The sequence below is a fragment of the Nocardioides pocheonensis genome (genome assembly GCF_003725535.1).
Taxonomy (GTDB): Bacteria; Actinomycetota; Actinomycetes; order Propionibacteriales; family Nocardioidaceae; genus Marmoricola; species Marmoricola pocheonensis.
Map to the genome: position 1 here is coordinate 55454 of NZ_RJSF01000003.1, position 112556 is coordinate 168009.

At 70.1% G+C, this 112556-nt stretch carries 113 protein-coding genes and 1 tRNA gene (2 of these 114 running past the window's edge); 77 read left to right on the forward strand and 37 right to left on the reverse strand.

Annotation, left to right across the window (positions count from 1 at the left end; translation table 11 throughout):
- Positions 1-42, forward strand: partial view of an SDR family NAD(P)-dependent oxidoreductase gene (locus tag EFL26_RS00705; RefSeq protein ID WP_123220965.1) — the final stretch only. The gene continues 732 nt to the left of window position 1, outside the view; 42 of the gene's 774 nt are visible here — the last part of the coding sequence; the start codon falls outside the window, past its left edge; the stop codon is at positions 40-42.
- Positions 43-227: 185 nt separating this feature from the next.
- On the opposite strand, the gene EFL26_RS00710 is transcribed toward EFL26_RS00705, so the two are convergent.
- Positions 228-1517 carry a C39 family peptidase gene (locus EFL26_RS00710; protein ID WP_123220966.1) on the reverse strand — a complete coding sequence of 430 codons (1290 nt, stop codon included), beginning with the start codon at positions 1515-1517 and terminating at the stop codon, positions 228-230.
- A 73-nt stretch (positions 1518-1590) separates the two neighbouring features.
- On the opposite strand from EFL26_RS00710, the gene cysS reads away from it, so the two are divergent.
- The 7 genes from cysS (at position 1591) to EFL26_RS00745 (ending at position 8442) form a co-directional block, all read left to right on the forward strand.
- Positions 1591-3027: a cysteine--tRNA ligase gene (gene cysS / locus EFL26_RS00715; protein ID WP_123220967.1), complete on the forward strand. Its 1437-nt coding sequence runs from the start codon at positions 1591-1593 to the stop codon at positions 3025-3027.
- A 60-nt stretch (positions 3028-3087) separates the two neighbouring features.
- Complete coding sequence (gene rlmB, locus EFL26_RS00720) at positions 3088-4044, forward strand: 23S rRNA (guanosine(2251)-2'-O)-methyltransferase RlmB (RefSeq protein ID WP_123220968.1); 957 nt, start codon at positions 3088-3090, stop codon at positions 4042-4044.
- A gap of 47 nt (positions 4045-4091) precedes the next feature.
- Positions 4092-4550 (forward strand): RrF2 family transcriptional regulator, encoded by a 459-nt coding sequence (locus EFL26_RS00725; protein WP_123220969.1) that lies wholly within the window; start codon positions 4092-4094, stop codon positions 4548-4550.
- Between the two features lie 143 nt (positions 4551-4693).
- Positions 4694-7549 (forward strand): response regulator, encoded by a 2856-nt coding sequence (locus tag EFL26_RS00730; RefSeq protein WP_148046586.1) that lies wholly within the window; start codon positions 4694-4696, stop codon positions 7547-7549.
- The gene (locus EFL26_RS00735) at positions 7546-7923 is read left to right on the forward strand and encodes a response regulator (protein ID WP_123220971.1); all 378 of its coding nucleotides are present in this window, start codon (positions 7546-7548) and stop codon (positions 7921-7923) included. Before EFL26_RS00730 ends, EFL26_RS00735 begins: the two co-directional genes overlap by 4 nt.
- Positions 7920-8273, forward strand: coding sequence for an Hpt domain-containing protein (locus EFL26_RS00740; protein WP_123220972.1), 354 nt, complete (start codon positions 7920-7922; stop codon positions 8271-8273). Before EFL26_RS00735 ends, EFL26_RS00740 begins: the two co-directional genes overlap by 4 nt.
- A gap of 96 nt (positions 8274-8369) precedes the next feature.
- Positions 8370-8442 (forward strand) — tRNA-Thr (locus EFL26_RS00745).
- A gap of 43 nt (positions 8443-8485) precedes the next feature.
- On the opposite strand, the gene EFL26_RS00750 is transcribed toward EFL26_RS00745, so the two are convergent.
- Positions 8486-9235, reverse strand: a complete 750-nt coding sequence (locus tag EFL26_RS00750; protein ID WP_123220973.1) for a sulfite exporter TauE/SafE family protein — start codon at positions 9233-9235, stop codon at positions 8486-8488.
- Between the two features lie 6 nt (positions 9236-9241).
- Complete coding sequence (locus EFL26_RS00755; RefSeq protein WP_245999926.1) at positions 9242-10258, reverse strand: LacI family DNA-binding transcriptional regulator; 1017 nt, start codon at positions 10256-10258, stop codon at positions 9242-9244.
- Positions 10259-10517: 259 nt separating this feature from the next.
- On the opposite strand from EFL26_RS00755, the gene EFL26_RS00760 reads away from it, so the two are divergent.
- The 14 genes from EFL26_RS00760 to EFL26_RS00825 all read left to right on the forward strand — a co-directional run bounded on the left by EFL26_RS00760 (position 10518) and on the right by EFL26_RS00825 (position 26994).
- Positions 10518-11558 carry a sugar ABC transporter substrate-binding protein gene (locus EFL26_RS00760; protein ID WP_221176785.1) on the forward strand — a complete coding sequence of 347 codons (1041 nt, stop codon included), beginning with the start codon at positions 10518-10520 and terminating at the stop codon, positions 11556-11558.
- Positions 11559-11637: 79 nt separating this feature from the next.
- Positions 11638-12699 carry an ABC transporter permease gene (locus EFL26_RS00765; protein ID WP_123220976.1) on the forward strand — a complete coding sequence of 354 codons (1062 nt, stop codon included), beginning with the start codon at positions 11638-11640 and terminating at the stop codon, positions 12697-12699.
- A gap of 4 nt (positions 12700-12703) precedes the next feature.
- Complete coding sequence (locus EFL26_RS00770) at positions 12704-13567, forward strand: ATP-binding cassette domain-containing protein (protein WP_123220977.1); 864 nt, start codon at positions 12704-12706, stop codon at positions 13565-13567.
- 34 nt (positions 13568-13601) lie between these two features.
- Positions 13602-14780 (forward strand): Gfo/Idh/MocA family protein, encoded by a 1179-nt coding sequence (locus EFL26_RS00775; protein WP_123220978.1) that lies wholly within the window; start codon positions 13602-13604, stop codon positions 14778-14780.
- A gap of 41 nt (positions 14781-14821) precedes the next feature.
- Positions 14822-15832 (forward strand): sugar phosphate isomerase/epimerase family protein, encoded by a 1011-nt coding sequence (locus tag EFL26_RS00780; RefSeq protein WP_123220979.1) that lies wholly within the window; start codon positions 14822-14824, stop codon positions 15830-15832.
- A 116-nt stretch (positions 15833-15948) separates the two neighbouring features.
- Positions 15949-17445, forward strand: coding sequence for a CoA-acylating methylmalonate-semialdehyde dehydrogenase (locus EFL26_RS00785; RefSeq protein WP_123220980.1), 1497 nt, complete (start codon positions 15949-15951; stop codon positions 17443-17445).
- Between the two features lie 13 nt (positions 17446-17458).
- Positions 17459-18325, forward strand: coding sequence for a sugar phosphate isomerase/epimerase family protein (locus tag EFL26_RS00790; protein WP_123220981.1), 867 nt, complete (start codon positions 17459-17461; stop codon positions 18323-18325).
- Entirely contained in the window at positions 18319-19299 is a 981-nt protein-coding gene (gene iolC / locus EFL26_RS00795) for a 5-dehydro-2-deoxygluconokinase (RefSeq protein ID WP_123220982.1), read from the forward strand. Before EFL26_RS00790 ends, iolC begins: the two co-directional genes overlap by 7 nt.
- Entirely contained in the window at positions 19299-20246 is a 948-nt protein-coding gene (locus EFL26_RS00800; protein WP_123220983.1) for a Cgl0159 family (beta/alpha)8-fold protein, read from the forward strand. Before iolC ends, EFL26_RS00800 begins: the two co-directional genes overlap by 1 nt.
- A 38-nt stretch (positions 20247-20284) precedes the next feature.
- Positions 20285-21214, forward strand: a complete 930-nt coding sequence (gene iolB / locus EFL26_RS00805) for a 5-deoxy-glucuronate isomerase (protein WP_245999928.1) — start codon at positions 20285-20287, stop codon at positions 21212-21214.
- On the forward strand, positions 21214-23121 hold the full coding sequence (iolD, locus tag EFL26_RS00810) for a 3D-(3,5/4)-trihydroxycyclohexane-1,2-dione acylhydrolase (decyclizing) (RefSeq protein ID WP_221176786.1): 1908 nt from the start codon (positions 21214-21216) through the stop codon (positions 23119-23121). The genes iolB and iolD overlap by 1 nt, the downstream gene beginning before the upstream one ends.
- A 655-nt stretch (positions 23122-23776) precedes the next feature.
- Positions 23777-24523: a hypothetical protein gene (locus EFL26_RS00815; protein WP_148046587.1), complete on the forward strand. Its 747-nt coding sequence runs from the start codon at positions 23777-23779 to the stop codon at positions 24521-24523.
- 120 nt (positions 24524-24643) lie between these two features.
- The gene (locus EFL26_RS00820) at positions 24644-25624 is read left to right on the forward strand and encodes a reverse transcriptase family protein (RefSeq protein ID WP_123220986.1); all 981 of its coding nucleotides are present in this window, start codon (positions 24644-24646) and stop codon (positions 25622-25624) included.
- Positions 25625-26058: 434 nt separating this feature from the next.
- Positions 26059-26994 (forward strand): hypothetical protein, encoded by a 936-nt coding sequence (locus EFL26_RS00825; protein ID WP_183407971.1) that lies wholly within the window; start codon positions 26059-26061, stop codon positions 26992-26994.
- Between the two features lie 82 nt (positions 26995-27076).
- On the opposite strand, the gene EFL26_RS23815 is transcribed toward EFL26_RS00825, so the two are convergent.
- The 3 genes from EFL26_RS23815 to EFL26_RS00845 form a co-directional block, all read right to left on the reverse strand.
- Entirely contained in the window at positions 27077-28306 is a 1230-nt protein-coding gene (locus tag EFL26_RS23815) for a hypothetical protein (protein ID WP_148046589.1), read from the reverse strand.
- A 204-nt stretch (positions 28307-28510) separates the two neighbouring features.
- Positions 28511-28861, reverse strand: a complete 351-nt coding sequence (locus EFL26_RS00840) for a primase-like DNA-binding domain-containing protein (RefSeq protein WP_123220990.1) — start codon at positions 28859-28861, stop codon at positions 28511-28513.
- 124 nt (positions 28862-28985) lie between these two features.
- Positions 28986-29444, reverse strand: coding sequence for a hypothetical protein (locus tag EFL26_RS00845; protein WP_148046590.1), 459 nt, complete (start codon positions 29442-29444; stop codon positions 28986-28988).
- Between the two features lie 527 nt (positions 29445-29971).
- On the opposite strand from EFL26_RS00845, the gene EFL26_RS00850 reads away from it, so the two are divergent.
- From EFL26_RS00850 to EFL26_RS23975, 3 genes are all read left to right on the forward strand, one after another.
- Entirely contained in the window at positions 29972-30964 is a 993-nt protein-coding gene (locus EFL26_RS00850; RefSeq protein ID WP_148046591.1) for a YopA family protein, read from the forward strand.
- The gene (locus EFL26_RS00855; RefSeq protein ID WP_148046592.1) at positions 30961-31437 is read left to right on the forward strand and encodes a hypothetical protein; all 477 of its coding nucleotides are present in this window, start codon (positions 30961-30963) and stop codon (positions 31435-31437) included. Before EFL26_RS00850 ends, EFL26_RS00855 begins: the two co-directional genes overlap by 4 nt.
- A 176-nt stretch (positions 31438-31613) precedes the next feature.
- Positions 31614-32054, forward strand: a complete 441-nt coding sequence (locus EFL26_RS23975) for a hypothetical protein (RefSeq protein ID WP_183407972.1) — start codon at positions 31614-31616, stop codon at positions 32052-32054.
- Positions 32055-32239: 185 nt separating this feature from the next.
- Here EFL26_RS23975 and EFL26_RS00865 read toward each other — a convergent pair whose 3' ends face one another.
- From EFL26_RS00865 to EFL26_RS00880, 4 genes are all read right to left on the reverse strand, one after another.
- Positions 32240-34000 carry an ATP-dependent nuclease gene (locus EFL26_RS00865; RefSeq protein WP_148046593.1) on the reverse strand — a complete coding sequence of 587 codons (1761 nt, stop codon included), beginning with the start codon at positions 33998-34000 and terminating at the stop codon, positions 32240-32242.
- 233 nt (positions 34001-34233) lie between these two features.
- Positions 34234-34686: a PTS sugar transporter subunit IIA gene (locus EFL26_RS00870; protein ID WP_123220995.1), complete on the reverse strand. Its 453-nt coding sequence runs from the start codon at positions 34684-34686 to the stop codon at positions 34234-34236.
- Positions 34683-34913, reverse strand: coding sequence for a PTS sugar transporter subunit IIB (locus EFL26_RS00875; RefSeq protein ID WP_123220996.1), 231 nt, complete (start codon positions 34911-34913; stop codon positions 34683-34685). Before EFL26_RS00875 ends, EFL26_RS00870 begins: the two co-directional genes overlap by 4 nt.
- A gap of 64 nt (positions 34914-34977) precedes the next feature.
- Positions 34978-36024, reverse strand: coding sequence for an SIS domain-containing protein (locus tag EFL26_RS00880; RefSeq protein WP_221176787.1), 1047 nt, complete (start codon positions 36022-36024; stop codon positions 34978-34980).
- Between the two features lie 116 nt (positions 36025-36140).
- On the opposite strand from EFL26_RS00880, the gene EFL26_RS00885 reads away from it, so the two are divergent.
- From EFL26_RS00885 to nagA, 3 genes are all read left to right on the forward strand, one after another.
- The gene (locus EFL26_RS00885) at positions 36141-36881 is read left to right on the forward strand and encodes a GntR family transcriptional regulator (protein ID WP_123220998.1); all 741 of its coding nucleotides are present in this window, start codon (positions 36141-36143) and stop codon (positions 36879-36881) included.
- Positions 36882-36951: 70 nt separating this feature from the next.
- Positions 36952-38205 (forward strand): PTS transporter subunit EIIC, encoded by a 1254-nt coding sequence (locus tag EFL26_RS00890; protein ID WP_342773505.1) that lies wholly within the window; start codon positions 36952-36954, stop codon positions 38203-38205.
- 1 nt (position 38206) lies between these two features.
- On the forward strand, positions 38207-39328 hold the full coding sequence (nagA, locus tag EFL26_RS00895) for an N-acetylglucosamine-6-phosphate deacetylase (protein WP_123220999.1): 1122 nt from the start codon (positions 38207-38209) through the stop codon (positions 39326-39328).
- 13 nt (positions 39329-39341) lie between these two features.
- Here the strand turns inward: nagA and ptsP are convergent, their stop codons facing one another.
- The gene (ptsP, locus tag EFL26_RS00900; RefSeq protein WP_123221000.1) at positions 39342-41033 is read right to left on the reverse strand and encodes a phosphoenolpyruvate--protein phosphotransferase; all 1692 of its coding nucleotides are present in this window, start codon (positions 41031-41033) and stop codon (positions 39342-39344) included.
- A complete protein-coding gene (locus tag EFL26_RS00905) occupies positions 41023-41292 on the reverse strand; it encodes an HPr family phosphocarrier protein (RefSeq protein ID WP_123221001.1) in 270 nt (89 codons plus the stop codon). Before EFL26_RS00905 ends, ptsP begins: the two co-directional genes overlap by 11 nt.
- A 205-nt stretch (positions 41293-41497) precedes the next feature.
- On the opposite strand from EFL26_RS00905, the gene EFL26_RS00910 reads away from it, so the two are divergent.
- Positions 41498-42223 carry a GntR family transcriptional regulator gene (locus tag EFL26_RS00910; protein WP_123221002.1) on the forward strand — a complete coding sequence of 242 codons (726 nt, stop codon included), beginning with the start codon at positions 41498-41500 and terminating at the stop codon, positions 42221-42223.
- Between the two features lie 89 nt (positions 42224-42312).
- Here EFL26_RS00910 and EFL26_RS00915 read toward each other — a convergent pair whose 3' ends face one another.
- From EFL26_RS00915 to EFL26_RS00945, 7 genes are all read right to left on the reverse strand, one after another.
- Positions 42313-43170: an SDR family NAD(P)-dependent oxidoreductase gene (locus EFL26_RS00915; RefSeq protein ID WP_183407973.1), complete on the reverse strand. Its 858-nt coding sequence runs from the start codon at positions 43168-43170 to the stop codon at positions 42313-42315.
- On the reverse strand, positions 43163-44008 hold the full coding sequence (locus EFL26_RS00920; protein WP_123221003.1) for an alpha/beta fold hydrolase: 846 nt from the start codon (positions 44006-44008) through the stop codon (positions 43163-43165). Before EFL26_RS00920 ends, EFL26_RS00915 begins: the two co-directional genes overlap by 8 nt.
- 115 nt (positions 44009-44123) lie before the next feature.
- Complete coding sequence (locus tag EFL26_RS00925; protein ID WP_123221004.1) at positions 44124-45137, reverse strand: NADP-dependent oxidoreductase; 1014 nt, start codon at positions 45135-45137, stop codon at positions 44124-44126.
- A 98-nt stretch (positions 45138-45235) separates the two neighbouring features.
- Positions 45236-45814, reverse strand: coding sequence for a TetR/AcrR family transcriptional regulator (locus tag EFL26_RS00930; protein ID WP_123221005.1), 579 nt, complete (start codon positions 45812-45814; stop codon positions 45236-45238).
- 159 nt (positions 45815-45973) lie between these two features.
- The gene (locus EFL26_RS00935; protein WP_123221006.1) at positions 45974-46834 is read right to left on the reverse strand and encodes an alpha/beta fold hydrolase; all 861 of its coding nucleotides are present in this window, start codon (positions 46832-46834) and stop codon (positions 45974-45976) included.
- A gap of 42 nt (positions 46835-46876) precedes the next feature.
- Positions 46877-47590 carry an SDR family oxidoreductase gene (locus tag EFL26_RS00940; RefSeq protein ID WP_123221007.1) on the reverse strand — a complete coding sequence of 238 codons (714 nt, stop codon included), beginning with the start codon at positions 47588-47590 and terminating at the stop codon, positions 46877-46879.
- The gene (locus EFL26_RS00945; RefSeq protein WP_221176788.1) at positions 47587-48336 is read right to left on the reverse strand and encodes a TetR/AcrR family transcriptional regulator; all 750 of its coding nucleotides are present in this window, start codon (positions 48334-48336) and stop codon (positions 47587-47589) included. Before EFL26_RS00945 ends, EFL26_RS00940 begins: the two co-directional genes overlap by 4 nt.
- A 103-nt stretch (positions 48337-48439) precedes the next feature.
- On the opposite strand from EFL26_RS00945, the gene EFL26_RS00950 reads away from it, so the two are divergent.
- Entirely contained in the window at positions 48440-49339 is a 900-nt protein-coding gene (locus EFL26_RS00950; protein WP_123221009.1) for an SDR family oxidoreductase, read from the forward strand.
- Here the strand turns inward: EFL26_RS00950 and EFL26_RS00955 are convergent.
- Entirely contained in the window at positions 49285-50010 is a 726-nt protein-coding gene (locus EFL26_RS00955; RefSeq protein WP_123221010.1) for a TetR/AcrR family transcriptional regulator, read from the reverse strand. The genes EFL26_RS00950 and EFL26_RS00955 overlap by 55 nt on opposite strands.
- A gap of 135 nt (positions 50011-50145) precedes the next feature.
- On the opposite strand from EFL26_RS00955, the gene EFL26_RS00960 reads away from it, so the two are divergent.
- The 11 genes from EFL26_RS00960 (at position 50146) to EFL26_RS01010 (ending at position 63083) form a co-directional block, all read left to right on the forward strand.
- Positions 50146-51120 carry an enoyl-CoA hydratase/isomerase family protein gene (locus tag EFL26_RS00960; RefSeq protein ID WP_123221011.1) on the forward strand — a complete coding sequence of 325 codons (975 nt, stop codon included), beginning with the start codon at positions 50146-50148 and terminating at the stop codon, positions 51118-51120.
- Complete coding sequence (locus tag EFL26_RS00965) at positions 51117-52040, forward strand: alpha/beta hydrolase (RefSeq protein ID WP_123221012.1); 924 nt, start codon at positions 51117-51119, stop codon at positions 52038-52040. The genes EFL26_RS00960 and EFL26_RS00965 overlap by 4 nt, the downstream gene beginning before the upstream one ends.
- Positions 52037-53539 (forward strand): class I adenylate-forming enzyme family protein, encoded by a 1503-nt coding sequence (locus tag EFL26_RS00970; RefSeq protein WP_123221013.1) that lies wholly within the window; start codon positions 52037-52039, stop codon positions 53537-53539. The genes EFL26_RS00965 and EFL26_RS00970 overlap by 4 nt, the downstream gene beginning before the upstream one ends.
- Before the next feature lie 91 nt (positions 53540-53630).
- On the forward strand, positions 53631-55334 hold the full coding sequence (locus EFL26_RS00975; RefSeq protein WP_123221014.1) for a PEP-utilizing enzyme: 1704 nt from the start codon (positions 53631-53633) through the stop codon (positions 55332-55334).
- Positions 55331-56149, forward strand: coding sequence for a PEP/pyruvate-binding domain-containing protein (locus EFL26_RS00980; RefSeq protein WP_123221015.1), 819 nt, complete (start codon positions 55331-55333; stop codon positions 56147-56149). Before EFL26_RS00975 ends, EFL26_RS00980 begins: the two co-directional genes overlap by 4 nt.
- Complete coding sequence (locus tag EFL26_RS00985; protein ID WP_123221016.1) at positions 56142-57521, forward strand: MFS transporter; 1380 nt, start codon at positions 56142-56144, stop codon at positions 57519-57521. The genes EFL26_RS00980 and EFL26_RS00985 overlap by 8 nt, the downstream gene beginning before the upstream one ends.
- Positions 57522-57682: 161 nt before the next feature.
- Positions 57683-59251, forward strand: a complete 1569-nt coding sequence (locus EFL26_RS00990; RefSeq protein ID WP_148046594.1) for a sugar ABC transporter ATP-binding protein — start codon at positions 57683-57685, stop codon at positions 59249-59251.
- A gap of 23 nt (positions 59252-59274) precedes the next feature.
- Entirely contained in the window at positions 59275-60330 is a 1056-nt protein-coding gene (locus tag EFL26_RS00995; RefSeq protein ID WP_183407974.1) for an ABC transporter permease, read from the forward strand.
- A gap of 62 nt (positions 60331-60392) precedes the next feature.
- Entirely contained in the window at positions 60393-61535 is a 1143-nt protein-coding gene (locus EFL26_RS01000) for a sugar ABC transporter substrate-binding protein (protein WP_183407975.1), read from the forward strand.
- A 77-nt stretch (positions 61536-61612) separates the two neighbouring features.
- Positions 61613-62302 (forward strand): alpha/beta fold hydrolase, encoded by a 690-nt coding sequence (locus EFL26_RS01005; RefSeq protein WP_123221020.1) that lies wholly within the window; start codon positions 61613-61615, stop codon positions 62300-62302.
- 4 nt (positions 62303-62306) lie between these two features.
- The gene (locus EFL26_RS01010; protein ID WP_123221021.1) at positions 62307-63083 is read left to right on the forward strand and encodes an SDR family NAD(P)-dependent oxidoreductase; all 777 of its coding nucleotides are present in this window, start codon (positions 62307-62309) and stop codon (positions 63081-63083) included.
- 113 nt (positions 63084-63196) lie between these two features.
- On the opposite strand, the gene EFL26_RS01015 is transcribed toward EFL26_RS01010, so the two are convergent.
- Together EFL26_RS01015 and EFL26_RS01020 are read right to left on the reverse strand one after the other, a co-directional pair.
- A complete protein-coding gene (locus tag EFL26_RS01015; protein ID WP_123221022.1) occupies positions 63197-63397 on the reverse strand; it encodes a ferredoxin in 201 nt (66 codons plus the stop codon).
- Complete coding sequence (locus tag EFL26_RS01020; RefSeq protein ID WP_123221023.1) at positions 63394-64644, reverse strand: cytochrome P450; 1251 nt, start codon at positions 64642-64644, stop codon at positions 63394-63396. Before EFL26_RS01020 ends, EFL26_RS01015 begins: the two co-directional genes overlap by 4 nt.
- Positions 64645-64946: 302 nt before the next feature.
- Between EFL26_RS01020 and EFL26_RS01025 the strand changes: the two genes are divergently transcribed.
- From EFL26_RS01025 to EFL26_RS01055, 7 genes are all read left to right on the forward strand, one after another.
- Positions 64947-66503 carry an aldehyde dehydrogenase gene (locus tag EFL26_RS01025; protein ID WP_123221024.1) on the forward strand — a complete coding sequence of 519 codons (1557 nt, stop codon included), beginning with the start codon at positions 64947-64949 and terminating at the stop codon, positions 66501-66503.
- A 17-nt stretch (positions 66504-66520) separates the two neighbouring features.
- Complete coding sequence (locus tag EFL26_RS01030) at positions 66521-68461, forward strand: oxidoreductase (protein ID WP_123221025.1); 1941 nt, start codon at positions 66521-66523, stop codon at positions 68459-68461.
- A 39-nt stretch (positions 68462-68500) separates the two neighbouring features.
- Complete coding sequence (locus EFL26_RS01035; RefSeq protein ID WP_123221026.1) at positions 68501-68968, forward strand: nuclear transport factor 2 family protein; 468 nt, start codon at positions 68501-68503, stop codon at positions 68966-68968.
- A complete protein-coding gene (locus tag EFL26_RS01040) occupies positions 68965-70041 on the forward strand; it encodes an NAD(P)-dependent alcohol dehydrogenase (protein WP_245999929.1) in 1077 nt (358 codons plus the stop codon). The genes EFL26_RS01035 and EFL26_RS01040 overlap by 4 nt, the downstream gene beginning before the upstream one ends.
- Complete coding sequence (locus EFL26_RS01045; RefSeq protein ID WP_123221027.1) at positions 70038-71063, forward strand: NADP-dependent oxidoreductase; 1026 nt, start codon at positions 70038-70040, stop codon at positions 71061-71063. The genes EFL26_RS01040 and EFL26_RS01045 overlap by 4 nt, the downstream gene beginning before the upstream one ends.
- 38 nt (positions 71064-71101) lie before the next feature.
- The gene (locus EFL26_RS01050; RefSeq protein ID WP_123221205.1) at positions 71102-71860 is read left to right on the forward strand and encodes an SDR family NAD(P)-dependent oxidoreductase; all 759 of its coding nucleotides are present in this window, start codon (positions 71102-71104) and stop codon (positions 71858-71860) included.
- Between the two features lie 174 nt (positions 71861-72034).
- Entirely contained in the window at positions 72035-72571 is a 537-nt protein-coding gene (locus tag EFL26_RS01055) for a hypothetical protein (RefSeq protein WP_148046595.1), read from the forward strand.
- 198 nt (positions 72572-72769) lie between these two features.
- Here the strand turns inward: EFL26_RS01055 and EFL26_RS01060 are convergent, their stop codons facing one another.
- The 6 genes from EFL26_RS01060 to EFL26_RS01085 form a co-directional block, all read right to left on the reverse strand.
- The gene (locus EFL26_RS01060) at positions 72770-74353 is read right to left on the reverse strand and encodes a methyl-accepting chemotaxis protein (protein ID WP_183407976.1); all 1584 of its coding nucleotides are present in this window, start codon (positions 74351-74353) and stop codon (positions 72770-72772) included.
- A 431-nt stretch (positions 74354-74784) separates the two neighbouring features.
- Entirely contained in the window at positions 74785-75348 is a 564-nt protein-coding gene (locus EFL26_RS01065; RefSeq protein ID WP_123221030.1) for a TetR/AcrR family transcriptional regulator, read from the reverse strand.
- Between the two features lie 90 nt (positions 75349-75438).
- A complete protein-coding gene (locus EFL26_RS01070) occupies positions 75439-75795 on the reverse strand; it encodes an SPW repeat protein (protein ID WP_183407977.1) in 357 nt (118 codons plus the stop codon).
- A 182-nt stretch (positions 75796-75977) separates the two neighbouring features.
- Positions 75978-76580 (reverse strand): TetR/AcrR family transcriptional regulator, encoded by a 603-nt coding sequence (locus tag EFL26_RS01075; RefSeq protein ID WP_245999931.1) that lies wholly within the window; start codon positions 76578-76580, stop codon positions 75978-75980.
- Between the two features lie 380 nt (positions 76581-76960).
- On the reverse strand, positions 76961-77650 hold the full coding sequence (locus EFL26_RS01080; RefSeq protein WP_183407978.1) for a GAF and ANTAR domain-containing protein: 690 nt from the start codon (positions 77648-77650) through the stop codon (positions 76961-76963).
- 241 nt (positions 77651-77891) lie between these two features.
- Complete coding sequence (locus EFL26_RS01085) at positions 77892-78434, reverse strand: TetR/AcrR family transcriptional regulator (RefSeq protein WP_123221034.1); 543 nt, start codon at positions 78432-78434, stop codon at positions 77892-77894.
- A gap of 74 nt (positions 78435-78508) precedes the next feature.
- On the opposite strand from EFL26_RS01085, the gene EFL26_RS01090 reads away from it, so the two are divergent.
- Positions 78509-79558 (forward strand): aldo/keto reductase, encoded by a 1050-nt coding sequence (locus EFL26_RS01090; protein ID WP_123221035.1) that lies wholly within the window; start codon positions 78509-78511, stop codon positions 79556-79558.
- A gap of 59 nt (positions 79559-79617) precedes the next feature.
- Here the strand turns inward: EFL26_RS01090 and EFL26_RS01095 are convergent, their stop codons facing one another.
- Both EFL26_RS01095 and EFL26_RS01100 read right to left on the reverse strand, forming a co-directional pair.
- The gene (locus tag EFL26_RS01095; RefSeq protein WP_123221036.1) at positions 79618-79992 is read right to left on the reverse strand and encodes a hypothetical protein; all 375 of its coding nucleotides are present in this window, start codon (positions 79990-79992) and stop codon (positions 79618-79620) included.
- Complete coding sequence (locus EFL26_RS01100; RefSeq protein ID WP_123221037.1) at positions 79989-80348, reverse strand: nuclear transport factor 2 family protein; 360 nt, start codon at positions 80346-80348, stop codon at positions 79989-79991. Before EFL26_RS01100 ends, EFL26_RS01095 begins: the two co-directional genes overlap by 4 nt.
- A gap of 100 nt (positions 80349-80448) precedes the next feature.
- Here EFL26_RS01100 and EFL26_RS01105 point away from each other — a divergent pair, with 100 nt between their 5' ends.
- The 18 genes from EFL26_RS01105 (at position 80449) to EFL26_RS01190 (ending at position 100079) form a co-directional block, all read left to right on the forward strand.
- Positions 80449-81579, forward strand: a complete 1131-nt coding sequence (locus EFL26_RS01105) for an acyl-CoA dehydrogenase family protein (RefSeq protein WP_123221038.1) — start codon at positions 80449-80451, stop codon at positions 81577-81579.
- The gene (locus tag EFL26_RS01110; RefSeq protein ID WP_123221039.1) at positions 81579-82724 is read left to right on the forward strand and encodes a phosphotransferase family protein; all 1146 of its coding nucleotides are present in this window, start codon (positions 81579-81581) and stop codon (positions 82722-82724) included. The genes EFL26_RS01105 and EFL26_RS01110 overlap by 1 nt, the downstream gene beginning before the upstream one ends.
- Positions 82725-82753: 29 nt before the next feature.
- On the forward strand, positions 82754-83971 hold the full coding sequence (locus EFL26_RS01115) for an acyl-CoA dehydrogenase family protein (RefSeq protein ID WP_123221040.1): 1218 nt from the start codon (positions 82754-82756) through the stop codon (positions 83969-83971).
- Positions 83964-84434 (forward strand): MaoC family dehydratase, encoded by a 471-nt coding sequence (locus tag EFL26_RS01120; RefSeq protein ID WP_123221041.1) that lies wholly within the window; start codon positions 83964-83966, stop codon positions 84432-84434. Before EFL26_RS01115 ends, EFL26_RS01120 begins: the two co-directional genes overlap by 8 nt.
- A 94-nt stretch (positions 84435-84528) precedes the next feature.
- Positions 84529-85317, forward strand: a complete 789-nt coding sequence (locus EFL26_RS01125; RefSeq protein WP_123221042.1) for an enoyl-CoA hydratase/isomerase family protein — start codon at positions 84529-84531, stop codon at positions 85315-85317.
- A complete protein-coding gene (locus EFL26_RS01130; RefSeq protein WP_123221043.1) occupies positions 85302-85670 on the forward strand; it encodes a Zn-ribbon domain-containing OB-fold protein in 369 nt (122 codons plus the stop codon). The genes EFL26_RS01125 and EFL26_RS01130 overlap by 16 nt, the downstream gene beginning before the upstream one ends.
- On the forward strand, positions 85667-86827 hold the full coding sequence (locus tag EFL26_RS01135; protein ID WP_123221044.1) for a thiolase family protein: 1161 nt from the start codon (positions 85667-85669) through the stop codon (positions 86825-86827). The genes EFL26_RS01130 and EFL26_RS01135 overlap by 4 nt, the downstream gene beginning before the upstream one ends.
- A 7-nt stretch (positions 86828-86834) precedes the next feature.
- Positions 86835-88049, forward strand: a complete 1215-nt coding sequence (locus EFL26_RS01140) for an acyl-CoA dehydrogenase family protein (protein WP_123221045.1) — start codon at positions 86835-86837, stop codon at positions 88047-88049.
- Complete coding sequence (locus tag EFL26_RS01145) at positions 88046-89017, forward strand: phosphotransferase family protein (RefSeq protein WP_123221046.1); 972 nt, start codon at positions 88046-88048, stop codon at positions 89015-89017. Before EFL26_RS01140 ends, EFL26_RS01145 begins: the two co-directional genes overlap by 4 nt.
- A gap of 25 nt (positions 89018-89042) precedes the next feature.
- Positions 89043-90284: an acyl-CoA dehydrogenase family protein gene (locus EFL26_RS01150; RefSeq protein WP_123221047.1), complete on the forward strand. Its 1242-nt coding sequence runs from the start codon at positions 89043-89045 to the stop codon at positions 90282-90284.
- Positions 90281-91033, forward strand: coding sequence for an SDR family NAD(P)-dependent oxidoreductase (locus EFL26_RS01155; protein ID WP_123221048.1), 753 nt, complete (start codon positions 90281-90283; stop codon positions 91031-91033). The genes EFL26_RS01150 and EFL26_RS01155 overlap by 4 nt, the downstream gene beginning before the upstream one ends.
- A gap of 13 nt (positions 91034-91046) precedes the next feature.
- Positions 91047-91841 (forward strand): SDR family NAD(P)-dependent oxidoreductase, encoded by a 795-nt coding sequence (locus EFL26_RS01160; protein ID WP_123221049.1) that lies wholly within the window; start codon positions 91047-91049, stop codon positions 91839-91841.
- Positions 91842-91916: 75 nt separating this feature from the next.
- Positions 91917-93410 (forward strand): class I adenylate-forming enzyme family protein, encoded by a 1494-nt coding sequence (locus tag EFL26_RS01165; protein WP_123221050.1) that lies wholly within the window; start codon positions 91917-91919, stop codon positions 93408-93410.
- A gap of 69 nt (positions 93411-93479) precedes the next feature.
- Positions 93480-94103 (forward strand): TetR/AcrR family transcriptional regulator, encoded by a 624-nt coding sequence (locus tag EFL26_RS01170; RefSeq protein ID WP_123221051.1) that lies wholly within the window; start codon positions 93480-93482, stop codon positions 94101-94103.
- A 524-nt stretch (positions 94104-94627) separates the two neighbouring features.
- Positions 94628-94963, forward strand: a complete 336-nt coding sequence (locus EFL26_RS01175; RefSeq protein ID WP_123221052.1) for an EthD family reductase — start codon at positions 94628-94630, stop codon at positions 94961-94963.
- Positions 94963-95976: an MBL fold metallo-hydrolase gene (locus EFL26_RS01180; RefSeq protein WP_221176789.1), complete on the forward strand. Its 1014-nt coding sequence runs from the start codon at positions 94963-94965 to the stop codon at positions 95974-95976. Before EFL26_RS01175 ends, EFL26_RS01180 begins: the two co-directional genes overlap by 1 nt.
- 110 nt (positions 95977-96086) lie before the next feature.
- The gene (gene icmF / locus EFL26_RS01185) at positions 96087-99317 is read left to right on the forward strand and encodes a fused isobutyryl-CoA mutase/GTPase IcmF (RefSeq protein ID WP_123221053.1); all 3231 of its coding nucleotides are present in this window, start codon (positions 96087-96089) and stop codon (positions 99315-99317) included.
- Positions 99318-99329: 12 nt separating this feature from the next.
- Positions 99330-100079, forward strand: a complete 750-nt coding sequence (locus EFL26_RS01190; protein WP_425464093.1) for a helical backbone metal receptor — start codon at positions 99330-99332, stop codon at positions 100077-100079.
- Positions 100080-100118: 39 nt separating this feature from the next.
- Here the strand turns inward: EFL26_RS01190 and EFL26_RS01195 are convergent, their stop codons facing one another.
- Positions 100119-102119, reverse strand: a complete 2001-nt coding sequence (locus EFL26_RS01195) for a hypothetical protein (protein WP_123221055.1) — start codon at positions 102117-102119, stop codon at positions 100119-100121.
- Positions 102120-102225: 106 nt separating this feature from the next.
- Positions 102226-102951, reverse strand: a complete 726-nt coding sequence (locus EFL26_RS01200; protein ID WP_123221056.1) for an NUDIX hydrolase — start codon at positions 102949-102951, stop codon at positions 102226-102228.
- Between the two features lie 87 nt (positions 102952-103038).
- On the opposite strand from EFL26_RS01200, the gene EFL26_RS01205 reads away from it, so the two are divergent.
- From EFL26_RS01205 to EFL26_RS01220, 4 genes are all read left to right on the forward strand, one after another.
- Positions 103039-104052: an SPFH domain-containing protein gene (locus tag EFL26_RS01205; protein ID WP_123221207.1), complete on the forward strand. Its 1014-nt coding sequence runs from the start codon at positions 103039-103041 to the stop codon at positions 104050-104052.
- The gene (locus EFL26_RS01210; protein ID WP_123221057.1) at positions 104049-104930 is read left to right on the forward strand and encodes an NAD(+)/NADH kinase; all 882 of its coding nucleotides are present in this window, start codon (positions 104049-104051) and stop codon (positions 104928-104930) included. The genes EFL26_RS01205 and EFL26_RS01210 overlap by 4 nt, the downstream gene beginning before the upstream one ends.
- An 88-nt stretch (positions 104931-105018) precedes the next feature.
- On the forward strand, positions 105019-105420 hold the full coding sequence (locus EFL26_RS01215) for a hypothetical protein (protein WP_148046596.1): 402 nt from the start codon (positions 105019-105021) through the stop codon (positions 105418-105420).
- Between the two features lie 37 nt (positions 105421-105457).
- Positions 105458-105976, forward strand: a complete 519-nt coding sequence (locus EFL26_RS01220; RefSeq protein WP_123221059.1) for a hypothetical protein — start codon at positions 105458-105460, stop codon at positions 105974-105976.
- Here EFL26_RS01220 and EFL26_RS01225 read toward each other — a convergent pair.
- Positions 105933-106586 carry a maleylpyruvate isomerase N-terminal domain-containing protein gene (locus EFL26_RS01225; protein WP_221176790.1) on the reverse strand — a complete coding sequence of 218 codons (654 nt, stop codon included), beginning with the start codon at positions 106584-106586 and terminating at the stop codon, positions 105933-105935. The genes EFL26_RS01220 and EFL26_RS01225 overlap by 44 nt on opposite strands.
- Positions 106587-106713: 127 nt before the next feature.
- Between EFL26_RS01225 and EFL26_RS01230 the strand changes: the two genes are divergently transcribed.
- Positions 106714-107058 carry a hypothetical protein gene (locus EFL26_RS01230; RefSeq protein WP_183407994.1) on the forward strand — a complete coding sequence of 115 codons (345 nt, stop codon included), beginning with the start codon at positions 106714-106716 and terminating at the stop codon, positions 107056-107058.
- Positions 107059-107082: 24 nt separating this feature from the next.
- Positions 107083-107442, forward strand: coding sequence for an HPF/RaiA family ribosome-associated protein (locus tag EFL26_RS01235; RefSeq protein WP_123221062.1), 360 nt, complete (start codon positions 107083-107085; stop codon positions 107440-107442).
- 100 nt (positions 107443-107542) lie between these two features.
- On the opposite strand, the gene EFL26_RS01240 is transcribed toward EFL26_RS01235, so the two are convergent.
- Genes EFL26_RS01240 through sqr form a run of 3 tightly spaced genes read right to left on the reverse strand, consistent with a single transcriptional unit; the run spans position 107543 to position 109654 of the window.
- Positions 107543-108052 carry a DsrE/DsrF/DrsH-like family protein gene (locus tag EFL26_RS01240; protein WP_123221063.1) on the reverse strand — a complete coding sequence of 170 codons (510 nt, stop codon included), beginning with the start codon at positions 108050-108052 and terminating at the stop codon, positions 107543-107545.
- A 20-nt stretch (positions 108053-108072) separates the two neighbouring features.
- Entirely contained in the window at positions 108073-108387 is a 315-nt protein-coding gene (locus tag EFL26_RS01245; RefSeq protein ID WP_123221064.1) for a TusE/DsrC/DsvC family sulfur relay protein, read from the reverse strand.
- A gap of 4 nt (positions 108388-108391) precedes the next feature.
- The gene (gene sqr / locus EFL26_RS01250) at positions 108392-109654 is read right to left on the reverse strand and encodes a type III sulfide quinone reductase, selenoprotein subtype (protein WP_123221065.1); all 1263 of its coding nucleotides are present in this window, start codon (positions 109652-109654) and stop codon (positions 108392-108394) included.
- A 219-nt stretch (positions 109655-109873) separates the two neighbouring features.
- Between sqr and EFL26_RS01255 the strand changes: the two genes are divergently transcribed.
- Together EFL26_RS01255 and EFL26_RS01260 are read left to right on the forward strand one after the other, a co-directional pair.
- On the forward strand, positions 109874-110218 hold the full coding sequence (locus EFL26_RS01255) for a YciI family protein (RefSeq protein ID WP_123221066.1): 345 nt from the start codon (positions 109874-109876) through the stop codon (positions 110216-110218).
- The gene (locus EFL26_RS01260) at positions 110215-111396 is read left to right on the forward strand and encodes an RNA polymerase sigma factor (protein WP_123221067.1); all 1182 of its coding nucleotides are present in this window, start codon (positions 110215-110217) and stop codon (positions 111394-111396) included. The genes EFL26_RS01255 and EFL26_RS01260 overlap by 4 nt, the downstream gene beginning before the upstream one ends.
- A gap of 28 nt (positions 111397-111424) precedes the next feature.
- Here EFL26_RS01260 and EFL26_RS01265 read toward each other — a convergent pair whose 3' ends face one another.
- Positions 111425-111841 (reverse strand): organic hydroperoxide resistance protein, encoded by a 417-nt coding sequence (locus EFL26_RS01265; protein ID WP_123221068.1) that lies wholly within the window; start codon positions 111839-111841, stop codon positions 111425-111427.
- 51 nt (positions 111842-111892) lie between these two features.
- Between EFL26_RS01265 and EFL26_RS01270 the strand changes: the two genes are divergently transcribed.
- Positions 111893-112339 (forward strand): MarR family winged helix-turn-helix transcriptional regulator, encoded by a 447-nt coding sequence (locus tag EFL26_RS01270; protein WP_123221069.1) that lies wholly within the window; start codon positions 111893-111895, stop codon positions 112337-112339.
- A 52-nt stretch (positions 112340-112391) separates the two neighbouring features.
- Positions 112392-112556 carry the beginning of a hypothetical protein gene (locus tag EFL26_RS01275; protein ID WP_123221070.1) on the forward strand. Its footprint extends 192 nt past the window's final position, so only the first 165 of its 357 coding nucleotides appear in the window; the start codon lies at positions 112392-112394; its stop codon lies beyond the right edge, outside the window.

Here is a 112556-nt window from a genome sequence, read left to right on the forward strand (position 1 = left end):
AGCGGTCAGAAGCTGGACGTCGACGGCGGCTACGGGGTCTGAGACGCGAAGAGGTTGGGCAAGGCTGCGCGTGAGCTCGCGAACCCGCAACGCCGGGCCGAAACCTGGGTGACGGGGTTGCGTCACCGGGTCCCTCACCAGGTTTCGGCACGCTCCGTTTCGGCTTCGTTCCTCAGCCGAAGTCGCTGCTCAACCACCGACGATCGGATCCGCTGGCGCGTCTCCGATCACCACGCCCGGACGCCCGCCGGCCGCGCCGGCAACGGATGGGCCGCGTCGTGGAGCACGTAGGCCATGCCGCCCGAGCCCCCGAGCCAGGCACGCTCGAACTGCGCGCGGTTGTAGGTCCTCCGCACGGTGGCGTCGTTCGGGGCGGCGGGGTCCATCACGACCGGGTCGCCGCCGGCGGTCAGCCCGGACAGCACGACCAGGTGACCGGCCGTGGCCGAGATCGGCGCGCCCGCGAGCTGGCCGCGGCCGAAGCGGATCGAGACGATCAGCGGGATGCCGGCGCGCAGGAACGGCTCGGCCATCCGCAGGTCGGCCAGCCGGGTCACGAAGGCGTCGCCGAGCTGGCTCGCACCGACGGCGGTGTTGAACGGCCAGTTGCCGGTGCCCTGGTAGCGGTAGTCGTAGGTGAGCCGGGCGACCTGGTTGACCCAGCGGTCGGCGTACGCCGCCTTCACCCACGACCCCACGACGGGCAGCCGCCCGTAGTAGCCGAGCACCATCGAGAGCGAGGTGGGGGAGCACCAGGCCTCGCCACCGCCGCCGTACTGCGGGTCCTGTCCGCGGTGGATCATCTGCGAGTAGCCCGGGACCGGCAGCGACACGGCTGTCGAGGACAGCGGCTGCGACGTCGCCGGGACCGTGCCGGGCAGGAGTGAGGCCACCGTGGACACCGACCGCACGACCGGGCCCGCGTGGCCCGGGCGCCGCATCAGCTGCACCCGCAGCTGGTAGGTGCTCAGCTGCACACCCGCCTGGGCGCGCAGCGTGTCGGTGGAGACCTGCGCCACGGCGTCGGCCTGGGCGCCCGAGCTGCGGCGGCGGAGGAACCGGTCACCGCTGGTCCAGCGCCCGAGGTCCTTGAAGGTGGAGACGCGGCCCTGGCTGTCGCGGACCCGCACGAGCACCTGCAGCCACGACCCGCCGGGCGTGCGCGCGGCCCACGAGGGCACCAGCTCGGTGAACGACTGGCCCGGCGCGACCCAGCCGGAGGTCCAGCGTGCGAAGTCGTAACGCACTCCCGCGACCGTCCGCGAGCCGATCGGGCGGGCCAGGGTGAGCGCGCCGTTCGCGACCGCCGTGCCGCGCGCGCGGCCGCCGGCGAAGTCCGCGGCGGTGTGCCGGGTCAGGGTGCTGGCGGCGGCGTCGGCGACCATCCGCACCCGAGGCCGGCCGTCGCTGCGCCCGTGCGCGAGCACGCCGAGCGGTACCACCAGGGCGACCAGGACGATCAGGGACACCAGCACGCGGGGGTGGGTGAGGAAGCGTCGGACGGGCGTCGGGGTCACCGAGCAACGTTAACCCCAGAAACCTCAGAAGTGCCCAATTTTCACACGGCTCCAGCGTCGATAGACTCGCGCGGTGAACCTGAGGCTCTATGACACCGCCGCCGGCGACGTGCGTGACTTCGTGCCCCTCGAGGACGGCAAGGTCGGCATCTACGTCTGTGGCCTCACCGTCCAGAGCGAGCCTCACGTCGGCCACGTGCGCTCCGCGGTGAACTTCGACGTGCTGCGCCGCTGGCTGCTCGCCCGCGACTACGACGTCACGTTCATCCGCAACATCACCGACATCGACGACAAGATCCTCGCGAAGTCGGCCGAGCAGGGCCGGCCCTGGTACAACCTCACCTACGACATGAAGCGCCTGCTCGACAAGGCGTACGCCGACCTCAACGTGCTGCCGCCGACCTACGAGCCCGCCGCGACCGGCCACGTTCCGGAGATGCTCGAGCTGATCGACCTGCTCGTCGAGCGCGGCCACGCCTACGCGGCCGAGGACGGGTCGGGCGACGTGTACTTCGACGTGCGGTCGTGGCCGGCGTACGGCGAGCTGACGCACCAGTCGATCGACGACATGGAGCCGGCCGAGGACGCCGACCCGCGGGGCAAGCGCGACCCGCGCGACTTCGCGCTCTGGAAGGGCCACAAGCCGACCGAGCCGACCACCGCGTCGTGGCCCTCGCCCTGGGGGCGCGGACGACCGGGCTGGCACATCGAGTGCTCGGCGATGGCCAGCAAGTACCTCGGCGGCGCGTTCGACATCCACGGCGGCGGCGTCGACCTGCGCTTCCCGCACCACGAGAACGAGCAGGCCCAGTCGCGGGCGGCCGGGTTCGGGTTCGCGTCGTACTGGCTGCACAACGCGTGGATCACCACGTCGGGCGAGAAGATGAGCAAGTCGCTGGGCAACTCGCTGCTCGTGCCCGAGGTGCTCAAGCAGGTCCGCGGCATCGAGCTGCGCTACTACATGGTGGCCGCGCACTACCGGTCGCACGTGGAGTTCTCGTTCGAGGCGCTGCAGGACGCCGCCGCGGCCTTCCGGCGGATCGAGGGCTTCCTGGAGCGCGCCCGGACCGCGCTCCCCGCGGAGTTCCATGTCGGTACCAGCTCGGGCGAGGAGCCGTGGCTCTCGTTCGCCGCGGCGATGGACGACGACCTCGGCACTCCGGCCGCGGTCGCGGTGATCCACGACGCCGTCCGGCTGGGCAACAAGCAGCTCACCGAGAAGGACGAGGACGGGCTGAAGTCGACGTACGCGCACCTGCACGCGATGCTCGACGTGCTCGGGCTGAACCCCTTCGACGCGGTGTGGAGCGGCGCCTCGGGCGACGACACCAAGCTGACCAACGCGATCGACGTGCTCGTGGCCGGCCTGCTCGAGCAGCGCAACGAGGCGCGGGCCGCCAAGGACTGGGCGACCGCCGACGCGATTCGTGACCGGATCAAGGCCGCCGGCATCGAGGTCGAGGACACCCCCGACGGCCCCCGATGGACCATCGACGGCGGGAGCAACTGATGCCGGGGGTTTCGAGGCTCGCTGGCGCTCGCACCTCAACCACCGGAAAAGGACACTGACGTGCCTGGAAATTCTGCACGACGCGGCGCGATCAAGAAGACCGGCAAGGGCAACCCGACCGCCGGCTCCGGCGGGCGGGTCCGTCGCGGGCTGGAGGGCAAGGGCCCCACGCCGAAGGCGAAGGACCGGCCGTACCACAAGGCGCACAAGCTGAAGGCGAAGGCGGAGAAGTCTGCCGCGAGCCGCCCGAAGCGCCGTCCGAAGACCGGCGACTCCGAGTGGATCGCCGGCCGCAACAGCGTGCTCGAGGCGCTGCGCGCGGGCATGCCGGTGACCGGGGTGTACGTCGCCGAGGGGGCCGAGCGCGACAGCAGGCTCCGCGAGGTCTTCGCGGTCGCGGCCGAGCGGGGCGTCTCGATCCTCGAGGTGCCTCGCGTCGAGCTGGACCGGATGACCAGCGGCGCGGTACACCAGGGGCTGGCGGCCCGCATCCCGGCGTACGAGTATGCGCACCCCGAGGACCTGCTCGCCCTGGCCGACGAACGCGGCGAGAAGCCGCTGATCGTCGCGCTGGACTCGGTCACCGACCCGCGGAACCTCGGTGCGGTCGTGCGGTCCGCCGCGGGCTTCGGAGCGCACGGGGTGGTCGTGCCCGAGCGTCGTGCCGCCGGGATGACCGCCGCGGCCTGGAAGACGTCGGCCGGAGCCGCGGCTCGGGTGCCGGTCGCGCAGACGGTCAACCTGACCCGGCAGCTCAAGGCCTACCAGCAGGCAGGATGCATGGTGGTCGGCCTGGCGGCCGACGGTGACGTCTCGCTGCCCGACCTCGAGCTGGCCGACGGTCCGCTCGTGGTGGTCGTGGGCTCGGAGGGCGACGGGCTCTCCCGGCTCGTGGCCGAGACCTGCGACCAGCTGGTGTCGATCCCGATGAGCTCCTCGCTGGAGTCGTTGAACGCTGGGGTGGCCGCGTCGGTCGCGCTCTACGCGATCTCCCAGCGCCGCGGCACGGCCGGGTAGCGCCCCGTCGTACCCGACTAAGACGAGTTGTCTGGGAGACTTGCTGCATGCGCGTCACCGCCAAGTCCGACTACGCCCTGCGGGCCCTGATCGAGATCGCCCGTCGCGACGACGGCGGACCGGTGAGCGCGGAGGAGATCGGCCGGCTCCAGGACATCCCGCACGGGTTCCTCCAGGCGATCCTCGCCGACCTCCGCCGTGCCGGCGTGCTGGTCGCCCAGCGCGGGCAGTCCGGCGGCTGGCGGATGAACAAGGACCCCGACCAGGTGACCGTCGCCGACGTGATCCGCGCGGTCGACGGGCCGCTGGTGTCGATCTACGGGCTGCGCCCCGAGGCGGTCGAGTACAACCCGGCCGCCGCGGTGCTCCAGCACGTGTGGATCGCCAGCCGTCGCTCGCTGCGCGACGTCCTCGAGTCGGTCACCGTGCAGCAGCTGGCCGACGGCAAGCTCCCGAAGTCGGTCAGCAGCCGCACCTCCGACGAGGACGCCTGGCAGCCGCACTGAACCTGGCCGTCGCACGACCGGGGCGCAGGGCCGCGAACGGGCAATTAGGGCATTTCGTCCCGGTATCGTCCATTGCCTGCCACCCTTGGGCAGTGAGGCAGGTCGCCGTGGGGGCGATCTGAACGCGGGGGAAGAACGTGGTTGTGTCTGCGAAATCAGAGTGGGGTCTGTTCCGCGCTGCGGCGATCGCCTGTGCGGTGGCCGGTGCGGCCCTGGCGGTGTTCGGTGTCGTCGACGTCGGCAGTGAGGTCGCCACGCGGGCGGTGGCCGACGGCAGCTTCGTGGTCTTCTCGACCTTCGCTGCGCTCGCCTGCTTCCGCGCTGCTCGGCTTGCGGTCGTGCGCAGGAGGCTTCCGTGGTGGTTGCTCGGTGGCGCCGCGACCTGCTACGCCGTGGGCAACGCCATCTGGTTCTACTACCAGGTGCTCTCGCCGGACACCCAGACCTTCCCGGGGCCAGCCGACGTGTTCTTCGTGCTCGTGGTCCCGTTCGCCGTCGGTGCGATGCTCACCTTGCCGAGCCGCCCGCTGTCGCCCGCGGCGCGCGCGCGTGCAGTCAGCGATGGGCTGATCGTCGGTGCTGCGCTGCTGTTCCTCAGCTGGATCCTCGTCGTCGGACCGTTGTTCGGGCAGCTGGGTGAGGTCAGCAGGACCTACCTGACCGTGTACTCGTACTACCCGTTGACCGACATCGTGGTCATCTCCATCGCGAGCGGGCTCGCCGTGCGCGCAACAGGGCGTGAGCGGCTGCCGATGCTCCTGGTCGCTGCCGGCTTCGTCGCGATCGCGTGCGCCGACACCGGGATCAGCTATCTCGCGCTCCAGGGCAAGGACGCCGCAGGCAGCGGACTCGACCTGGGCTGGACCTTCGGCTACATGTTGCTCGGTCTGGCAGCGCTGACCCCAGCGTGGAACGAGTCCGTCGACGACCGTGTCGACCCACGGGCTCTGGTCCGGGAGGTGCTGCCCTACGTGCCCGTCGGGATCATCCTGCTGGTCACCGCGTTCGAACCCGGCAGGCTGAGCGACAAGGTGCTGGTGGGGATCCTGGCAGCGGTCCTGGTCCTGCTCGTCATCCGGCACATGCTCACCCTCGCGGACAACATCCGGCTGACTGGTGGACTCGAGGATCTGGTGCGTGAGCGCACCCACGAGCTCGAGCAGCTCACCCACCGCCACAAGTCCATCCTCGACGGCGCCGGTGACGGCATCGTCGGGCTCGACCGCTCGGGTCAGGTGACCTTCGCCAACCCGGCGGCGGCTGCGCTGCTGGGTCGGTCCGGCGACGAGCTGGTCGGTTCTTCGTTCCACGAGATCACCCGGCCCCGCGGCACCGACGCCAATCTCGTTCCGGTCGACCTCGACCCGATCGCCGCCGCGATGTCGGAGGGTCAGGCGCGGGTCGTCGCCGACGGCACCTTCCACAGGAGTGCGAGCGCCGACTTCCCCGTCGAGCTCACGATCTCGCCGGTGGGCGGCGATCGGGTGACCGGAGCCGTCGTGATGTTCCGCGACGTGACCGAGCGGCGGGCGGTCGACCGGATGAAGGACGAGTTCGTCTCGGTGGTCAGTCATGAGCTGCGCACCCCGTTGACCTCGCTCCGCGGCGCCCTCGGGCTGCTCCAGGGTGGCCTGCTGCGCGATGTCGAGCCGAAGGCTCAGCGGATGGTGCACATCGCCGTCGATTCCACGGACCGGCTGATCCGGTTGATCAACGACATCCTCGACGTCGAGCGGATCGCCGCGGGCAAGCTCAGCCTGCACCGCGAGATGCTGCCGGCGGGAGACCTCCTCGACCGGGCTGTCGGCGAGATGCGCGGGCTCGCCGCCCAGAACCACGTGCGAGTCGAGCGTGGCGTCGCCGACGGGACCGTCGACGCGGACGCCGACCGTCTCGTGCAGACGGTGGCGAACCTCCTCTCCAACGCGATCAAGTTCTCGCCGAGCGGCGGCACCGTCCTGGTCAGCGCGGTCGAGCGCGGCAACGATGTTCTGTTCAGCGTCAGCGACGAGGGCGTCGGCATCCCGGCGGACCACCACGAGGCCGTCTTCGGACGGTTCGCCCAGCTGGACGGCTCGGACACCCGCGAGCAGCAGGGATCCGGGCTCGGTCTGGCGATCTGTCGCGGCATCGTCGAGCAGCACGGCGGCAGGATCTGGGTGTCGGGCGACAGCGTCCCTGGCACCACCATCTGCTTCACGCTCCCGAAGGGCGAGCGCGCCGCCGTCGCGCCGTCGTACGACGACCCGTCGGTGGCGACGGTCCTCGTGTGCGAGGACGATGCGGACACCCGGGCCGTGATCGGCGAGCTGCTCGCCGCGCACGGCTATCGCGTGGTCGGCGCCGCCTCGGGAGAAGAGGCGCTGGCGCTCGCCGCCGAGAATCCGCCGGATGCAGTGCTGATGGACCTGACCCTGCCCGGGATCGACGGTTGGGCGACGGTCGGCGCTCTTCGCTCCCTCGACCTGACCCGGCACGTGCCCGTGCTCATCGTCAGTGGCACCGATCCCGGACGGGCGCCCGTCGACGTCGAGGCCTGGCTGACCAAGCCCCTGGACCTGTCGGGGCTCCTGTCAGCCGTGGGCGCCGCTGTCGCCGATGGGGCAGCCCGCCCGCGGGTCCTCGTCGTCGAGGACGACCCGGCGCTTGCGCAGGTGCTGGCGGCACTGTTCGCCAAGCACGGCGTGAAGGCGGTCCACGCGAGCACCGCAACGGGCGCCCTCAGGCTGAGCCGTGACCTGGCTCCGGATCTGTTGCTCCTGGACCTGTTGCTGCCCGACAGCGACGGGTTCGCCCTGGTCGACTGGTTCCGCGAGGACCCACGACTGTGCCGAGTCCCGCTGGTCGTCTACAGCGCGCTCGAGCTGGACGATGCGGAGAAGGCGCGGTTGCGCCTGGGCCCTTCGGAGTTCTTCACCAAGACCAGGACCAATCCCGAGGATGTCGAGCGCCAAGTCATGGAGTTGCTGGACACGATGATCGTCGGAGCCGTCCGGTGACCCGCCGGGTGCTGGTCGTCGACGACGACGACGCCATCCGCGAGGTCGCCCAGATGGCTCTGGAGCTCGTGGCGGGCTGGAAGGTCGAGCTGGCCGCCAGCGGGGAGGAGGCTCTGGAGATCAGTGCCGCCGATCCTCCCGACGCCGTGTTGCTCGACGTGATGATGCCCTCGATGGACGGTCCCGCTGTGTTCGCCCGGCTCCAGGCGGACCCGCGCACCCACGGCGTACCCGTGGTGCTGCTGACCGCCAAGGTGCAGCCGGCGGAGCGCCGCCGCTGGGACGGGCTCGGCGTGGCCGGTGTCCTCACCAAGCCGTTCGACCCGCTCCGCCTGGCCGAGGACGTGGCGCAGCTCCTGGGGTGGGAAGAATGAGCGGCGGTACGGAGCGCATCGACGCGCGCGAGATCCGGGCGCGCCTGGACGCCATCTACGAGCACTTCCGGCAGTCCTTCGCCGAGAGCCTGGACACGATCGACGAGGCCACCCATCACCTCGAGACCGGTGCCCTCGACGACAAGGAGCGCAGTGCCGCCGAAAGGGCCGCCCACCGGATCGTCGGAGCGGCGGAGACCGTCGGCTTCCCGGAGGCCACCGCGCCTGCACGGCGGCTCGAGAACGCCTTCGGCCTCGGCGAGGTCCGTCCGGAAAAGGTGGCCCGCCTCCGGACCGACGCCGCCGCACTGCAGGAGATCCTCCTGGGAGACGAGCGCCGCTGCTCCTGATCCTCCTCCACGAGGAGTCGCTCGCGACAGGCAGGCAGGGGCGGTCGCCGGTACGATGGCCGGCGCGCCGCCGATCCCCACCGACGGCGAACGCACGCCGGTGTAGCTCAGTAGGTAGAGCGCCTCACTTGTAATGAGGATGTCGCGGGTTCGACTCCTGTCACCGGCTCCGAGGTGAAGTCGCTGGTCAGACGGCCTTTGCCGCGGTGCTCTCAGAGCAGCAGCGCGGCCGCTCCGAGGCCGGAGAGCACGAGCGCTGCCCGTTCGAACTGGGCCTGGTCGATGCGCCGCACCGTTGCCAGCCCGATCAAGACCCCGAGGCCGAGTGCTGGGACGAGCAGGGCGTCGACGATGAGGCTGTCGCCGGAGACCAGGTCAAGGCTTGCGCTGAAGGGCAGCTTGGCGGCGTTGACCAGCAGATAGAACCAGGCCGACGTGCCGAGGAACTCGAGCATCGGCAGGCCGGCCGCGAGCAGATAGAGCGTCGTCACGGGTCCGGCTGCGTTGGCGGTCATCGTCGCGAACCCAGCAGCGCCGCCGGCAGCCAGGGTGATCGCAGGGCTGGACTTGCGGGGGCCGGACTGCGCGCCAGCCGAACGTCGCGTCCAGAGCTGGAGCGCAGTCATCGCGAGCAGGATGGCACCGATGGTCCGTCGCATCACGGTGTCGTCTGCGATCGCCAGGAACCAGACGCCGAGCAGGAGCCCTGGCAGGACGCCCGGCAGAAGTCGCATCAGGACCGCCCGGTCGGCGTGGCGGTGGTACACCGTCACGGCCACGATGTCTCCGACGAGCAGCAACGGGAGCAGGGCTCCGGTCGAGTTCCTGGCGGGCACGGCAGCGGCGAACGCCACCACGGCCAGGGCGCCGACGCCGCCGACGGCGGTCTTGGCGAAGCCCACGGCGATCGCGCCGACCACGAGCAGCAACCAAGCAGCGACGCCGAGGTCGGCAAGGTGCATCTCAGGTCACGCGCTCGGTGCCGGACCGGTCGAGCTGCGCACTTTGAGCTCCGGCTCCAGGACCATCTCGCGGTCGGCGACCTTGCGTCCCTCACACCGCGCGACGATGCGCTCGACAGCGAGGCGCGCCAGTTCCTGCGGGACCTGCTGGACGCTGGTGAGGTCGACCTCAGGACTGCGTGCCAGAGCACTGTCGTCGAAGCCGATGATCGACATGTCACCTGGCACGTCGATTCCGTGCTGCGCAAGGACACTCATGGCCGCGGCCGCGATGTCATCGTTGAAGGCGACCAGTGCGGTTGGAAGCTCAGTGTTCTCGTCGAGCAGCGCCCGAGCAGCTCGCTGGCCGTCGAGCTGGTCCTCACCTGCACACTCGATGATCCGGACTTCGTGATCGAGTCCTACGTCGCGCATGGCGGCGACATAGGCGTCTCGCCGCGCGATGGCGACCAGGCCGTCGCCGCCCTGCAGGTGCGCGATCCGGCGGTGGCCCAGCTCGACGAGATGGCGGACCGCGAGGTTGAGACCGTGCTCGTCGGAGGTCCTCACGATGTCGACGTCTGGCTGGTCGACGTGCCAGCCGATCACCGTGAGCGGCACCTGCCCTGCGAGCATCGGTTCGGCCACGGGCGGACCCAGCATCACCAACGCGTCGAACCTGAAGTCGTTGAGTGAGGAAAGTGCCCGGGCCTCATCCCGGCTGCTGGTGAGAGCGCTGAGAACGAGCTCCCATCCGCGTTCCTCGGCGGCAGCGTAGAGGCCGTCGATCAGCTCGAAGTGGAAGCGACCGGCCCGGCCGAACAGCACGCCGATGAGGTGCGGCTTCAGACTCGCCAGCGACCTCGCCCGGACGTCCGGCCGGTAACCCAGATCCTCCGCAGCCGCGAGCACGCGGCGTCGGCTCGCCTCGCTCGCGCCTGGAGCCTCCCGCATGACGATCGACGCCAGCGCCGTCGAGACTCCCGCTCTCTTGGCGACGTCAGCGAGCGTCACTCGGCGACCCGACCAGGGTTGCTCCGCCACTGCACCTCCTCTGCTGAGTTGCCGCCAGCCAGTGGTACGGCGGGGCCGCGCCATCGTACTGGTAGCGGTTTGCCGACGAGAGCGACTATAGCGCTCTAGGGAAGTGGTACTAGAGCGCTTTAAAAAGTCCTGACAAAGTATTGACATGCGAAAAGCCGGTGATGTTGTCTTGTGACCGGCGCCACACGGCGTCTCAGTCAGATCCAGAGCCGCCCCGTCCGTGGACGCGGGATGGAGTTCCTAGGAAAGGGAGCAACTCGTGTTGAACACCACCGGAAAGAAGGCGGTTCGATCCGCCATGGTGGCCGTCTCGGTCGGCGCCCTCATCACCGTCTCAGCCTGTAGCAGCAGCTCGGACAAGACCGCCAACGGCGACACCAAGGCGGCCTCGTCGGGCAAGGGTCCGGCAATCTTCGTGGTCGGCGGCAAGGCCGACGACCCGTTCTGGTCCAGGGTCAAGCGCGGCGCCGACGACGCCGCCAAGGTCGTCAAGTCGGGCGGCGGCAGTGTGACGTGGCTGGCGCCGAAGAACTACGACAACCTCGGCCCGGACGCTGCGAAACTGATCCAGACGGCGATGAGCCAAGGTGCCGACGGTGTCGTCGGTCCCGACTGGGTACCTGAGGCGGAGGACGCGGCCTTCAAGCAGGTCGTCAGCGGCAAGAAGCCCCTCGTGATCTACAACGCCGGTGGCATCGACGCCGCCAACAGCCTTGGCGCGCTGAACTACTTCGGCAGTGACGAGGCGACCGCGGGCAAGGCCGGAGGTGAGTTCTTCGGCAAGGACGGTGAGAAGAACGTCCTCTGCGTCAACACGCTTCCAGGCGCCGCCAACACCGAGGCTCGGTGCAAGGGCATCGCGGACGGCATCGGGGAGAACGGTGGCAAGAGCTCGCAGCTCCCGCTGCCCTCGTCGAAGTTCGGTGACCCGACCGCCGTCGCCCAGGCCATCAAGGCTGCACTCCTCAAGGACAGCTCGATCGACGGTGTGGTGACGATCGGCACGGGCGACGCGAACGCCGCCGCCAGCGCCATCGAACAGGGCGGCTTGGCCGACAAGGTCAAGCTGGGCACCTTCGACCTCGACGACACGCAGCTGGGCCGAATCCAGAGCGGCAAGCAGTTGTTCGCCATCGACCAGCAGCCGTACATGCAGGGCTACCTCGCCGTCTCGGCGCTCTACGCCTACATCCAGTGGGGCATCGAGCTTCCGCAGAAGCCGATCCTCACCGGGCCCGCGATCATCAGCAAGGACAACGTCGAGACCGCCGTCGCCGGCTCCAAGGCCGGCGTCCGCTGAGCCGACGGGTGGGTGCCGGACCCGGTTTCCGGCACCCACCTCAGCCCGAGACCACATCACAGCGAAGGCGGTTTGACCCATGACAGTCCAGGCCACGCAGCAGGCCGTGAGCAAAGGCGGCGGCCGGTCGCGGCGCACGGACGCGCCGGCAACCCTCAGCAACCTGATCCGCCGACCCGAGTCCGGGTCGCTGATCGCCACGATCGCGATCTTCATCTTCTTCGCGATCTTCGGTGGCGCGAAGTTCACCGCTCAAAGCGGCACGGCCACCTGGCTGAACCCCGCCGCAGAGCTGGGCATCATCGCCATCCCGGTCGGGCTGCTGATGATCGCCGGTGAGCTCGACCTGTCGGTCGGGTCGGTGCTCGCTGCCAGCTCGATGACCCTCGCCATCGTCTCCGGCCACTGGGGGCAACCGATCATCGTCGGCATCGTGGTCGCGCTCGGGCTCGGGCTGGTGACCGGGTTCCTCAACGGCCTGATCGTCACCCGCACGCAGGTGCCGTCGTTCGTGGTCACGCTCGCCACCAACTTCGGGCTCGCCGGCCTGGCCCTCGGCCTGACCCGCGCGATCACCGGGTCGACCAGCGTCGCGCTCACGTCGGAGTCGTGGGCGAAGCACCTCTTCGGAAGCTACGTCAGCGGCAAGTTCGAGGTGGCGATCTTCTGGTGGATCGGGGTCATCGTCGTCGTCGGCTGGATCCTGCACGTCTCCAAGTACGGCAACTGGATCTTCGCAGTCGGCGGTGACCTGGTCAGCGCCCGCGCGACCGGGATCCCGACCGACCGGGTCAAGATCGCCCTGTTCATGGGCACCGCGTTCGGCGCCTCGCTCGTCGGCGTGATCCAGACGATCCTCTACAACTCTGCACAGGTGGCCAACGGCCAGGCCTTCATCTTCAACTCGATCATCGCCGTGGTCATCGGCGGTGTGCTGCTCACCGGTGGCTACGGCTCGGTGTTCGGCGTGATCTTCGGGACGCTCACGTTCGCGATCGTCGGTCAGGGCATCTACTACACCGGCTGGAACCCGGACTGGGCGAGCCTGTTCCTCGGCGTCCTGCTCCTGCTCGCGGTCCTGATGAACAACACGTTCCGACGAATGGCGCTGTCGTACGGCCCGCGCAAGAAGAAGGACTGAAGCCATGACCCAGAACTCGACCCAACCACTGCTCAAGCTGACCAACGTCTGCAAGACCTTCGGTACGACGGATGTCCTGACCGACATCAACCTCGAGGTCAACCCGGGTGAGGTGCTCTGCCTTCTCGGCGACAACGGCGCCGGGAAGTCGACGCTGATCAAGATCCTGTCCGGTTTCCATGAGCCGACTTCCGGTGTGATGGAGATCGACGGCACTCCGGTGAACTTCAAGTCGCCCCGGGACGCGAGCGAGCACGGCATCGCCACCGTCCACCAGTTCGGCGGGACCTTCCCGCTGATGACGATCGGACGCTCGTTCTTCGTCGGCGCCGAGCCCACCCGCGGCTGGGGTCCGTTCAAGCGGCTGGACAACAGGTTCGCCGGTGAGGTCGCAGTACGCGAGATGCAGAGCCTCGGCATCACGCGCGTCACCGAGGGCAGCCGCCTGGTCGGCGGCCTCTCCGGCGGCGAGCGACAGGCCCTCGCCATCGGCCGCGCGGTGTACTTCGGCGCCAATGTGCTGATCCTCGACGAACCCACGGCCGCCCTTGGGGTGAAGGAGGCCGCGCACGTCCTGCGGATCGTGATGCAGGCACGGCAGAAGGGTGTCGCGGTCATCCTCGTCACCCACAACGTCACCCACGCGATGACGGTCGGCGACCACTTCGCGGTGCTGATCCACGGCGCCCTTGCTGCCGACTTCCGCAAGGGCGAGCGCACGCGAGAGGAGATCACCGACCTGATGGCCGGCGGAGAGGCGATGGCCGAGCTCGAGGCCGAGCTCGAGGCCTACCAGGCCGCGCACCACGGTCATGTTCCTGATCCCGTCGAGCTCGAGCGGCTCGCGCAGTCGAAGTCGAACGACTGATCTCAGTCCGCCCCTCCACGAGAAAGCAAACTCCATGAGCAAGAACTCACTCGGCGTCGCCGTGATCGGCGCCGGAATGGTCGGCCGCGCCCACGCGGCGGGCTACCGCACCGCCAGCCAGCTCTACGACCTCGACCTGCCGGAGATCCGTCTGGTGGCGATCGCCGACGCGCACGAACCCTTCGCCGTCGACGGGGCCAAGCGGTTCGGCTACGAGCGCGCCGAGACGTCGTGGCAAGCGATCGTGGACGCACCTGACATCGACGTGGTCTCGGTGGCGATCGCCAACGAGCTCCATCGCCCGGTCGTCGAGGCCCTGCTGGCCGCCGGGAAGCACGTCCTCTGCGAGAAGCCGCTCGCACCCTCGGTCGAGGACGCCAAGGCGATGGTGGCCGCGGCCGAGGCGGCCGAGACCCAGTCCGGCGTGGGCTTCTCCTTCCGGCGTACACCGGGCATCAACGCCATCCGCGAACAGCTGGACAGCGGGGTCATCGGACCGGTACGGCACTTCAACGGCCACTACTGGTGCGACTACGCCCAGGCACCGAACAACCCGATGAGCTGGCGCTACAAGGGTGGCCCGGGCACCGGAGCGCTCGCCGACATCGGCAGCCACATGATTGACCTCGGTGAGTACCTCTGCGGTCCGATGACCAGCGTCGGCGGTGCGGTGTTCCAGACCTTCACCACCGAGCGTCCCGTCGCTCTTGGCGCCACGGTCGGACACGCGGCCGGTGCGGTCGGCGACACCATGGAGCCGGTGGAGAACGAGGACATCGTGACCTTCACGGCAACCTTCGCCCGAGGAGCAGTCGGGACGTTCTCGATCAGTCGGGTCGCCCACGGCCTGCCCAACGGGCTCGGGTTCGAAGTGTTCACCGCCGACGGCGCGGCTGCCTTCGACCTCAACCGGCCGGGGGAGTTCACCTTCGCCGACCAGGGCCCGGACGGGAAGACGAACGGGTTCCGCAGCGTCCTCATCGGCCCCCAGCACCCGGGGATCGACAAGGGCATCCCGATGGACTTCCCCTCGGTCGGCCACGGGCAGAACGACCTGTTCGCGTGGCAGAGCCGCGCGTTCCTCGACCAGGTGGCCGGCCTCGGCAAGCTTCCGCCGCTTCCCTCGCTGGCCCACGGTCTCCACAACATGGAGATCCAGGCCGCGGTCACCCAGTCCGCGCTCAACGGCGGCCAGGCCGTCACCCTCGCCTGACCCCAGTTCTCGACAACCCAGACTCCGAAAGGACCACCCCCATGAAGCTCGGCGCCTACACCGCCTGCCTGCACGACAAGACCCTCGAGGAGACGCTGTCGATCCTGCGCGACCTCGGACTGGACAGCGCCGAGATCAATGCCGGCGGGTTCATCGGAACCCCGCACATCCCGGTCGAGGAGCTGCTCGAGAGTGCCGAGGCGCGCGAGGAGTACCTCGCGATCTTCCCCAAGTACGGGATCGAGCTGACGGCGCTGAACTGCAACGGCAACCCGCTGCACCCGGACCCTGAGGTCACCCACGGCGATGACCTGAAGCGGACCATCAAGCTCGCCGGTCTGCTCGGCATCAAGACGGTCATCACGATGTCCGGCCTGCCCGCCGCCGAGCGCGGTGGCACGCGCCCTTCGTGGACGGTGATCCCGTGGGACAGCGTCTACAAGGAGACCCTGGACTACCAGTGGGACGAGGTCGCGGTGCCGTTCTGGAAGGAGATCCAGCAGCTCGCGGCGGAGCACGACGTGAACGTCGCGATCGAGATGCACCCGCACAACCTGGTCTTCAACCCGGCGACCCTGAAGCGACTGATCGAGCGCACCACGCCCGAGGGCGGTGTCAACCACGTCGGCGCCGAAATGGACCCGAGCCACCTCTTCTGGCAGCACATCGACCCGATCAAGGCGGTCGAGGACCTCGGTGACCTGGTGTTCTTCGCCGCGGCGAAGGACACCCTGATCCACGAGACCGCAGCCGTGAACGGCGTGCTCGACGACCGCTTCGAGTGGATCCCGGCCGACGAGCACCCGCTCGGCCTCGGCGGTCACTACACGGTCACCCGTTGGCCGGCCGTTCCTGGCTGGTCCTTCGTGGCCGTCGGCCGCGGTCACGACGTCGACTTCTGGGCGCGTTTCCTGACGGCGCTGCAAGAGCACACTCCGGTCCGCGCGGTGAACATCGAGCACGAAGACGCAACCTTCGGCCAGATCGAGGGCCTGGAGTACGCCGCCAACAACCTGATCAAGGGCGCCGAACAGGCCGGCCTCGCCGGCTGAGACAGCTCGCAGATCCTGACCTCGGTTCCGGCGCGGGTCTCGACCAGACCGCGCCGGGACCGACACCACCTGTTCCCAGACCGTTCCACGCGACACGTTCCGAAGAGAGGCCCCCCGTGAAGACCATCGAGCATTGGATCGCCGGCAAGTCCAGCCCCGGCAGCTCGGGCCGGACCGCTCCGGTCTTCAATCCCGCGACCGGCGGACAGCAGGCGGAGGTGGTGCTGGCCGATGCGGTCGACGTCTCGGCGGCGGTGGCCGCCGCGGCCGAAGCCTTCGAGACCTGGTCGCAGACGTCGGTCAGCCGGCGCACGAGTGTGCTGTTCGCGTTCCGTGAGCTGGTCAACGCCCATGCGAGTGAACTGGCCGAGCTGATCACCGACGAGCACGGAAAGGTGCTCTCCGATGCACTGGGCGAGGTCCAGCGTGGCCTCGAGGTGGTGGAGTTCGCGTGCGGCATCCCCTCGCTCTTGAAGGGCGACTACTCCGACCAGGTCTCGACCGGGGTGGATACCTACTCGTTCCGCGAGCCGTTGGGGGTCGTGGCGGGCATCACGCCGTTCAACTTCCCGGCGATGGTGCCGATGTGGATGTTCCCGGTCGCGATCGCGTGCGGCAACACGTTCATCCTCAAGCCCTCCGAGCGGGACCCGTCGGCGTCGGTGCTGATCGCCGAGCTCTGGCAGCGCGCGGGCCTGCCCGACGGGGTCTTCAACGTGGTCCACGGCGACAAGGTCGCGGTCGACGCGATCCTCGACTCGCCCGAGGTGGCGGCCGTCTCGTTCGTCGGTTCCACGCCGATCGCGAAGTACATCCACGAGCGGGCCTCCGCGACGGGGAAGCGGGTCCAGGCCCTCGGTGGGGCGAAGAACCACGCCATCGTGCTGCCGGATGCCGACATCGACTTCGCCGCCGACCACCTCGCCGCCGCGGCGTTCGGGTCCGCGGGTGAGCGGTGCATGGCGATCTCGGCTGCGGTCGCGGTCGGCAGCGCCGCGGACGCGGTCGTCGCCGCGGTCAACGACCGGGCCCGGGCGGTCAAGGTCGGGTCCGGGCGCGAACCCGGGGTCGAGATGGGCCCGGTGGTCACCCGCGCGGCACAGGAGCGGATCCAGGGTCTGATCGGCACCGGCGCCGCCCAGGGCGCGGACATCACCGTCGACGGCCGCGGCTACACCGTGCCCGGTCACGAGGACGGGTTCTTCGTAGGCCCCACGGTCATCGACAACGTCACCACCGACATGGACGTGTACCGCGAGGAGATCTTCGGGCCGGTGCTCTCCGTGGTCCGCTGCGACGACGTGGACGAGGCGATCGCGATGATCAACGCCAACCCCTACGGCAACGGCACCGCGATCTTCACCTCGAGCGGCGAGGCGGCGCGACGGTTCCAGCGGGGTGTGCACGTCGGGATGATCGGCATCAACGTGCCGGTCCCGGTGCCGATGGCCTACTACTCCTTCGGCGGCTGGAAGGACTCCCTGTTCGGCGACAAGCACATCCACGGACCTGAAGGCGTCTCCTTCTACACCCGCGCCAAGGTCATCACCGCACGCTGGCCGCGCCGCGAGCTCGCCAGCGACGCCAGCTTCCACTTCCCCACCTCGAAGTGACAGGGGACCACTGATGAAGATCGCGCTCGACCCGTACATGTTCCGCACGACCCCGTTGCTGGAGCTGCCGGCGCTGGTGGCGGACCTGGGCTATGAGTTCATCGAGCTGTCGCCGCGGGAGGACTTCACGCCCTTCTTCCTGCACCCGCGTGCGGACGACGCCACCGTGAAGGCGTTCAAGAAGGCGCTCGACGCGGCGGGGGTGGCGATCGCCTCGCACCTGCCGCTGTACCGGTGGTCGGGGCCCGACGAGGACGAGCGGCAGGCCGCGGTGCGGTACTGGAAGCGGGCCATCCAGATCACCGTCGACCTGGACTGCCGGGTGATGAACTCGGAGTTCAACGGCCGTCCCGAGCAGGCGTCCCGGAGTGAGGCGCAGTTCTGGCGGTCGATGGAGGAGCTGTTGCCGGTCTTCGAGCGCGAGGGCGTGGAGCTGCGGCTGGAGCCGCATCCGGACGACTTCGTCGAGGACGGCCTGGTCGCGGTGGACATGATCCGCGGGATCAACAGCCCGCTGGTCTCCTTCCTCTACTGCGCGCCGCACACGTTCCACATGGGCGGCAACATGGTCGAGATCATGGAGTACGCCGGGCCGCTGATGACCCAGCTGCACCTCGCCGACTCCTTCGACCACACCGCCTCGTCCGGTCTGCGCTACATCACCAACCCGCCGGGCAACCCGATCCGGGTGCACCAGCACCTCGACATCGGCCAGGGCGAGGTGAAGTGGGACCTGTTCTTCGAGACCCTCGGCCGGCTCGGGTTCGGTGACAGCGACCGCAACATCATGACCTCGTGCGTCTTCGCCTGGGAGGACCGGGCTCGGGACTCGAGCCTGTTCATGCGCGAGACCATCGACAAGTACGTGAGCTCGTGGTGAGCGCCTCCCTCGAGCTGCTCACCGTGGGCCGGGTCGGAGTGGACCTCTACCCGCTGCAGGACGGCCCGCTCAAGGACGTGAGCACGTTCGGCAAGTTCCTCGGAGGCACCGCGACCAATGTCGCGGTCGGCGCGGCCCGGCTGGGCCGGCGTACCGGGGTGCTGACGAAGGTCGGCGCGGACGGCTTCGGAGACTACGTCCGCGAGGCCCTCGCCGGCTTCGGGGTCGACTCCGCGTTCGTGGGGACCGCCCGCGGGTTGAACACCCCGGTGGTCTTCTGCGAGCTGAACCCGCCCGAGGACCCGCCACTGCTGTTCTACCGCAGCCCGATCGCACCTGACCTGACCTTGGAGAAGGACGACGTGCCCTGGGACCTGGTGGCGGACGTCCCCGTGCTGTGGATGACCGGCACCGGGGTGAGCGTGGAGCCGTCGCGCACCACCCACCTCGAGATGCTGGAGCACCGCGGCCGGCCCGACCCCGGTGCTGGCCGCTGGACCTGCGTGGACCTGGACTGGCGGCCGATGTTCTGGCCCTCTCCTGAGGATGCCCGCGCCGAGTACGACCAGCTGCTCGACCACGCGACCGTCGTGGTCGGCAACCGGGCGGAGGTCGAGGTCGCCGTCGGCACCGCCGACCCGCACGAGGCCGCCGACCGGCTGATCGACCGCGGCGTCGAGCTCGCCCTGGTCAAGATGGGCGCAGCCGGTGTCCTGGTCGCCACCCCTGACTCGGCGACCGTCGTCCCGCCGCACCCGGTGACGGTGGTCTGCGGGCTCGGCGCCGGCGACGCCTTCGGCGGGGCCCTCGTGCACGGCCTGCTGTCCGGGTGGGACCCGGTCCGGATCGCCGAGCACGCGAACGCGGCCGGCGCGATCGTCGCCTCCCGGCTCGCCTGTGCCGATGCCATGCCCACCTCCGACGAGCTCGAATCCCTCGTCGCCACCGCCCCAGCCATCCCAGGAGCACTCTGATGACCACCGACATCGCCGTGGAACGCGGCGGTCCGGACCTGACCGACGAGCAGTGGCTGCGGCTGCTGGAGGTGCGGGCGACCGACCCGGCCGCCGTCGGTCGCGCCTACGCCGCCCGGCGACGCCCGGACCGGATCCTGTCCGAGCGGGGCACGCTGTTCCTGGTCGCTGCGGACCATCCGGCCCGGGGTGCGCTGGCCTCGGGCGGCGACCCGATGGCGATGGCCGACCGGCGCTCGTTGCTCGCGCGGCTGCTGGTCGCGCTGGAGAACCCGGACGTCGACGGTGTGCTCGGCACCCCCGACGTCGTCGAGGAGCTGCTGCTGCTCGGCGCCCTGGAGGGCAAGGTCGTCATCGGCTCGATGAACCGCGGCGGACTGGACGGCGCGAGCTGGACGATGGACGACCGGTTCACCGGCTACGACGCGGAGAGCATCGCCGCGAGCAAGCTCGAGGGCGGCAAGATGCTGCTGCGCATCGACGACCGGGACCCCTCGACCGCGGGCACCATCGAGGGTTGCGCGGCCGCCGTCAGCCAGCTCGCCGCACGCGGTCTGGTGGCGATGGTCGAGCCACTGCCCTACCACCGCAGCGAGGACGGCACGCTCACCCTCCTCAAGGACGCCAAGTCCCTGGCTCGTGCCGTCACCGTCGCCAGCGGGCTGGGCACCACCAGCGCCCACACCTGGTTGAAGATGCCGTCGTGCGAGGACCCGCAGACCGTGTTCGCCGCCACCACGCTGCCCTGCGTGGTCCTCGGCGGCGTCCCCGGCCCCGACCCCGCCGAGGACCTGGCGTCCTGGGGACAGGCACTGACCCAGCCCACGGTGCGTGGGCTCGTGGTGGGCAGATCGCTGCTCTACCCACCCGATGGGGACGTCGGTGCAGCGGTTGCCGCCGCGGCCAGCGTGCTCCGTACCGCTGCTGGCTCCAACCCGCGCCGATGACGGTGCACCGACCCTGGGCCGGGGGTGAGGTCGCGGACGTGTCCAGAGGCACGGTCATCGATCTCACCCCTGGCGACGCCGGCTGGGACTGGACCGGGCTGAAGGTCCTCTGGCTTCCCGCAGGCGAGCCTCGGGTGGTGCGGACCGGCGAGTCGGAGGCGTTCGTGCTGCCGTTGTCCGGGTCGCTGACCGTCGAGGTCACGGGCGAGTTCGGCGGACCGCTCGCGACCTTCGAGCTGGCGGGTCGCGAGTCGGTGTTCACCGCGGTCACCGACTTCGCGTACGTCGGCCGGGGCAGCGTCGTGACGCTGCGCAGCGTGACCGGCGCCGAAGTCGCGATGCCGTCGGCGCGGTGCACGCGAGCGCTCCCGCCCCGGTACGGCGCGGCCGAGGACGTCCCGGTCGAGGTCCGCGGCGCCGGGAACGCGACCCGCCAGGTCACCAACTTCGGCGTACCCGGGGTCTGGGACCACGCCGAGAAGCTGATCTGCTGCGAGCTGATCACCCCGCCGGGCAACTGGTCGTCCTACCCGCCGCACAAGCACGACGCCTCCGAGCCGTGCCCGGTGGTCAACGAGGAGATCTACTACTACCGGATCGCCGGAGACGACCAGGTGACTCCCTCGCGCACGGGCTTCGGCTACCACCGCACCTACACCGGCGCCGAGCACGAAGCCGCCGGACTCGAGGCGATCGACGAGCTGATCGAGGTCCGCGACCACGACGTCGTGCTGGTCCCGCACGGATACCACGGGCCGTGCATCGCTGCGCCCGGCTACCCGATGTACTACCTCAACGTGATGGCGGGTCCGTCCGAGGGCCGGGCGCTGGCGTTCTGCGACGACTCCGCTCACGCGTGGGTACGCGAGACCTGGGCGACCATGGAGACCGACCCGCGCTGCCCGGTCACGGGTGCATCCGGCCGGCGAGACGACCTGATCTCCAGCTCGCGAGAGAGGCACAGCTGATGAACGCAGCGACGATCCGACTGACGACGGCGCAGGCGCTGGTGCGGTGGATGATCGCCCAGCGTTCGGAGCTTCTCGACGGCACCGAAGTCCCCTTGTTCCCCGGTGTGTTCGCGATCTTCGGGCACGGCAACGTCCTCGGCCTGGGCACCGCGTTGCACGACGTACGGGACCAGCTGCCGACCTGGCGGGGACAGAACGAGCAGGGGATGGCCCTCGCCGCGGTCGCCTACGCCCGCGCCGTGGATCGGCGTCAGGTGATGGCCGCGACCACCTCGGTCGGGCCCGGGGCACTGAACATGGTCACCGCCGCCGGGCTGGCCCACGCCAACCGGCTGCCCGTGCTGCTGCTGCCCGGCGACACGTTCACCGGCCGGGCCCCGGACCCGGTGCTGCAGCAGGTCGAGCACTTCGGTGACCCGACGGTGTCGGTGAACGATGCGTTCCGGCCGGTCTCGCGCTACTTCGACCGGATCACCCGGCCCGAGCAGCTGGTCGCGACGCTGCCGCAGGTGGCTCGGGTACTCACGGACCCGGCCGACTGCGGGCCGGTGACCCTGGCGCTGCCCCAGGACGTGCAGGCCGAGGAGCACGACTTCCCGGCCGCGATGTTCGAGCCCCGACTGCACCGGGTGCCCCGGACCCGGCCCGACGTCGAGGACCTGGCCGCCGCGGCCGAGATCGTGCGAGCGGCCGAGCGGCCGCTGCTGGTGCTCGGCGGCGGCGTCCGCTACTCCGGCGCCGGAGCAGAGGCGCTCGCGTTCGCCGAGAAGCACCAGGTGCCGGTCGTCGAGACGGTCGCCGGCCGCACGCTGGTGCCGCACGACCACCCCCTGTACGGCGGAGCGCTCGGCATCATCGGCTCCACGAGCGCCAACGCCCTCGCTGCGCAGGCTGATGTCGTGCTCGCGGTGGGCGCCCGACTGCAGGACTTCACCACCTCCTCGTGGACCGGGTTCGCCGCCGGCGTGCGCCTCGTGTCGGTCAACGCGGCCCGGTTCGACGCGGTCAAGCACAACGCGCACACCGTGGTCGGCGACGCTCGCGAGACCCTCGCCGAGCTCACCGCGGCACTGGGGGAGTGGGCCGGCCCGTCGGAATGGGCGGCCCGCGCCGCACTCGAGAAGACGGCCTGGGACGCCCACGTCGACAGCCTTCGGGCTGGTGGCCACACCCCTGACGGCACCCTGACGTACGCCCAGGTCACCGGGATCGTCAACCACGCCAGCACGCCGGACGACTACGTTCTCGCGGCGTCCGGCGGCATGCCCGGCGAGCTGCACGGCGGCTGGCGCACCGGTGAGGTCAAGCACGGCGCGGGAGGCACCTCCGGCGCGACCATGGACCTCGAGTACGGCTTCTCCTGCATGGGCTACGAGGTGGTCGCGCCCTGGGGTGCAGCCATGGCCCGGCAGCTCACCCATCCCGGCGGCCTGGTCACCTCCATCTTCGGCGACGGCTCCTACCTGATGCTGAACTCCGAGATCTACTCCGCCGCGTTCTCCGGTCACCCCTACGTCGCGGTCGTCTGCGACAACGCCGGCTACGCCGTCATCCACCGGCTCCAGACCAACCAGGGCGCCGACGGGTTCAACAACCTGCTGGCCGACTCCCGTGGACCGGGCGCCGACGGCAGCATCACCGTCGACTTCGCCGCCCACGCCGCCGCCCTCGGCGCCCACGTCGAGGACGTCCGACACAGCAACGACCCCGGGGACCTCGAGGCCGCCTACGCCCGCGCCCGAGACGCCGCCCGGACGCAACGCCGCCCCGCCGTGGTCGTCTGCCGCGTCCACCACGCCGCCTGGACCGAGGCCGGAGCGTGGTGGGAGACCGGCGTGCCGGCCTCGCTCACCGGCCGAGCGTCGTACGACGAAGGCAAGGAACGCCAGATCCGCTGGCTCTGAGAAGGGTCCGGGGTCAGGCAGAGGGCCAGGGATGCGTGCCCCTCACGTGCCCCCGCTCATGCAGAACCGCCCCTACCTGGCCCTCAGCAACCAACCCGCTTCACGCTCAGAACAGGGTCCCCTGGCCGTCGTCCACTGGCCCGGATCGATCCTGTCATGAGGATGGCGCAGGTTCGACTCCTGCCACCGGCTCTGATGTGAAGTCCGAGGTCAGAGCCCTGCCACCGGTGGTTGAGCTTGCCGACACCACGTCCCTTGACCCGCTCGTGCCCCCGTCGTACCCACTCTCGCCGGTGGTTGAGGTGCGAGCGAAGAGAGCCTCGAAACTACCCCGTGCCCCATCACGGGCGAGCTGACCAGGACGTCGCTCAAGAGGTGAGGACCCCTTGCAGTTCGGTGGCTCCGCAGTCTTCGATGCGGTCTGATGCGTTGCACACCGTCGCAGTGAGGCCGGTGCACACCGCCCAGTAGGACGCGTACCCCGGACCTGCTCTCGTCGGGTTGCCCAGGAGACCACGAGCAGAATCCGCATCAGGGACCCCAGACGCAAAGGAACACCAGCTTCAGACGCGGCCGGTCCAGGTCTCACCTCTCGCCGAACTGACCGTCAACGGAAGCAGGTCCTCACTTCTATTGCGGGCGCTACGCTTCACGGATGCACCCTGCTGGGGCCAGCGACACTAGTCTTCTCGCCGGAGACAACTATTCAGAGGGGTCAGTTTTCGCCTTCGTAGACGAAAGCTACGCCCCGTTCGTCGCAGCTGCCGCTGTGCTGGTCGAGTCGAGCAGCGCGGACCGGATGGAATCCGGAGTCGCGTCTGTCTTTTCTCACAATAGGAAGCGTCACTACTTAGCTGGCATGCGGGGCTTCGAAAGGTTTCGGCAGGACGGGTTTCACGCCACCAATGATCCGCTTGAGGTGCGCATGGCCTTTGTAGATTTCCTTGCGGACACTCTCGATTTCAAGTCGATGATCGTCTACAGCGACCGCTCGACGCGCCCCGACTTGTCCGACAAGCAGCGCCTCATGATCGTATTTGACCAGTTGGTGCATGACGTACTCGGTGCTTACCGGAGCCGCCCGAAGGTCGTCTTCTGCTTCGAGTCAGCAGAAGGGATGGATTCGTACGTCGAGCAGGTCGTGCTTCGCGCCGCGCGTACTTTCGGACGTCGTGCGCCCGAGATCGAAGTTCGCTTTGGCGCGAAACAGTCCCCATACATGCTCGCGGTGCCGGACTACGTGCTGCACATCTTTGGACAGTGGCGGTCGGATGGCGCGGGAACGGAGTTGGAGGTTGATCCGAAAGAAAACCGGTCGCGAACCTTCAGGGCCATCCTTGGCTCAATATCGGTAGCGAGGTCGCTAGATGACGCTCGTGTCGTTCGGAGGACTCTCGGATGAGCTCGTATCGGTATGATTCCTGCTGCGCCGGGGGTGGCGCCAGGTGGTGTGCGAGTCGCACGCGTATGGACTGGGTAGCAGGCGCAGGGCCCACCCTCGGTCGCACCTAGGCTTTTCGAGATGATCGACCTCGCGGACCTCGGCTCCGCCAGTGCCCTAGATGCGGACGAATTCATCCGCTGGAGCAATCTGATTGCTGCTGGCTCTGGATACTCACGAATGTCCATTCCTCAGCGGCGGCGGCGCCCTCGCGTTGTCTTGAGGCCGGAAGTCGCGCTGGACCGATTTCTCAAGCAACTGACCATTGGGTTGAGCCGTATCTCTGGATATATGCCACCTGCAGCAGTACACGGATTCGTCACTGGCCGAGACATCGCGACGAACGCCGCCGTTCATCTGGACCAGGATGTTGTTCTGAGGGTCGACTTGAAGGACTTCTTCGGAACGATCAACGAGCAGAGGTTGGTCCGGGCTCTAGGGGACTACGAGTTTGACGAGGACGCCGCCGACGCAGTTGCAGGAGTGGCGCTCGTTAACGATGCACTCGCCCAAGGATTCAGCACGAGTCCGTTTCTCTCGAACATCGTCTTTACGGAGTCCGATGCTGAACTCACGTCCTTCGCTGCGCGAGCCGGTGTGTCGTATACGCGTTACGTCGATGACCTGACGTTCTCGGGACCCTACGAGTCTGTGAATGACGAACTGCTCGAGGCGGCCTCTGCCCTACTGGCGGATCTCGGGTGGAGCGTCAACACAGGCAAGACCCGCTTCATGCGAAGGGGGAAACCGCAGTACGTCACCGGACTGTACGTCGGCGACAGTGCCGGTCCGCACATCCCGCGATCGATGAAGAGACTCTTGAGACGGGAGGTCTACTTCGCCTCCAAGTACGGCCTTCGTGACGCGCGTTTGAGTTCTCCGACCCCCATGCTGCACGACCGCTTGAACGGCTGGGTCCACTACGCCGCGCACGTTGATCCGGTCTTTGGGAAGAAGTTGCTCGTCGCATGGAACGACGTTGCGTCGAGGCGGTACGCAGACCGAGAGAGCGCAGAGTGGGACGCGATTCTGGAAGACATCAACTTCCCAGAGGACTGGTGACTCACCCGGTGAAGACCACTGCCGGTGGTTCCACAGAGATCTCAGCGACCCTGCGTGGCACGCCCATGCCGCGCAGAGGGAACGGCTCACCGACCCACGTCAGTCCGCAAGCTACGACGAGATGAGCTCGCTTGGACCAACACGGTCGCCGTGGAAGAGCCTCGCACTGGAAGACTGACATCGTGAGCGACACTCAAGACACCGCCCAAGGACCTTCGGAAGGTGCGCATTCGAACGCTTCTCGGCCCGGAGTCGTTTGGTCGGTAGCGGTGGCTGGCGGATTGGTCGCAGCCTCCCCGTTCGCGCTAACACTGTGGGTCGACTCAAGTTTCGGCGCATCGCAGGTAATCGCCGCCACAACGCTCACCAACATCGGAACCACGCTGCTTCTAGCTGCGCTCCTGTTCTACCTAGAACCGAAGTTCACTCGAACCGTGACCCAAGCAGTGGCCGAGACAACGCGAACCGAGGTCGCCGCCCAGACCGAGGAAATCCGACAGGCGACCCATGCGCTGCAGCAACAAGTCGCGGACATCAACCGTGAACTCGAGGAACGACGTCGGGCACGTGCAGACCGGCGAACTTCGGTCATTCAGGACCTTCGTGACGGGTACTCGTTCGACACGGTCGCCTCCGCCCTCGAGCAGGCGAACGAGATCAAGGGCCTCTGGCATGGAGCTGTCACCGTCCCGGCAGGCCCGTCGTTCGGTTCCCCGCGCGTCCGAATCTTCTGGGGCGAGGAACGCCTGGGTGGCCGATTCAGCACGGGGAACATCTTCGACGACGCACCTCCAGCCATCGTTCTCTCTTATGAAGTCCCACACGACGAGCAGGCCAGCGGGTACAAGACGGCTTCCATTCGTTGGAGGCACGGCCAGACCGCAGGTGAAGCCCTTGATGAACTCATCACAGATATGCAAACCGCTGGCCACACGAGTGCGGCGGCCCGAGTCGGCTCTGAGGTCTTCTCCAACCTCGCAGATGCGCTCGAACAAGCGCTGTCCGCGCGAGCCGGCGAAGACGATGGATGGATCACCGGACCCCTGGATGAGTGGATCGCCGACGGCTGGGCAGTCACCGAAAGCGGCCTCGAGAGCCGAGACGGCGGCCTTCGCATCCCTGCGGCCGCCTTTCCGGATGCGCGCTTTGAAGCGGTCTCGGCAGCGACGAAGGAGCCGCCAAAGAAGTTCGACCCGGACGTACCAGACGACGTCGACCCCGACCTGTGGGCGTGCGCAGTCGAGCGATCCAGGTACAAGTTCAAGGGCTCTCAGTCAGCGTCGATCGCCTCACAGGGCCTAGGCCCGAAGGCTTACACGTCCAAGTGGAACCCGCGACGCGACGACTGGCCGCTCGCCGAGCAGTCGTAGCAACCGGCTGCCGTCCGTCGCATCGCGTGAACACCTGACGAGGTAGAACAAGTCAAGGGGACTATCGGCGCCCGCCCGCCGTTCAACTGCCGAAATCCGATTTCAGTCCCGGATGCCCTGTCACGCCGAGCGAAAGGCGCACTTGGCACCGATCGAATCCGTCGAGCGCAAGACGTCCCTCCAAACCGTCGAAGATGAGCGCCTTACCCGTGTCCTTATCAACGGCCCCAAACCGCCCGACCGCAGCACCCGGTACGAGGTCCGACACTCGCGCCTCGGCCTGGACCTCCAGCCGGTTGCCCGCCAACTCGGATTGCGTCGGAAGAGGTTGGACCGTGCCGTGAGCGGGAGATATGAGTTCATCACCCTCGACAACCGGCGTGGGATCGTCAGCGAATGCGACGACCATTTGCTCTGCTTGTGTTTCCGCCACCGCCCGCTGCACCGCGGGACCGATGCCGGTTTCGCCTCGACCCAGCTGCGCGCGAAATAGCGTTCCGGCCAGTGAGAGGTACAGACGCGCGTACCTCTGGCGCGCCTCAAGAATCCGGGACCTGCTGAAACCATCCTGGGGCAGCAACGGATTGCGAGCCGTCTTGGCATGGAATGTTGCATGGCGGAGCTGCTCGCATAGTTCAAGCCAGATGGCGTGGATCGGATCGCCGAGGTCCGGTGACGGGGCGAACTTTCTCACTGGCACGTGGGCACTCGCGGTGCGCAATGCGCGCTTGAACCAGTCCTCTTCAGACTCCCAGCCACGCCTCGACCTTCCCGCTCTCATCGGCTCGATTTCACTCAGCACAGACTCGATGGCGAGGTAGGTGTTCCGGAAGGAGTCGAAGAGGTCATCAGTGACTTCGGACATTCGGAAGTAGCGCATGCTCCCCTGCCATCCTGCAGCTGCTGGGGCGTCCTGGGCAGCCTGACCATCCGGCGAGGTCACAACGACATTGAGGCTCGCAGTCAACTTCATGGTGTGCGAGAAGAAGAACCGCGCAACAGATGCACCACCTGGCTCGTTCCACCACGTCACGTGCAGGTCATGAACATCCGTCAAAGCCAAGGCGAGACGCGATTTCAGGCTTAGGAGGTCCAAAGCTCGGTTGGCCGACTCAGGCGCCGAGGCAAGCACGTCATGATGGTTTGCGCCGAGGTCGCCACGCACCACAACGGCGCGCAGTCCCTTGCGGACCTCTACCTCGACACCGCCAAATCGGACCGCCGCATCGTGATTTGGCGCATTACGCAGTCTGAACCAGGCACCCGACGATGCGCCTCCGCCCTGCAGGGCGATCCCCCCGAAGTCAGCCACGCTTCAACGTACATGGCCGCAATGAGGGCGCTGCCGGACCCGCGTCGCTCCGCCGCGTTCATTCGGAGGCGTAGTCAGTCGTCGTAGATTGACGGTCCGACAGGCAGCGAGGATCGCAGCATGACGCTCAGGATCTGAAGTGGCCGATTCCTGGTCGACCTACAAGCGGCTCGGGCCTTAACCCTGGCTCTAACCGAGTGGTGGTTAATCGTCCTCGGAGAGGTGAACCTGGGTGAGGGCGACGTCGCGGATCCCGCGCATCGTCGAGCGACGGAAACTCTCGTAACCAAGGCCGTTGAGAGCCATCGTCAGGCCCTTCACGGTCAGGGGCTCGTGGCCGTTCTTCTCGGCGAACCAGGTGTACTCCTCGTGCAAGCGCGCGTTGCTGAGGTCGTTGCCGATGCGCGTCTCGAGACAGGTGTCGGCGAAGTCCTTGACGACGCCCAGGCGCCGAGACCCAGCGACGGTCGTCGGCTTGGTCGCGTTGATGGTGGCTACCTCGTGGCCGCAGTTGGGACATGACAGGGTGTCTCCAGGCGACAGTGAATGACTCATAAGTGTCACTGTACGTCATAGGCGTTGGAAGGCGCGAGTGCTCGACGTAAGCGGGCCGTGCGACACAAGAATGACTCAGAAAGTCGTTCTCTAGGTTGCCAGGGCTCGTGGCCGTCGTCCTCGGTCAGCTGTTGCTGTCGACTGAATCCTTGCTAGGCATCGTGGTCTTACCAGTAGGCACGCTCTCTACTCCTTGACGTGTCCTCGTGCTGGTCCGCCGTCGCAATTGAAGTGATCGGCGCGCGGTAGCCGTCGAGCCCTTCGCCTCCTCGTCGACCTCCCGCCGCGTCCTGAGATGGCCCATCCGACGAAGCAGGATCACGTCCGGGATCTGCAGCAGCACCAAGACGACGACTACGACGCTAAACAGAGGCGACGCGAGCACGTCCGAGATGTCGCCGGCGGTGAAAGAGACCACGGCGAGCACCGTCGCGGCCACGGCCTGAACCAGCGAGATCGTCAGCTCGGCGCGCCACATCCGGTTGTACGACCGGTTCTCCTCGAGCTGCACGTGGTCGATCACGTCGGCCTCGACGAGCTCGACGAGCGCGTTCCTCGCTGGTCCGTCGGGCAGGAGCTGCATGAGCTCGGCCTCGGTCTTCAACCGGTTCGCTCGACGCGCACGTCCAGGCGTCGTGATCCAGCGTTGCGCGAGCCCCGCGACCATGCCGCCTGCCACCACTGTCGCAAGGCCGCTAACGACGCCCCCGACGACTTCGCTGAGACCTACCGCCATGCCCCCGAACGTAGTGCCAGCCGCCGACCCTCGCTGGAGAACAGATCACCACCCGACAGCGCATGAAGTTCGCCGCCTACGTCCGCAAGCTCACCGAACGCCACATCCACGGCGAGAACCACCAGGTCCGCCGATCGCAGAGGGCCGACCTGAGCGCGAAGGAGGCTCGCGTACTTCGACATCGCGTTCGCGCTCGGAGCGCCCCCGGGTGAGGTTCGGGAACGACCCGCTCATGTTGCGCCCGTTACGTCAGGCAACCTGCGTCGCTCCGCCGCGTAGCCAGCCAGCGCTGCCGGCGCGGCGTCGACACCCTGGCCCGCTCGGGATCCCGGATTCACGCGACGCAGGCTCACGAGTTCGACACCATGGCTCTCATGTCGGTCAAAGACTCTGACTGCGGTACGTGCAAGACCATCAAGATGCCGAACGGTGAAACCCTCGTCATCAACCACAAGTTCCCCAAGGCACTCGAGCATCACTATCCACTCCCCGCTCTGGGAGCCACCAGCATCCCGGTTTACCGCGGCAACTTCGACCACGACGGAGCTCGGTACCGCGGCGTGATCACTATCGAACTCGAACCCCGCCCCAACCTCGTGGCGCACGGCGTACGTGAAGTCACCTTTCCCGGCGGACTGCCCGACTGGCTCGGGAAGCGTGAACCAGCCAAGTGGGTCGATTACGACGAGCTCTCAATCCCAACGAAGAGTCTGCCCGCACCCGCGAAGACTGCTCGTCCGCCCAAACTACCCAAGAGCAAGGGCGCCGTGAGCACAAGCGCAACTCACCTCGCTGGCATCCAGGTAGGCGACCCCACCGATCTGGATCACCTGACGTTCTTCCTTTTCAACGGGTGGTATGGCTACGACGGCCTCAACACGTGCTATGGCGGGAACGAGCGCCCAGGGCGTATCGAAAGTTCCATCGGCGATTGGCGGCTGCGCATCGAACCGCGCGGAGACATCCCGCCCGACGATCTGCGAAAGCATCAGCGCGAGACCGGAAAGTCGACGATCACCCACGTCGGACGGATCCGGCGCGACGACGGCGGCAAGTTCAACGCCGCCGACTCGATCGAAGTACTCGAAGTCATCGAGTCCCTTGCGGGCTTCGCTCTGGGCAGGGTCACCGCCATTGTCCTGCCCGTTGGATACCGCAACGGCAAAGCAACGTGGGCGGAATGGAAGTGCAACCGGGCCATCGATCGCCCAATCGGTGTAGCGCCGTTTCTTGACCAGCTCCACGCTGCGGCGCAGATCAACGAAGTATTTGAGGCCGGATACGCCACCAGGAGGACTCACTGCGATGGCAGGTCTTCGAAAACGCACTCGGCTACCACTATGCCGCCGAGCACGACGCAACGGTGAACATGAAGGTCCTTCTCCCTGTATCAGCGCTTCAGCTAATCTCCTACGCACACCTAGTCGAAGAACTTCCAGCTGGCGACCCCTACCACCTCACTGACAAGCAGTGGCATGCCAAGAGCCTGGGAACAATCGGGCAGCTCCGAAACGTGCTCAAGGTCGCGGGAGTGGATATGTCCGTGCCAAAGCACTTCGCCCGGCTGGCCAAGGTGCAGGCCGATATCACCGATCACTCTTTGCCGGTTCCAGACGCCCTCGACTGCGTCGTCCGGCTCCGGAACAAGGTCGCTCACCCCAAGCAAAAACACGCCAAGAACTGGACCACTGAAGAGTGGGCTGAGACCGGTTTCGTCGCCACCACGATGTTCAACGTCGCCATGCTCTGGTGGCTCAACTACGACGAGCGATACCTGGGCAAGACGTCGGAGTACCGCGGGGCGGGCGATTCGATCTACGTCCCCTGGCACAACCCATAGAGGTCCCCCGTTCTAGCCTGGGCTGGCGCTCGCGCCCGACGGCCCCGCGATGGCGCTGTCGACCCGCCATTGGAGACCGAGAGCACTCCAGGGCGGGCCGCCGTGATTGCGTCACTCCGCCGCGCAAGCGCACTCATCTGGCCGATGAGCGGCCGGATCGGTGAGAGCATCTGCGTGTGTCCGATGAGGTTGTGGCCCCCCAAACCCGGAGCCAGTTGGCGGAGCACCTTGACGCCATCGGCGTCCACCCGGATGCGTATCACCTGTACGGCGCCCACGTCAGTGAGGCCTTCGTCATGGATCATCGGCCGGAGGGGTGGGTCGTCTTCTATTCAGAACGCGGCAATGAATCCTCACTGCAGTCGCATCGAGGTGAAGCCGACGCGTGCGCGGATCTGCTTGCGCGGTTGACCGCCGAGGAACACGTGTTCTTCGAGCTGGTCGCAGGTCCCGCACCCAGGGATGAAGCCGACGATGCCTTCGATGAGTGGTTGAGGCAACGCCGCCTGACTCGCGGGGACCTCCCGTCGACGGATTGGAAGTACGACGACGTCCCGTGGATCGAGGGTCCGTACTGGAGGCGCTACTTTGTGAGGATCAGCGCCTTTCGACCGTAGTCACTTCGCGCGCTCACGCCGCTTCAGGCCGCGTTCAGCACCCGCGTCTTACTGCCGCCGATGTGCCCCGCGGTCCCTCGCCGAGGCGATGCCACGAACCTTGCGGAGGATTGGGCCAAACGGCACCGCTGGAACGAGCGAAGGCCCAACTGGGATTCCGGTTCACGTGAGGCTCCGCGCTGCCTTTAACCGGGCACCGCCGCCGACTGGATGAGGAGCCCTATGTGGGCCTTCGTGGCTTCGTTTTCATGGACACCGGCTTTCAGGGCTGCCGCTAACCATGCCGGCCCTTTTGACACACCGAGTTCAGGCGCCAAGCTTTCCAGTTCCCCCTCGCGAACGGGGCATATGCCAAGCGCTGCGAGCTTGTCCAAGAGTGCGGCTGCACGCGGCGCACCACCGGCCCGGAACGCCCGGGCCCCATATCGCTTGAGGTCCGACATCCCACTTTGGCTGGTTCGGAGGGTCGGGCGCAGTTGCTCCTTCCGCTCCTGGGTCCAAGGCTCCGACGACACAGGCTCGAGTTGGACCTGGATGGCCTGTAAGACATCGCCGCAGGTGGCACCAGTTGATCTGGGCAGGAGGTCGCTGATTGCGACCCTGTAGTCGTCAGCGAAGTCAGCCCAGCGACCACCGAACGCTTCGACCAGCCGGCGGAGCTTCGCTTCGTCGTCGAATATGTCAAAGTCCGGCGACGCTACGACACGAACGTTGACTGCTCCCAGCGCTCTAGCGATCTTTGGCATTCCGTCTTTGCCACCGGACGGAACGAATAGCACCTCACTCGGGGGTGCTGACAGCGGGTCGTTGCGGTTCATCGAGTCAAGGGCAGCCGCGTAGAACCGGCAATCCCCGTCCGCTTCGGCAAGGACGACAAGGCGATGGAATACGCCATCCAAGACATTGGAGTACCGAAGGACCGGGTCATTCCACAGAGTCGCGAGGTCGTCCGCCGCCAACTGGGAGGCCGAGGTGTCATCGCCCACTCGGTCCAGCCTCACTACCGAAACGGGGGCCCCTGGATCCAAGAGTCCGGCGAGGAGATTGCGATCATGGGTTGCGAGGATTACTTGAACGCCGCGGTCGTCCGCCATCGACGCCAGGATCCGGCCCAGATCAAATGCCTGAGGAGGATGGAGGAACGCCTCTGGCTCGTCGATCACGATGATCGGTCGGGTCGCAGTCACGACCGGCAAGAGCAATCCGAGCAGGCTCTTCATGCCCTGTCCCTGGGACATGATGGGTGGAAGTGTGCCAAGCGCCTCCCGATATTCGGCTGTCACGCGGTCGATAGGTGGGGCCGTCACTGAGGGGATCCCCACCCGCAGCGTGTGGTTGGTTGACAGGCGATCCAGGGTTAGGGGAACGCGAAAGATCTCCTGGCAGATGTCGTTGACCTCTTCGAAAAGCTTCGCGTCGTCACCTATGCGATGCAACGGATGTGTGGGCGGATTCGTAATGTCGCCTCGTGGTTCGGCTGGCCCGAGCATCCCTTCTCTCGACATCGGATCTGAAAAGTGGACCATGAACTCGTGAAGCGATCCCAAGCGGTCGCCCAAGGTCCAGAAGTGCACAACCTGCGCCGGCGGCATGTGTCCACGACCCTCTGAGTTGACGAACACCTCGACTGGATTCCAAGTTAGGTGTGCCGTCTCGCGGAGCCAGGCCAGCACATCGTCGGCCGTCCCCTCCGTTTCGAGCCGGAGATCGTGGACCAGGACCGGACGCCCACGAGACGTCACGTCCTGCCCGGGGTCAACGCTTAGTCGTGTCACCAGTTCACGGAGCACCGTCGACTTGCCCACATTGTTGCCACCCACGATGGCGGTGACTCCTTTGCTGGGTAAGGCGACCTCACTTTGACCGATCGTCAGGCGTTGGACGGACACACCCATGTTCGACGCGTTGGGGGTGGGGACACGCTCGGGTTCGGATTTTTCAATCACCGGTCAAGCATCGGGCAGCACGGCCCATCTAGGAATCCCAGACTCGCGGTCGTTCGTGGGCGGGTGCGTCACTCCGCCGCCAGTGCCCGTCGGGCCGGTCCCGCGCGCCGGAGCGCGCGAGGGTCCGGATCATTCGGAGCCGACGGAGTCGGCGGGCTGGACCGTCCTGCGCGAACACGAGCTGGACGAGCTGCTGCCCGCGCGTCGCACCCACCTGGACGGATCGTCACCCGTCAGCCGGCGACGACGAACAACGTCTCTCCCGTGACGGCGGTGCTCCCGGGTTCGGGGGCGGGCACCGAGCCCTTGGGTTGATCCATCGCGACCACCAGGACGATCGGGGAGATGTCCGGACCTGAGACGGTCGACGGGTTCCAGCGCACCATCGGCGTACCTGGCTCCACGGTGCCGCCCTCCTCGACGAGCACCTCGAATCCGCGGCCCTCGAGTCGCACCGTATTGATGCCCAGGTGGACGAGCACCCCGACGCCGCCGGCACCCAGCACGACGAACGCGTGCGGGTGCACCTTCACTGCCGTGCCGGCGATCGGCGAGACCACGGTGACGTCGCCGGGATCAGGGTCGATGCCGACGCCCGGACCCACCATCTCTGCCGCGAAGACGGGGTCGGGGACCTCCGTCATCGGGACCAGCCGTCCCGGGCAGGGTGCGAGCACCGCGGTCACATCAGGTCCTCGATGTCCTCGGCGATGTTGTCGGCCTCGGGACCCACGACCACCTGGACGGCGTTGCCGCTGACGACCACCCCGAACGCGCCGGCACTCTTCAGTGCAGACTCGCTGACGAGGGAGGCGTCGTTCACCTCGGTCCGCAGACGGGTGATGCATGCCTCGATCTCGACGACGTTGTCCGCGCCGCCGAGCCCGGCGAGGATCTGCTCGGCCTTGCTCATGGTTGGTCCTCCTTGATCACAGTGCTTCTCTTGTGCGGTTCACGACAGGCTCACGGTGAGCGAGTCACGAGTGGGGGTCGGTGGCGGTCACCTTGGCGAGCCCGCGAGGTTCGTCGGGGTCGAGCCCGAGCTCGCGCGCGAGGCCCTCGACGACCAGCTGGGCGGGCACGATCGCGCCGAGTGGTGCGAGCGCCTCGGGCAGGTCCGGGCCGGGCACGTGCAGCGCGCAGGCCGCAGCGAAGCGCGGGTCCCCGCCGATTCCGACGACGACTGCGCCTCGCCCGGCGAGGTCGCCGGCGAGCTCGACCAGGGGCTCGACCAGCGGCCCGTCGGGAGCGGCGACGAGCACCGCGACCACGCCCGAGGTGATGACCGAGATCGGCCCGTGCCGCAGGTCGGCGTACGAGTAGCCGCGTACCGGGCGCAGGCAGGTCTCCTCCAGCTTCAGCGCGGCCTCGAGCGCGGTGCCCATCATGAGTCCGCGTCCGGAGGCCACCACGTGGGACGCGTCCCGGAGCGCCGCCACAGCGGCGCCGACACCGACCCGGTCGGCGATCAGGCGCTCGACCTCGGCGGGGACCCGGGCGAGATCGGCGTCGAGGACCGTCGGCTCCGGCGCCAGGGCCGTCCCGAGCACGGCCATCGCCACCAGCTGGGTGAGGTAGGTCTTGGTGGCGGGGACCGCGAGCTCCGGTCCGGCTCGGGTCACCAGGGCCAGGTCGGCCTCGGCGGCCAGCGGCGACCCGTCGACGTTCGTGACCGCGATGGTCGCGGCCCCGCACTCCCGTGCCCAGGCCTGGGTGGTCACGATCTCCTGGGTCGAACCCGACTGGGACACGCACACGACCACCGTGTCGGACAGGTCCAGGGGCACCCGATAGTGCGTCGCCACGCTCGGCGAGAGGAGGCCGCCGAGGACGCCGGCATGCGTCTCGAGCAGGTACCTGCCGTAGACCGCGGCGTTGTCGCTGGAGCCGCGCGCCGCGAAGAGCACGTGCCGACGACCGTCCGCAAGGTCGCGGATCGCGGGACGCAGGGAGGTCAGGGCCTGGAGCGTCCGTGCTGCGGCGACGGGCTGTTCGGCCACCTCGGCGGCCATCCGCGTACTCATCGAATCTCCTCCAGAACTCTCGACGGACCCTTGACAACCGGCCGGACCAACGACCATCCTCCAACTGGTACGGACCAGAACGTACCAGTGAGAACGGCCGACGTCGAGAGGTGAGAATGTCGAGGAGCCGACCCGCCCGGGTCATCACCGAGGGGCCCCGGCCCAAGCACGCGCAGCTGCGTGACGTGCTGGCCGACCTCGCGTCCCACGAGCTCGGCCCGGACGCGGCGATCCCCTCCGAGCGCGAGCTCATGACGACCTACGACGTCTCGCGCGCCACGGTCCGCAAGGCCATCGAGAGCCTGATCGCCGACGGGCTGCTGACCCGGATCCACGGCAAGGGCACGTTCGTTGCCACGCCGCGGCTCGAGAGCCGGCTGCACCTCGCCTCCTTCAGCCAGGACATGCGCCGGCGCGGCCTGGAGCCCTCGACGCGGCTGCTCTCGATCGAGCTCGACGAGCCGCCCGCGGAGGTCGCGAAGGCTCTCGGCCTGAGCGCCGACGACGTCGCCTGGCGTCTGGACCGTGTGCGTCTCGCCGACGGCGAGCCGATCGCGCTGGAGAACGGCTGGTACCCCCGCGGCGCCCTGCCCGGACTCGACCGCCAGGAGCTCGGCAGCTCGTTGTACGAGCTCTTCTCCGAGGTCTACGGCCTCACCATCGACACGGCCGAGCAGACCTTGTGGGGCGAGACGGCCGACGGCACCACCGCCAGGCGGCTGGACGCTCCCGTCCATACCCCGCTGCTCGTCTTCCGCCGCGTCTCCTACGCCGCCGGCACGCCGCTGGAGTACGTCGTGTCGCGGTACCGCGGCGACCGGTACCAGATCCACATGTCCCTGGGCCACGACGACTGACGCCCAGCACCAGCCCCGCCCACCACCGCCCCACCACCGCCACTGCACCACACCCCGGAAGGAAAGAGCATTGAGCACAGCCACCGCGTCCACGGACGCCTCCACCGGGCGCAGGTTCAACCTCGCGCCACTCCAGAAGTTCGGTCGCAGCCTGATGCTGCCGATCGCGTCGCTGCCCGCCGCAGCCCTGCTGCTCCGGCTGGGTCAGCCCGACCTGCTCGGCGCCGACGGCCTCGGCTGGGTGAAGGTGGCGGCGGTCCTGGGAGCCGCCGGCAACGCCCTGTTCTCCAACCTTCCGCTGCTGTTCGCGGTCGGTGTCGCGGTCGGCATGGCGCGCAAGGCCGACGGCTCGACCGCGCTCGCGGCCGTGGTCGGCTACCTGGTGTTCAAGGCGGTCGGTGACGCCGTCTCGCCGTTCATCCTCGGCCTGCCCAAGGCCGGTGCCACCCAGGTGCTGATCAACTACGGCGTCCTCGGGGGCATCGTGATGGGTCTGGTGTCGGCGTACCTGTGGCAACGCTTCCACCGGATCAGCCTGCCGCCCTACCTCGCGTTCTTCGGCGGTCGCCGGTTCGTCCCGATCGTCACCGCCATCTCCGCGATCGCGATCTCGGTGCTGATGAGCCTCTTCTACCCGGCGTTCAACTCGGGCATCACGAACCTCGGCCAGTGGGTCACCAACAACGATGTCATCGGCGGTTTCGTCTACGGCACGCTCAACCGGCTGCTCATCCCGCTGGGCCTGCACCACATCCTCAACAACCCGCCGTGGTTCGTGTTCGGCACCTACACGACCGGCAGCGGCGCCGTGGTGCACGGTGACATCGCCCGGTTCCTCAACGGGGACCCGACAGCCGGCGCGTTCATGACCGGCTTCTTCCCGATCATGATGTTCGCGCTGCCGGCGGCCGCCCTCGCGATCTGGCACGAGGCCAAGCCGACCCAGAAGAAGATCGTCGGCGGCATCATGCTCTCCGCTGCGTTGACGTCGTTCCTGACCGGTGTCACCGAGCCGCTCGAGTTCGCCTTCATGTTCGTCGCCTGGCCGCTCTACGTGCTGCACGCGGTGCTCACCGGCACCTCCCTGGCACTGGTGAACGCGCTCGGCATCAAGGACGGGTTCGGGTTCTCGGCCGGACTGTTCGACTACCTGCTCAACTTCAACATCGCCACCAAGCCGCTGTGGCTGATCGTGATCGGGCTCGGGTACGCCGCGGTGTACTACTTCCTCTTCCGGTTCGTCATCCGGAAGTGGAACCTGCGGACGCCGGGTCGCGAGGACGAGGACGCCGAGTCCCTGGTCATCCCCGACACGAGCGCCTGACGTGCTCCTGACGGCATCACGGGTGGTCACCCCGGCGCGAGTCTTCGCGCCGGGGTGGCTCCTTGTCGAGGGAACCCGGATCGCGGACGTCGGGCCAGGCGCGCCACCGCGCCCGGCTGACGTCGAGCTGCCGTGGGCGACGGTGGTCCCGGGCTTCGTCGACGCCCACGCGCACGGCGGCGGGGGCGCGTCGTTCGACACCGGCACGCAGGGTGCTGCGGCGACCGTGGCGGAGACCCACCGCACGCACGGCACCACCTCGATGATGGCCAGCCTGGTCAGCGACCGCCCTGACGCGCTGGTACGGCGGGTGCGCGAGCTGTCCGCGCTGGTCGACGACGGCCTGCTCGCCGGCATCCATCTCGAGGGCCCCTGGTTGAGCCCGCGACATGCCGGCGCGCACGACCCCGCGCTCCTGAGTGACCCCAAGCCGGCCGATGTCGACGCGCTCGTCGACGCCGGGGACGGGCGTCTGCGCATGGTCACGCTGGCCCCGGAGCTTCCCGGAGGACTGGACGCCATCCGGCAGCTGACGGCCGCAGGCGTCGTCACCGCGATCGGGCACACCGACGCGACCTACGAGGTCGCGCGTGCCGCACTCGACGCGGGCGCCTCCGTGGGCACACACCTGTTCAATGCCATGCGCAGCCTGCATCACCGCGAGCCCGGGCCGATCGCGGCCCTGCTCGAGCATCCCGACGCCTATGTCGAGCTCGTCGCCGACGGGGTCCACGTGCATCCCGCGGCGCTGCGCCTGGCCGCACATGCCAAGCCGCACCTCACGGTCCTGGTCTCGGACGCGATGGCGGCAGCAGCCGCAGCCGACGGCGACTACCAGCTCGGCCGGCTGACCGTGGAGGTGCGCGGCGGCGTCGCCAGACTGGCCGACGGTGGCGCCATCGCCGGCTCGACGCTCACGGTGGCGGCGGCGCTCAAGTACGCCGTCCAGGTCGCCGGGCTCTCCATCGAGGACGCGGTGCGCGCGGCCTCCGCGACACCGGCGTCGATGCTGGGCCTGGACCGGGTGGGTGCGCTGCGCCCCGGGTTCCACGCCGACGCCGTCGTGCTCGACGACCACCTCGACGTCCGGGGCGTGCTCCACCGCGGCCGTTGGGTCGAGTGAGGCCGCGCCCGGCTCAGGCGTCGGCGAGCCGGCGTACGGACTCGGCCAGCCCGAGCGCAGCCTCGCGTGCAGCGCCGGCACTCGTCGCCTGTCGCGCCGCCGACGCCATCTCCTGGCACAGCGACCGGGGCAGGACGGCGAGCTGATCGCGGACTCCCTGCAGGGCGGGCGCCGCCATCGAGAGGCTGGTGATGCCCAGTCCGACCAGCACGGCCGCGAACAGCGGGTCGGCGGCAGCCTCGCCACACACGCCGACGGGCTTCGCCACCGCCTGGGCCGCCGAACCGACCGTGGCGACCAGATCGAGGAGGGCCGGCTGCCACGGATCGAGGAGATTCCCGAGGCCGGAGACCATCCGGTCTGCGGCGAACGTGTACTGGGACAGGTCGTTGGTGCCGATGCTGACGAAGTCCACCTCTGCGAGGAGGTCGGTCGCACGAAGCGCGGCGGCAGGCACCTCGACCATCACGCCGACCTCGGTCAGGCCGGCCGCCCTGGCCGTCAGGACGAAGTCCCGCGCCTCCTCGGCCGTCGAGACCATCGGCGCCATGACCTTGAGCCGGACCGCGGTCGCCCGTTGGGCGTGGCCGAGGGCCGTGAGCTGGTCGACCAGGTGGGCCCGGTCGGTCGTCGCCAGGCGAATGCCTCTGACCCCGAGCGCGGGGTTCTCCTCGGGCTGCAGCTGCAGGAAGGCGATCGGCTTGTCGGATCCCGCGTCGAGCGTGCGCACCGTGACCGGACGGCCACCGAACAGCTCGAAGACCCGCGTGTAGATCGCGGTCTGCTCGGCGACATCGGGCCGGTCGGCACGGTTCAGGAAGAGGAACTCGGTCCGGAACAGACCGACTCCCTCCCCGTCGTACGACGCGGCGCGCTCGGCGTCGGCCACGGTGCCGATGTTGGCGAGAAGCCCGACCGGGTGGCCGTCGCGCGTGCGCCCCGGCCCGGTGGCGGTGGGTCTGGCGGGAGCAGCCAGCTCACGACGCACCGCCTCGCGTCGCTCCTCGTCGGGCTCGAGCTCGACCAGGCCCGTCGAGCCGTCGAGGACGACGACGGTGCCGTCAGGGATGGCGGCCGCTCGGTCGCACGCCACCACCGCCGGCAGGCCCAGGGACCTGGCGAGGATGGCGGTGTGGCTCGTCGGACCGCCTTCCTCGGTCAGGATGCCGACGACGTCGGACTCGCCCAGCGTCGCAGTGTCGGCCGGCGACAGGTCTCGTGCCGCGAGGATGTACGGGTACCCCGGACTCGGCACGACCGGCTGCGCGTCCCCGCGCAGGTGTGCGGTCGCGCGGTCGCGGACGTCGCGCAGGTCCGAGACCCTCTCGGCCAGGTAGCCTCCGAGCGCGTCGAGCTGCGCGCAGAAGTCCTCCACGGCGGCGTCGAGCGCGCCCTCGGCGCTGCACCCGCTGCGTAGGTGCGACTCTGCGGCGGAGGCGAGTGCGGGGTCGCGGGCCAGCTCCGCGGTCATCTGCAGCACCTCGACCGCCGCGGGCGGCGCGCCGGCGACCCGTGCCTCCATGTCGTGCGCCACCGCGTCGAGCGCGGCGACGATCCGTGACAGCCGCTCCTCGGGAGTGCCGGTGTCGGGCCCGTCTCCGGGGTGTGTCGCGGCGGTCGGGACGAGCCGCAGGACCGGAGCGCACACCAGGCCGGCGCTGACTCCACGGCCGACGAGCTCGCGGGCGGCCACGTCAGTGGGCATCGAGGTCCGACTCCAGCAGGAGCACGAGAGCCTCGAGCGCCTCCTCGGCGCCCGGCCCTTCTGCGGCGAGGACGACCTCCTGGCCGAACTCGACGCCGAGGGTCATCACCGACAGCATGCTCGCGGCGGGCACCGGCCCCCTGTCGCCCGCTGCGATCGTCACCGGGATCCCGGCCTCGGCAGCTGCGCGTGCGAACGTCGCGGCCGGCCGGGCGTGCAGTCCGACGCGCGATCCGATGGTGGTCCGTCTCTCGTGCATGGTCCTGCGCTCTCCTGGGGCTCGGTTCGGTCGACCCAACTGGTCATGACCAGTTGAAGAAGCATTCCGGGAGACGCTGCAGCTTGTCAAGGCCCCAAGCCCTCGCCGGGCCGGGGATTCCAGCTCCGTGCGGGCGCGTCTGCGCACGGTGGTCATGACCACCGTGCAAGGATGGTGGAGCCGACGTACCGAAGGAGTTTGACTGATGGTGGCGCCACACGCGCTGCGCGACGGAGCTGTCGCCAAGCACGAGCAGCTCCGCGCACGGCTGGCGGAGATGTGCCGCACCTCCCTCTCGCCCGGCGACGCGCTGCCGTCCGAGCGGCAGCTGTGCGACCTCTACGGAGTGAGCCGGACGACGGTGCGCGATGCGGTGGGCCAGCTCGTCACCGAAGGGATGCTGGTCCGGATCCACGGGAAGGGCACGTTCGTCGCCGAGCCACACGCCCGCTCCCAGCTCCACCTGGCGTCGTTCCACGAAGACATGCGGCGGCTCGGGCTCACGCCTACGACCGTGGTCCTCCTGGCCGAGACCGCCGTGCCGCCGCCGGTCACCGTGGTCAACCTCGGCCTGCGGTCACGCGACCAGGCCCTGCACCTACGCCGCCTTCGGCTCGCGGACAACGCCCCGATCTCGGTCGACGACGCCTGGTACAACCTCATCGAGCTTCCGGGCCTCGACCAGCTGGACCTGCACGCCTCGATCTACCAGGCCCTCGAGCAGCGCTACCAGAAGCCGGTCGACCGGGCTGAGCAGACCGTGCGCGCAGCCGAGGCGGACGACGTCGTCGCCACCGTGCTCGGGATCCGCCCCGGGTCTCCGGTCCTGAGGTTCGACCGGGTCGGCTACCACCAGGACACCCCACTGGAGCACGCCCAGTCCTGGTACCGCTCGGACCGGTACGAGCTGCAGATGTCCCTCACGCAGTAGTCGCCCTGATGCCCTCGAGCACGGGGGCGCGAACCAGCCGCCTGACCCTCGGCTTCCCACGGTGAAGCGGAACTCCACCACGTTCCGACTCAGGACGTGAGGAGGTCCTCGCCCTCGCGCGCGTCGAGGCGTCCGAGGATGTCCTGGACGTTGACGTCCCGAGCGAGCTGCGAGTCCAGGGACGGGGCCAGGAGCCCGCGTAACCCGGAGACCCCGGCCCACCTCCGTGGGCGGAACACCCGGGGCCTCCTTCGACGCAGGCCACCGACGATTGCTCCGGCCGCTTCCTCGGGGCTGATCCGCTTGCGCAGGAACCGCGGTTGGGTGTCGAGGAGTGCCTGGGCTGCCGGGTCCTCGTCGACGCTCTGGCGGATCATGTCGGTGTTGATCATCGCGAAGTACGCCGTGGTGACGCTGATGCCATGACGTGCGAGCTCGACACGCAGCCCGCGGCCGAGCTGCTCGACGGCGGCCTTGCTCATCGCATACGGGATGGTGCCGGCCCCGTTGACGAAGGCGAACACCGAGGAGATCAGCACGAGCCGACCCCGGCTCTCGACAAGGGCCGGGAGGGCAGCGCGCACCGTGTTCAGCGCGCCCGCCACGTTCACGTCGAAGAGCCGGTCGACCGTTGCCGGCGACGAGACCCGGAGCGTGGCGCCACGTGCGACGACGCCGGCATTGGCGATCACGATGTCCAGTCGCCCGGCCTCGCGGCTGATGGTCTCGACAGCCTGGGTCATGGAGTCCAGGTCGGTGACGTCCCCGACCAGGAAGCTGATCCGCTCGTCGAGCTGCGCGGCGGGATCCGGGTGATGCCGGTCGAGGACGAACACCCGGGCGCCCGCGGCGCTCATGGACCGCGCAGTGGCGGCTCCGAGGCCACGCGCGCCGCCGGTGACGAGGGCGACCTTCCCGGCGATCGAGGTGCCCGTGCGCTCACTCACCGAGGAACTCGAGGGCTTCGGCGACGAACTCGCGGTGGTGCTGGAAGATGCCGCCGTGGCCGGAGTTCGGGTAGATCGTCAGTCGTGAGTTCGGGATCCGGCGGGCCATGTCGGCCGAGTGGCTGCTGGCGACCATGAGGTCGTGGTCGCCGTTGGCGATGAAGACGGGCTGGGTGATGAGCGAGAGGTCGTCGGGCTCGTGGACGCCGGCTGCCCGGATGGCCTTGACCTGTGCGAGCCGGGCCTGCAGCGAGATCTTCTTGTCGCGGCCCTGGGTGCGCTCCTTGAGCCGGGGGAAGTAGTCCTTCGCGGCTTGCTTGCCCTCGGCGTCGCGGGGGAAGAACAGGAAGGTCCGGGCGTCCTTGAGCATGAGCGCGGACTTGGCGTAGGCGCCGAGCACGATCTTGTTCATCTTGTCGAGATCCCCGGCTCCACGAGGACCCGTGCCCGCGAGGATGATCCGTCGCACCAGCTCGGGCGCCTGCAGGGCGACCATCTGCGCGACTCCGCCGCCCATTGAGAATCCCAGCAGGTCGACCTGCTCGAGCCCCATCGCCTTGATGAAGGCAACGGCGTCGCGGCCCATCTCCTCGATGGTGTCCGGCACAGATCCACCGGTTGCGCCGACTCCGCGGTTGTCGAACGCGATCACGCGATGGTGGGCAGCAAGCCCGTCGATGACCCTCGGGTCCCAGTCGTCGAGGACGGCCATCAGGTGGTGCAGGAACACCACCGGCACACCGCCGACCGGTCCGAGGTCCCGGTAGGCGAACGGCACCCCGTCTACGTCGATCGTGCGGGTCGGCACGTTGATCCACTTCATCGTCTTCGTCTTCATCTGACCTCATCGGTACGGGGCGGCGTGCGTCACCGCGGTTTGATATTACGATCGGTAGACTTACGTTCGTAAGACATTAGATCCACGACGAGCCCTTGACAAGCCCCCGGGAGGGTCAGGAGCTGGCGGGCTGCATCGCGACGACGACCTTGCCCGCCTTGGTGCGTCCCTGTTCGACGTACGCCATCGCCTCGAGCGTCTGGTCGAACGGGAAGACGGAGTCGACGACCGGGCGTAGCACGCCCTGGTCGTAGAGGGCGCCGAGCTCGCGCAGCTGCGCGCCGCTGGCGCGCATGAACAGGAACTCGTAGCGCACGCCCAGGGCCCGAGCCTGCTTGCGGACCTTGCGGCTCAGCGCGTTCATGACCAAGCCAAGGACGCCTGGGGCGCCCAGCTGCTTGGCGAATCCGGAGTCCGGGGGACCTGCGACGCCGATGGCGAGGCCGCCGGGCTTGAGCACGGTCAGCGACTTCGCAAGGTTCTGCCCACCCAGGGAGTCCAGCACGACGTCGTAGCCGGACAACACCTGCGAGAAGTCGTCCCGGGTGAAGTCCACGACGACGTCGGCGCCCAGAGTCCGCACCAGCTCGACCGTGGCGGTGTCCGTGGTCGTGGCGACGGTGGCGCCGAGGTGCTTGGCGAGCTGGATGGCGGTCGACCCGAGCCCGCCGGCGCCGGCGTGGATCAGCACCTTCTGCCCAGGGGTCACCTGAGCGCGCTCCACGAGGACCTGCCACGCGGCGAGGGCAACCAGCGGGACCGCCGCTGCCTCGTGCGGCGTGAGCGATTCGGGCTTGGGTGCGAGGTCTTCCTCGTCGATCGCGACCAGCTCGGCGAAGGTGCCGATGCGGAGGTCACGCGGGCGGGCGTACACCTCGTCACCGATGCTGAAGTCCCGCACCTTCGCGCCGACCTGGGTCACGACGCCGGCCATGTCGTGGCCGAGGGTGAAGGGCCGCTCGTACTTCAGGAGCTGCTTGAACTCCCCGTCGCGAACCATCTTGTCCAGCGGGTTGATGCTGGCGGCGGCGACCCGGACGAGGACGTCGCGGTCGCCGACCGTCGGATCGGGGACGTCGGCGGCCCGCAGTCCGTCCTTGCCGTACTTCTCGACGACGAATGCCTTCACGCCAACCACCTTCTGAGGGTCGATCGGTCCTGTAGATGCGGTAACTTCGTTATTCAATCACAGTACGACCGTAATAACAAATAGGGAAGGGGGCTGGCTCAGGCCGCGGCAAGCATGGCGTGGGCGGACCGGATGCCTTCCTCAAGCACGGCGTCCGAGAGCTTCCGGTCGGACAGTGCACGCGCGAGCTGCATCGTGCCGACCATCATCGAGTACAGAGCGAGGGCTGTGCCGCGCGCCGAGTCGGGATCTTGGGGGGCCAGGCGCACGCAGATCTCGTCCAGGATCGCCTTGGCACCCTTCGTGTAGGCGCGCTTCGTCTCCTTGTCGCACCGCCCGATCTCGTCGAGGAGAGCTGCGGACGGGCAGCCTGCCTCGCGGTGCTCGCGGTGGGCGCGCGAGAGGTACGAGCTGATGAACGCCTCCAGCCCCGCTCGTCCAGGCGGAAGCTCGGCGAATTCGCTCGCCTGCCGACTGACCTCGTCGCCGACCACGGTCGCGACCAGGTCGTTCTTGGAGTCGAAGTGGGCGTAGAAGGCCCCGTTGGTCAGACCTGCGTCGCCCATGAGGATCGCGATGCCGGAGCCGTCGATGCCGTCCTTCTTGAAGCGACGGGCCGCGGTCTCGATGATCCGCCTTCGCGTCGCTTCCTTGTGCTCCTTGGTGTAGCGCGCCAACGGTCGCTCCTGTTCGCATGGGAACCTGCCCAGACGGGCACCGCGATCATTGTATGGCGATCGACAGGTATTTCGAGGATCGGGATGGCGGAGGTGTTCTCCACGCCCGCCTTCGGTTTCGACGACATGGCGCTGATGCCTCTGCTCCCGTTCCCGTGGTCAGTTGCTGAGGAACGCGGCCGCGACAGGGGCGAACTGGTCGTGGTACTGGAAGATGCCCCCGTGGCCGGAGTCGGGGTAGATGATCAGCTCGCTCCCCTTGATCCGGCGGTGGAGGTCCTCGGAGAGGACCGACGGCACCATCCGGTCGTTGTCGCCGTTGGCGATCAACGTCGGCTGGGTGAAGCGGGAGAGGTCGGAAGGGGCGGACCGGCCGTACTTCTGGATCGCCTTCAGCTGCGTCCGGAAGGCCCTGACGCCGATCGGCTTGTCGCGGTCTGTCGTGCGCTCCTCGAGGCGCTTGACGAACGCCTTCGCGGCGGGCTTGCCGGCGGCGTTGCGGTTGAAGAACAGGAACTCCTTCGGGTCCGAGCGGGTCAGGGTGGCGCGCAGGATGTCCCAGTAGGTGACGCCGACGACCTTGTCCATGTCCTTGCCGCCACGCGGTCCGGTCCCGGTCAGGACGAGCCTGCGAACCAGGTCGGGGTGCTTGACGACCAGGTCCTGGGCGATCATGCCGCCCATCGAGAAGGAGAAGACGTCGATCTTGTCGAACCCGAGCGCGGTGATGAACTCGTAGGCGTGGTCGGCCGCCTCCTCGATCGTGTCCGGGACCTTGCCGGTCGAGGCGCCGACACCGCGCTGGTCGAAGGTGATGACGTGGCGGTTCTTCGCGATCGCGTCGACGATGCGCGGGTCCCAGTTGTCCAGGGTCGCGGCGAGGTGCACGAAGAACACGACCGGGATGCCGCCCTTCGGGCCGAGCTCCCGGTAGGCGTAGGTGGCCCCGGCCGTGGTGACGGTGCGGGCCGGTGCCTCGGCGTACGAGGTGATGACGGGCTCGTTGCTGGTGGTGCTCATGATGGATCTCCTGTGGGGTGTGATGCGTCGATCGTGCGTTGGTCAGACGGCTTCGGGAAGGAATGCTGCGTAGCGCTCGGCCACCGGCTGGTGAAGGCCGCCGCGCACGGCACGGGTCAGGTCGTCGGCGATGACCTCCAGGGCGCCGGCCTCGACGCCGTCGAGCACCTGGCGGACCACGTCCGCCGGCGCGCTCTTCGGCGCGTCGACGCCTGAGGTCATGTCGGTGTCGACGTAGCCCATGTGCACACCGACGACCTGGACTCCCCGAGGACCGAGCTCGAGGCGCATGGAGTCGGTTGCGCTCCACAGGGCTGCCTTGGACACGCTGTAGCTGCCGCCCAGGGCCAGCCACGAGAGGACGGAGGCCACGTTGACCACCACGCCGGAGCGTGCGGCCAGCTGGTCGGCGAAGGCCGAGGTCACCGCCAAGGGGCCGAAGAGGTTCACCTCCAGCTCACGCCGGAGCTGCGTGGTGTCGTCGTCCAGGACTCGCGCAGCGAGGGAGACCCCGGCATTGTTCACGACGACGCTCACGTCGCCGGCGACCTCGGCCGCCCGCACGACCGACTCGGAATCGGTGACGTCGAGCTGCAGCGGTACGACGCGCGGGTCGTGGATCTCGACCGCCTCGGGGTCGCGTGCTCCGGCGTACACCTTCGCGACGCCGCGGTCGAGAAGTTGCTGGACGAACTCGCGTCCCAGCCCGCGGTTGGCACCGGTCACGAGGGCGGTCTGGGCGGCTAGCTGGGTCATCGGGATTCTCCTGTTGTCTGGTTGCGTGACGAATCGGCGACGGTCGCGTCACCGAGGAACGTGAGGGCCCGGTCGAGGCCCTGGGCGAGCGCCTCGTCGGAGAGGGCGGGATCGGTCACCGCGCGAGCGAGCTGGAGCGTGCCGACCATCATCGTGAAGAGGATCAGCGCCCTCCCGTGCGCTGACTCCGGGTCGTCGGGGGAGGAGAGGCGTTCCGCGAGCTCGTCGACCAAGTTCTTCGTGCCCGCGGTGTAGGCGTCCTTGGTCAGTTCTGCCGAACGCCCGATCTCGTCCAGAAGCGCGGCAGAGGGGCAGCCCTCGTCACGGTGATCGCGGTGCTCCGGCGACAGGTAGCCGCGAACCAGCTGCTCGACCCCGGCGACGCCCGGCGCCAGACCGTTGAGGGTCGCCGATTGCCGTCGCAGCTCCTCCTGGACGACGCTCGCAACGAGGTCGTCCTTCGAGCCGAAGTGGGCGTAGAAGGCGCCGTTGGTCAGGCCGGCGTCGGCCATCAGCGCGGCAATTCCGGAGCCGTCGATGCCGTCGCGCTTGAGCCGGCGACCGGCGGCCTCGATGATCCGCCGCCTGGTCTCCTCCTTGTGCTCGTTGCTGTACCGCGCCATGCGTTCCTCCACTTGCTGGACCGGTCTACGTGCCTTCGGAGCCATCGCACCGTATGGCCGGACAAACGTAATATTACAGGTAACAGCCAATCTTGCAAGGCTCAACGTGGTGATGCGCAGCACCTCGGAGCAGTCGAGCTGCCCGAGGGCACCGTGCAGGTGCAGACGGTTGCGCTATGACCGATGACTCTTGTGCGCGCTGGGATAACAAAGTTATAGTCCGCGCATGAATCAGGACCTGAGGAACCAGACGGTGGTCGTCACCGGGGCGGCGCGCGGCATCGGTGAGAAGGTCGCGCGGCTCGCCACCGCTCGAGGCGCACGGGTGGGACTGATCGGCCTGGAGCCCGACCGTCTGCGCGACCTCGCCGAGGATCTCGGTCCCACGGCCGTCTGGAGCGAAGCCGATGTTCGCGACGGAGCCGCGCTACGTGTCGCGATCGACCGATGCGCGGAGGCCCTGGGCGGCATCGACCACGTGGTCGCGAACGCCGGCGTCGTGGCCTATGGCACCGTGCGACAGGCCGACGAGGCGGCGTTCGAGCGCGTGCTCGACGTGAACCTCAACGGCGTGTTCCGGACCCTCAAGTACGCGACGCCCCACCTGCAGCGGAGCCAGGGCCACGTGACCGTGGTCGCCTCGGCGCTGTCCTTCCTGGCGCTGCCGGCGATGGCGTCGTACGGTGCCAGCAAGTCCGGCGTCGAGATGCTCGCACTCGCCTACCGGCAGGAGGTGGCCCACCTCGGCATCACGGTCGGCCTCGTGCACCCGTCGTGGATCGACACCGACCTGGTCCGCGGAGCTGAGGTGGACCTGCCCTCGTTCCAGGCGTTGCGCAAGGAGCTCCCTTATCCCGGGAACGTCACGACGAGTGTCGACAGAGCCGCCCTCGCGATCGTCGACGGTCTCGAGCGCCGACGGAAGCGGGTCTACGTGCCTCGTGCCGTCGGCGTCACGAGCTGGGCGAAGGCTGCGCTGAACTCCGGTCTCACCTGGCCCTGGGTCCGGCGCTTCGCGGGCCGGTGGGTCCCCACGATCGAGGACGAGGTGGCGGCGCTCGGACGCAACGATCAGCTCGTGCCTGGCCTCGTCGCCGCGCCCGAGCCGGCGGCAGTCGAGGCATGACGCCGGAGCGCCTTCTGGTGCGATCGTCGTGCACGACTCTGGTCATCGCCGAGCCCGACGGTGAGCGCGACTCCCGTCGGGAGCATCACCTCGGCGACGGGGTCGTCGAATCCGGCGAAGTGGTCCCCGAGCTCGAGGGTGATGAAACCGTGCACGTAGCTCCACAGGCCGGCAGCAACGGCGTCGACATCCATCCGAGGACGGACGCGGTCGGACGCTGCCAGCCGCCGGCACGCCTCGGTCACGTGCGCGTACGCCGCGTGGAAAGCCGGCGACTGCCCGCTGCGGAGGTCCGAGACGGCTGCCGGACGGTACGACGCCCTGGTCGAGAGCCCGAACATCAGGTCGTAGAGGTGCGGGTTCGCCTGGGCGATGCCGCGGCAGACCAGTGCCATCGTGAAGAGATCCGCGACCGGGTCGTCGGTGACGGACGCCTCGGCGAAGGCCCTGCCGAGCTCCTCGAACCCGTGGTCCGCGACCGCGCGAACGAGCTCCGGGACGCCGCCGAAGTGGCTGTAGACGACCATGGTCGACAATCCGGTCGCCGTCGCGACCGTCCGCGCCTTCAGGGCGGCCGGCCCCTCGTCCGCGAGCAGCTGCGTCGCGGCGCGGATCAGACGCTCCGGCACGGGCACGTCCGTGCCCTCGGGCGACGTCCGGTCGGCTGTCATGCGGCTCATCGTTCCACCTGACTTCCGGGCTCGGGGCGCATGGCTCTCCCTCAGGCCTTGTGGGCATGCAATAACTTCGTTATTGTAGCAGGAGTGCGGTGGAGGCCGTGCCGAACTCACCCGGAGGAAGCAGCCATGAGAGAACGTGCGAGCGGGACCCTCGAGGTCGAGGACCGGGGCGGCATCCTGGTCGCCCGTGTCCACGGCGGTCCGCACCAGCTGTTCGGCAAGGACATCGCCGACCGGCTGGACGCGTTGGTGGATCGGGCCGATCGTGATCCGGCCGTCCGTGCCGTGGTGATCACCGGCGCGCATCCCGACCGCTTCGTCAGTCATGCCGAGGTCCGGTGGTTGCAGGAGGGCGGCGCCGCCGTCCCGTCGGTCGGTCGGCGAGGCGCATCCGCCATTGCCCGGGCGGCCAGGGCAGCGGACCGCGCCCACCTCGGAGGGGCGCTGAGCCGCACGCCGTTGGGACCGGCGGTCGACCTCGAGCGGGTCCACCAGACCTTCCTGCGGATGAACAGCAGCGGCGTCGTGTACGTGGCCGCGCTCAATGGCTCGGCGCTCGGGCTGGGCGCGGAGTTCGCCTGGGCGCACGACCTGCGGGTGATGGCCGACGACGACATCGTCATCGGGCAACCCGAGGTGCTGCTCGGGATCATGCCCGGTGGCGGCGGCACGCAGCGGCTGACCCGCCTCGTCGGCACGCACAGGTCCCTGGTCGCGATCCTCGAGGGCAAGCCGTTCACACCCGCCGAAGCGCTGGCGAACGGCGCGGTCGACGACGTCGTTCCGTCGGAGCAGGTCGTCGCTCGAGCGGTCGAGCTCGCCGAGCACTTCGGCACGCGCTCCAAGGAATCGCTGGCCGCCATCAAGCGGGCGGTGTACTTCGGCGGCTCGATGTCGCTGACCGACGGTCTGCGCGTCGAACGCGCGGAGTTCCTGACCACGGTCCTCTCGGCCGACGGCCAGGAGCAGATGCTGGACTACATGGACGCGACCGACGCCACCGGCGAGCTGCCCCTCTACACGCCGGGCGTCTACGCAGAGGCGCTCGCGTCGGGCCGGGTGCCGCACGTCCGGTCGACGGCCGAGGCGGTGGCCCGATGAGCGCCACCCAGACCTTCAGCCGGCACGACGTCTCCTTCGCCTCCGGGGACAGCACCTGCGCCGCGTGGCTCTACCTGCCGACCGGAGTGGCATCACCCCCGGTGGTGATCCTCGGCCACGGCCTGGGCGCCGTGCGCGAGATGCGGCTCGACGCCTTCGCCGAGCGCTTCGCCGAGGCCGGCATTGCGGCGCTGGCCTTCACCTACCGTCACTTCGGTGACAGTGGCGGTCAACCACGGCAGCTGTTGTCGATCGGGCGCCAGCTCGCCGACTGGGACGCCGCCATCGCGCACGTGAAGACCCGGGACGACCTCGACGGGACCCGGATCGCGGTCTGGGGCAGCTCGTTCGGCGGCGGTCACGCGATCACGATCGCCTCGCGCCACTCCGAGCTGCGCGCTGCTGTCTCCCAATGTCCCTTCACCGACGGGCTCGCCTCCGCGCTCGCTGTCGGCCCGACTGCCTCGTTCAAGGTCATGCCGCTGGTCGCCCGCGACCTCGTGGCCAAGCTCCGCGGGAGTGCGCCGGCGATGATCCCGCTCGCCGGGGCACCGGGCACGCAGGCACTCATGAACGCGCCCGACGCGCTCCCGGGCTACCTGGCTCTCGTCCCGTCCGGCATGCCCTTCCGCAACGAGGTCGCGGCGCGCGTCATCCCGACGATCGTCCGCCATCGGCCGGGGCGCGCTGCCAAGGACGTGCGCATGCCGATCCTCTTCTGCGTCAGCAACACCGACACGGTGGCGCCTCCTGCCCAGACCCTGAAGTACGCGCGCACCGCCCCCCACGGCGAGATCAAGCAGTACGACGCCGGGCACTTCGAGTTCTACCTCGGCGACCCGTTCGAGGAGCTCGTGAGGGACCAGGTCGAGTTTCTCTCCAGGCACCTCGAGCCGGTCGAGGCCAGGGAGATGTCATGAGCCTCGCTTCGCTGCCCGACGAGCGTGCCGAGCGCGATCCGAACGGACCGGCGGTGTCCGACGCGTCGGTGTCGCTCGACAACGCCGCGTTCCTGCGCCGCGTGCAGGCGGCCGCGTGCCACCTCGAGGACCTCGGCATCGGGCCGGGTGACGTCGTCGCCCTGAAGCTGACGAACCGCCTCGAGTTCGTGCTGCTGTTGTTCGCGGCATGGCGAGTCGGAGCCGTGATCACCCCGGTCAACCCGGGCCTCACCGACGTCGAGGTGCTTCGCCAGCTGGACGACTCCGACGCCCGGCTTCTCGTGGTGGAGGACGGCACCACAGTTACGGGGCACGTCGCGACCCTCGCAGTGGGTGATCTGCATGACGCGGGGGAGCCGAGCCAGGAGCCCCACGTGGCGCCCTCGGCGCTCGCGCTGCTGATCTACACCAGCGGTACGACCGGCGTACCGAAGGGCGTCATGCTCGACCACGCAAACCTCGACGCCATGGCCGCCATGGGTCGCGAGGCACTGCAGGTCGGTCTGCACGATCGCTGCCTGCTGATCCTGCCGCTCTTCCACGTCAACGGCATCGTGGTCAGCGTCCTGATGCCACTGCTCGCCGGCGGCAACGTCGTCATCGCGGATCGGTTCAACCCGCACACCTTCTTCGACGCCGTCGAGCGGCACCGTCCGACGTTCTTCAGCGGCGTGCCGACGATCTTCAACATGCTGGCGGCCCTTCCTCCCGAGGTGCGGCCGGACACGTCGTCGGTCCGGTTCGCGGTGTGCGGCGCCGCACCCGCCCCCGCCGAGCTCCTCGCCCGGTTCGAGTCCCGCTACGGGTTCCCGCTCATCGAGGGGTACGGGCTCTCGGAGGCGACCTGCGGGTCCACCCTCAACCCGGTCGCCGGCCCGCGGCGCGCCGGCACCGTCGGAGTCGCGTTCCGCGGCCAGGAGGTCCGCATCGTCGACGGGGCGGGGAGGCAGCTGGCCCCGGGCGAGGGCGGCGAGGTCGTCGTGCGCGGTCCGAACGTCATGCGTGGCTACCTCGGTCGCCCGGAGGAGACCGCCCGGGTCGTCGTGGACGGGTGGTTGCACACCGGCGACGTCGGTCATCTCGACGAGGACGGCTACCTCACGCTGGTCGGGCGCACGAAGGACATGATCATCCGGGGTGGCGAGAACATCTACCCCAAGGAGATCGAGGACGTCCTGGCCGCCGATCCCTCCGTCCTCGAGGTCGCGGTGATCGGCGTACCCGACGACACGTGGGGTGAGCGAGTTGTCGCCTACGTCCAGCCGCGTCCCGGTGGAACGGTCGATCCGGCGTCGCTGAGGGCGCGGTGCGTCGAGTCCCTCAGCGGGTTCAAGCGCCCGACCGAGACGTTCACGGTGGACGCCATCCCGAAGAACGCCGTCGGCAAGATCGACAAGGCGGCACTGCGCACCCTGCACGCCGCAGCCGCTCCCGTGAACGAGCCTGCCGACGAGCCGGTGCTCAGGCATCGCCCGTAGCCGACGCGGGGCCCACTGGTCTATCCCGCCCCGTTGCTCCGGGTGAACACGAGGAGAACACTCGGTGCTCCGACGAGAGCCTGGGGGTCCCATGAGTGAGCAGCACCCGGTGGTCCAAGGACGTACGTTCACACCGCCCGGCAAGGGGCCGTGGGAGCTGGAGACGACCCACTCGGCGAGGCCGATGACGCCCTTGGCGCAGGACGCGTTCATGACCGGCTTCAAGAGGGGGTTCGCCGAGGGCACCGCGCGGTACGGCGTGCTGCTGTCCCATCTCGAGCCCGGTTTCAGCCAGGGCTTCTTCTACAACCAGCCGGTCGCCGTGGGTGCGCCCGCCGGTGCCATGGAGCCGCCGCCCAAGCCGGTGCTGCAGCTGGTCAGCCGGATCCATCCCGAGATGCGACGTCGGCACAAGGCCGCCGAGCGAGCCATCCGCGAGAAGCTCTGGCGCGAGGACCTGAGGAACTGGGACGACGTCGACAAGCCCGCGGCCATCAAGTCGCACCAGGCGATCCAGGCCGTCGACGTGGGGGCGCTGTCCGACGCCGGCCTGGCCGACCACGTCGGCCAGTGCGTGCAGCACGCGATCGACGCGGCCTACCTGCACCACAAGTACACGATCCCGGCGTGCCTCCCCGTCGGCGACTTCCTGGCCGGCGCGATCGCGTGGACGGGCGCGCCGGTCGGCGAGCTGATGACCCTGCTCCGGGGACGCTCGGCGGTGTCCCGGGGGTTCGCCGCCGACGAGCTCGAAGCCGCAGCGAAGGCGCTCACGACGTCGGACTCGGCCCGGGTGGTCCTCGCGTCGGCTCGTGACTCCGAGAGCATTCTCTCCGAGCTGACCGCCGACCCGGAGGTCGGCGCCGAGGTCTCGGCGTACGTCGAGGCGGTCCGCTGGCGGTGCGTCGGCTACGACCTGGGCGACAAGGCGGCCGGCGAGCTGCCCGACACCCTCGTGGAGTCGCTCCGCTCCAGTCTCGCGGGCAGCTGGGCCGCTGCGCCCGACGACGACGCCGCCCTGCAGGCGCTGCGCGAACGGGTCCCGGCCGAGCACCGCGAGGACTTCGACGACCGGCTCGCCGAGGTTCGGTTGATGTACCGGCTGCGCGACGAGCGTGGTGTCTACAGCGACGGCTGGGCCGTGGGCCTGGGCCGCCGGGCGCTGCTCGAGGTCGGCCGGCGGCTGACGGCCAAGGGGCTGCTGAACGATCCCGAGCACGCGGTGGACCTGCGCGCCGACGAGGTCCGCGCCCTGCTGCTCGGCGGAGCCGGCGGTCCGAGCGCGGCCGACGTGGCCGAGCGGTTCGCGTGGCGGACGACGATGACCACGTCCGACGCGCCGCCCTTCCTCCGGGCCCTGCCGGCTCCTCCGCCGCCGGCCGAGTGGCTGCCCCGCCCGGCCCGACGCACGGCCGCGGCGATGAACACCTTCATGGCGTCGCTGTTCGCCGTGCCGGAGACGCCGAACACGGACACCCTGCTGACCGGCCTCGCCGTCAACACCGGGGTCTACGAAGGCCCGGCCCGGCTGGTGGAGAGCTCCGACGACTTCGGTCGGATCCGCCAGGGCGACGTGCTCGTGACGCGGATGACGTCGCCGTACTTCAACGTGGTGCTGCCGATGCTCGGCGCGATCGTCACCGACCGTGGCGGGCAGCTCTGCCATGCCGCGATCGTGGCCCGGGAGTACGGCATCCCGGGGATCGTCGGCACCCGCGACGCGACCCGAACGATCCGCGACGGTGACCGCGTGAGGGTCGACGGGACCACGGGCGAGGTGCATCTCCTCGGGTGACCACCACCACGCTCACCCCGCTCGCCCTGGCGACCGACGCGCGGGCCTTCGGAGGCAAGGCCGCCCAGCTCGCGGCCGCGCTCGCCGCGGGGTTGCCGGTGCCTACCGGATTCGCCCTCGACTGGACCGCGGTGCGCGCGGTCGTCGACGGTGACCGCCGCGCGCTCACCTGGCTCGACGCCATCACCGACGCGGGTCCCTGGGCCGTCCGGTCGAGCGCGATCGGCGAGGACTCTGCCGAGGCGTCGTTCGCCGGCACCCACCTCACCGTCCTGGGGGTCGTCGGGCTGGAGGCGCTCGTCGACGCGGTCCACCAGGTCCACGAGTCGGCTGCCGACGAGGCGGCCCTGGCCTATCGCCGCCAGCACGGGCTGGACCCGACGCCCCGGATGGCGGTCGTCCTCCAGCCGATGATCGCCTCCGAGGTGGCGGGCGTGCTGTTCACGAAGAACCCGGTGACCGGGGCGCACGAGCGGGTCATCGAGGCCAGCTGGGGACTGGGCGAGACCGTGGTGAGCGGCCTGGTCAGCCCCGACCAGTACCGGCTCGCCCCGGACGACGGTCGGCTCCTCGACCGGTGGGCGGGGGACAAGGACGTCGCGCTGTGGCTGCAGCCCGACGGGACCGTCACCGAGGCCCCGGTAGCGGCCGACCGGGCCACGGCGTGGTGCCTCGTCGAGGAGCAGCTGGAGCACCTGCACTGGCTCGCGGGTCACTGCGACGAGGTCTTCGGCACCACCGAGCACGACATCGAGTTCGCCTTCACCGAGGACCGGTTGCACCTGCTCCAGCGCCGTCCGATCACGCATGGCTGAAGCCGCCGCGGTCCCGGCCTCCGACGACGTCGGCCGCGGGCTGGTCGGCGCCTTCCTGACTGCCAGCCTGATGCCGCTGAACTCGACCATGGTCGCCGTCGCGGTGCCCGCGATCGCCCGGAGCGTCGGCCACGGACCGGCAGCGGTGACCCAGGCACTGGTCGCGACGTACCTGATCGCGGCGATCGCGCTGCAGAGTCCCGGCGGCAAGCTCGGCGACCGGCTCGGCCACTGGCGGGTCCTCGCGCTCGGGCAGGCCATCGTCGCGACGGGAGCGATCCTCGGCTTCCTGGCGACCAGCCTGCCGATGCTCGCCGGCGCCCGGGTGCTGATGGCGACGGGAGGCGCGCTCGCCGTGCCGGCGACGCTCGCGCTCCTGCGCGTCTCGCTCCCGCTGGAGCGACGGGGGCGGGCGTTCGGCACCTTCGGCGCCGTGATGGCGCTGGCCGCCGCTCTCGGCCCGATCGTCGGCGGCGTCCTGGTGGACGCGTTCGGGTGGGAGGCCGTGTTCGTCGCGAACGTGCCGGTGCTCGCCGCGGCCGCGATCCTCGTCGCCTCGGTGGACCGCGGCGTGGACGTACGCCGGACCGGCAGGTTCGACGTCCTCGGGTCGGTGCTGCTCACCACGACGCTGGTCCTCCTCGTGCTCGCCGCCCAGGAGCGCGCGAGCGTGTCCGTCGCGCTGGTCCTCGGCGGCCTGGTCGCCCTGGCCGCCTTCGTCGCGCACGAACGCCGGGTCGAGGACCCGGTCGTCGCGTTCGACCTGTTCGCGTCGGCCGCCTTCACCGCCGGCACCCTGCTGATCTGCCTGCAGAACCTCGTGATGTACGCGCTGCTCTTCGAGGTCCCGCTGGTGCTCGAGGAGCGCTTCGACCTCGGCGCCCGGCAGACCGGCCAGCTCCTCATCTTCCTGATGGTCGCCATGGTCCTCACCTCGCTCGGGGCCGGCCGGCTCACCGAGCGGGCCGGACCGCGCGCCCTCGCCGTGACGGGATCGCTGATCTGCCTGGCGGCTCTGGTCGTCCTGCGGCTCGTCCCGCTCAGCGCCGCCGGCGAGGTTCGCCTTCCGCTCGCGCTGCTCGGCATCGGTCTCGGGCTGTGCGGTCCGGCGGCCCAGACCGCCTCCCTCTCGGCGGTCGCCTCGGCACGCAGCGGCATGGCCGCCGGTGTCAGCTCCACGATGCGCTACCTCGGTGGCGTCGCGGGCATCGCCTTCCTCGGCCGCGCCCTCGATCTCCACGGCTCGCGCGCTGCCGTGCTGGCCGAGCACCACCACATGGTGGAGATCTTCCTCGGCGTGCTGGTCCTCGGGCTCCTCTGTGCCGTCCGGATGCCGGGCGTCGCGCGGCGCGTTCCCCAGGCCCAGGCCTGACGGATCGCCCCGCCCGCGGGGGCTCCGCCCTGTCAGCCAAAATGAACTGAAGCCAGTTCAAAAAAGTCCGCCCGTGTGGTTGCCATCACAGAGCGCGCCATGCTTCACTCTCCTGAAGTGAACTCAACTCAACTTGAAGCGAGTCAGAGGAGGTGGCGCTGATGACTGCGGACGTTCGCCAGCGCGACCGGTCCGGCGACCGGGCCCACGGAGCGGGGTCGGACCCCACGGCGGGACCGGTCCTCAGCGTCCGGAACCTGTCGAAGACCTTCCCCGGCACGCGGGCCCTCGACGACGTCTCGGTCGACGTCCGCCCCGGCGAGGTCCACGCGCTGATGGGCCAGAACGGGTCCGGCAAGTCGACGCTGATCAAGGTCCTCGCCGGCTACCACTCCGCGGATCCCGGGTCCACCGCCGAGATGGACGGCGTGCCGTTCGAGGCGGGGCGCACCGTGCCGCCCGGCCTCCGCTTCGTCCACCAGGACCTCGGGCTGATCCTCGAGCTGAGCGCCCAGGACAACCTCGCCCTCCACGGCGGTTTCGCGCGCGGCTTCGGCCGACGCGTGCTCTGGAAGCAGCAGGAGGCCGAGACCCGGCGCGTGCTCGCGGCGTTCGACATCGACCTCGACATCCACCGCCCGCTCGCCGCCGCCACGCCGGTGCAACGCACCGTGGTCGCGATCGCCGCGGCCCTCCAGGGCTGGGACGGCGGTGGCGTGCTCGTGCTGGACGAGCCGACCGCGGTGCTGCCGCACGACGAGGTCGAGCGGCTGTTCGAGGTCGTGGAGCAGGTGCGAAACCGCGGGACCAGCGTGCTCTACGTGTCGCACCGGATGGACGAGATCTTCTCGCTCGCCGACCGGGTCACGGTGCTTCGCGGCGGCCGACGGGTCGGCACCTACGACGTCTCCTCCCTGGACACGCGCAGCCTGGCCACCCGGATGGTCGGCGACGAGGTGGACCCGGACTTCCGCGCACCGGTCGTGACCCAGGGCCACCAGCCGGTGACGCTGCAGGCCCAGGACATCCGGGGCAAGTGGCTGCGCGGCGTCGACCTGGAGGCCCGAGCAGGAGAGATCGTCGGCATCGCAGGGCTCGCCGGAGCAGGGGCGCTCGAGCTGCCCTACGCCCTGGCCGGGAAGGCCGGCGCTCTCGCCAGCGGCCAGATCCGGCTCCCCGCCACCTCCGAGGACTGGTACGACGTGCAGCGGGCGCGTGACCTGGAGATCCCGCTCGTCCCGGCCGACCGGCAGACCGAGGCCGTGGTCGCCGAGTTCAGCGTGGCGGAGAACCTGTCGCTCTCCTCGCTCCGGTCCCTCGGCCGCCGCGGGCGCCTGTCGGCGAAGGACGAGGCCACGCTGGTCGAGACCTGGAGCGAGCGCCTGAGCCTGGTCAGTGCCGGCCCCGGCGCGCCGATCTCGACCCTCAGCGGCGGCAACCAGCAGAAGGTGATCCTGGCCCGGTGCCTCGCCGGGGACCCTCAGGTCCTGGTGCTGTGCGAGCCGACCGCCGGTGTGGACATCGGTACCCGCGTGTCGATCTACCGGATCATCGCCGACCTCGCCGCCCACGGACTGACCGTGATCGTCGCCTCCTCCGACGAGGGCGACCTGCTCGCCCTCTGCACCCGGATCCTCGTCCTCCGCGACGGAGTCGTGGCCGAGGAGCTGCCGGCCGAGGGGCTGACCAAGAACGTGCTGATCCGAGCCATCGAAGGAGCAGACGAATGAGCTCGAAAGTCGAGGAGCGAGTCGTGACCACGACCAGGCGCCATGCCGACCCGGCCCCGCAAGCCCCGAGCCTCACCTCGCGGTGGATCTCCCGCCTGGCCGTCGACAAGGTGGGCGCGGTCTACGTCTGGCTGGCGATCATCGCGGTGTTCTCGATCTGGGTTCCCGACACCTTCCCGAACCTGACCACCGCCAAGCAGATCCTGAACGCCAACGCGATCACGGGCCTCGCGGCGCTGTCGGTGACGATCCCGCTCGCGGCCCGGGTCTTCGACCTCTCGTTCGCGCTGAACATGACGCTGTGCGGCGTCGCCGTCACCCACCTCGTGGTCGACGGGGTCCCGCTCGTGGCGGCGGTCGTGGTCGGCCTCCTCGTCGGCCTCCTCGTCGGCCTGATCAACGCGACGGTCGTGGTGGGCATGAAGATCGACTCGTTCATCGCCACCCTTGCGACCGGCTCGCTGCTGCAGGCGCTGGTCACCTGGATCACCAACGACACCCCGATCAGCGACGCCAGGCTGGCAGGCGCGTTCTCCAAGATCGGCCAGACGACGATCGTCGGCATCACCTTGCCGGTGCTCTACTTCGCCGTCGTCGCGGTCGGCATCTGGTACCTCCTCGAGCACACCGCGACCGGACGCCGGCTCTACGCGGTGGGGTTCAACCCCGAGGCGGCCCGGCTGGCCGGCGTACGGGTCGCGCGGCTGCAGTTCGCCAGCCTGGTCACCTCCGGGGTCCTGTCGGGAGCGGCCGGCATCGTGCTGGCCTCGATCCTGGGCGGCGGCTCGCCGACCGCCGGGACGCCGTACCTGCTGCCGGGCTTCGCGGCGGTGTTCCTCGGCGCGACCCAGCTCAAGAACGGCCGGTTCAACGCCGGCGGCACGGTGATCGCGGTACTGCTGCTGGGCACCGGCGTCACCGGCCTCGGCCTGGCGAACGCGCCCCAGTGGTCCGGCTCCTTCTTCGTCGGCGTCGTGCTGATCGCGGCGCTGACCGTCACCGGCCTGCAACGGCGTACGACGCTCGCCGCACGCCCGACCGAGCCCGAGCCCGACTCCGACGCAGCGGTCCCCGCATGACGCCGCCGCCCTTCCCCCACGAGCGTCTCGGGACCTGCAAGCCCACACAGAAAGTGAGAATCATGTCCGCACATCGCCCTCGCACCGAACGGCGTGCGACGTGGGTGGCCACGGCCGTCTCGGCCGTCGTCCTCCTGCTGCTCGCCTCCGCCTGCGGCACCAAGAGCGACGCCACGTCGTCGTCCGTCGACGACGCCGGCCTGAAGGCCGCCAAGGCGACGGTCGCCAAGGCTGCCGTGCGGCCGACCACGATCAGCGTGTCCACGCCGATCGACAAGCCGATCCCGTCCGGCAAGAAGATCACCTTCGTCAGCTGTGGTGTCGAGGCCTGCGCCATCCAGGGTCCGATCCTGGCCGCAGCGGCAGCCCACCTCGGCTGGACGGTCGACCAGGTCGCCACCGACGGCTCCCCGGAGAAGGTCCAGGGCGCGATCGAGTCCGCCATCCGGAACGGCTCGAACGCCGTGATCCTCAACGCCGCCGACAAGGACGCCTACGCCAAGCAGATCGCCGACGCCAACAAGGCCGGCGTCGAGTTCGTGACCTGCTGCTCGCTGGCCACCGCCGGCAGCAGCAGCGGCATCCTCTACAACACCGCCACGTCCGACCAGAACGCGCCGATCGGCGACTACCTCGCCGCCGAGGTCGTCAGTGACAGCGGCGGCAAGGCCAACGCGGTGTACGTGAACATCTCGGCCTTCCGGATCCTCGCCAAGGTCGGCGAGACGTTCACGGCGGGCATGAAGAAGTACTGCTCGACCTGCACCGTGGGCAACCTCGACATCCCGCTGACCTCGCTCGGCAAGGACGCTCCCGACCGGATCGTCTCGTACCTGCGGAGCCACCCGAAGGTGAACTACATCGCGCTCTCGGTGAGCGACGCCCTCGGCTCCGGCCTCCCGGCTGCGCTCAAGGCTGCCGGCCTGGCCGACAAGGTCAAGATCGTCGGCCAGGGTGGAGGGTCGCAGAACTTCTCCGACCTCAAGGCCGGGGCGATCGAGTCGCTGGTCCCGACCGACACCTACGCCTACGACTACCTGATGATCGACGCGCTGGCGCGGAAGTGGGCGGGCGTGCCGCTCGAGGCGACCGGTCCGCAGTTCTGGCTGGTCAAGAAGGACACGGCTCCGGCGGACACGTCCAAGCCGTTCCCGCTCGTGACCGACACGGACGCGCAGTTCACCAAGCTCTGGGGCAAGTCCTGACCAGACCCTGAACCGGGCGGGTCCGGCGTCTTCATCCGGCGCCGGACCCGCCCACACCACTGGAGCGGGAGAGACACATGTTCGTGCTCGTGCACGGCGCCGGCATGGGCGCCGACTGCTGGGACAGGCTGCTGCCCCACCTCTCACACCCGACGCTCGCGGTCGATCTCCCCGGCCGGGGTGCGCGCTCCGACGTCCCGATCACGTCGGTCGACCTCGACGGCTGCGCCCAGGCGATCCTCGACGACGTGGCCGCTGCCGGCGGCGACGACCTCGTGCTGGTCGCGCACTCCTTCGCCGGCGTCTCGGTTCCGCGCGTGATGGCCCAGCTCGCGCCTCGGCTGCGGCACGTCGTCTTCCTCTCTGCCGTCGTGCCGGAGGACGGCACCTGCGTGCTCGACCAGATCGACCCGGCCGTGCGTGAGGCCGTGCGTGCCGCCACGGCCGGCGGGGTCTACTCGCAAGGACGAGACGCCGCCCGGGCGATGCTGTGCAACGACATGGACGCCGAACAGGCGGAGTGGACGCTCGACCGCGTCGTCGACGACTCCGCGGCGCTGCTCACCGAGACCGTCGACCTGAGCGGCCTGTCCACCGACGTTCCGCGCACCTACGTCCGGCTGACCAAGGACGCCTGCTACCCGCCGGAGCTCCAGGAGCGGTCCGCCGCGCGCGTCGGTGGCGACGTCGCGTACCTGGACACCGGCCACATGGCGATGGTGACGGCACCCGAGCAGCTCGCCGCGGTCCTCGACGCCGTCGTCTAGCGGCATGACCGACCCGCCGCACCACCCGAGGGCGCGCTGCGCCGGTACGACGGCCCTGGTCACGGGCGCGTCCGCGGGCATCGGTGCGGCGATCGCCAGGCTCCTCCACGCCGAGGGGGCGCTCGTCGCGCTCGGCGACGTCGACCGGCAACGGGGCGAGGCGCTGGCCGCCGAGCTCGGTGACCGCGCGACGTACGTCGCACTCGACGTCACCGACGAGTCCTCGTGGCTCGCCGCGGTCGACGGCCTGGCCGTGAGCCCCCACCCGTTGACGACCCTGGTCAACTGCGCCGGCGCCGCGCTGCGACGCCCCCTCCTGGAGACCTCTGCCGCGGAGTTCCGCCGGATCGTCGAGCTCAACCTCGTGGGCACGTTCCTGGGGATGCGGGTCGCCGGCCCGCACCTCGCCGAGGGCGCCTCGATCGTCAACATCTCCTCGCTCAACGGCGTCCTGCCGACCGCCGGCCTCGGGGCGTACGTCGCGTCGAAGGCCGGTGTCTCCGCCCTGACGCGCGTGGCCGCGCTCGAGCTGGCGGAGCGGGGGATCCGGGTCAACGCGGTGTGCCCGGGCAGCATCGAGACCGCGATCACCGACGGCGCGGACTTCGCCGACGTCGACTGGGACGCCTACCTGCGCTCCATCCCGCTGCACCGGCGGGGGACGGCCGACGAGGTCGCGCGCGCGGTCGTCTACCTGGCCTCCAGCGACAGCAGCTACGTCACCGGGACCAACCTGGTCGTCGACGGCGGGATCGCGGCCGGCCGGCTCTCGCCGGGCTGACGCCGGGTCGAGTGCCGAGGTGGCTGCCCGGGCGGCCACCTGAGCACCCGACCGGCACACGCAGAGGCGCCGCACACGACTCTGTGTGCGGCGCCTCTGCGTGGTGGTGCGGGTCAGTCCTCCAGGATCGTGATCGCGCGCTCGGGGCAGGACCCGGCAGCGTTGCGGGCGTCCTCGACCTGGTCGGGCGGGACGTCGACGATCTGGCCCCGGGCGGTCACGTAGCCCTCGTCGTCCTCCTCGAGCAGGTCCTCGGCGAGGGTGTAGCAGCGGCCGTGGCCGCGGCAGAGGTTGGCGTCGAACTCGAGCTTCATGCCGACACCTCCCACGAGACCGGCAGGCTGAGCAGCGCCATCATCGCGCCGCCTCCTCTCTCCATGAGCGGGGTGTCGGACGCGATCCGGAAGTCCGGTACGACGGCCAGCCACTCCTCGACGGCCACCTTCATGACCATCCGGGCCAGGTGCGCGCCCAGGCAGCGGTGCGGACCGCCGGCGAAGCCGAGGTGGTTGTTCGACCTGCGGTCGACGATGAACTCGTCGGGCCGGTCGTAGACCCGGGGGTCCCGGTTCGCGCCGGAGACCAGCCCGTAGACCATGTCGCCCTTGCTGAGCGGGCAGCCGTGGAACTCGGTGTCCTGGGCCACCTTGCGGCCGTCGCCGAAGATGATCGTGTAGAGCCGCAGCGACTCCTCGACCGCCGACGGGATCAGCTGGGGCTCCTCGATCAGGCGGCGGCGGTCGGCCGGGTTCTCGGCGAGGTGCCGGAAGAGGTAGCCCAGCTGGCCGCGCGTGGTGTCGAGTCCCGCGAGGACCAGCACGGTGAGGATGTCGAGGATCAGGGCGTCGCCGAGCGGCTCCCCGTCGACCGTCGAGTGCAGCAGCATCGAGACGAAGTCGTGCTCGCGCTCCTCGGTGTCGTCCTGGCGCGCGGCCAGCACGTCCACCCAGTACTGCCGGATGCCGCCCAGGGCTGCGCCCATCGCCTCCTGCTGGGCGAGGTCGCCGCCGAAGCCGGCGAAGAAGTCCTCCACCCACGGGACGAACAGGTCGGCGTCGGCCTGGGGGACGCCGATGAGGGCGAGGAAGACCTCGGTCGGCAGACGCATCGCGAAGTCGGTGATCACGTCGCACTCGCCGCGGGGCGCGAGCTCGGTGACCAGGCGGCGGGCGACCTCGTGCGCCTGCGGCTCGATCCGCTTCACCGCGTTCGGCGCGAACCAGCGGCTGACCAGCTGCCGGTACTTGCTGTGCTCCGGCGGGTCGATCTGGGTCGGGACGAAGCGGTAGACGGGCTCCGGCTCCCACGGCGTGATCGACTCGCTCGAGAAGATCTCCGGGTGCTGGTACATCTCGCGGACCTCGTCGTACCGCGTGAACATCCAGTAGCCCTGGGCGTGGGTGTTGAAGAAGACCGGACTGGTCTCGCGCAGCTCGTTCGCCTTCTGCCAGTGGCTGCCTGCCTCCAGCGGCGGCGACGCGTCCAGGTGGACGACGGGACAGCCGGACGGCACGCGGTCGGCGATCGTCTCGCCTCCCGGGGCCGGGTCGGTCACGGTCATCACGTTCTCTCTTCCTCGTCCTGGCGCCGGCCACGGTCCGGAGCACAAACTGAGTTCGGTTCGGTTTCGTGCTGGCCCGACTGTAACGGCGCTCACACGGCCCTGACAAGAGTGGGCCGCCGGCGCGATCCAGGGATCCCGAGAACCACGTAGACCACTACTGAACTCCGTCGTCGCGGCTTCGAAGGGTCTTGTGGTCGTCGTCACCATCCTCTAAATTGAATCGAACTTGGTTCAGGTTCATACCCGAGAGGCCAGGCCGGTCCGGGCCGCTGGTCCGCCATCGAGTGGAGGGTCACCCCATGACACAGTCCGACTACCAGCACTTCTTCATCGACGGCGCCTGGCGTCCCGCGCAGAGCAGCGACCGGTTCGAGATCATCTCGCCGCGCTCGGAGCAGGTCATCGGGCACGTGCCGGCCGCGTCGCGCGCCGACATCGACGCCGCCGTCGCCGCGGCCCGCCGGGCCTTCGACGAGGGGGAGTGGCCGCGGCTGACGCCGGCCGAGCGCGCCGACTACCTCACGCGCATGGCCGACGCGATCGCCAAGCGCCAGGAGGAGCTCGCCGAGCTGATCACCGAGGAGCTCGGCTGCACGCTGTTCCTCTCGCAGGTCTACCAGGTGGTCTCGCCGGTGATGAGCCTCAACTACAACGCGGAGATCGGTCGCAGCCTCGACACCGCGCAGGTCCGGATCAGCGATCTCGGCCCGCTCGCCACCGGCTCCGAGGGCGGCAGCATCATCCCGATGGCCGGCGCCAGCCTGGTGGTGCAGGAGCCCGTCGGCGTGGTGGCCGCCTTCCCGGCGTACAACTTCGCGTTCCCGGCCGTGCCGCAGAAGGTCGGGCCCGCGCTCATCGCGGGCTGCACCGCGGTGGTCAAGGTGACCGAGCCGAACCCCCTGGCCACGTTCCTGTACGGCGAGATCTGCGAGGAGGTCGGCCTCCCGCCGGGCGTGATCAACATCGTCGCGGCGCGCGGCCCCGAGTCGGAGTACCTCGTCCGCCACCCCGGCGTCGACATGGTCAGCTTCACCGGCTCCGTCCAGACCGGCTCGCGGATCGGTGCCGCATGCGGCGAGCTGATCCGCCCCTGCGTCCTGGAGCTCGGCGGCAAGTCCGCCGCGATCGTGCTCGAGGACGCCCGGATCGAGGACGCCCTGCCCGTGCTCGTCGGCGCCAGCGTCGGCACGAACGCCGGGCAGAGCTGCGTGGCCCTCACCCGCCTCGTCGTCCCGGCCGCGCAGTACGACCAGTACGCCGAGGCCCTGGTCGAGGCGTTCCGCTCGCTGAAGGTCGGCGACCCCTTCGAGGCCGACACGGTGATCAGCCCCCTGGTGACCGAGCGCCAGCGCGCCCGCGTCGAGGAGTACGTCGAGCTCGCCCGCAAGGAGGGCGCGACGATCGCGACCGGCGGCCGCCGTCCGGCCGGCCTGGACCGCGGCTGGTACTACGAGCCGACCCTGATCACCGACGCCGACAACTCGATGCGGGTCTCGCGCGAGGAGATCTTCGGACCCGTCGCCTCCCTGATCCCTCACCACGGCGAGGAGGACGCGATCCGGATCGCCAACGACAACGAGCTCGGCCTGTCGGGCGCGGTCTTCACCGCGGACGACGCCCACGGCTTCGAGGTGGCACGCAAGGTCCGCACCGGAACGTTCTCGGTGAACACCTTCGCCGCCGACCTCGGCTCTCCGTTCGGCGGCTACAAGAAGTCCGGGATCGGTCGCGAGCACGGGCCGACGGCGTACCAGGAGTTCCTGCACTACAAGACCGTGTCGGTCGACCCGAGCCGTCAGCTGCCCGAGTCGGTGACCGCCGGCGTACGCCGCGGCACCGGACCGGGCTCGGTCTGAGACCTCCGGAGCACACGATGGACGACCCGTTCCCGCACGCCTTCTCGCCGTTCCGCATCGGCGGCTTCGACGTGCGGAACCGGCTCGTCGCGCTGCCGGCCGGCACCAGCCTGGTCGAGCACGGCGTCCCGACCCACGGCGACGTCGAGCACTTCGAGCGGCTGGCGGCCGGCGGCGTGGGGATGATCGTGGCCGGTGCCATGGTCGTCCACCCCTCCTCGGCGCTGCGGTCCGGGAAGCTGGTCGAGGCCTACCGCGACGAGGTGGTCGCGGCGATGGCCGCCAAGGCCGACGTCGTGCACCGGCACGGCGCCCGGCTCGTCGGCCAGCTGTGCCACCTCGGCCGGGAGTTCATCGGCGGTGAGTCCGACAGCGCCCCGATGGCGCCCTCGGCGATCAAGACGGTCCGCGACGCCTACCCGCCGCACGTGCTCACCCACGCCGACATCGACGCGATCGTCGAGGGCTGGCGGGTCTCGACCCGGCACCTCGTCGAGGCCGGCGTCGACGGGGTGGAGATCCACGCTGCCCACGGCTACCTGCCCGCGCAGTTCATGTCGCCGCTCACCAACCGGCGCACGGACTCCTTCGGTGGGTCGTTCGAGAACCGGATGCGCTTCCTGCACCTGGTCGTCGAGGCGATGCGCTCGGTCATCCCGCCGGGCTTCGCCCTCGGCGTGCGGCTCAGCGGTGAGGAGGAGATCCCCGGCGGCATGGGGATCGAGGACTGCGTCCGGATCGCCGAGGACCTCGCCGCGGCGTACCCGATCGACTACTTCTCGATCACCCACGGCACCCGGGGGAAGTACGTCAAGGACTCGACCGGCCCCGACGCGGTGGCGATCCCGTCCGCGTCGCGGGTCCGGGCCGCGACGGGTGTCCCGACGCTGGTCGGCCAGCGGATCCGTGACGTGGCCACGGCCGAGCACGCGATCAAGGCCGGTCACGCCGACCTGGTCGGGATGGCGCGCGCCCTCATCGCCGACCCCGACCTTCCGGTGAAGTCGCAGACCGGTCGGCTCGACGAGGTGCGCGGTTGCCTGGGCATCAACCAGGACTGCCGGGCCTTCGACCCGCACCTGCACTGCGCGGTGAACGCCGAGGTCGGCCGCGGCCGTCTCCCGGGCGTCGGCGTGAAGGTCGACCGGCCCAAGGAGATCTACGTCGTGGGTGGCGGCCCGGCCGGTCTCGAGGCCGCGCGGGTGAGCGCCGAGCGCGGCCACCGCGTGACCGTCTTCGAAGGCGCGTGCGCACTCGGGGGAGCGGTCCGGGTCGCCGCGGCGTCGCCGCACCGGGCGACCCTGATCGACATCGTCGACTACCTCGAGCGCGAGACCCGACGGCTCAAGGTCGACGTGAACCTCGGCGCGGTGATCTCACCGGACGACCTCGAGGAGATCCGCGGGATCGCCGACCACGTCGTGCTCGCCACCGGCTCGAGGGTCGCGGCTCTCCCCGCCGCTGTGCAGGCGCGCGACGGCGTCACGGTCGAGTCCGTGCTGACCGGCGACGTGCCGGACGAGCCCGGCGTCGCGGTCGTGTACGACGAGGGCGACGGCTTCTGGCCGGCGTACAGCGCGGCCGAGGCGCTCGCGCAGCGCGGCTGGCAGGTCACGTTCTCCACCGCTCTCACGGCTCTGGCCTCGCGGGTGCCGGCCGAGAGCGCCGGCCCGCTGCTCCAGCGGCTCGGCGGCGCCGGGGTCTCGCTGCAGGTCGCGCACAGCGTGGTGGTCCCGGACGATCCCGCGAGCCCGGTCGTCCTCCGACCGGTCTTCGGAGGCCCGGAGGTCGAGGTCGAGCCGGCCCTGCTCGTCTGGCACCAGCAGCGGGTCGTCGACGACACGCTCCTCGGTGTCGCCGAGCCGGGCGCCGCCCTGACCGTCATCGGCGACGGCCTGACGCCGCGCCGGATCAGCCACGCCATCGCCGAGGGCTACCGCTTCGGCGCCACCGTCTGAGCACCTGCCCTGGAACGGCACGAACAGAGAGGCACGACCATGACCACTGTCGAGGACCGCATCGCGATCGAGGACCAGCTGTACCGCTACGCGTCCAGCATCGACTCCGGGAACCCGGACGCGCTGTACGACGTGCTGCACCCCGACCTCTGGGCGCAGTACGGCAACGCCGAGCCGGCCGAGAGCGCCGACACCGTGATCGGCTGGATCCGGGACGCGACCAAGAACTGCGTCTGGCAGCACCACCTGCTGAGCGTCTACCACGTCGACGTGCAGGGGGACACCGCGACCGCGCTGGTCTACCACACGTCGTACCAGAAGTTCGAGGGCGACGACGACGTGTGCCTGCTGGTGGGTCGCTACCACGACGAGCTGGTGCGTCACGAGGGCACCTGGAAGATCTCGCGGCTGGTCTTCGAGATCATGTGGGGCGAGCGGCGTGCGGATGCGGCGGGCTACCTCGAGTCCGTCGGAGGGCGCGGGCCGCAGGTCCCGGACTGGCCGTGACGGCGACGGTGGAGCGACCGGCACTGATGTCGGCGTACCGGCTGCCCGGCTGGGGCCACCCGGTCGAGCTGGTCGAGCTGCCGGTGCCGGTGCCCCGCGGCACCGAGGTCCTCGTCGAGGTGCAGGCGGTGGGCCTCTGCCACTCCGACCTGTTCGTGATGTCGGTCGAGGAAGGCGTGCTGCCCTACGACCTGCCGCTGACGCTCGGCCACGAGGTGGCCGGCAGGGTGGTCGCGGTCGGCGAGCTCGCGGACTCCTCGCTGGTCGGCAGCGACGGTGTGGTGCACGGTGTCTGGTCGTGCGGCGAGTGCCACAACTGCCAACGTGGGCAGGACAACCACTGCGTCGCGCTCGACGGTCGCGTCGGCTGCGGGCTCGGCCGCGACGGCGGGCTGGCGGACTACGTCGTGCTGCCCCACGGCCGGCACTTCGTCACCGCGACGTCGGTGCCGCCGACGGCGCTGGCGCCCCTCGCGGACGCGGGTCTCACGGCGTACCACGCGATCCGCCTGCACGCCGATGCCCTGGCCGGCGACTGCGCGGCGCTGGTGATCGGCGTCGGCGGGCTCGGGCACCTGGCCGTGCAGATCCTGCGGGCGACGACCTCGGCGCGGGTGGTGGCGGTCGACCCCCGGCCGGAGGCGTGTGCGCTGGCCGAGCGGCTCGGCGCCCACCACACCGCGATGTCCGTCGACGACGGGCTCGCGCGGCTCACCGCCTCGACCGGTCTCACCGGCATCGACGTGGTCCTCGACTTCGTCGGATCCGACGACACGCTGCGGCTGGGCGCGTCCGCGCTCACGCCCGGCGGACGGTTGGTCGTCGTCGGCGGTGCGCGGGGCAGCATCACCGTCGGCAAGGGCCTGGACCTGCCGCTCGGCTGGCAGGTCTCGGCTCCCTTCTGGGGACCACGCTCCGACCTGGTCGCGGTCGTCGAGCTCGCGGAGAAGGGCCTGCTCGACCCGGTGGTCGAGGTGGTCCCGTACGCCGACGTACCCGCGGCGTACGCACGCCTCCACGACGGTGGCGTCACCGGTCGCATCGTCGTGGTGCCCGACCGGGCCCCGGCATGACGCGGCACGGCGCCGAGGTCCGCGTCGCGCGCTACCCGGACGGGGCCGTGACGCCGGAGGACTTCGAGATCGTCGAGGTCCCGGTGGGCCATCCAGGGCCCGGCCAGGTGCTGGTCCGCAACACCTGGACCTCCGTCGACCCCGGTCTCCGGCTGCGGCTGCGCGCCGACGCTCCGGCCGGCTACTTCGCCGCGTTCCCGCTCGGGAAGGCGATGGACGGCGTGATGGCCGTCGGTGAGGTGGTCGAGTCGCGGGCTGACGGCTTCGCGCCCGGCGACCTGGTCTCGCACGCCCAGGGTTGGCGGGAGTACGCCGTCGTCGACCCGGCCGCCGTCCAGCTCGGGGGAGTCGGCACGCTGACCCGCCTCGACGCCGGCGTGGCCGAGCCGCAGGTGTTCCTCGGTCCGCTCGGCGGCATGGGGCTGACGGCGTACGCCGGCCTGCACGTGGTCGATGCGCTGCGGGGCGGTGAGACCGTCTGGGTGTCGGCCGCGGCCGGCGCGGTCGGGAGCCTGGCCGTGCAGATCGCGAAGCTCTGCGGCAACCGCGTGATCGCCAGCGCAGGGTCGGACGAGAAGGTCGCCTGGCTGCGGGACGAGCTCGGCGTCGAGGCGTTCAACTACCGCGACGGCCTCGACGATCGGCTGCGTGCGGTCGCGCCGGACGGCATCGACGTGTACTTCGACTCCGTCGGCAGCGACCACCTCGAGGCCGCTCTCGACCACCTGAACCGCCGCGGCCGGGTCGCGATGTGCGGCTCGATCGCGGAGTACGACTCGGGCCCGAAGGGCCCGCGGAACCTGTTCCTGGCGGTGTCGAAGGACCTCACCCTGCGTGGGTTCCGGGGGAGCAGCAACCTCCACCTGATGGCCGAGATGCAGGGCCGGATCTCCGCCTGGCTGCGCAGCGGCGAGCTGGTGCACCGGGAGACGGTCTTCACCGGCCTGGACTCTGCTCCGCGCGCACTCGCCGCGATGATCGCCGGTGACACCACCGGCAAGACGCTGGTCAGCATCGGCTGACCCGCGGACTCCTACGGAAGAGGTACGACGTGACCGCGATGGACCACCGCACCCGGGACAAGGTCGTCGTCCTCACCGGCGCGACCGGCGGCCTCGGGCGCGCGACCGCCGAGCGCCTCGCCGACGAGGGCGCCCGGCTCGTGCTCACCGACCTCGACGAGCAGGCCTGCAAGCAGCTCGCGACGAGCATTGCGGGTCATCCGGCGGGCCACCTCACGGCCCGGCTCGACGTCGCCGACGAGCTCGCGTGGAACGAGCTCGCCGCGACGGTCCTGAGCGCGTGCGGTCGCCTCGACGCCCTGGTGAACAACGCCGGCATCGGCAGCCTCGCCACCGTCGAGGACGAGACCCTCGAGCACTGGGAGACGGTCATGTCGGTCGACTCGACCGGCGTGTGGCTGGGCATGAAGCACCTCGGCCCGCTGATCGCGACCTCCGGCGGCGGCTCGATCGTCAACCTCTCCTCGATCCTCGGCACCGTCGGCGGCTTCGGCAACAGCGCGGCGTACCACGCCGCGAAGGGCGCCGTGCGCACGCTGACCAAGAACGCAGCCCTGCACTGGGCGTCGTCCGGCGTCCGCGTGAACTCGGTGCACCCCGGTTTCATCGGCACCCCCGAGCTGCTCGAGCGGTACGCCGGCACGCCCCGCCACGACGCGATGCTTGCCAACACCCCGGTCGGTCGCCTCGGACGCGGCGAGGAGATCGCCGCCGTGGTCGCCTTCCTCGTCAGCGACGACTCGACCTTCGTGACCGGCTCGGAGCTGTACGCCGACGGCGGATACACCGCGCGCTGAGCCGTCGAGCAGGTGAGGTGTTCTCGCTGCACACCGCCGCCAGTAGGCGCACTCTCCTGCCCCGATGAGCGGGCAGCCCAACCCAACGCGCCCGGGGCCCACAGCTCCGCGGGCGGGTCCTTGTGGTCACCGGATTCCATGCGCGACTGATTCGAGACATGCAAGTGTTCGGCCGTGGCTGACGAACCAAGGCGGTTGAACTCGACAGTGCTCGGATGGATCTCGCTGTCGTTGCTCTTGCTGGCCGCGGCAGCAGTTGTTGCGCCTCTGGTTCCGTACGTGCTCGCGGCGAGGGACAACGGCGTCCCCCTCGGGGAGGGGCCTTCCGAAATCGTTGCGCCTGGGGACCGCACGTGGGGGGTCTACTTCGACGACCGTGACAACAGCGGCTACGGCGAGACGTGCACGGTGACGGACTCGACGGGCCGTCCCATCGCGGTGCGTGATCCCGGCGTGACAGTCAGCTTCTCGAGCACCGAGATGCTCGGCCACGTCTTCGACACGCCCAGTGACGGCCGCTTCACGATCGCCTGCCACGGTGAGAGCGCGGACGTACGTGTCGGACCGGTGGGGAGCCTCCCGTCACTCCTGGTCGGCATGGCTGCCGCGGCGCTCCTCGGGCTTGTCGGCGTGATCGCCGGGAGTGTGTGGCTGACTCGCAGATCCGCGGCCCCAGAAGCTGTCGTGACGCACTCGTCCAGAGTCAGATGAAGATGCGCACGCTCATGCCGGCGATCCGCACTACTGCCGAGCTGCGTGGATGGGCCGGCGGGATCGACCGGTCGTACGTCGCGGATCCCGGTGGATGTGGAAACGTCCGGAGGTCAGCGAGGTCCGGGCCGCCTGAGCCTGCTCACACTCGTCCTTCGTGCCCCGCGACCGTGAGGAGTGCCAGCTGTCGACTCGGCCTCAATAGGTGAAGGTGCCCACGAGCTCGTCGATCCGAGTTGCCAGGTGTGACAGCTCCACGGCCGACTGTTGGGTCATCCCGGCACCCTGCGCCGTCGCGTCCGCAGCCTGTGCGACGCCGCCGATGTTCTGGGCGATGTCTCCGGAGCCGACCGCCAGTTGCTCGACGCTCCGGCTGATCTCCGCGGCGGTCGCGGACTGCTCCTCCACAGCCGCCGCGATGGTCGTCTGGAGCTCGTCGATCTCGTTGACCACTCTGACGATGACGTCGATGGCTTCGCCGACCTCGCTCGTCGTGGCCTGGATCGCACCGATCTTGCGGGAGATGTCCTCGGTCGCCTTCGCGGTCTCCTGAGCGAGCTCCTTGACCTCGTTGGCCACGACCGCGAAGCCCTTGCCGGCCTCCCCGGCACGCGCCGCCTCGATCGTCGCGTTGAGCGCCAGCAGGTTGGTCTGCTCGGCGATCGAGTTGATCACCCTCGAGATCTCGCCGATCTCCACGCCCGCGGCATCCAGCCGCTCCACCGCCTGAGAGGTGCCCTGCGCGCTTGCGGCGGCTTGGTTGGCCACACCCGCCGCCGTCGAGGCGCTGCGCGCGATCTCCCGGATGGAGGCGGTCAGCTCCTCGGTCGCGGCGGACATCGACGTGACGTTGCCCGACGCCTGCTCTGCCGCGACAGACACGGTGCCTGCTTGCGCTGACGTCTCCTCCGCGTTGGCTCCCAGCTGCGTCGACACGGCGGTGAGCTCCTCGGAGGCGCTGGCCAGTCCGGTCGAGGTCTCCCCGACCAGCGCGACTGCTCCCCGCATGGCACCCAGGGCGGTGCTGAGCGCGCCGGCCATCTCGCCGATCTCGTCGCGCGCCTTCACCGCGACCTCCGTGGTGAGGTCGCCGTCGGCGACCCGACCGAGAGCGGTCACCATGTGGCGCAGGGGACGCGTGATCGACCGCGTGATCGCGAGGGAGATGGCCCCCAGCGCGAGCAGGCCCACCAGCAACCCGACGACGATCGTGGTCCTGAGCGTGCTCATCGCCGCCTCGGACGCATGGAGGGCCGCATCGACCTGCCGCTGGATCACGGCGCGGGTGGCGGTGATCTTCTCCTCAGTGGCGGCGGCGCGGGCGGCCTCTGCCTTCAGTGCCTGTTCCGCCTGAGGACTGGCCGGGTCGATGGCTCCCAGCACAGGCATCTGCTTGGTGACGTCGTCGACGTACGTCGCATAGTCGCCGCGCAGCGCGCTCAGGCTGGTGCCGACCTCTGCCTGGTCGACCTGGATGCCGTCCAGCGCCGCCCAGTCGGCGTCGACGCGCTTCTTGACCTCGCCCAGCGAGGCCACAGCTGCGGCTCGGGCCGCATCGTTGGTGGCCAGCAACTGGTCACGCTCGACGATCTGCAGGTTGCTCTGCTGCATGTCCAGGTCGACGAGCACGGCGTTGGCCCGGTTCAGGGTGACCCGGACGTCACTTGTCGACTTCACGTGGCCCATGCTGACCAGGCTCGCCCCGGAGATGCCCAGCGCGACGAGGGCGCCGCAGCTCGCCAGAACCGCCAGCTTCCGGCCGACCGTCATTCGAATGCCCATGGAGTTTCCTGTCATCGGGGAGGCGCACGCCAGCCGGCTCGGGGTCTTGTGTGCAGGATCGGCCTCCGCGGGCTGGGCATGAGAACTTCTGACGCGCCGATCGGTGCGCGTTGGACCAGCCGCTCGAGGTGCGCGTTCGCATCTCGCACGGCCCTCCCGCGGCGCATGGTGGCCCGTCCGCTCGTGGCCGTCCCGGTGGCCCCAGTGAGCAGAAGAGGATCGATGTGCCAGCCCGCCGGAGGAAGCCGGGGGCGGGGCGACGTTCGACGGGGGCGGCGACCGGCATCGCGCAATCGAACTTCTCGACCAGGTTGCGATGAGCGAAAGTCGAGCAGCCGCCACCGTGGGCGCGGTCCTGCCCCATCCACGATGTACGGATACCCCGACCCTTCCTGAAAGCAAGGGACTGCGCCACGGTCCGGGCACACGAGCTAGGCGGGCGCCCCCACCGCTCGCGCCACCACTGCCGCCGCACCCTTCACGTCCGGCAGCGCGCCTCCGGCCCGGCGCGCGTTCGCGTGGTCGAGCATGACCGACACCCACGTCTCCGCTGCCTGGCGACGCAGCGTTCCGGCCAGGGTCCACTCCACAGCCTGATCGAGGGCTGTCTCTGTGAGCTCGACGAGCGCGCGACGCAGCCGTCGCAGGTGATCCCTGACCTCGGGGTGCGTACCGCTCTCGCGGAAGATGATCGTGCGCAGCACGAGGGAGTTGTGGGTTTCCAGCCCCAGTCGCCGGTGCAGAGCGAGCAGCGAGCGCGCCGGGTCGCCGCGGTGCACGACGCCGTCGACCGTCTCCCGGGACGGCGCCGGCAACCGCTCCTGCAGCAGCGTCAGCAAGAGGTCGATCTTGCGCGGGAAGTAGTAGAAGACAAGCCCCTTGGGCACCTCGGCCTCCTCCGCGATGCGCGAGGTCGGGGTCGCGTCGAACCCGTCTTCGGCGAAGAGCTCCTCGGCGGCATCGAGGATGCGGCTGCGGCGGTCGTCAGCGGTCATGACTCTCCCGGGCTGGTCGATGGGTGAAGGACGGGCACGGGCACGCCCTCGGGAACCGCGAGCGTGCCCGTCCGGCTCGTCGCCGAACCGCTAGTGCGGGATCGGCGTGCGGTGCATCCGCTGGTCGATCTGGGGCAGGGCCAGCACTCCGAAGATGAGCGTGACGGCACCAACGATCCAGGCCGTCAGGGCCATCCTGTCGAGGTTGTCGAAGCTCATGACCCAGGGCGAAGCGATGAAGAGCACTCCGAGCAGCACGAGCCCGTACTCGGAGATCCGGTCCTCCGGCATTGCCAGTGCCCACAGCGACACCGCCACCGTGACGACGCCCAGGACCACCATCGTCCAGGTCGCCTTGTTCTCCGTCTTCGTCCAAAGAGGCGCCAGGGCCGCGTAGGCGCCCGCAACGAGCGTCACCCAGTCCTGCCATCGCGTCCACTTCTGCATCAGTGATTCCTCACTTTCGCGGTCGGGACCCGTCATCACTGAGGCGGATCTTTCGTCTTCAGTGTAGATTGATTGACCGCCCGGTCAAGCCGACCGTACCTTGCTCAACGGGCCTGAGTCACGCCGCCGCCAGTAGCTCGGACTCCAGTGAGGGGTGGTCCGGCAGCCGGTAGCGGCGCCGCTCAGCCTGCCCGGACCAGCAGCGGCATCAGGTCTCGCACCTCGTCGGCGAGCAGGTCGAGCGTCTCCTCGCCGTCGGCGTAGGCGAGCAAGGTCTGCTGGAAGAGACCGTCGAGCATCCCGTACACCGCTGCCGACTTCGTCGCGATCAGCGGTCGGCCGGCAAGCTCGGCGTACCGGTCCACGACGCGCCAGACCATCTCCTCCAGGGTCTGGTTGATCGCGGTCACGACGTCGTGCAGCCGGGGTTCGAACATGCTCTGGGAGCGCAGGTCGTACCAGAGACGGTGCATCGGCGCTTCGTCGCGGATGGTCTCCCCGAGCTTCGCCGCGAAACCCTCGATCAGCTCCTCCGGGGTGGTCGCGCCAGCGATCACCCCGTCGTAGCGGTGCACGCACTTGGCCTTGTAGTACTGCACGCAGTAGATGACCAGGTCGATCTTGTCGTCGAAGTAGTCGTGGACGGTCTCCTGCGAGAACTCCGAGTTGGCCGCGATGTCACGGATGCTGGCGCGCGTGTAGCCGAGCTCCCCCAGGGTGACCAGTGCTGATTCCGCGAGCTGGTCTCGGCGGGCGTCCTGGTTCGCTGACACGACCTCGGCCACGGCTGCCCCTTCCTCCCGAGCGTTCCGGGTGCTGTCCACGGTACTGCCGTGCAAACGCAACGGGGAAGCGATCATGACGAGTGGCCAGCGACCCACAACGGTCGACCGAACGCGAACGCCCACTGCCCTTCGAGGCGCAGGGAACGGCAGCTCCGACGAGCACGTGGCGCCGTCTGCACGTCCCTTTGACCGCCACCCATCGCACGATTCCCGGGTACGTCGCGCCGGAGAAGGACAGTTCGGCGGCAGGGCCGAAGCCGTCATCTTCGGCCACGCCTGCGGCAACCTGGTGTGCAACGACAAGTACCCGGAGCAGAGCGTCCAGCTGGTCAGAGGTCCTGACCGACGGCGACGTCACCGCGCGGCGAGTGACCCGCGACCTAGGAAGGCAGGCTGCGGGTCCTGATCAGCTCCGCGGCGACGTCGTGGAGCTTCACGTTCGTCTCCTGCGAGATTCGTCTGAGGACGGCGAAGGCCCGCACAGCATCGATGTCGTAGCGATCCATGACGATCCCGGTCGCCTGGCCGATGAGCGACCTCGCGTCCAGTGCGATCTCCATGTGTTCTTCGTGCCGTGCGGTGACCACGGCGATGGCCGTGTGTGCGGCGAGGGAGATGCCGCTGTCGACGTCGGCTCCGGTGAAGGCGTGCGGGTGCGAGGAGTACAGGCTCAGTGCGCCCACGCGGTCCTTCTGGGTGAACATCCGGAACGAGATCATGCTGCGGATCTCGGTCTCCTGCACCGTCCTCGGAGCCCATGGTCCCCACCGGTGCTCGGTCTCGAGATTCGGGCAGGACACGACTTCCTCGTCCCAGATCGCGCTCAGGCACGGCCCTTGTCCGAGTTCGTACTGGATCTGATCGACCTTCAGTGCACGCTCGCTGGTCGCCGCCGGCGTGTCGACCGTGCGCGAGCGGCTGATCAGCGAGATCGCAGCGTCCTCGGCGTCGGCGATGACGTCGACCGCGAGCGCCACAGCCAGCTCCATCGTGTCCTTCGAGCTCGCCTCGGCCTGCAGCGAGCGGGCCACGTCGGCAAGGAGGCGAGGGAAGGAATCGGCCCGACTCATGCTTATCATGCTTGCAGCAAGGCCCAACGTGTGACGCGTCGCACGTCACCGGTCCGTGTGGGGGTCACGCTGTCGGGTACCAGCCGTACAGGTAATCCGGTTGGATGCATCCCACCGCACGTATCTAGGCCCGTCTCGTCCCGAAGTGTGCGAGGCGGGCTGTCTCTGCGCCGATGCGGCCACGCGGCCGCCGACCATGTCGTGCTCCGCGACGTCGACCGCTGTCCCGGCGTACCGAACGTCAACGTCGTGGCCGGGCGGTCAGGCCGTCGATGATCAGGTCGAGCATGTATGGCGCCCGGTCCTTGGGCCTGGATGCTGCTCGCCACAGCGCTCCGGTGAGCTGGAGGAAGTCCGCCGGGTCGGCGTCTTCCCGGACGGACCCTTCACTCTTCCCGGCGTCGAGCAGCGCGGTGATCGCTCCGATGACCGGACCGTAGGTGGTCTCGGTGATCGACTGGTGCGCGCTCGGCGTCAGCGCATCGCCGAGCCCGTGCTTGCGCCGCATCGCGGTCACGAGGTCCAGTGTCCAGGCCCGGAGGGCCTCGAGGGGCTGGCGATCGGCGAGGAGGGCGGGCACCGCGTCGACGAGCCGGTCGACCTCGTGCTGGTAGACGGCCAGGACCAGGGCTTCGCGGGTGGGGAAGTTCCGGTACAAGGTGCCGGCTCCGACCCCCGCGCGCTGGGCGACCTGGTTCATCGAGGTGGCCCCGTCCTCGGCGAAGGCTTCGCGCGCCGCCTCGAGGATGCGGGCCCTGTTCTCGCGGGCGTCCGAGCGGGTCACGATGCCTCCTTGATAAGCGGAGAACTCTCCACTAACGTAAGTGGAGACCTCTCCACAACCTACCAGGAGCCACCATGCGCTACACCAAGCTCGGCCGCACCGGCCTGGACGTGTCCCCGATCGCGATCGGAGCGATGACGTACGGCGAGCCGGACCGCGGCCACCCGGTCTGGTCACTCGACGCGGAGACCAGCCGCCCGCTGATCAGGCACGCACTCGAGGCCGGGATCAACTTCTTCGACACCGCGAACCTGTACTCCTACGGCTCCAGCGAGGAGATCCTCGGCGAGGCGCTGAAGGACTTCGCCGACCGCGACGAGGTCGTGATCGCGACCAAGCTGCGCCATCCGATGCGTCCGGGGCCGAACGGGAAGGGCCTGTCCCGCAAGGCGATCATGACCGAGGTCGAGCACAGCCTGCGTCGTCTCGGCACCGACTACATCGACCTCTACCAGGTGCACCGCAACGACGGCACCACGCCGCTCGAGGAGACGCTCGAGGCGCTGCACGACCTGGTCAAGGCGGGCAAGGTCCGCTACCTCGGCGCGTCCTCGATGCACGCCTGGGAGTTCGCGAAGGCACTCCATCTGCAGCGCGACCACGGGTGGGCTCGGTTCGCGACGATGCAGCACCACTACAACCCCCTCGCCCGTGAGGAGGAGCGCGAGATGATCCCCCTCTGCGTCGACGAAGGTGTCGGCACCCTGATCTGGAGTCCACTGGCCCGCGGGCGCCTCGCCCGCCCCTGGGACGAGGCGAGGTCCACGGCGCGCTCGGCGACCGACGCCGGGTACGCCGACCTGTTGTACAGCCCCGCCACCGAGGCGAGCGACCGGTTGATCGTCGACGCGGTCGGCGCCGTCGCGGAGGCCCGCGGAGTCAGCCGGGCCCGGGTGGCCCTCGCCTGGCTGCACGGCAAGGCAGTGGTCACCGCACCCATCGTGGGCGCCAACTCGGTGAGCCAGATCGACGACGCCGTCGCCTCGCTGGACATCGAGCTCACTGCCGAGGAGGTCCGGATGATCGAGCTGCCGTACACCCCTCGCGCCGACTGGCAGGGCATCTCGGACGAAGGTCAGCTCCAGAAGATCCGCGACAGCGTCGCCGGCTACGCACGCGCGTGAGCCGGTGCGGTCGGCGCGAGCGGAGCCCGCTCGGCCGGTGATCGTCGGGGCGATGCCCGTCAGGCCTCGGGGAACTCCAGGTGCGGCGTGCGGCCGATCAGCAGGCGGCGGCAGCGCTTGCCCTCGGCGTCGAGCAGCGCAGAGGCGTTGAAGGAGGCCTCGAAGGCGCCGTCGCGGGTCGTGCGGCCGAGCACGAGCTCGACGCCGTCGAGCCGCGCACCTCTCGTCAGGTGGTGGACGAGCACGCTCTTCTCGCGCTGTGCGAGGTAGGCGACCAGGCCGGCTCGGTCGCCGACGAACTCGGCGGACTCGCCTCCACCCTTGGCGAACTGGACCGACATCACGAAGTCGTCGGTGATCAGGTCGAGCACGCGGTCGGGGTCATCGGAGTCCATGATCGCGAACCATTGCTCGAGGAACGGCGTCGCGCTCATCGGTCCTCCACCAGCACGTGCTCGGTGTCGAAGGTGACCTCGTAGCTGGCGATCAGCCCGTCGGCCCCGAGGCGTACGCCGGACAGGAAGCGACCGGTCGTGACGCCGCCGTCGGTGACCTTGCCGTAGAGGAACTCGACGTCGCCGTCGCGAGACTCCCGCAGCACGAGGTGGCGCCGGTCGGGCACGCCGCGACCGGAGATGTAGGTGCCCATGTCCGCGCGGCTCTCGCCGCGCCGGGTCCCGGCCGGCAGCACCATGACGAACCGGATCTCCGGGTCGAGCATCGCGAGCGCGTCGTCGATCCGGTCCTCGTCCAGGGCCCGGTAGTAGCGGGAGAGGGTGGTCTCGGCCATGAAACTGAAGTTAGTTCAAATTGGGGGTTGCCGCAAGACGGGAAGGCTCTTAACCTGAACTCAAGTCAGTTCAGTTTGCCTCGACCTCCCTGGAGGAGCCGTGACCGCGCAGCCGTGGCCCGTCGCCGACGCCTCGGTGCTCGCCCCCGTGCCCGAGCACGAGGACCTGCGCAAGGTCCTGCGCGACCTCCTCGCCGCGCACGCCGACCACGAGGCCGTGCGCCGGGCCGCCGACGGGCCCGACGGCTACTCGACCGAACTGTGGACCCTCCTCAACGACGAGATGAACGTCGGCTCGCTCGCGGTGCCGGAGGCCCGCGGGGGCCTCGGGTTCGGTCTCGGCGAGCTGGCCGTGGTGCTCGAGGAAGCCGGCCGCGCGCTCCTGCCCGAGCCCCTGCTCACCTCGGCGGTCCTCGGCGTCGCAGCGGTGCTGGCCGCGCCGGTCGGTGACGTCCCCGACCGGATCGTCCGCGACGTGATCGGGGGCCGGCTCGTCGCGACCGTCGCCATCCGGCACCGGGTCGCCGGCGACCTCAGCGTCTCTGAGTCCGACGGCTGGCTGTCCGTGACGGGCACGATCGACCGCGTGCTGCTCGGCGCGACCGCCGACGTGGTGGTCGTCCGCGGAGGCGTCGTCGGCGGCGAGTCGATCTACCTGGTCGACCTGCGCGGCGAGGTGGCCGAACGCACGCCGCTCGAGGTCCTCGACCTCACGCGCCGCCAGGCACGGGTGCAGGTCAGCGGCGCGCCGGCGTACCTGGTCGCGGGGCCCGAGCAGGCGGACGCGGTCTGCGCCCGGCTGGCCACGCTCGCCCGCGTCGCGCTCGCCGCTGAGCAGGTCGGGATGATCGAGGCGATGCTCGACCTGCTCCGGACGTACGCCGGGCAGCGCCACCAGTTCGGTCGGCCGCTGGCGTCGTTCCAGGTGATCAAGCACCGCCTCGCCGACATCCTCGTCGACCTCGAACGCGCACGCTCGGCGGCCCGCTACGCCGCCGCCGCGTTCGACCAAGACCCGGCCACGGCGGTACTCCCTTCCGCCGTGGCCGGTGCCATCTGCACCGACGCCGTGATCCGGGTCGCCCACGAGTGCGTCCAGCTCCACGGCGGCATCGGCTTCACCTGGGAGCACCCGGCGCACTACTACCTGCGGCGCGCGCTCGGCGACGAGGCGGTCTTCGGGTCGGCCGCGGCGCACCGGGCCCTGGTCGCGGACCTGCTCGGCCTGTGATGAGTAGCGTCTCGGCAGGCTCGACGACCGAGGGCCGGTCGACGACCGAGGGCCGGTCGACGGCCGAGGGCCGGTCGACGATCGGGCACCGTCCGACCGAGCGCCCCGAGGTCGCGCCGGTGCGGCCGGGGGAGGAGCTCGACTGGGTCGCGCTCGAGCGCCACCTGCGCCGCCACCTCGAGGACGCCGACGGCGCGTTCTCGGTGCTGCAGTTCCCCAACGGCTCGGCCAACCTGACCTACCTGGTCCGGATCGGCGAGCGCGCCGTCGTGGTCCGTCGGCCGCCCTTCGGCGTGATCGCGACCGGCGCGCACGACATGCGTCGCGAGCACGCCGTGCTGGCCCGCCTGCACGCGGCGTACCCGCGCGCTCCTCGCGCCCTGCACTACTGCGCCGACGAGAGCGTGATCGGGGCGCACTTCCTGGTCTCGGAGTACCGCTCCGGCGTCGTGGTCTGGGACCACGTTCCCGCGGAGCTGGCGATCGGCGACCGCCCCGGCCACCGGATCGGCCTCGCGGTCGTCGATGCCCTCGCCGACCTGCATCTCGTCGACCCGGAGGCGTGCGGGCTCGGTGACCTGGGCCGTCCGGACGGCTACCTCGAGCGCCAGCTCCGTGGCTGGCGGCAGCGCTGGGACGCGGTCGCGCCGGAGGGCGGGCACGCGCTCGAGCGCGTCGCTGACCTGCTGGCCCTGCACCTCCCGCAGTCGGGCGCTCCCACGCTCGTGCACAACGACTTCAAGGTCGACAACTGCCAGTTCGCCCCGGGCGACCCGGACACGGTCGCGACGGTCTTCGACTGGGACATGGCGACGCTCGGCGACCCGCTCACCGACCTCGGCACCCTGCTCAACTACTGGCCCGACGGGACGACTGCGGCCGACGGCGTACCGGGGCTCGAGCACGTCGGCCTGCCCAGCCGAGCCGAGGCGGTCGCGCGCTACGCCGAGCGGACCGGCCGGCACCTCACCCACGCGGACGTCGCCTGGTACGAGGCGTTCGGCTGCTGGAAGACCGCGGTGATCATGCAGCAGCTCTACGTCCGCCACCTGCGCGGCGAGAGCACCGACGACCGGATGAGCACCCGCGGGGAGCAGGTCGGCCGCATCGCCGACCGCGCCCTGGCGCTGGCCGAGACCCTGTGACCGATCAGACCTGTGAACCGAGGACGGACATGAGCATCGAGCTGACCCCCGACCCGTACGTCGCCGACCTGGCCGCACGCACCGCGACCTTCGTGCGCACTGTCGTCGCTCCCGAGGAGCAGCGCTACGCCGGCGTCGCGACCTCGGGCGGCGAGGAGCTGCGCCAGCGGCTCCAGCAGGCGGCCCGTGACGCCGGCGTCTTCGCGCCGCACGTGGCGAAGGAGTACGGCGGCCACGGCCTGGGCATGCGCGACCGGGCCGTGGTCTTCGAGGAGGCCGGCTGGTCGCTGCTCGGCCCGCTGGCGCTCAACATCGCCGCGCCCGACGAGGGCAACATGCACCTGCTCGAGGCGGTCGCGACCGAGGACCAGAAGGAGCGCTACCTCCGGCCGCTCGCCGAGGGCGCGGTGCGGTCGTGCTTCGCGATGACCGAGCCGGCCCCCGGCGCCGGCTCCGACCCGGCTGCGCTCTCCACGACGGCGACGCCGACCCCCGGCGGCTGGCTGGTCAACGGCCGCAAGTGGTTCATCACCGGCGCCGACGGGGCTGCGTACACGATCTGCATGGCGCGCACCTCCGGTCGGCCCGGCGACCGCGGCGGGGCCACGATGTTCCTGATCGACATGGACGCCCCCGGTCTGCGGATCGTGCGGCACATCGACACCCTCGACGAGGGGTTCTTCGGCGGCCACTGCGAGCTCGACTTCGAGGACGTGTTCGTCGGCGAGGAGTCGGTGCTCGGCGAGGTCGACCGGGGCTTCGAGTACGCCCAGGTCCGGCTCGCGCCCGCGCGGCTCACGCACTGCATGCGGTGGCTCGGGATCGCCCGGCACGCGCAGGAGATCGCGGTGGCCCGTGCCACCGAGCGCGAGCTCTTCGGGTCCCGACTCGGCGACCTCGGCATGGTGCAGGCGATGATCGCCGACTCCGAGATCGACCTCAGTGCCTCGCGGCTGCTGATCTGGCAGGCCTGTGCCGAGCTCGACGACGGTCGCAGCGCCGCGCAGTCGAGCTCGATCGCGAAGACGTTCGTCGCCGAGGCCGTGGGCCGGGTGGTCGACCGCGCGCTCCAAGTGTGTGGTGCCCTCGGCGTCTCCGGCGACACCCAGCTCTCGCGCTACCACCGCGAGGTGCGCCCGTTCCGGATCTACGACGGCCCTTCCGAGACGCACCGGTGGGCGATCGCCAAGCGCCGGCTGCGCCAGTCGTCTGCCGCCACCCCCGAGAAGAGGACCGTCCATGCCTGAGGTGATCGCACCCTCCCGCACCATCGCGTACGCCGACCTGGCCGGCTCGCTCGGCGTACGGTTCGGGCCGACGCCGTGGACGATGGTCACGCAGCCGCAGGTCGACGCGTTCGCCGACGTCACCCACGACCACCAGTGGATCCACGTGGACGAGCAGCGGGCGAGCGCCGGGCCGTTCGGCACCACGATCGCCCACGGCTACCTCACCTTGTCCCTGGTGCCGTTCCTGCTCGGCCAGCTGCTCGAGGTCACCGGCGTCTCGATGGCCGTGAACTACGGCCTGGAGAAGGTCCGGTTCCCGGCTCCCGTCCCGGTGGGGGCGAGCCTGCAGGCGTCCGCCGAGATCGTGGGCGTGCAGCCACGGGTCCGGTCGACGCAGGTGACCGTGCAGGTCACCGTGCGCTGCGACGCCGCCGAGCGCCCCGTCTGCGTGGCCGACGTGGTGATCCTCTTCGTCGGCTGACGGCGTTCGAAGTCAGTTCAGCTGATGCCTTGACTTCCCCTCTCGTATCCCCCAAACTGAAGTGGATTCAGTTCAAATCTGGAAAGGACCGGTCATGGTTGACACCGACCACATCGTGCTCGAGAAGGACGGCGAGATCGCCCGCGTGTGGCTGAACCGGCCGCACAAGCTCAACGCCGTCACCACCGAGCTGCTCCACCGACTCGACGAGATCATCGTCGAGGTCGACAACGACCCGAACCTGAAGGTCCTGGTCCTCCGCGGCCGCGGCGGCACCTTCTGCTCGGGCTTCGACCTCGACGAGCTGCTGGCCGACTACGTCGGCAGCACCACCGCGATGGAGGTGGCGGTCCTGTCGGCCAAGGTGTGCGACCGGCTGTACTCCATGAACACCCCGTCGGTCGCGGTCCTCGAGGGCTACGTCACCGCCGGCGGCTTCGAGCTGATGATCTCCTGCGACTTCGCGGTCGCCGCGGACGACGCCAAGATCGGCGACTTCCACATCCGCCGCGCGCTGTTCGGCGGTGCCGGCCCGATCTACCGGCTGCCCCGCATGATCGGCATCCGCAAGACCAAGGAGCTGATGCTCACCGGCAAGCTCCTGTCCGGCAGCGAGGCGGTCGACTTCGACCTGATCAACGCGTCGGCCCCGGCCGAGGAGCTCGACCAGCTGGTCACCGACTTCGTCGCGCCGATCATCGACAAGAGCCCCTTCGCGATGCGGCTCACCAAGATGACCATCGACCGCGGCCTCGACGCCGACATCCAGTCGCTGATGGTCATGGAGCACCTCGCCGTCGGCAACGCGCTCCAGTCCGAGGACGCGCGCGAGGGCGTCAACGCCTTCCTCGAGAAGCGTGAACCCAAGTGGGTCGGTCGCTGACCGGCAGCCGCTGCCGGAACTGCGGGAACGTCGCGTTCCCTCCGGCCCGCGGGTGCCAGAGCTGCGGTGGCTCCGACCAGGAGACGCTCGAGCTCGGCACCTGCGGGACGGTGTGGGGCTTCACCGTGCAGCGGTTCGCCCCCAAGTCACCCCCGTACGTCGTGCCGGAGGGCGGATTCGTCCCGTTCGCCGTCGGCTACGTCGAGCTGCCCGAAGGAGTGAAGGTGGAGGCCGTCCTCGACTGCACCGACTTCGCCCGGCTCGACGGCGCCGAGGTGACCCTGGTCGCGACCGAGCCGGTGCCGCGCTTCGCCACCGACGCGGCGCTCGTGAGTGAGGGAGCGACCTCATGAGCGGCGACGTCTCGATCATCGGCGCCGGGCTCTCGAAGTTCGGCCGCCAGCCCGGCAGGACCGGTCGCGACCTCGCCCTCGAGGCGATCGCCGCCGCCCTCGCCGACGCCGGCCTGGCCTGGCCCGACGTGCAGGTCGCGTTCGGCGGCAGCGACGGCTCCGGTCTGGCCGACACCCTGGTCGCCGACCTCGGGCTCACCGGCATCCCGTTCACCAACGTCAAGAACGGCTGCGCCACCGGCGGCAGCGCGCTCATGTCGGCGATGAACGCGATCCGCTCCGGCGCCGCCGAGATCGCCCTGGCGGTCGGGTTCGACAAGCACCCCCGCGGCGCCTTCGACCCCCGTCCCGAGGACTGGGGCCTGCCCGCGGCGTACGGCGAGGCCGGGCTGATGGTGACCACGCAGTTCTTCGGCATCAAGATCGCCCGCTACCTGCGTGAGCACGGCATCAGCGAGCGCACGCTCGCCCTGGTCGCCGAGAAGGCCTACCGCAACGGGTCGCTCAACCCGAACGCCTGGCGCCGCGAGCCGATCTCCGCCGACGAGATCGCCGCCGCCGACATGGTCAACGACCCGCTCACTCGGTTCATGTTCTGCTCGCCCGGCGAGGGCGGAGCCGCGATCGTGCTCGCGAGCGAGTCGGTCGCCGCCGGCAACGGTCGGGCCGTGCGCGTCCTCGGAGCGGCCACGCGCACCCGTCGCTTCGGCTCGTTCGAGGTCTTCAGCCCCTCGATCCAGGGCAGCGGACGGCCCTCGAGCGTCAGCTCCGACGCCGCCGCGGCGGCCTTCGCCGCCGCCGGCGTCACGCCCGACGAGGTCGACGTCGCGCAGCTGCAGGACACCGAGAGCGGCGCCGAGATCATGCACCTCGCCGAGTGCGGGTTCTGCAAGGACGGCGAGCAGGAGGCGATGATCGCCGCCGGCGAGACCGAGATCGGCGGCCGCCTCCCGGTCAACACCGACGGCGGGTGCATCGCCAACGGCGAGCCGATCGGCGCGTCCGGTCTCCGCCAGGTGCACGAGATCGTCACCCAGCTGCGCGGGGAGGCCGGCGACCGGCAGGTTCGTCGGGGGCACAGCGCGGACCCGCGGGTCGGGTTCACCCACGTCTACGGGGCTCCGGGCATCAGCGCGTGCACGGTGCTCGCGGTCTAGGAGAGTCATGGACACGCCCACGCTCGAGGAGTTCACCGCCGCGGCTCGTGGCTGGCTCGCCACGATGGCCGAGCCGCGGTCCGCCCTCGCGTGGGGTGTCGGCCCCGACTCGTCGGCCGTCTTCGAGAACTGGACGCCGGTGCAGGAGCGCGCCGAGACCGACCGGATCCGCGCCTACGAGCAGGCCAAGTACGACGCCGGCTGGGGTGCCCTCACCTGGCCGGAGGAGTACGGCGGCCGCAACCTGCCGATGGCCCATGCGCTCGCCTTCCGCCAGGAGGAGGAGGCGTACGACGTGCCCCGGCGCACCGAGATGTTCTCGGTGACCCAGCAGCTCGTCGCACCGACCGTCGCCCAGTGGGGCACTCCCGAGCAGCGGGAGCGCTTCGTCGCCGCGATGCTGCGCACCGACCTGATCGCCTGCCAGCTCTTCTCCGAGACCGAGGCCGGCTCCGACCTCGCGGCCGTGCGCACGCGCGCGGTCCGGGACGGCGACCACTGGGTGCTCGACGGCCACAAGGTCTGGACCTCCGGAGCGACCGTCGCCGACTACGGCGTCGCGGTGACCCGCACCGACCCGTCCGTGGCCAAGCACGCCGGGCTCACGGTCTTCCTGGTGCCGATGGACGCACCCGGTGTCGAGGTCAGGCCGATCCGGCAGATGACCGGGGGCAGCTCCTTCAACGAGGTCTACCTCGACGGCGTCGAGATCTCCGACGACCTCCGGCTCGGGCCGGTCGGCCAGGGCTGGAAGGTCGCCCTCACGGTCCTGGCGGCCGAGCGCCTGGACTCCGGCAACCTCGGGCTCGCGAACGCCGACCGGGCCGTCGAGCTGGCCCGCCACCTCGGCCGCCCGCTGGGCGAGCTCGAGCGTGACCGGGTCGCCGACCTGGTCACCCGCAGCTACGTCCAGCGGCTCACCGGGATGCGGGTCGCGGCGGCGGTCGTCTCCGGCCAGGACCCGGGTCCCGAGGCGTCGGTCGGCAAGCTGCTCGCCACCGACACCCTCGCCCGCACCTCGGAGGTGGCACGCCTCCTGCTCGGCGCCGACCTCGCCGCGGACAGCGGCCGCTGGGGGACCTGGTCGTGGACCGAGCACGTGCTCGGCGCACCGGGCTACCGGATCGCCGGTGGCACCGACGAGATCCAGCACAACATCATCGCCGAGCGGGTGCTCGGCCTGCCCCGCGAGCCTCGCCCGGAGACAGGGGCGACGTCATGAGCCCCGACTTGCTCGAGTCCCACCTGGCCGCGCGCGTCGCGCTGGTGCTGCGGCGCGAGCGTCCGGGTCTCGAGGTCGGCCGGCTGGCCCGGCTCCCCGGCGGCCACTCGGGCCTGACCTACCGGCTCGAGACCGGCGAAGGGCCGCTGGTCGTGAAGTCGGTCCCCTCGGGCCAGAAGGCGATCGGTCGGCACGACATGCTGCGCCAGGCGCGGATGATCGCGGCGCTGGCCCCGACCGGCATGCCGGTGCCCGCCGTCGTCGCGACCGACGACGCGGAGCCGGCCTGGTTCGCGATGGAGCTGGTCGCGGGCGAGTCGCTCGAGCCCGTGCTCGACGACCCCGAGGTGCCGCCCGCACTCGCAGCGTCCCGGATGCTGCGTGCAGCCGAGATCCTGCCGGCCCTGCACGACGTGCCCCTGGACAAGGTCCCGGTCGACGCCGCTCCGCTGTCGCCGCTCGACGAGCTGGGCCGGTGGGCCCGCACGATGGCCGCGGTGCCGCCCGACCTGGTGCCCGACGCCGAGCGGCTGCACGCCCGGCTCCTGGCGTCGGTCCCGGCCGCGGTCGCGCCGACGCTGGTGCACGGCGACTACCGGCTCGGCAACCTGCTCTGCCACGGGGCCGAGCCCGCCGCCCTGATCGACTGGGAGATCTGGAGCGTCGGCGACCCCCGGGTCGAGCTCGGGTGGTTCCTGGTCTTCGCCGACGGGTCCAACTTCCCCGGAGTCGGCCGCGAGGTGCCGGGTCTGCCCAGCGCCGACGAGCTGGTCTCGGCGTACGCCGCGGACGGCCGGGCGGTCGACGAGCTCGCGTGGTTCGAGGCGCTGGGTCGCTACAAGATGGCCGCGATCATGGGCCACAACCTGCGCCGCCACCTCGAGGGTCGCCACCACGACCCGGACCAGGAGCGGCTGCCCGACACGATCCGCCGGCTGATCGAGACCGGTCTGTCGATCGCCCCCTGAACTCACCACCATCGAGAGGACTGCCGTGGACTTCGAGCTCACCGCCCGGACGCGCGACCTGCTGGACCGGCTGCAGGTGTTCATGGACGACCACGTGTACCCCGCCGAGACGGTGTACGACGCGCAGGTCGCCGCGGCCGCGAACCGCCACGAGCAGCCGCAGGTGATGCGCGACCTGCAGGCGAAGGCGCGCGAGCTCGGCCTCTGGAACCTCTTCATGACCCACGGCTCCTGGGGCGCGGGCCTGACCAACCTCGAGTACGCGCCGCTCATGGAGCTCGCCGGCCGGTCGATCATCGGCCCCGAGGCACTGAACTGCTCGGCACCCGACACCGGCAACATGGAGATCCTCGCCATGTACGGCACGCCCGAGCAGCAGGAGCAGTGGCTGCGACCGCTGCTGGACTGCGAGATCCGCTCGGCGTTCGCGATGACCGAGCCCGCGGTCGCGAGCTCCGACGCCCGCAACATCACCGCGACGATCCGGCGCGACGGCGACGACTACGTGCTCAACGGCCGCAAGTGGTACACCTCCGGGATCCTCGACCCGGACTGCAAGCTCGTCATCTTCATGGGCAAGTCCGATCCCTCGGCCTCGACGTACCGGCAGCAGAGCATGATCCTGGTGCCGGCCGACGCTCCCGGTGTCGAGGTGCTCCGGGACCTGACCATGTTCGGCTACGAGGACCGGCTCGGCCACGGTGAGGTGCAGTTCACCGACGTCCGGGTGCCGGCGTCGAACATGCTCGGCGCGGAGGGCGACGGTTTCGCGATCGCCCAGGGCCGCCTCGGTCCGGGCCGGATGCACTACGCCATGCGGGCGATCGGATTCGCCGAGCGGGCGCTGTCGATGATGTGCCGTCGGGCGGTCGACCGCGAGGCCTTCGGCGGCCCGCTCGCCGACCAGGGCGTCGTGCGCGAGTGGATCGCCCGCAGCCGCGTCGAGATCGACCAGGCGCGGCTGCTCACGCTCAAGGCCGCCTGGCTGATGGACACCCAGGGCAACGCCGCGGCGCGCTCCGAGGTGGCGGCGATCAAGGTGGTCGCGATGGAGGTGGCGCACAAGGTCGTCGACCGCGCGGTGCAGACGTACGGCGCCGCCGGGGTCAGCGAGGACACCGTGCTGGCGCGCCTGTTCGCGATCACCCGTGCGCTGCAGATCGCCGACGGCCCCAACGAGGTGCACCTGCGCACGATCGGCAATCTCGAGCTGGCCGGCTACCGCAAGCCGGCGGACGCCGCCACCTATCAGGGTGGCCGAGCATGACCCGGCTCGACGGCAAGGTCGCACTGGTCACGGGGGCGACCCGGGGCCTGGGCTTCGCGATCGCCCAGGGCCTCGCCGAGGCCGGCGCCACGGTCGTCGTCTCCAGCCGCAAGGAGGACGCCTGCCGCACGGCGGCCGAGGCGGTCACCAAGGCCACCGGCGTCGCGGCCGTGCCGCTCGCCCTGCACGTCGGGCAGTGGGACGCGATCGAGCCGGCGGTCGACCGGATCCACCGCGAGCTGGGCGGCCTGGACGTGCTGGTCAACAACGCCGGCATCGCGCCGCTCTCGCCGACGCTCGAGGGCGTCTCCGAGGCGCTGTTCGACAAGACCATGGAGGTCAACCTCAAGGGCCCGTTCCGGCTGATGGCCGTCGTCGGTGCCCGGATGGCCGCGGCCGGCGGCGGCTCGATCGTGAACATCTCCAGCATCGGCGCGGTGCGGCCGAGCCCGCCCGAGGCGATGTACGCCGCGTCGAAGAGCGGCCTGAATGCACTGACGATGGCGTTCGCCCAGGAGTACGCACCGCACGTGCGCGTGAACTGCGTGATGCCCGGCGCGTTCGCCACCGACATGGCCGAGGCCTGGGACGAGGACTTCGTCGGCAAGGTGGTCGACCGGCTTCCGGCCGGTCGCCTGGGCCGCCCCGACGAGGTGGTCGGCATGGTGCTGCACCTCGCCGGCGACTCCGCGGGCTACACGACCGGGGCGGTCATCCCCGTCGACGGCGGCCGGACCGCGGTCTACTGAAACGGAGCCCGAGATGACCCACCATCCCCACGTGCACGAGCTGTTCGACCTCGACGGCAGGGTCGCGATCGTCACCGGCGCGTCCTCCGGGCTCGGCGAGAGCTTCGCCCGCGTGCTGGTCTCCGCCGGCGCGACCGTCGTGGCGGCGGCCCGCCGGCTCGACCGCCTCGAGGTGCTCGCCAAGGAGCTCGACGGCACGACGGCGGGCCAGGGCCGGGTCGTGCCGGTGCGGTGCGACGTGACCAGCGAGCAGGACCGCTCCGACCTGGTCGAGCTCGCCCGCGCGATCACGGGGCAGATCGACGTGCTGGTCAACAACGCCGGCATGCCCGGCGTACCGCACGCCGAGGAGGAGACCGTCGAGGGCTTTGCGGCGCTGCTCGACCTCAACCTGGCCTCCGGCTTCCACCTCGCGGCCCGCGTGGCGGCCACCGTGGAAGAGGGGCAGGCGCTCTCGATCATCAACATCTCCTCGGTGATCGGGCTGGTCTCGACCGCCCCGATCGGCGGGGCCAGCTACGCCGCGTCGAAGTCGGGGGTCATGGGCCTCACCCGCGAGCTCGCCGGGCAGTGGGGGCGCCGCGGGATCCGCGTCAACGCGATCGTGCCGGGCTGGTTCGACACCGAGATGACCGACGGCCTGTTCACCAACGACAAGTCGGCCGGCTGGGTGCGCCGCAACACCATGCTCGGCCGCGGCGGCGCCGAGGGTGAGGTCGACGGAGCCCTCCTCTTCCTCGCCTCGCCCGCGTCGAGCTACGTGACCGGCCACGCGCTCGTGGTCGACGGGGGCTGGATCGCCCGGTGAGCGCGCACCGCCCAGCGGCCGGACCCCTGTCCGTGGTCCCACCGGATCGTCGACACTGAAACCCAGGAGGACACAATGCAGACACTCGCGCGGGAGTTCGCCGAGCGCGCGGAGCGGGCACCCGGTGACGTGGCCGTCATCGACGCGCTCGGTGAGCACACCGTCGCCGAGGTGATGCAGGCCGCGCGCGACCTGGCCGTCGCCCTCGAGGAGTCGCTGGGCGGCTCCCCGACCGTGCTCGTCCAGGCCGACAACACGTGGCGGACGCTCGCGACGGCGCTCGCGGTCGGGCTGCGCGGAGGCATGGTGGCGGTGTTCAGCAGCCACGCGGTCGCCAGCGAGTTCGCGCTGGCGATGGAGGACGTCGAGCCGGACGCCGTGATCGCCTCCGCAGGGGCTCTCGACCACTGGGCCGTGCCGCTCGAGGCGTTCCCGGACAAGCGGACCGTCCTCGACGGCTGGACCCTCCTGACCACCGGCCGGCCCGCCAGCGACGTGGCGCGCTGGCGCGGCGGCGTCGCCGTCGCGATGACCTCGGGCTCGACCGGTCGTCCCAAGAGCGTCGTGCAGTCCGAGGAGTCCCTCCGGTACGCCGGCCGCGCGACGATCGACGCGATCGGCCTCGAGCCGGGCGACGCGGTGGGCGCGTTCGTGCCGCTGTCGTCGGTCGCGGCGTACTGCTTCGGGATGTACCTCCCGGCGATGCTCGGCTCCCCGATGGTCTCGATCGCGTCGTGGAACCCGGACGACGCGCTCGAGGCGATGGCGCAGCACGACGTGCGCTGGACGATGCTGGTGCCGACCATGGCCCTGCAGCTGTCGGTGCGACCGTCCGGTGCGGGCAAGCTCTCCGGCCTGCGGGCGATGACCGTCGGCGGCGGGCCGATGGACGCCGGCGCCCTCGAGCGCGCCGAGCAGTTCCTGGGCACGAGGTTCATCCGCGTCTTCGGCATGTCGGAGTGCCTCGGCCACACCACCACCAGTCCCGGTGAGGACGCCGCCACCCGGCTGGGCTGCGACGGCCGCCCCTTCCCGGGCACCGAGGTGCGGGCCGTCGGCGACGGCGGCCGGACGCTGCCGCCGGGGGAGGTCGGTGCCGCCCAGGTCCGGGGACCGAGCATGTTCGTCGGCTATGCGCGACGGGGCGAGCCGCAGCCGCCGGAGCTGACGGCCGACGGGTTCCTGCCGACCGGCGACCTCGTCCGGCTCAACCCGGACGGCACGATCACGATCCTGGGCCGCGAGAAGCAGATCATCATCCGGGGCGGCCGCAACATCGACATCAACGAGGTCGAGGCGGCGGTGGCCCGGGTGCCCGGTGTCGCCCAGGTCTGCGTCGTACCCGTGCCCGACGAGATGCTCGGCGAGCGCGTCGCCGCGCTGGTGGTCAGCAGCGGCACCGACCTCGGTCTGGCCGACGTCACCGGCAACCTCGAGGCCGCGGGCTTCCCGAAGCAGAAGTGGCCGGAGTTCGTGTTCAGCGTGCCCGACCTGCCGCAGAACCGTGTGGGCAAGCTGTCCCGCCCGGACGCCGTCCGGATCGCCGCCGAGCTGGCCGCCTCCGAGTGACCTGAACTCATCTCATTTTGCTAGCATGGCGGAGCGAGCTTCCACCAGACATCGAACGGGGTGCGACTCATGGTGCAGACGCTGTTGCCGGAGACCGAAGGTCCGCGCTCCAAGCGCGCCCTGATCCTCGCGGCCGCGATCGAGAGCTTCGGCAAGGACGGCTACGAGCACACCAAGTGGGCCAAGATCGCCGACGAGGTGGGGATCGGTCAGACCGCGCTCTACCACTACTTCGAGTCCAAGGCGCACTGCCTGCTCACGATCATGAGCCTGGAGCTCTCCCGCTCCCTGGAGCGCTTCCGCGAGGTCACGGCCGACGTGACCCCGGCCGACAAGGCCCTCGAGGCGGCCATCGCGGCGGCGTACGACGTGACGCCGCGCGAGGTGCTCCAGATGCGCATCCTGCAGAGCCACATGGACCTCCTGGCCACGCCCCGCCCCTCCGAGCGGGAGGAGGCCGAGCGCCAGCGGGCCCGCGGCCTGGTGCGCGAGATCGAGCAGGAGTGGACGGGGCTGCTGGCCCGGGGCATGAAGGCCAAGGACTTCCCCAAGCGCGACCCGCACGCGATGGCCACCCTCGTGCTGGCCCTGGTGGTCAGCGTCTGGCGCTGGTACCGCCCGGGCGGACCGATGACGCTCGATGACGTGCGCGAGCTGATCTCGGGCGCGTGCCTGCGGCTCGTCGGCCCCTGATCGTTCCGCTGCTCGTGTCCTGTGCCACGTGCGTGGGTTCGAGGCTCGCTGGCGTGGTTCCTGAGCTGCTGAAGGGCTCGCACCTCAACCACCGGTGGTTGAGGTGCGGTTGCGCAGCAAGCGCCTCGAAACCCGGTGAGGCGGTCGCGGGCACCCACGGACAGGCAGTTCGAAGCGGCGCAGTCGTGATCCGCGCTCGACCAGCGCTCCTGGATCACGAACTGCCTGTTGGCAGGACCGATACGGCCTCGTGGTCGATGGCGTGCGTGGCGAGCGCGACGGATGGGTCGGGGTAGCACTGACACGCTCGTGCCGGTGAGTGGTTTCGGCAAGCTCAACCACCGGTGGTTGAGGTGCGGTTGCGCAGCAACCGCCTCGAAACCTGGTGAGTCAAGGCGCGGGAGTGGTTTCGAGGCTCGCTGGCGTGGTTCCTGAGCCTGCCGAAGGGCTCGCACCTCAACCATCGCTGGACGGATTTCGATTCGTCGCTTAACCTGAAGTGAGTTCAAATCAGGAAGGCTGCCATGTACAACCTCATCGTCCTCGCGGCGCGTCCGAGCGACTGGACCCACGAGCAGTTCATCGACTGGTGGCGCGGCGAGCACGCCGAGGTGACCTACCCGCTGCCCGGCCTCCGGCGCTGGCTGCACACCGAGCTGTCCGAGTCTGCCGACGAGAGGTCGGGGGGATGGGACGGGCTGTCGATCCTGAGCTTCGACTCCAAGGAGGACCTCGACGCCGCCCTGGCCAGTCCGGAGTGGGACGCGGCGGTCGCGCACGTCGGTGACATGCGCGGGCGGCGGATGATCTTCACCGGGGACGAGCGGACGATGGTGGCTGCGTCGCACCAGGCCGTCTGATGGCGGGCTGGGCGGACCCGGGCGCGTGGGAGGTCGCCGACGGCGTCTTCCGGATCCCGCTCGCGATGCCCGGCGACGCCCTGAAGGCCGTGAACGTCTACGCCCTGGAGACCGGCGACGGGCTCGCCCTGGTGGATGCCGGCTGGCGCACGGCGACCAGCCTGGACGAGCTCGCCACTGCCCTGGCCCGCGTGGGCCACGAGGTGTCGTCGGTCCACGACGTGTACGTCACGCACATCCACCGCGACCACTACACGCTCGCCGTCGAGCTGCGGCGCAGGTTCGGCACCCGGATCGGGCTGGGACGCGACGAGGCGCCCGGGCTGCACGAGCTGCTCGAGATCGCCAGCAACGTGCCGGTCACGTCGCTGCGCGAGCTGCGGCGCTCGGGCGACCCGGCGCTGGCCGACGCGATCGAGGCCATGACCGCAGCCGCGGAGTTCGACGCCGACGCCTGGGAGAAGCCGGACAGCTGGCTCGCGCCGGGCCCGTACGACGTCGGCACCCGCGTGCTCGACGCGGTGGCCACGCCCGGCCACACCCGGGGCCACCTGGTGTTCCACGACCTCGACGCCGGCCTGCTGTTCGCCGGTGACCACGTGCTGCCGACGATCTCGCCGTCGATCGGGTTCGAGCTCGGGGAGTGGGACCTGCCGCTGGGGGACTACCTCTGGTCGCTCGAGCGCATCCTCGAACGACCCGACGCGATGCTGCTGCCGGCCCACGGCGCACCGGGCCCGAGCGCCCGCGCCCGGGCCGCCGAGCTGCTCGAGCACCACGAGGTGCGCCTGGCCGAGACCGTGCAGGCGGTCGACCGGTGCGGCGCCGCGACCGCCTCCGAGGTGGCCCGGATCCTGACCTGGACCCGTCGGCGGGTGCCGTACGCCGACCTCGACGACTTCAACCGGATGATCGCCACGTGCGAGACGATCGCGCACCTCGACGTGCTCGTCAGGCGCGGGACCGCGACGGTCGCCGACCATCCGGAGGGCGCGCTCTTCTCCCTGGTGTGAGCCGCGGCGTGAGCCGGCCCCGTGTGGATCGGGTCACACGATGACGCTCGATTTACTAGGACGTCCTACTATTTACTAGGACGTCCTGCTATCTGATCGGAAGACCCCTGATGACCGACCTCCACCAGCCGCGCAACCCGGTCCGCCTGGTCACCGCCTCGAGCCTGTTCGACGGTCACGACGCCTCGATCAACATCATGCGGCGGATCTTCCAGTCGCAGGGCGCGGAGGTGATCCACCTCGGGCACAACCGCTCGGTGCGCGAGGTCGTCGACGCGGCGCTGGAGGAGGACGTCCAGGGGGTCGCGATCTCGTCGTACCAGGGCGGGCACGTGGAGTACTTCGAGTACCTCGTCGAGTCGCTGCGCGAGCACGGTGCCGGTCACGTGCGCGTCGTCGGTGGGGGTGGCGGCGTCATCGTGCCCGACGAGATCGCCCGGCTCCGCAGCAGCGGGGTGACGATCTTCTCGCCCGAGGACGGCCAGCGCATGGGGCTGGTCGGGATGGTGAACTCCGTGGTCGCCGACTGCGACTTCGACCTGTGGGAGAGCGGCGCGGTCGGCGCCGAGGCCGTGCTCTCCGGTGACCGGACCGCGGTCGCCCGGGCGATCACCGGAGCCGAGCAGGGCTCGCTGCCCGCCGGGATGAGGGCGGAGCTGCACGCCGCGGCGCAGGCCCGGCGGGTGCCGGTGCTCGGCATCACCGGCACCGGCGGATCGGGCAAGTCGTCGCTGACCGACGAGCTGGTTCGCCGCTTCCGCGTCGACCAGCAGGACAAGCTCCGGATCGCGGTGATCGCGGTCGACCCGACCCGGCGCAGGGGCGGCGGCGCGCTGCTGGGCGACCGGATCCGGATGAACTCCCTCGACGGCGACCGGGTCTTCTTCCGCAGCCTGGCCACGCGGGGCGCGCGGGAGCTGCCCGAGCACTTGGCCGACGTGGTCGACGTGGTCAAGGCGGCCGGTTTCGACCTGGTGGTCGTCGAGACCCCCGGCATCGGGCAGGGCGACGCGGCGATCGTGCCGTTCGTCGACACCGCGATGTACGTGATGACGCCCGAGTTCGGCGCCGCCTCGCAGCTGGAGAAGATCGACATGCTCGACTTCGCCGACACCGTCGCGATCAACAAGTTCGAGCGTCGCGGTGCCAAGGACGCGCTCCGCGACGTCGGCCGGCAGCTGGTCCGCAACCGCGGCGAGTTCGGCAAGCAGCCGGCCGACATGCCGGTCTTCGGCACCTCGGCGGCGACGTTCAACGACGACGGCGTGACCGCGCTCTACCAGCACCTGCGCGACCGGCTGGCCGGGCTCGGGCTCGAGGTGGGCGAGGGCACCCTCGCGCCCGTCGACGTCCGGCACTCCTCCGGGATCCGGCAGGTGGTGCCGGCCGAACGGGTGCGCTACCTGGCCGAGATCGCCGAGTCCGTGCGCGAGTACCACGCCGAGACCGAGCGCCTCGCGGACGCGGCTCGGCGGGCCCAGGCGTTCGATGTCGTCACCGCGGAGGTCGCGGCCGCAGGCTCGGACGACGGCGACGTGGTCTCGAGGCTTGCTGCGCTCGCACCTCGACCACCGGAGTGGGTGCGCGACCAGCTCGACGGCTGGCCGGCCGTCGTGGCGGCGTACTCGGGCGACGAGCAGGTCGTCAAGGTCCGCGACAAGGAGATCCGCACCGCGCTGACCCGTGAGTCGCTCTCGGGCAACAAGATCCCCCGGGTGGCGCTGCCGAGGTTCACCGACCACGGCGAGCTGGTGCGGTTCTGGCGCCGCGAGAACCTGCCCGGCTACTTCCCCTTCACCGCGGGGGTGTTCCCGTTCAAGCGCGACGGGGAGGACCCGGCACGCATGTTCGCCGGCGAGGGCGACCCCTTCCGGACCAACCGCCGGTTCAAGCTGCTCTCGGCCGACGGCGAGGCCACCCGGCTCTCCACCGCGTTCGACTCCGTCACGCTCTACGGGCGCGACCCCGACCTGCGCCCGGACATCTACGGCAAGGTCGGCACCTCGGGGGTCTCGGTCGCGACGCTGGCCGACATGAAGGCGCTGTACGACGGCTTCGACCTGGTCGCGCCGAGCACGAGCGTCTCGATGACCATCAACGGCCCGGCGCCGACCGTGCTGGCGTTCTTCCTCAACACCGTGATCGACCAGGCGGTGGCCACCTTCACCGAGAGCGAGGGCCGCCCGCCCTCGGACGCCGAGCGCGAGGAGCTCGCGGCGTACGCGCTGGCGCACGTGCGCGGCACGGTGCAGGCCGACATCCTCAAGGAGGACCAGGGCCAGAACACCTGCCTGTTCTCGACGGAGTTCTCGCTGCGGATGATGGCCGACATCCAGGAGTGGTTCATCGCCCACCAGGTGCGGAACTTCTACTCGGTCTCGATCTCCGGCTACCACATCGCCGAGGCCGGGGCGAACCCGATCAGCCAGCTCGCGTTCACGCTGGCCAACGGGTTCACCTACGTCGAGGCCTACCTCGCCCGGGGCATGGACATCGACGACTTCGCCCCGAACCTGTCGTTCTTCTTCTCCAACGGCATGGACCCCGAGTACTCCGTGCTCGGCCGCGTCGCCCGCCGGATCTGGGCGGTCGCGATGAAGGAGAAGTACGGCGCCAACGAGCGCTCGCAGAAGCTGAAGTACCACGTCCAGACGAGCGGCCGGTCGCTGCACGCGCAGGAGATGGACTTCAACGACATCCGCACCACCCTGCAGGCCCTGATCGCGATCTACGACAACGCCAACAGCCTGCACACCAACGCCTTCGACGAGGCGGTCACGACCCCGAGCGAGGACTCGGTGCGCCGGGCCCTCGCGATCCAGCTGATCATCAACCGCGAATGGGGCCTGGCGATGAACGAGAACCCCCTGCAGGGGTCGTTCATCATCGACGAGCTCACCGACCTCGTGGAGACCGCCGTGCTCGCGGAGTTCGACGCGATCAACGAGCGCGGGGGCGTGCTCGGCGCGATGGAGACCGGCTACCAGCGCGGCCGGATCCAGGACGAGTCGATGCTCTACGAGCACCGCAAGCACGACGGCAGCCTGCCGATCATCGGCGTCAACACCTTCCGCCGCCCCCGGGCCGAGGACGAGGAGCCGCAGAAGATCGAGCTCGCCCGCGCGACGGAGGAGGAGAAGGCCTCCCAGCTCGAGCGGCTGCAGTCCTTCCAGGCCGAGCACGCCGACGAGGCGGCCGCGGCGATCGCGCGGCTCAAGGAGGCGGCGGTCACCGACCAGAACGTCTTCGCGGTGCTCATGGAGGCCGCCCGCGTCTGCTCGCTGCAGCAGGTCACGGAGGCGTTCTTCGAGGTCGGCGGGCAGTACCGCCGTAACGTCTGAGGGGTGCCCTCCCTGCGTGACGACCTCGACCACCCGGTGGACCTGCCCGACCCGCCGCGCCGCCTGGTCTCGTTGGTGCCCTCGCTGACCGAGGCCGTCGCCGGCACCGGCCTGCTCGTGGGTGCGACCGACTGGTGCACCCATCCCGCCGACCTCGAGGTGACCCGGGTCCGCGGCACCAAGAACCCGAACGTGAAGGCGATCGTCGACCTGCGGCCCGACCTGGTGCTCGCCAACAAGGAGGAGAACCGCGAGCTCGACGTACGCCGGCTCCGCGAGGCCGGTGTGCCGGTGTGGGTCACCGACATCGAGACCGTGCCGCAGTCGCTCCGATCCCTCGAGCGGATCTTCACCGAGGCGCTTCGGCGTGACGTGCCGGCGTGGCTCGTCGAGGCCGACCGGTCGTGGTCCGGCCCGATCCCGCCACCGGTGGCCCGGGTGGCCGTCCCGATCTGGCGCGACCCGTGGATGGTCGTCGGCAGCCACACCTTCACCGGTGACCTGGTCGCCCGCCTCGGCCTGCACAACGTGTTCGCCGACCCCGAGCACAACCCAGGGGGCGAGCGGTACCCGCACGTCGACCTGGCGGAGCTCGACCGCGACGACGTCGACCTGGTGCTGCTGCCCGACGAGCCCTACGTGTTCACCGCGGAGGACGGTCCCGAGGCCTTCACCCGTACGCCGGTCCGGCTGGTCAGCGGCCGCCTGCTGACCTGGTACGGGCCGTCGCTGATCGAGGCACGTGAGCTCGTCCTGCGATGAACGCTGCGGTCGGCCCGTTCGCGCTCGTGACGGCGCGCGTCAGCGCCAGCGGCCGTCGCAGCGCACCAGCTCGGACGTGAGGTGGCCGGAGCCGTCGAGGACGGGACAACGCACCCCCGAGGGCGCGCCCGGCACGGGCACGGGCTCGAGCAGGGCGACGTCGAGGAAGGCCAGTCCGTCCAGGCACAGGTGGTCGGCGCCCTCGGTGAGCACGAGCGCCAGCCCGTCGGCGCGGGCGTTGCGGAGGCGGACCACGCGCGCCTCGTGGCCCGGCGCGAGCGACACCGGGGTGAAGTTGAAGTGCAGCTGACCGCTGTCGTACACGACCGGCTGCACGGCCACCGACGTGGGGCTGTCGTACTCGATCGAGGCGAACAGCCCGTCCGACCAGACCGGGTGCGACAGCGTGAGGCTGACGACTCCGCCCTTCGGGGCCGACACGCAGGGACGGCCGCCGGTCATGCTCATGGTCGCACCGCCCGACAGGTGCGCCTTCGCGAGCTGCTCGGGTGACAGCCGGACGAGCTCCCGCGGCGCCACTCGCCCGACGCGGCCGGAGGCCGTCACCACGACCTTGTTCGGCGAGCTGACGTCGAGCCGGCTGCGGAGGCGCCCGTCGATGCCGATCACGCCCGGCACGTCGTCGTACCCGTTGACGTAGAACGGGTTGACCTTCACCGGCAGCGTGAGCTCGAGCAGATCGACGCGTTGCTGCTCGGTCAGGTGGCGGAGGTCGGTGAGCGCCCAGGCGAGGTAGCTCTTCGACGGCAGGCTGTTGCTGTCGTCGGTCTGCCCCTTCCAGCTGACCAAGGTGGAGACGAGGACGAACGCGAGGGTTGCGCCCACCACCGCCCGCACCACCCGTCGTGCTCGCGGGTCGGCGCGCGACCATGCCGGTCGCGGTGGCAGCGAGATCGCGATCGCCAGCGTGACGATGAGCAGCACGTGGGCGTCGACGAAGTACTGCTGGTCGCGGGCGTAGTAGGCCGCATTCCTCGGGTCGCCCGTGATGCCCAGCCGGCCGAGCACCAGGACCACGAGGTTGACCAGGAGGCAGGGCGCGTAGAAGACCCAGGGACGCCAGCTCTCGCGTCGCGACCAGGTGATCAGCCCGATCGCCACGAGCGCGACCACGATCGAGACGAGAACCATGCCGGTCAGCGCGACCGACGTGTCCTCGCGGGGCCGGATCACGCGCGCCCCCAGCGACCCGGGGAGCAGGTTGTCGAGGGTGCCGTGGACGGTGAAGGCGGCCAGGTCGCCCATGCCGCCGGGTCGAGGGTGCCCCGGGAAGACGAGCAGCCGGTACCAGAGGTACACGGCGGTGATCGCGACGTACCCGGCCCAGAGCGGAAGGTCGGCCCGGAGCTCCCGCGCGAGCCCCCGGATCGCCGGACCTCGGCGGAGGCCGACGTAGCGCAGCAGCACGAGGAAGCCGAGGGTGAGCACCGGCCGCTCCTGCACCGAGAGCCCGATCACCAGGGCGAGCCACGACGCGAGCAGCCAGCGCAGGCGTCGGGTGCGCAGGTGGACGACGAAGCACCACATGCAGAGGAGCTCGGCCGCCAGCGCTCCCATCACGTGCACGCCGGCGCCCCACCAGAGCACGACGCGCATCACGAACACCGAGAGCACGCCGGCGGCGGCCAGCGCGACGGTCATCGGGCGGCGGCCCGCGATCTCGCCGAGGAGGCTGACCAAGGCGAACGCCGCGCCTACGGTGAGGCCGACGGGGACGATGACCCCGAACGCGTGGTCGAGCCCACCCACGCGCTGGACGAACAGGTAGGCGAGCCGCGTGAAGGGCGCGAAGTGCCCGTAGCTGTCGGTCGCCAACCACGAGGGAGTCGGCTTCCCCCAGCGCGCGAGCTGGAGGTAGAGGAAGTCGTCGGCGAACCAGCCCGACCTCAGGGTTGCCGCGAGGTAGTAGACCAGCGCGACGACGACCGCGAACCAGGCGCGCAGCTGCGTCCAGGCCCGGTCCGGGGACAGGCGACTCTCGAGGTCACGCGCCCGGGACCCGTCCGTGCCGAGATCCACCGATCCACCTCACCCGTTCGTCAGGTCGTCGATCCACTGAACGGTCGCGTCCCTGCAAGGGATCGCGGTCGACACAGTACCCGCGTTCGCGCCGGTGACCGGCGGGTCAGGTGCGCGTCTGCGCGTCGTGGGCCGGCCGGATCAGCGGCGGGTGGAGGAGCTCTGCCGCCCCGCGCCGGTACAGCTGCGCGGGGCGCCCGCCGTCGCGCGTCGTGGTGGTGCCCGTGGGCTCGAGGAAGCCGGTGGCCCCGGTGGCCTTGCGGTGGAAGTTGCGGGCGTCCAGGGAGTCTCCCCAGACCACCTCGTAGACCCGGCGCAGCTCGGCGACGGTGAACTCGGGACCGCAGAACGCTGCCGCGAGCGAGGTGTACTCGAGCTTGGAGCGCGCCCGCTCGAGCCCGTCGCCCAGGATCAGCTCGTGGTCGAACGCGAGCCGGTCGTTCCCGGCGAGGGCGTCGACCGCCGGTGCCCACCGCGCTGCCGCCGCGTCGGACCCCGAGCGCGGCCCGGGGAGGTCGGGGGCGAGCGCGAGGTAGGCCACGCTGACGACCCGCATGCGCGGGTCGCGACGCGGGGCGCCGTACGTCGCCAGCTGCTCGACGTGGACGTCGTCGCGGGAGAGGCCGGTCTCCTCGTGCAGCTCGCGCGCCGCCGCCCGGTCGAGGTCCTCGTCCGGGCGGACGAATCCGCCCGGCAGGGCCCACCGCCCCTTGTACGGAGCCTCGCCGCGGCGGATCAGCAGCACGCACAGCTCGTCCGCACGGATCGTGAGGACGACCAGGTCGACGGTCACCGCGACCGCCGGGTACCGGGACGGGTCGTAGCCGCTCATGTCGCCACCCTATCTCTTTATCGTCATCTTGACGAGAACGAAGAAACGGAGTTATCGTCATAGCGACGATAAATGGAGGTGGTCCCCATGGCCGACATCACCCGCTACCCGTTCGTGCGACACCTGCGCGGCAGCACGACCATGCACGTCGAGCACGTGCGCAACGGCCGCGCCCTGCACGCGGGCACCGGCGCCTCGTTCTGGTTCCGCCCGCTCAGCGCGGTCCTCTCCGAGGTGCCGATGGACGACCGGGAGCTGCCGCTGCTGTTCCACGCCCGCACCGCCGACTTCCAGGACGTGACCGTGCAGGCCACGGTGACGTTCCGGATGACCGACCCCTCGATCGCCACACGCCGCATCGACTTCTCGATCGACCCGGAGACCGGCCTGTGGCGCAGTGCGCCGCTGGACCAGGTGGCGGGCCTGCTGACGGAGACGGCCCAGCAGTACGCGATGGACATGCTGGCGCTCGTCGACCTGGCGCAGGCCCTGGCCGGCGGCGTCGGCCCGGTGCGCGACGCGATCAGTGACGGCCTCGCCCACGACGGCCGGCTGGTCGACATCGGCATCGCGGTCGTCGGGGTGCGCGTCGTGGCCTTGCGCCCGGAGCCCGAGGTCGAGAAGGCGCTGCGCACGCCGACCCGCGAGCAGGTGCAGCAGGAGGCGGACAAGGCGACCTACGAGCGCCGCGCGGTCGCGGTCGAGCGGGAGCGGGCGATCGGCGAGAACGAGCTGCAGACCCAGATCGAGCTGGCCCGCCGGGAGGAGCAGCTGGTCGCGCAGCGCGGGGCGAACGCGCGCCGGGAGGCCGAGGAGAGGGCGGCGGCCAACCGGATCGCCACCGAGGCCGAGGCCCAGCGCGCGCAGCGCCTCGCCGAGGCACAGGCCGAGGGGACCCGTGTCACCGGACTCGCCGAGGGCGACGCCGAGGCGGCGCGGCTCGCGGCGTACCGGGACCTGCCCGAGGCGATCCTGCTCGGGCTGGCGCTCAAGGAGCTCGCCTCGAACCTGCCCAGCATCAACAGCCTGGTGCTCACGCCCGACCTCCTCGCGCCCGTGCTCGCGCGGCTCGGGACCACGTCGGAGGCGATCTCGTCATGAGCACGCTGCCTCCGCGCGCGGTCGTCGTGCACCGGCGCACCGAGCTCGAGGAGCTGGTCGCGCGCCACGGGACCAAGGGACAGGCGGAGTTCTTCCTTTCCACCCGGGAGCGCAGCATCGAGGAGCTCGAGGAGCGCCACCGCGCGAACCAGCGTGCGCTCGACGCCGTGGCCGCCGCGATCCCGCCCGACTGGCGGTCCGGCCGGGTGGAGCGCGCCGACCTGGACCGGTTCCTGTTCGCGCCCGAGGACGTGGTCGTCGTCGTCGGGCAGGACGGCCTGGTCGCCAACGTCGCGAAGAACCTCTCCGGACAGCCTGTCGTCGGGATCGACCCCGAGCCCGACCGCAACCCCGGTGTCCTGGTCACGCACCCGCCGACGGCGACCGCCGAGCTGCTCCGCACGCTGTCGGTCGCCCAGCGCCGGACCATGGTGGCGGCCACCGCCGACGACGGTCAGGAGCTGGTCGCGCTCAACGAGGTGTACGTCGGCCAGCCCAGCCACCAGACCGCCCGGTACGCGATCCGGCCACCGGAAGGCACGCGCGAGCGCCAGGCCTCGTCCGGGATCATCGTGGCCACCGGCACGGGCGCCACGGGGTGGTGCCGGTCGACCTGGCTCGAGCGGCACAGCCACCTCGTGCTCCCTGCTCCGGAGGAGCAGCGGCTCGCCTGGTTCGTCCGCGAGGCGTGGCCCTCGCCCGCGACCGGGACCGAGCTGACCGAGGGTGAGCTCGTCGACGGCCGGCTGCAGGTCGACGTCGAGGCCGACGGCCTGGTCGCGTTCGGCGACGGGATGGAGGACGACCGACTCGTCCTCAGCTGGGGCCAGACGCTGACCATCGGCGTCGCCCGGCAGACGCTGTGCCTGGTCGGGTAGGCGTCGTCGGCGGCCCTGCGACGGCTTCACGATTTTCCTGCGGGCGGCGCGATCTCTCGCAACACTCGTCCCGGGAGGAGAGGCACGCATGGGATCAGGAGAGCTCGCAAGGACGGCGGTGCTGGCCCTGGTGGTCGGTGCCGTCCTCATGGTGCTGGTCGTGCGGGTGCGCCGCGACTCCGCCCGCGAGATGCAGCGCACCCTGCCGAACCCCTGGGCCGACAGCCCGGCCGTCTCGGCCACCCTGGCGGCCCTCGGTTCGCAGCTGGCCCCCGGAGGCACCGCCGGCTGGCTCGTGGTCGTCCTCGGCAGCGAGCGCGCCGCCGCGGAGGCCCTCGTCGCCAGCCTGCACCCCGGCCTCCCCGATGACGGCCCGTTCTCGGTCAACCGGCTGGTCGGCGGAGCGCCGGTCCGGCTCACCGGGAAGGTCAGCCAGGGAGTGGCCGCGGTGACGACGGTCGAGCGGCTGGCCGGGCCCGATCTCTCCTGAGCAGGCCTCCGGGCGTCGTGCCCGGCATACTCCGTCCATGGCCACGTTGTCGCGGGAGAGCGACCACGTCGTGGCGCGCACCCTCGGCGCCCTCGGGCTGCTGCTGGTCTGCGGCTGGGGTGTGGTCGCCCTGGCGGTGGCCTCGGTCCGGACGTACGACGACGTGGCCGGCCACCGGGCGGTGCTCGCCGGGCACGACTGGTCGGCGCTGCTCCCGCTGCCGGTCGCCCTCGCCCTGTCGGCGATCTGGGCGGTGGCGTTCCTCGCGGTCGGGCTGGGCCTGGCGCTCGGCGCTGCCGGCCTCGCGGTCGCGGGCCGGCAGCGCGCCGCCGCCGCGTTCTTCGGGGTCGTCACGGTCTGCGTGTCGGCGGACTACCTGCTCGAGGTGCTGCGCAGCGGGCCGACCTGGCAGGTCCAGCCCGATCGTGTGGCCGCCCTGTCGACCACGGCAGGGATCTTCGCGGCCCCGCTGGCGGGTGTGGTCGCCGCCGTCGTGCTGCTCGGCCCGATGCTCAGAACGGGGAGATCGATCCCGGAGCCCGCTGCGGCCGGCTGAGCGTCCGCACGACCGCGTCCTGGCCGTGGCGCACGACGGCCAGCGCGGTCAGCGTCCCGAGCACCGGCTCGAGCACGGCGTCGTCGAACGCAGGCACCGGCACGTCGACGCTGGCGGCGAGGTCGTCGGAGTGCACCACCATCTCCAGCAGCCGGGTGACCACGAAGTCGTCGCTCGCCATCCGTCGCGCCTGCCACGGGACGAGGACGGTCGCGGGCGGATCGGCCAGGACGGCCGGCAGCGCCGCGAGGGCCTCGGCCTGCAGTGACACCGCGACCTGGTGGCCCTCGGTCGCCTGCGCGTCGGACCTCTCACGGAGCAGTCGGTGGCTCTCGCCGTCGACGCCCTCGAGCCAGGCCGGGTGGGCGTAGTGGTCCAGGAGGCTCGCCGCCGGCGCGTCGGAGGAGGTCGGTTCGGCGCCCAGCAGGCTGACGACGTACGCCGACTGCGCGACCAGGTGCCGGGCCAGTCCGCCGACGGTCATCCCGGCGCAGCTCGACTCGCGGGTCCAGGCGGCCTCGACCTCGGTTCGGGCGACGAGTCCGTGGACGAGCGCCGCGGCGCGCACGACGGCGGGCCGGTCGAGCCTGCCGGCGTAGCTCAACGTCACGGCAGGAGTCTGGCACGTCCGGCCGACGGGCCGGAGGCCCCGCGTGCAGTGGCTTTGGGCCCTGTTCGGCCCCGCGCGCCGGCGGCGAGACTCGAGACACAGAGGGCGACCAGCGTGAGGGAGAGCCGTGGAGATCCTGGTGGGAACCGACCGGCAGGTCCCGGGACGTGAGGAGCTGCTGTCCTTCATCGGGTTCGAGGTCCTCGCCGGGCTCGGGCCGTGCGCCTCGCGGGTGAGCAACGTGCACGTGCACCTGTCCGCGGAGACCGGCGGCCGGATCGGTCCCGTCTCGATGCGCTGCCGGCTCGAGGTGCGACCCGAGGGGCACGAGCCGCTCGCGGTCATGCACCGCGCCCTGAGCAAGGACGACGCGGTGCGCGGCGCGGTCGGGGACATGCGCGGCGTGCTCGAGCGGATGTTCCGTCGCATCGACGCACACGGTGCGACCGAGACCACGCGCCGTTCGGCGTGAGGGCCCCAACCGAGGAGGTGTGTCATGGACGTCCAGGTCCGGACCGACTACCACGTGAACGGTGACGAAGGGCTGATCGCCCACGTCGAGGCCGAGGTCAGCAAGGGGCTCGAGCCGTTCGCGCGGCGGATCACCAGCGTGCAGGTCCACCTCACCGAGGAGAGCGGCGCCCGCAAGGGGCCGCCCGAGCTGCGCTGCGTGCTCGAGGTGCGCACGACCGGGCGCGCGCCCGTCGTGGTCACGCACCGGGCGACGACGAAGGACGCCCTGCTGCGCGGCGCGATCAGCGACATGCGCACCGCCCTGGAGCGCACCTTCGGCCGCACCGACGCGCCCCACATCGGTGGCGACACGATCCGGCGGCCCGCGTCACCTCGTCGCTGACAGGTCGCGCCGTACGCCGTGAGCACCAGCCCGGGCCCAGCGCCGCCGGCGGCGGACCCTGGACCCGGGCGACGGGCGGCTCCCGTCCAACCGACTCGTCCTAGATGAACAGCAGCTGGGCGCCCTCGGTCTTCTCGATGAAGTCGGACGCGCTGATGATCCCCTCGACCTCGTCGTAGAGGTCGTCCTCGGTCAGGTGGTTCATGTCCGCGGACATCCGGCACGCCCACAGGTGGCCGCCGGAGTCGACGATCTGCTGCAGGAACTCCGGGACCTCCGGTACGCCGAGCTCGGCGATCGACTTCTTCATCATGTGCGTGGCCATCGCGGTCATGCCCGGCATCGGGGTCAGCCCCTGCGGCATGTGCGCCGCAGTGTTGCCGACGGGCGTGAACTTCAGGTCGGCCATCGTCTTCTTGTTGATCATGTCGAAGCCCCAGAACGTGAAGAACAGGTGCGTCTCCACGCCCTCGCCGAGGGCGGCGTTGGCCAGGATCAGGCCCGGGTAGGCCATGTCGAGGTTGCCCTTCGAGCAGATGATCGCGAGCTTGCGGTCGGTCGAGGCCGAACCGAAGTCCGGGACGACCGGGGCGGTCTGGGTGGTGGTCATGATGGTCCTCCTGTGAGTGGTCAGACGCAGCCGTGCGGCTTGGGGAGGCCCGCGACGTACGCGAGCTTCTTGGCCGGCTTCTGCGGGAACAGCACGAACAGCTGCTTGGTGGGGATGCCGCCGACCGTGCTGATCCGGCGCAGCGTGGCGGTCTCGCCCTGCGCGGCGTAGTCCTCGCGCAGGAACCGGATCGCCTTCCAGTGCTCGTCGGTGAGGTCGATGCCGATCTGCGCCGCGAGGGACTTCGCGAGGTCCTCGTCCCACTCGGACGGGTCGGTCAGGAACCCCTCCTCGTTCACGTGGACGGTGTGGCCGTCGATCGTGGTCGTGGTCATGGCGTCATGCCTCCCTGCTGTCGGTGTTCGGTGCGTCGGGGACCTCTTTGCCCGCCATCGACATGAGCGCGGGCAGCGGGATCGGGTGCCCGGGAAGCAGGACGTTCCAGTAGATGTGCCGGAACGCGAGCTTGCCGAGGTGGTTCGCGTGGGTCTCCTTGAGCAGGCTCATCGGCCCCACGTGCGGGATCGGGTACTTGCCGGGCAGTGGCTCCGTGTCGTAGTTGAAGTCGATCAGCAACGCCTTGTCGTCACCGGACTCGACGAAGCAGTTCGCGTGGCCGTCGAACGCACCCGTCATCGGCAGCCCCGCCACGTGCTCGAGGAAGTTGTCCACGAAGACCTCGACCGCGAAGTGCGCGACCGAGCCCGCCTTGGACGCCGGGATGTTGCTCGCGTCACCGATCGCGAAGATCGTGTCGTACGCCGTCGAGAGCAGCGTGTGCTTGTCGACCGGCACGTAGTTGAGCTCGTCGCCGAGCCCCGAGCGGGCGACGAACTCGGCACCCATGTTGACCGGGACCGTGACGAGCAGGTCGAAGGGCACCTCGCGCTCGTCGTACGAGACCAGCACCTTGCGGTCCGGATCGACGCTCTCGACCATGAAGTCGGTCACCACCTCGACCTTGCGCTCCTCGAGCATGCCGCCCAGGTGCGCCGACGCCACCGGCTTGGTGAACGTGCCGTCGAGCGGCGTGACGTAGGTGAGCTCGACCCGGTCGCGCAGGCCCTGCTCGCGCAGCCACGCCTCGGCGAGGAAGGTGAACTCCAGCGGCGCCACCGGGCACTTGATCGGCATCTCGCAGATGTGCACGACGAGGCGCCCGTGGTCGAAGTGGTCCAGGGCCTTCTCGAGTCCTGTTGCTCCCTCGAGGGTGTAGAAGTCGAAGACGCTCTTGTGCCACTCCGACCCGAGCATGCCGGGCGTCTGGTCCGGTCGCGGGGACGTGCCCGTCGCGATCACCAGGTAGTCGTAGTCGAGCTCGCGGCCGTCCTCGAGGTGGACGACCCGGTCGTCGGGGGAGACCCGGTCGATCTCGCCGTACACCAGCGTGACGCCGTCGGCGATGAAGTGGTGCCGGCTGCGGACGATCTCGTCGCTCTCGTAGGTGCCGAACGGCACGAACAGGAACCCGGGCTGGTAGGGGTGGTCGTCGTCGCGATCGACGACCGTGATCGTCCACTCGTCGCGGGGAAGCCGCTTGTGCAGCTTGTTCGCGACCATCGTGCCCGCGGTGCCGCCGCCGAGGATGAGCAGGGTGCGCATGGTGACCTCCTGACCTGCTGGCCGACCAGCTGTCGGCTGCGGTCAGTTCCACTCAATACCCCGTGGGGTAATCGCGCAGGAGGCGGAGGGCCCGGTCTCGCAGGACTCACGTCCCGCTCGCGGGAGGCGACGAGATTTCGTCCGGTCGGGGGTGTCCCCAACGAATGCCCTCGTTCGTCGTCCGGGTGAGACTCTGTTTCGACGACGAAAGGACGCACCATGCAGTACGCGCTGATGATCTACGTCGACCCCACGGCACCGATGGGGTCCAGCGAGGACGAGACGGCCGCGATCACCGCGGAGTACATGGCCATCCGGGAGGATCCGCGGTGCCTCGATGGCGCGTCGCTGGCACCGGTCGAGGCGGTGTCCACCGTGCGGGTGCAGGCCGGCGACGCCATGGTCACCGACGGACCGTTCGCCGACACCAAGGAAGTGCTGGGCGGCTACTACCTCGTCGACGTCGACGACCTGGACGCGGCGCTCGAGTTCGCCGGGCGGATCCCGGCGGCGCGCATGGGCGGCGCCGTCGAGGTGTGGCCAGTGGCCTTCCGGCGCGAGTGATCGACCAGGTCTTCCGCGAGGAGTGGGGCCGAGTCCTGGCCTCCCTGGTGGGCTTCCTCGGCGACGTCGACCTTGCCGAGGAGGCCACCCAGGAGGCCTTCGCCGCCGCCGTCGAACGCTGGCCGAGCGAGGGCGCCCCGCGCAACCCCGGCGCGTGGCTCACCACCACCGCACGCAACCGGGCGATCGACCGGATCCGCCGCGACCGGGTCCTGCGCGCGAAGCTGCCTCTCGTCGCCGTGCCGGAGGTGGACGACGTGATGACCCCCGACTCGACCATCCCGGACGAGCGTCTCGAGCTGCTGTTCACCTGCTGCCACCCGGCGCTGTCTCTCGAGGCCCAGGTCGCGCTGACGCTACGCGCGCTGGGCGGCCTCTCCACCGAGGAGATCGCCCGGGCCTTCCTCGTCCCTGCGGAGACCATGAAGCGCCGGCTGTCGCGGGCGAAGAACAAGATCCGCACGGCGGGAGTGCCGTTCCGGGTGCCTCCGGACCACGTGCTGCCCGAGCGTCTGTCCGCGGTGCTCGGCGTGATCTACCTGATCTACAACCAGGGGTACGCCGCCCGCGACGACCTCGCGAGCGAGGCGATCAGCCTCGGACGGGTGCTCGTCTCGCTGATGCCCGACGAGCCCGAGGCGTCCGGCCTGCTGGCGCTGATGCTCTGCCACCACGCCCGGCGCGAGGCCCGAGCGCCCGGGGGTGAGCTGGTCCGGCTCGAGGAGCAGGACCGGTCGCGGTGGGACCACGCGATGATCGCCGAGGGCCGTGACCTCGTCGACCGTGCGCTCGGCCGGCCGAGCCGCGGCCCCTACGCCGTTCAGGCGGCGATCGCGGTCCTCCAGACTGAGCCCGAGATCGACTGGCCCCAGGTGGTCGCCCTCTACGACGAGCTCGTCCTGCTCACCGGCTCCCCGGTGGTCCGGCTGAACCGCGCGGCGGCGGTCGCCGCGACCGGCGCGACGGAGCGGGCCCTCGCCATCGTCGACGGCCTCGAGCTGGACGGCTACCAGTACCTCCACTCCACGCGCGCCGAGCTGCTGCGCCGCCTCGACCGCCCGGCCGAGGCGCTCGCGGCGTACCGGTCGGCGCTCGAGCTCGCCGCGGCCGAGCACGAGCGCCGCTTCCTGCAGCAAAGGATCGCCGAGCTCCTCGAGGCGGGTGCGGAGTCCTCCTGAGCTCCCGTCCGTCGCGGGGCCCACGACGTCACGCGACGCTGAGCGTGACCTCCATGTTGCCGCGCGTGGCGTTCGAGTACGGGCACACCTGGTGGGCCCGGGCGACGAGCTGCTGGGCTGTCTCCGGGTCCAGGGCCGGCAGGCTCACCTCGAGGTGCGCGGTCAGGCCGAAGCCACCGGTGCCGAGCGCGCCCAGGGAGACGTCGGCCACGACCTCGGAGTCGGTGGTGTCTGCCTTCGCCTCGGCAGCGACCAGCTTGAGGGCGGAGTGGAAGCACGCGGCGTAGCCCGCGGCGAAGAGCTGCTCCGGGTTGGTGGCGCCGCCCTCGCCTCCGAGCTCCTTGGGCACCCGCACCGGGGCGACGAGGAGGCCGTCGATCGTCTGGACCTGGCCGTTGCGGCCGTCGCCGGTGGCGACCGCCGTGGTCGTGTAGAGAGGTGTCATGTGGGCAACTATATTGCGCGCAATAGAATCGTGCAATGTAGGATGGGTCACATGAGGACGTCCTTTCCCCAGCTCGAGCTGGACGCGCAGATCTGCTTCCCGCTCTACGCCGCGACGAGAGCCGTGACGCAGACCTACGGCCGGCTGCTCTCCGACGTCGGCCTCACCTACCCGCAGTACCTCACGATGCTGGCGCTCTGGGGTGCAGAGGAGCCGTTGACCGTGGGCGAGGTCGGTGCCCGCCTCCGCCTCGACTCGGGCACGCTGACGCCGCTGCTCAAACGACTGGAGGCGGCCGGGTTCGTCGTCCGTCGTCGCGACCCCGGTGACGAGCGCCGGGTGCTGCTCGAGGTCTCCGACCAGGGCTGGGAGCTGCGCGAGCGAGTCGCCCACGTGCCCGGTGCGCTGGTGGAGTCTCTCTCGATGAGCGCGAAGGAGGGCGCGGAGCTGCGCCGGCTCCTCCACGAGCTGCTCGAGCACCTCGACGCCGACGGCTGAACCCTGCTCGCGGACCGGTTTCGGCCGGGGCGCTCGTGGGCACTCCAGGAGGATGGCGAAGTACCTGCTCAACCAGGCAGCGGTCGAGGCCGCGCGCAGCCTGATCGGCTCGCGGCAGTACGTCCTGGACAGCGACTGGGGTGAGGTCCAGCCGCGAGCTGCGGACGAGAACGCCTTCCTCGAGCGGCACTCGTGGGAGGAGTACGCCGCCTGGCAC

Bases quoted from the DNA above. Each gene is read 5' to 3' on its own strand.
- EFL26_RS00725 (WP_123220969.1), top strand. From the start codon at position 4,092: ATGCGCGTCACCGCCAAGTCCGACTACGCCCTGCGGGCCCTGATCGAG.
- EFL26_RS00740 (WP_123220972.1), top strand. From the start codon at position 7,920: ATGAGCGGCGGTACGGAGCGCATCGACGCGCGCGAGATCCGGGCGCGC.
- EFL26_RS00750 (WP_123220973.1), bottom strand. From the start codon at position 9,235: ATGCACCTTGCCGACCTCGGCGTCGCTGCTTGGTTGCTGCTCGTGGTC.
- EFL26_RS00765 (WP_123220976.1), top strand. From the start codon at position 11,638: ATGACAGTCCAGGCCACGCAGCAGGCCGTGAGCAAAGGCGGCGGCCGG.
- EFL26_RS00770 (WP_123220977.1), top strand. From the start codon at position 12,704: ATGACCCAGAACTCGACCCAACCACTGCTCAAGCTGACCAACGTCTGC.
- EFL26_RS00775 (WP_123220978.1), top strand. From the start codon at position 13,602: ATGAGCAAGAACTCACTCGGCGTCGCCGTGATCGGCGCCGGAATGGTC.
- EFL26_RS00780 (WP_123220979.1), top strand. From the start codon at position 14,822: ATGAAGCTCGGCGCCTACACCGCCTGCCTGCACGACAAGACCCTCGAG.
- EFL26_RS00790 (WP_123220981.1), top strand. From the start codon at position 17,459: ATGAAGATCGCGCTCGACCCGTACATGTTCCGCACGACCCCGTTGCTG.
- EFL26_RS00800 (WP_123220983.1), top strand. From the start codon at position 19,299: ATGACCACCGACATCGCCGTGGAACGCGGCGGTCCGGACCTGACCGAC.
- iolD (WP_221176786.1), top strand. From the start codon at position 21,214: ATGAACGCAGCGACGATCCGACTGACGACGGCGCAGGCGCTGGTGCGG.
- EFL26_RS00815 (WP_148046587.1), top strand. From the start codon at position 23,777: ATGCACCCTGCTGGGGCCAGCGACACTAGTCTTCTCGCCGGAGACAAC.
- EFL26_RS00820 (WP_123220986.1), top strand. From the start codon at position 24,644: ATGATCGACCTCGCGGACCTCGGCTCCGCCAGTGCCCTAGATGCGGAC.
- EFL26_RS00840 (WP_123220990.1), bottom strand. From the start codon at position 28,861: ATGAGTCATTCACTGTCGCCTGGAGACACCCTGTCATGTCCCAACTGC.
- EFL26_RS00845 (WP_148046590.1), bottom strand. From the start codon at position 29,444: ATGCAGCTCCTGCCCGACGGACCAGCGAGGAACGCGCTCGTCGAGCTC.
- EFL26_RS00850 (WP_148046591.1), top strand. From the start codon at position 29,972: ATGTCGGTCAAAGACTCTGACTGCGGTACGTGCAAGACCATCAAGATG.
- EFL26_RS00875 (WP_123220996.1), bottom strand. From the start codon at position 34,913: ATGAGCAAGGCCGAGCAGATCCTCGCCGGGCTCGGCGGCGCGGACAAC.
- EFL26_RS00880 (WP_221176787.1), bottom strand. From the start codon at position 36,024: ATGAGTACGCGGATGGCCGCCGAGGTGGCCGAACAGCCCGTCGCCGCA.
- EFL26_RS00885 (WP_123220998.1), top strand. From the start codon at position 36,141: ATGTCGAGGAGCCGACCCGCCCGGGTCATCACCGAGGGGCCCCGGCCC.
- ptsP (WP_123221000.1), bottom strand. From the start codon at position 41,033: ATGCCCACTGACGTGGCCGCCCGCGAGCTCGTCGGCCGTGGAGTCAGC.
- EFL26_RS00905 (WP_123221001.1), bottom strand. From the start codon at position 41,292: ATGCACGAGAGACGGACCACCATCGGATCGCGCGTCGGACTGCACGCC.
- EFL26_RS00910 (WP_123221002.1), top strand. From the start codon at position 41,498: ATGGTGGCGCCACACGCGCTGCGCGACGGAGCTGTCGCCAAGCACGAG.
- EFL26_RS00920 (WP_123221003.1), bottom strand. From the start codon at position 44,008: ATGAAGACGAAGACGATGAAGTGGATCAACGTGCCGACCCGCACGATC.
- EFL26_RS00935 (WP_123221006.1), bottom strand. From the start codon at position 46,834: ATGAGCACCACCAGCAACGAGCCCGTCATCACCTCGTACGCCGAGGCA.
- EFL26_RS00940 (WP_123221007.1), bottom strand. From the start codon at position 47,590: ATGACCCAGCTAGCCGCCCAGACCGCCCTCGTGACCGGTGCCAACCGC.
- EFL26_RS00950 (WP_123221009.1), top strand. From the start codon at position 48,440: ATGAATCAGGACCTGAGGAACCAGACGGTGGTCGTCACCGGGGCGGCG.
- EFL26_RS00955 (WP_123221010.1), bottom strand. From the start codon at position 50,010: ATGACAGCCGACCGGACGTCGCCCGAGGGCACGGACGTGCCCGTGCCG.
- EFL26_RS00960 (WP_123221011.1), top strand. From the start codon at position 50,146: ATGAGAGAACGTGCGAGCGGGACCCTCGAGGTCGAGGACCGGGGCGGC.
- EFL26_RS00965 (WP_123221012.1), top strand. From the start codon at position 51,117: ATGAGCGCCACCCAGACCTTCAGCCGGCACGACGTCTCCTTCGCCTCC.
- EFL26_RS00970 (WP_123221013.1), top strand. From the start codon at position 52,037: ATGAGCCTCGCTTCGCTGCCCGACGAGCGTGCCGAGCGCGATCCGAAC.
- EFL26_RS00975 (WP_123221014.1), top strand. From the start codon at position 53,631: ATGAGTGAGCAGCACCCGGTGGTCCAAGGACGTACGTTCACACCGCCC.
- EFL26_RS00985 (WP_123221016.1), top strand. From the start codon at position 56,142: ATGGCTGAAGCCGCCGCGGTCCCGGCCTCCGACGACGTCGGCCGCGGG.
- EFL26_RS00990 (WP_148046594.1), top strand. From the start codon at position 57,683: ATGACTGCGGACGTTCGCCAGCGCGACCGGTCCGGCGACCGGGCCCAC.
- EFL26_RS01000 (WP_183407975.1), top strand. From the start codon at position 60,393: ATGTCCGCACATCGCCCTCGCACCGAACGGCGTGCGACGTGGGTGGCC.
- EFL26_RS01005 (WP_123221020.1), top strand. From the start codon at position 61,613: ATGTTCGTGCTCGTGCACGGCGCCGGCATGGGCGCCGACTGCTGGGAC.
- EFL26_RS01010 (WP_123221021.1), top strand. From the start codon at position 62,307: ATGACCGACCCGCCGCACCACCCGAGGGCGCGCTGCGCCGGTACGACG.
- EFL26_RS01015 (WP_123221022.1), bottom strand. From the start codon at position 63,397: ATGAAGCTCGAGTTCGACGCCAACCTCTGCCGCGGCCACGGCCGCTGC.
- EFL26_RS01020 (WP_123221023.1), bottom strand. From the start codon at position 64,644: ATGACCGTGACCGACCCGGCCCCGGGAGGCGAGACGATCGCCGACCGC.
- EFL26_RS01025 (WP_123221024.1), top strand. From the start codon at position 64,947: ATGACACAGTCCGACTACCAGCACTTCTTCATCGACGGCGCCTGGCGT.
- EFL26_RS01030 (WP_123221025.1), top strand. From the start codon at position 66,521: ATGGACGACCCGTTCCCGCACGCCTTCTCGCCGTTCCGCATCGGCGGC.
- EFL26_RS01035 (WP_123221026.1), top strand. From the start codon at position 68,501: ATGACCACTGTCGAGGACCGCATCGCGATCGAGGACCAGCTGTACCGC.
- EFL26_RS01045 (WP_123221027.1), top strand. From the start codon at position 70,038: ATGACGCGGCACGGCGCCGAGGTCCGCGTCGCGCGCTACCCGGACGGG.
- EFL26_RS01050 (WP_123221205.1), top strand. From the start codon at position 71,102: ATGGACCACCGCACCCGGGACAAGGTCGTCGTCCTCACCGGCGCGACC.
- EFL26_RS01060 (WP_183407976.1), bottom strand. From the start codon at position 74,353: ATGGGCATTCGAATGACGGTCGGCCGGAAGCTGGCGGTTCTGGCGAGC.
- EFL26_RS01065 (WP_123221030.1), bottom strand. From the start codon at position 75,348: ATGACCGCTGACGACCGCCGCAGCCGCATCCTCGATGCCGCCGAGGAG.
- EFL26_RS01070 (WP_183407977.1), bottom strand. From the start codon at position 75,795: ATGCAGAAGTGGACGCGATGGCAGGACTGGGTGACGCTCGTTGCGGGC.
- EFL26_RS01080 (WP_183407978.1), bottom strand. From the start codon at position 77,650: ATGAGTCGGGCCGATTCCTTCCCTCGCCTCCTTGCCGACGTGGCCCGC.
- EFL26_RS01090 (WP_123221035.1), top strand. From the start codon at position 78,509: ATGCGCTACACCAAGCTCGGCCGCACCGGCCTGGACGTGTCCCCGATC.
- EFL26_RS01095 (WP_123221036.1), bottom strand. From the start codon at position 79,992: ATGAGCGCGACGCCGTTCCTCGAGCAATGGTTCGCGATCATGGACTCC.
- EFL26_RS01100 (WP_123221037.1), bottom strand. From the start codon at position 80,348: ATGGCCGAGACCACCCTCTCCCGCTACTACCGGGCCCTGGACGAGGAC.
- EFL26_RS01110 (WP_123221039.1), top strand. From the start codon at position 81,579: ATGAGTAGCGTCTCGGCAGGCTCGACGACCGAGGGCCGGTCGACGACC.
- EFL26_RS01115 (WP_123221040.1), top strand. From the start codon at position 82,754: ATGAGCATCGAGCTGACCCCCGACCCGTACGTCGCCGACCTGGCCGCA.
- EFL26_RS01120 (WP_123221041.1), top strand. From the start codon at position 83,964: ATGCCTGAGGTGATCGCACCCTCCCGCACCATCGCGTACGCCGACCTG.
- EFL26_RS01125 (WP_123221042.1), top strand. From the start codon at position 84,529: ATGGTTGACACCGACCACATCGTGCTCGAGAAGGACGGCGAGATCGCC.
- EFL26_RS01135 (WP_123221044.1), top strand. From the start codon at position 85,667: ATGAGCGGCGACGTCTCGATCATCGGCGCCGGGCTCTCGAAGTTCGGC.
- EFL26_RS01140 (WP_123221045.1), top strand. From the start codon at position 86,835: ATGGACACGCCCACGCTCGAGGAGTTCACCGCCGCGGCTCGTGGCTGG.
- EFL26_RS01145 (WP_123221046.1), top strand. From the start codon at position 88,046: ATGAGCCCCGACTTGCTCGAGTCCCACCTGGCCGCGCGCGTCGCGCTG.
- EFL26_RS01155 (WP_123221048.1), top strand. From the start codon at position 90,281: ATGACCCGGCTCGACGGCAAGGTCGCACTGGTCACGGGGGCGACCCGG.
- EFL26_RS01160 (WP_123221049.1), top strand. From the start codon at position 91,047: ATGACCCACCATCCCCACGTGCACGAGCTGTTCGACCTCGACGGCAGG.
- EFL26_RS01165 (WP_123221050.1), top strand. From the start codon at position 91,917: ATGCAGACACTCGCGCGGGAGTTCGCCGAGCGCGCGGAGCGGGCACCC.
- EFL26_RS01170 (WP_123221051.1), top strand. From the start codon at position 93,480: ATGGTGCAGACGCTGTTGCCGGAGACCGAAGGTCCGCGCTCCAAGCGC.
- EFL26_RS01175 (WP_123221052.1), top strand. From the start codon at position 94,628: ATGTACAACCTCATCGTCCTCGCGGCGCGTCCGAGCGACTGGACCCAC.
- EFL26_RS01180 (WP_221176789.1), top strand. From the start codon at position 94,963: ATGGCGGGCTGGGCGGACCCGGGCGCGTGGGAGGTCGCCGACGGCGTC.
- icmF (WP_123221053.1), top strand. From the start codon at position 96,087: ATGACCGACCTCCACCAGCCGCGCAACCCGGTCCGCCTGGTCACCGCC.
- EFL26_RS01200 (WP_123221056.1), bottom strand. From the start codon at position 102,951: ATGAGCGGCTACGACCCGTCCCGGTACCCGGCGGTCGCGGTGACCGTC.
- EFL26_RS01205 (WP_123221207.1), top strand. From the start codon at position 103,039: ATGGCCGACATCACCCGCTACCCGTTCGTGCGACACCTGCGCGGCAGC.
- EFL26_RS01210 (WP_123221057.1), top strand. From the start codon at position 104,049: ATGAGCACGCTGCCTCCGCGCGCGGTCGTCGTGCACCGGCGCACCGAG.
- EFL26_RS01215 (WP_148046596.1), top strand. From the start codon at position 105,019: ATGGGATCAGGAGAGCTCGCAAGGACGGCGGTGCTGGCCCTGGTGGTC.
- EFL26_RS01220 (WP_123221059.1), top strand. From the start codon at position 105,458: ATGGCCACGTTGTCGCGGGAGAGCGACCACGTCGTGGCGCGCACCCTC.
- EFL26_RS01235 (WP_123221062.1), top strand. From the start codon at position 107,083: ATGGACGTCCAGGTCCGGACCGACTACCACGTGAACGGTGACGAAGGG.
- EFL26_RS01240 (WP_123221063.1), bottom strand. From the start codon at position 108,052: ATGACCACCACCCAGACCGCCCCGGTCGTCCCGGACTTCGGTTCGGCC.
- EFL26_RS01245 (WP_123221064.1), bottom strand. From the start codon at position 108,387: ATGACCACGACCACGATCGACGGCCACACCGTCCACGTGAACGAGGAG.
- sqr (WP_123221065.1), bottom strand. From the start codon at position 109,654: ATGCGCACCCTGCTCATCCTCGGCGGCGGCACCGCGGGCACGATGGTC.
- EFL26_RS01255 (WP_123221066.1), top strand. From the start codon at position 109,874: ATGCAGTACGCGCTGATGATCTACGTCGACCCCACGGCACCGATGGGG.
- EFL26_RS01265 (WP_123221068.1), bottom strand. From the start codon at position 111,841: ATGACACCTCTCTACACGACCACGGCGGTCGCCACCGGCGACGGCCGC.
- EFL26_RS01270 (WP_123221069.1), top strand. From the start codon at position 111,893: ATGAGGACGTCCTTTCCCCAGCTCGAGCTGGACGCGCAGATCTGCTTC.